The following is a 99,329-nucleotide window of genomic DNA, read 5'->3' as shown; positions in this document are numbered from 1 at the left end:
TGTCAGACCCCCAGCCGCCGATCAGCACATCGTCGCCCGCCCCGCCACGCAGCAGGTTGCCATTGCCACCCGTCGCATTCAACGTGTCAGAGCCGGTGCCACCCTCCAGCGTGTCGGTCACGGCTGTGCCCATCAAGACATCTGCATTGTCGGAGCCGATCACAGCTTCGAACCCGCTGACCGTGTCATTGCCCGCCGCCCCGCTGACCGAACCATTCGCAAGGTCGACAGTCACCCCGCCAACCGCGTCAGAATAATCCAGCACGTCGCCATCGCCTGACCCGCCATCAAGACTGTCATTGCCAAGACCACCGTGGATGGTGTCGTCGCCTTCCCCGCCGTAAATCGTGTCGTCGCCAAGCTCGCCAAAGAGCATGTCCGCGCCGTCGCCCCCGTCAAGGCGATCGTTTCCAGCCCCGGCATAGAAAGTCTCAGGCCTGTTGAAGGAAGCGCCGGTCAGTGTGTCGTCACCGCTGCCGCTTCGCACGACACGTACACCGGAGACAAAGGCGGTGGCGGCATCCCGCGACCATGTCAGCGTTCCATTTAGTGCCCCGGTCATGTCGAGATTAACGTCCTCAGTCAGGCCGGACATGTCGAGTTCGCCACGCACGCCGCCCAGTCGGAAGGACGCGCCGTCGATCACGCCGTAGTCGCTGATATTTAGCGTATCGTTGCCGTAGATGGCGTTGATCGTCACCGCCAGCGTATTCGCGCCGAGCACGATACTGTCGTTGCCATACCCGGAAGCGATCCATTCGAACCCGCTGAAGGTCGCCACATCGCCATCGACGGTATCCGTGACCGTACCGCCGAAGACGTCGATCAGAGATCCATCAGTCTCGCCCCAGAACGACAGGGTGTCTATGCCATCCCCCCCGTGGAAGGAATCGCCATCGGTCATTTCGCGGACCCCGATGTCGATCGAGTCATTACCTAGACCGCCAAAGATCGTCTCCGCGTTGGCAGCGCTGCCCCTTAGGACGTCATTGCCAGATCCGGAATGAACGATTTCAAAGCCGTGAACGCCATTTAGGCTGACATTGGTCAGGACGACCGAAACCCCTGACGAAAATGCCGTCAGGTCCAGAGTATCGATCCCGCCACCTCCATCGTAACGGCTGTTGAAGGTTGGGATAAACGTGCCAGACAGAACGAAGGTATCATTGCCCTCGCCGCCGCGCAGGGTCTGACCGACGGCGGCAGTGACGCTGAAGGTGTCATCCCCCGCGCCGCCGCGCACCTCTTCGAAACCCGAGGAGGTTGCCGCCACATTTCCCTGCGAAATGGCACCCGTGTCATGGTCGTAGGCGATGCCGGTCGTTTGCTGCGAGAAGTCAAGGATGTCGTCACCGAGATTGCCGCGGAACTCTTCGCCGCCGTCCAGTGTATCGAGACCCAGCCTGACGTAGTCCTCGCCGTCTCCCGCATCGATCGTTTCCGACAGCCCTGCGGTGCCTGTGATCTGGTCGTTGCCCGCCCCGGTCAGGACGACATCAATCCCGGTGATGCCTGACGTGCCGGGGGTGCCGCTGCCCAGATTGATCACTTGCCGCGTCGAGACGTCGCTCATGTCCAGCGTGTCGATACCCAGCCCGGCGTGAATCTGCCCGTTGAGCAGCGCAAATTGGTCACTGGCCGCGCCGAACTTGAAGAGGTCGTCGCCGTCACCCGAAGTGGCGCTACCAAGCCGGCCACCATTGAGGGCGTCGCCGAAGAAGAAGGTGTTCGATCCTTCGCCACCATTCAGGAATGTAGGTGTGTTGCCAGCGATGAACGTGTCGTTTCCGTCGCCGGTGGTGGCGGCGATGAAATCGGCAATGCTGGCCACGGGCGCGAGGGTCGTGTCGCCAGTCAGGGTGCCCCCGACAAGGTCGACCTCGAGATTGTCGGTAATGCTGCTGGCGTCCAGCGTGGCATTGCCGAAACTGGCCGCATAGCTGTGCCCGTCGAAGATTGCGCTGTCGGTGCCGGTCAGGCGGAAGAGGTTGGTGCCGCCGCCTGCGTCGATCGTGGCCGTCCCCCCCGCCACGATCTCGATCGTGTCGTTGCCGTTGCCGAATGTCATCACCTCGAACCCGGTGGCCGAGGCATCGCCCGCCCCCTGGTTCAGGGTATTGCCACCGGTAAAGGCTGTGTTGAAACTCGACCCGCTCATGTCCAGAACGTCGATCTCGGCCGGGTTGGCGACGAACTCGGCCACGAAGCTCATGCCGCCGAGAATCTGGACAGGGCCGGTCACGAAATGGTCGCTGCCGGCCGAACCCTCCATCTGGAGGACGTCGCCGCCAAGGATGAGTGTATCATCACCGGCTCCACCGCGGATCACTTCCATCCCGGAAAAAAGCGCGAAGCTCGACATCGCGCTGGAAAGGCTGACGCGGCCCAGCAGGCCATCCAGCACCAGGTCATCAGTCAGGTTGAACAAGTCGAAGGTATCGTAGCCCGCGCCGCCGATATAGGCGTCGCGCAGGGTCCGCCCATCGACGATTGCGGCGCCTTGCAGCAGGTTGTCGCGGTCGGCGATGACGAGGAAATCATTCCCGGTGCCACCGTCGAGCGTTTGCCGCAGAGAGGCGTCGCCATAGAAAAAATCATTGTTGCTGCCGCCGAGGATGACCTCGAAGCCCGAGACATCGGCAATGCGCACGGTCCAGTTTGGCGGACCTTCCTGCATCGTAATCTGGGAATTGTTGAAGCCGAAGGTCAGCGACGTGGCCGAGGCATCCAGCGTGTCGATCCCGTCGCCGCCGGAGATCAGTTCACCCCCGTCGATCGAGTCGCCCAGCCGCACAAGGTCATTGCCATCACCGCCGGTGATGCTGTCGACGATGCCCGACGCCTCCATCAACGTGTCATTGCCCAATCCGCCATCGAGGCTGACGGCGTTGGACAGCCAGTCGTCGCCGTCATTTCCTACCAGCGTTTCGCTGCCCGTGCCGGTGATGCTGTCTTCCCCGGCACTGCCGCTGATCCAGTCGAAATTGGCAATGGTCGCGGTTTGACCGTTCTGCGCGACGGTGCCCCCGGCAAGGTCGATGGTAAGCGGACCGAACATCTGGAGCGTGTCGATACCCGACGCGCCGCCATCATAATGGGCGCCGTCCACCAATTGGGTTTGCATCAGGAAAAGGTCGTTGCCGTCGCCGCCATTCAGGGTGGCGGGAAAGACAGGGTCGGAATAATTCTCCAACGTATCATTGCCGCTGCCCGACAAGATCACGTCCATGGCATAAAACGTCATGGTGGCGCCGGTCGCTGTTGTGACCGAACTTTCGGAAATCAGTAGCGCGTCGCTTAAGGCAGATAGGTCGAGGGTATCTGTCCCACCCGACGGGTCATCAGTGGGCACGAATTGCCGCCCATGATAGGTATCGCCGTTGAATTGAGTTGTCGTCGCTATGCGAAACAGGTCATCGCCGTCGCCGCCGAAAATCCTTTCAGCTGTCGCCTTGGCTACCTCGAACGTATCGTTTCCGGACCCGCCCACGACATTCTCGATGCCGAATACGGCGGCGTCGCCAGTCGAGGTGGTAAGCGTATCGCCGTTGTAATAGAAATCGGCGCTTTGCAGCGAAAAATCCAGCCAGTCGTCGCCCAGCCCGCCATCCAACACTTCGCCCGCGACCAAGGCGGTCGATCCAAGCGACAGCCGGTCATTCCCTTCACCGCCGAACAGTCCTTCGGACACGGCGCCGCCGATCAATGTGTCGTCGCCGCCGCCGGCTCGGATAATCTCTACCGAGGTGATCGTACCGCTGCCAATGCCGCCAATGGCGCTTGAGACAACGCCGGTTTCGAGGTTGTACGAATGGGCGACGGTCGAGTTGGCGTAGACCAGTTCATCCAGCCCGCTGCCACCGTCGATGACGTCTGCGAAATACCAATTGTCCTTGGGGCCAAACCCGTCATTGTCGGGCACGCCGAAGAAATCTCGTCCTTCCCCGCCATAGATCGTTTCGCGAGTGAACCCCTCGAGCGCGAAGACGTCGTCGCCCGACCCAGCGATCACCACCTCGAATCCTGAAAAATACGAGTTAGAGCCACCAGCGGTCACATTGATCGCGCCACGATACGGACTAAACGTGATGAAATGCGCGGTTGTCTGGAAACTGAAATCAAAGGTGTCGATCCCCGAGCCGCCATCATAGCTCTCTCCGCCAACAAGCCCGGAATAGGACATCACTACGATGTCGTCTCCGCCCCCCCCGGAAAGGTAGTTCTGGGCAATGTTGCCGATTATCGTATCGTTGCCGGCGCCGCCGATAACATCTTCGATGCTGACTATCGTTGCGCCGGAGCCGCCCGTTGTGAACACACCGCTGTAGAGGTCGACGTAGAAACCGACATTCACGGGCGCCCCGATCAGGTTGATGACATCGTCGCCTGTTCCACCATCGAAATAGTCGCCCGAGACGGGTGCGAAATCCGCAAAATAGAACGTGTCGACATTGTCGCCGCCGTAAATCGTTTGCGCGCCAGCGCCGTTGTCGAAGTAGTCCCGCCCGCTGCCCCCGTAGATTACTTCAAACCCGCTGATTGTGCCGTCGACGGTACCGTACCAATCGTTTAGCTCCCCATCGGCAAGATCGATAATCAAGTCGATGGTTTCGCCACTGAAATCCAACGTGTCGATGCCGCCAAGGCCCTCGAAAACGTCACCAAGGCCAAGCGCCACTGTCGGCGCGATCAGGTCGTCGCCCGCCGTCCCTGTGTATGTTGTCATGGTTTCGTGTCCCCCTGTTCGCGCGCCAGAGGATAGTGAACTCAAACTATTGAGAAAAACGAATTCCTTCGTTGCTGCAAAAGTGGTGCGTGCACGCAACATGGTCTATCCCGGCAACTTATGACCCTACGTTCGCGATTAGCCTGATCTGCTTCGATGAAATGTCCTCGGTTTGAGGTTGGCCTGTTCTCACAACGAGGCGGCAGCCGATGAAGAAAAGCCGTTTCCGCGAAGCGCAGATCATTGGCACTCTGAAAGAACATCAGGCGGGCATGAGCGCGCCAGACCTGTGTCGCAAGCACGGGATCAGCGATGCAACCTTCTGAAACTGGCGCCGCAAGGCTGGCGGTATGGATGTTGGGGATGCGAAGCGATTGAAGGCGCTGGAGGCCGAGAGCGGTCAAAAAAGTCACTGCCTCGGTAGTCAGAGAGGCACGCGATTGTCGCGGCCTGCCTTCATCCGAGATCCGAGAACGGTCCATACCCCTTTCTCATCATTGCTTGATTGGATTTTGCTCCATGTCATGCCCCACACCTCGCCAGAGCGTGCAGCGGTCAAGGTCAGCAATTGCAGCGCCTTCGCAGCCACTCCCTCCCGTTCGACAAGCGCCGCCCACCAGCCAGCTACGTCTCCCAGCGCAAGGCCAGAATGGTGCTGACGCTTTGCTACCTTACTGGGGCGGGCAACCGTTCCTTGAGGTTGCCGCACCACGCCGCCATGGTGTCACATTCCCGATGCCCAGTAACCTGCGATCTGACTTCCCTCCAGGTCACGGGCTGCCACATTTCCATGGAAAATTTGTAGTTGCATAGTTCTGCAAGAGCAGATGTGATTTATGGAACATCCCGTGCGCATCCTGAATACGGCAGGGCGCACTTAATCCACCCTGCGACCCTACCGGCCCATGTGCTGCACAGTTGCTCTCACCCGTGCGGTGTTTTGCACCCTTGAAATCAGAGAGGCCGCTGGCGTCCCGGATTTCAGCACCGAACACCGTATCTGCAAAACCCGTCTCCTTCTGCTCTACTTTGTAAACTCATCGCAGCAACTTTGGCGGAGAACATATTACTCGCGCTCTGACGCGCGCGCCTCGGCTCGGGGCAATGACACTCCGCATCTTTAAGACGAAGGCGTATCGCTATGCGATGATCGTAATGGCACCCCCAGACCGCACCGACCAACCGGGTTTCACTGCAGCTCCTGAATGAACTCGTCCAGTATCGCCAGCTTTTCCTCGTCCGGCATCTCGGCATCGAGTGTCAGAACGGGGCGACCGTAGGCTTCAAGCTCTTTGGCCTGCCGTTGCCGGAACGCGAGGCTATCCTCGATCTGCTTGATCAGCTTTTTGTCATTCGAGCCATCCGTAGTGTCCCCCATTGCCCACCGGGTTTCACCGCGCTGCTTGGATTGGTCGAGGATGCGTTGCGGATCGCCGGTCAGGTTGACGAAGGCACGAGGCGCCATGAAGCTTTTGAAGTCCGCCGGGTAATGTTTTGCAATCTTCTGAAATTCCACGCCAAAATGTTGGAAAACACCCTCTTCGAGGACGGCAGGGGTCGGCAAGGCATTCATCGCGGCCACGTCGATGGTGAGAACCCGGCCGAAATATCGCACGCGGGTCACACGTTTCAGCATGTCGTTGGACTCTCGTAGCACCCGTTGCAGCTTGCCCTGCAAGAAGTACTCGTGGATCAGCGTGGACTGATATGGCTTCGAAAGGTCTATGGCATTGCGGTGGGTCCAGGTTTCCGGGCGGTGTGCCAGGAAGGTGTCGATGAAGGTCGTCTTGCCGACACCGCTCGGACCGATGAATTCGAGTAGTAAGTTTGCAGTCAATACGTCCCCTCGCCTTGGACTTGTAACCTGAGGCCCCATGCCTTGCCTGGTGTGTTGGCGCTACAATACATCGCCTTCTGGAAACTTCTACAGGATCGGCTCTGATCCGCCCGGCTGCGTGGTCAGCGTTGGCTGTCCGTGCATGGTCGGTTTTGGAGTCCATCTGGACGAGGGTGTCCCGGGCCCGAGAACGTGCCCCAGTGCGAGCCCTATGAAGCAAAACGCCTTGCACAGGCTTCGCGCGTTTCTGTTCAGGTTTACCCGGGCGCGGCCAATAGGGGACCATATCGGGTTACTCCGATTTTGCCCGATGGTCGATCCGTGCGAGCGCCTCATGCAAGGCGAGGGCACCGAAGGTCGCGGCGATGCCGGCCAGCTTGTGCGCCGTCTCGGCCAGTTCCGACAGATTCAGGAGCGTCTTGTCGGCCTCAGTCAGGGCGTGGACGGCCTCATCTCCCTCTGCAAGGAACCGCGACAGGAGGCGCTCCGCCACGGGCTGGCCAAGGTCGGCGGCAAGCGCATCTACCCGGCTTTCGTCGAGCAAAGGGCCCGAGGGCGTGTCTGCTTCGGCCTCGACCGGCGCGCGCCGTCAGGACTGGCCCATGAGGTCGAGAATGGCCGCGAGGTAGATTTGCGTGGCCTTCTCCATCTGCTCCACCGCGACCCACTCGTCGCAGCTATGCGCTTGTTCCAGATGGCCGGGGCCGCAGATGACGGCCGGGCAGCCGAGGTTCGGCGCATCGGTCGCACCGGGAAAGGCCTCCACCCGGGCAGGGCTTCCCGTCACCGTCGCCGTCGCACGGACAAGGGCCTGCACCAAGGGGGAGTCCTCGGGCGTATCGAGCGCGTCGGCCAACAAGGTGGGCGCGGAGACGGTCGCCCGCAGGTCGGGCACACGGGCCGACAGCGCGTAAAGGCGGGCCTCGTACTCGGCCAGGATCGCCTCGGGGCGTTCGCCGGGCAGGAACCGCCGATCGACCTCCAACGCGCAGGTCGCGGGAATGGCCGAGGCGATGGTTCCGCCGCGGATCACGTTCATGGAAAACCGCCCATGGCCGCAAAGCGGATGGGCCGGGTCATCGGTCCGAAGCGCGGCATTGAGGCCCGCGAAGGCCACGATCACCTGCGCCATATGTTCGACCGCGTTCACCCCCAGTTCAGGGCGCGAGGAATGGGTGGCCACGCCCTCGGTCCGGATGACGGTGCACAACTGCCCCTTGTGGGCGGGACAGATGGCAAGGCCAGTGGGTTCACCGACGATGGCGAAATCGGCAGCAGGACCATGCCTGCCCCAATCGCGGGAGCCGATCATCTGGTCTTCTTCGTCGCACAGCCCCGCGATCAGAAGGTCCCCCGGCAGGTGCCTTTCGCCCTCCTGCAACAGGCGGACGAGTTCGAGGTAGCACGCGATGGCCGCTTTCATGTCGCAGGCCCCACGCCCGGTGACGCGACCGTCGGCGATCCGCGGCGCGTGGGCGTCGGGGTATCCCTCCGTCCCGACCGTGTCGAGATGCGCGGCCAGCAGGATCGTGGGCCCTTGCCCCGTGCCGCGCAGACGACCCCAGACATTCGGGCGGCCGGGGGCCACGTCGCGGCGTCCTGTCTCCAGCCAAAGCGCATCGAGTTGCGCCAAGAGGTCTTGTGCCATCTCCTCTTCACGGTGCCCCGGCCCGGGGGACGCCGCGAACGGATTGACCGACGGGATCGCCACCATCCGGGCGAGATCGGTGGTCAGGCGCTCGGCGCGCGGGGCTCCATGGGTCATCGCATCGGCCTTTTGGTCGGGTCGCACCCCGGCACCCTGCGCCCGATCGCGTGCCCTGCCAAGACCTGCGTTCTAGGGCAGTGACGCGGCGACCAGGCTAGTCAGCGGTTCGGGATACAGGCCAAGCGTGATGAGCAGCGCGATCGATGCCGCCATGGCCACCGCATCGGCCCGGTTCAGGGTTGCGCGCGGCGCAGGCTGCCTTGGCGCGGTGAAAATGCGCACAGCGAACCGCAGGTAGTAGGCAAAGCCAAGAGCCGAGCCGATGGCCGCGATGACAAGCGGCCCCCAGGCGGCTTCACCCGCGAGGGTCGAGAATAGGTAGATCTTGGCGACAAACCCCACCGCCGGCGGCAAGCCTGCCATGGACAAAAGCGCCACGCCCAAGGCCACCCCGGCCAGCGGCCGCGACCAGGCGAGGCCGCGCAGATCCTCCAGCCGCGTTCCGGTGCCCATCAACCCGGCAACGGCGAAGGCCGCGACGATGGCGGGCGCGTAGCTGGCGACATAGACCAGCACGGTCTCGCCCATCAACTCGCCCCCCACCGACAGGACCAGCGCGATGTACCCGGAATGCGCGATGGAGGAATATCCCAACATCCGCAGCAGGTTGTCCTGCCGCAGCGCCGCCAGATTGCCAAGGATCACGGCGGCACCGCCCGCCAGCAGAAGGCCAAGCGTCCAGATTTCCGGCGCGGGCAGGCTCAGGCCGATCCGCAAGGCTGCAATGGCGACGGCGACCTTGGAGATCGACCCCGCGATGGCCCCCACCGGGGCCGGAGCGCCCGCGAAAAGGTCGGGCGACCACATGTGAAAGGGCACGAGCGCGAATTTCACCGACAGCCCCACCAGCACGAAGGCAAGTCCGATTGCCGCGACCGGGCCGTCAACCGACCACGCATCGAGCCGCAGGCTGCCCGACGCGCCAAAGCCGAAGACGAGCCCCATCAGCAGCGCCCCGGCCCCCACCCCCGCGATCAGGAAGAGCTTGTATCCGGCCTCGACCGCCGCTTCGGTCCGCGGCATCAGGGCCAGTGCCACCATGGGCAAGGTCGTCAGTTCCAACCCCAGAAACAGCGTCGCGCCGTGATTGGCCGAGGCCAGCGCAACCCCGCCCGCAGCCGCGATCGCGACCAGTGCAGGCCCCTCGCGCCCGGTGCAGATGGTCCGGGTAAAGCTGAGGATGCCGAGGCCGGCGGCGGCCGCCAGGGCGGACCCGAGCCGCGCCATGCCGTCATCGGCCAGCAACATGCTGACCGGGGCCTCGGGTGCGCCGAGGCGGGCAAGCAGGATGATGACGGCCAGCGCCATCGGCAGGGCCGCGGCGATGCGTACCCGTGGCGTCGGCTGGATCGGGGCCAACACCATGGCGAGGATCGCGGCAAGCCCCAGCAGGACGAGCGGTGCGACCGACCAGATGGAGCCGTCCGTCATGGCGCACCCACCCCCAGCGGCAGAAGCGCCGCGTCAATGGCCGGGCGCAGCCAGCCGATCAGGACCTGCGGGAAAAGGCCGAAGACGATAGTGCCGGCCCCCAGCGCGATGATCGGCCAAAGCTCGTAGGGCTTGAGGTCTTCGAAGACGGCGGTCTCGGATTTCGGCTTGCCGAAGACGATGGCCCCGATCAGGCGCGTGGCATAGACGACCGACACGACCAGCGAGACCAGCGCGATCGCGGCGAAGGCCCAGTTGACCTGGAACATGCCGGTGATCACAAGCGCCTCGCCAAGGAAGTTCGCGGTGCCGGGCATGGCCAGCGCGGCGGCGAAGAACACCGCGAAGGAGGTCGCGAAGGCCGGTGCGGTTTTCTGCAAGCCGCCCAATTCCCGCAGGTCGCGGGTGCCGGTGCGGTGCTGCAAGGCCCCGATCAGCAGGAATAGCGCCGAAGACGAGAACGCGTGCGCGATCATCTCGACCCCTGCGCCGGCCAGCGCGAAATGCACCCCGCCACACACACCCATCAAGACGATGCTCATATGCGCGATGGAGGTGTAGGCGATCAGTCGTTTTGCATCGACCTGCCCACAGGCAAGGATCGCGCCGTAAACCACGCCGAAAGCGCCCAGTGCCATGCCGTAGGGTGCAACGGCCATCAGCCCCTCGGGGAACAGGAGCGGCGGGAAGCGGAACAGGCCGTAGGCGCCGGTCTTGAGCAGAAGACCCGCCAGCAGGATCGAACCCGCCGTGGGGGCCTGCGTATGGGCATCGGGCAACCAGGCATGGAAGGGCGGCACCGGCAGCTTGACCATGAAGGCCAGCGCGAAGCCCAGAAGCAGGATCACCTGCACCGGCGTGGAATACCCGGCCTCGGACAGCACAAAGGCATCGAAAGTGATCTCGGGCGCGGTGGCCCCCATCCAGAAGACGGCCGCCAACAGGCCAAGGCCAGCCACTGCGTTGAAGACCAGGAATTTCATCGCCGCATGTTCACGGTTGCCATGCCCCCACAGGCCGATGAGCAGGAAGGCCGGGATGATCATCAACTCCCAGAAGAAGGCGAAGACCAGCAGGTCGAAGGCAAGGAACACCCCGTTCGCCGCAGCCACCGTCCAGCAGATAACGGCGTGATACATGGCCGATCGGTGCGTCACCTCCCACGAGATGAAGACGCAGACGATGCCGAGGATGGACGAGATCGCCAGCATTGCCGCCGATAGCCCGTCCATCGCCAGAAGAACCTGAATGCCGAAGGACGGCGCCCAGTCGGCCTGCACAAGCTGCAACCAGCGCCCGCTGTCACCATTCAGCGCGCTGAAGATCAGCACCAGAAGCGTCAGCGCCATCACCGCGATCGTGCCGTAGCGTTCGTAATCGCGTCCGAAACGAGGCGCGAAGAGCACGGCCAGCCCCCCGAAGAAGGGCAGAAGAATTTGTAAGCTCAACCCCATGTCATTCCCCATCCCAGAATTACGAGAACACCCAGCCCCAACGCGAAGCCCAGCGCATAATCACGCAGCCGACCGCTCTGCAGCCGCCGCGTCCAAAGTCCGGCACGCTGCGCTTCGCGCGCGCCGCGCATGATGACCGTGTCGAAACGATCAGGCATGAAAGGTGCGGTCACGACCCGCGCCAGCCACAGGCCGAAGACCACGGTGGCGGTCCCCACCGGGTCGCCCATGCCGCCCTCCTGCGCCTCGGGGCCTTCGCCGATATGCTTGCCGAGGCGCCCGTCGCGGCCCGACAGCAAGCGCACGATCCGGCGATAGGGCCGCACGAGGAAAGCGTAGTAGATCGCATCCATTTGCATCCCTGCCCGCAGGCGGCGCGCGCGCTTGATGCGGGCGTTCCAGGACGGGATGAAGGTGACGGCGACCGACCCGATCAGGCCAGTGATGGCGGCCAGCGCGCCCATGACCTCGATGCCCAGGCCGGCATGGGGGGCATGGCCGCCCATCTCATGGATGATCGGCTCGACCAGATAGCCGCCCAGCACCGACATGATGGCAAGGAAGATCAGCGGCGCGACAGCCAGCCAGCTTTCATGCCCCTTGGGCGCGTCATGAAGCGGTTTGCGCAAGGCGCAGAGCACGGGGCGGTAGGCATAGACCCCGGTCAACGCGGCCCCGCCCAGCGCGACCAGCCACAGGAACTGCCCGAACGGGCCGGCCTCGACCGCGGCGCCAAGGATGGCCTCCTTGGACCACCAGCCGGCGGACAGGATCGGGAAACCCGCCAGGGCCGCTGCGCCCACCGTGTAGGTCGCGAAGGAAATCGGGGCGACATAGGCCGTGCCGCGCAGTTTCTCGATGGCGGTCGATCCGCCCCCGGCATGGGACAGGACGCCCGCCGCCATGAAGAGCAGCGACTTGAAGAAGGCATGGATGACGAAATGCGCCATGGCGACGCCCGGTGCGCCCATCCCCACGGCCAGCAGCATGTAGCCGATCTGGCTGATCGAGGAATAGGCCAGCAGGCGCTTCACATCGGTCTGCGCGATCGCACAAAGCGCCCCGAACAGCGCGGTGGCGACACCGGCGATGGCGGTTGCGGCCGCCACACCCGGCGTTGCCTCGATCAGCGGTGCGAAGCGGGCAAGCAGGACAGCGCCCGCCGCAACCATCGTGGCCGAGTGTAGCAGGGCCGAAACCGGCGTCGGCCCGGCCATCGCCGTGGGCAGCCATGTCTGGAACGGCAACTGCGCCGATTTGCCCAGCGCCCCCACCAGCAGCAGCACCGCGATGATGGCCGCGCGGCTTTCCTCGGCTGCAAGGCCCGCCGGGATCAACTCGTCCATGCGCACCGAGGTCGCTTCGAGGAACAGCAGCAGCAGACCCGCCAAGAGCGCCGCGTCGGCGATGCGGGTCATGACGAAGGCCTTCTGCCCGGCGGCGAAGGCGCGCGGCGAGGTCATGTTGTAGGAAATCAGGAAGAAGGAGCAGAGGCCCATCAACTCCCACCCGAGGAAGAAGACGATACTGTCGGCGGCCAGCACCATCGACAACATGCCCGCCTGGAACAGGTTCATCAGGGCGAAGAAGCGGCGCAGATCGGCCACGCGCGCGCCCGACATGTAGTCGGCGGCGTAGATCATCACGCAACTGGCCACGACCGTGACGGTGCTGGCGCCTATGGCGCTCAGCGGGTCAAGCTGCATGGCAAGCGCCACCTCGTACTGGCCGAAGTTCAGCGTGAAGGCCGGGGCGATCATGTCGCCGACAGCGCCCGTGAAATAGGCAATGGCCAGCGGCAGGAACAGGACCAGCGGCGCGATCCCGGCGGCCAGCGACAGAGCCAGCACCGGGCGACGATCCAGCCGGTAGGGATCGAGCGCCAGAAGAAGGAACCCGCCCAGCGGCGGCAGCGGCACGAGGAGGAGGAGATAGGCCAGCATCGCTTATCCCCTCAGCCGTGTCGCGGCATCGCTGTCGCCACCGGTGGCGCGCCGCATGTGAAGATAGATGGCAAGGCCCAGCGCCACCTCGGCGGCCGCCAGACCAAGGACGAGGATGAACATCGCGCTCCCCTCGATCGAGCCGTGATGCGCCCCCGCCGCGATGAAGCCCAAGGCGGGACCGGCCAGCATAACCTCGAGCGAGATCAGCTGCATCAGGAGCGTGCGGCGCGCGGCCACCCCGAACAGGCCCGCCAGGAACAGGCCCGCAGAGAGAACCAGAAGGATATTGAGCGCGGTCATTCCGGGTTCCTTTCCCGCAGGCGCGGGCCCAGCTTGCGGCCCAGGTGGCGCACGCCCAGCATCCCTGCGATCAGAAGAAGGGTGATCAGCTCGGTCGCGGCGCTCCAATCGCCGAACATCAGAAGGCCAAGGTCGCTTGCCAGCGCGGGCGCGGGATCCCCCTCGCCCATGGCGCCGCCGCCGATGCCGAAGATGACCGGAACGACCGAGAGGCCGACGATCAGCGCGGGCCAGCGCCAGGCATGGCGCAGCAATTCGCGTTCCGCCGCCATCGCCTCGTCGCCCGCGTCGATGGTCATGACCACGAAAACGAACACGGCCACCACGGCGCCGGCGTAGATCAGGAGTTGGATCGCGCCGGCGAAATTGGCCGCCATGGCGAAAAAGCCGACGCCCAAAGAGATGAGGGCCGCCAGCAGCAACAGCAGCGCATGCACCGCCGAGGGGCGGGTGACCGCGAGGATGGCGGCGCCGAAGGCCACGGTCGCGGCCCAGATGGCAAGTCCCCAGCTCATGGTGTGAGATCCTTCAGGTTGACGGGCGCGGCCTCGTTCTCGGCCTCGCCCTTGTCCTTGCCGTCGATGGCCTTGCCCGCGACCGACCAATAGCGATACCCCTCCTGCTTGCCCTGACCCGCGATCAGCAGGTCCGCCTTGTCATGGATCAGGCCCGCGCGGGTGTAGTCGGCGGTCTCGAAATCCGGGGTCAGCTGAATGGCCTGTGTCGGGCAGGCCTCTTCGCAATAGCCGCAGAAGATGCAGCGCGCGAAATTGATGCGGAAGGTTTCGGGATACCAGCGGCCATCCTCGGTTTCGCCCTTCTGCACGTCGATGCAATCGACCGGGCAGGCCACGGCGCAAAGGTTGCAGGCCACGCAACGTTCCTGCCCGTCGGGATCGCGGGTCAGGACGATCCGCGCGCGGTAGCGGGCGGGCAGATCGGGTTTTTCTTCGGGGTATTGCTGCGTGTATTTCTTGGTGAAAAGCTTCAGGCCCACGCGCCCGATGGAGTCGAGAATCCCCTTCATGCGGCACCTCCCCCGGCCCCGGCAAGGACCACGATGGCGCCGGTCAGAAGCAGGTTCAGCAGGGCCAGCGGCAGCGCCCATTTCCACGCAAAGGCCACCAGCTGGTCGTAGCGCGGACGCGGCAGGATCGCGCGGATCCAGATGAAGGCAAGCGCCAACGCACCCACCTTGAGGCCGAACCAGACCGGCCCCGGCAGGATCGGTCCGAGCCATCCGCCGAAGAACAGCGTCACGGCCAAGGCCGAGACAAGGATGATGGCCAGGTATTCACCCAGGAAGAACAGTGCGAAACTCATCCCCGAATACTCGGTCATGAAGCCCGCGACGAGATCCTGCTCGGATTCCTGCAAGTCGAAGGGCAGACGGTGCGCCGCGGCAATGCCCGCAAGCATGAAAAGTGCGAAGCCGAGCGGTTGCGTGACGATGAACCACAGGCCGCTTTGCGCCTCGACGATCTGGCCGAGGTTCAACGAGCCGGAGATCATCACGACCCCCATCAGCGACAGGCCGAAGAAGGCCTCGTAGGACAGCATCTGCGCCGCCGCCCGCAGCCCGCCCAAAAGCGCGTAGCGGTTGTGCGACGCCCAGGCGCCCAGCACCATCGCGTAGACCGTCAGCGCCAGCATCGCGAGGGCGAAGATCACCCCCATATCGAGCGCGGAAAGTGTCAGGCCGGGGCCAAAACCCACCACGGCAAACCCCGCCAGCACCGGGATCGCGGCAAGCGCGGGGGCCAGGCGGAAGGTCACGGCATCGCCGCCGGGCGGCACCTCGTCTTCCTTCGTCAAAAGTTTCACCGTGTCGGCGATCCATTGCAGGAAGCCGAAGGGACCGACCCGGTTCGGGCCAAGGCGTTCCTGCAAGAAGCCAAGGCCGCGCCGTTCGACCCAGGTGAACACGCCTGCGGCGACTAGCAGCGCCATGATCAGCGCAAGCGACATCAGGATGGTCAGACCAGCGTTCATCCCTGCCTCCCGATCTTGACGATACGCGACAGGCTGCGCGGGGCGACACGACCGGCCGACAGGCCGACATGGTGTTCGGGCATCGCATCGGAGATCACGATTTCGGCCTCGGCATGCAGGCCATCGACCGTGGCCAGATCACCTGCCTTCAGGTGCAGACGCTTCGCGTCGGCCGGGTGCAGCATGACCTGTGCAGGCGGGCAGCGCTTGGCCAGGTAGTCGGCACGGCGGCCAATCTCGTCACCCGCGAAAGGATCATGCAGCGGCACGGGCCGCATCCCACGCTCCATCGCAGGCAGCGCCGGTGCGGCATCAGGGCCCTGGAACCCGGCAAGGACGGAAATCCCCGGGTCGCCCTCCTGCAAGTGGCCGCCATTGGCGTCGGTCAGGTAGGGCGCGGCAGAGGCGGAATGCAGGCCCGGCACATCATATCCGGTCCGGAGCGCCGGGGGCGCCCCCGCCCCATGCGTGCCCTCCATCGAGAAGGCGAGCGCACTGTCGGGATCGGCGCGCTCGGCGTCGCGTACGATCCCGCCGGCCTGGTCGTGGGCCGTGCGCCCCGAGAACCGCCAATTCGCGCGCGCGATCTTGCCCAGCGGCGTGCGGAAGGTGACGCTAGGTGCTGCATCGCGGGCCGGGGCAAGATGCGGCAGGGCCTGTCCAAGTTCCGCCAGAACATCATCGACGGTCGCCCAACCCGACAGCGTGTCGGACAGGCTGGCAAGGGTCCGCCACGCGGCGGCGGGCGCGCCTGGATAGGCGGCAAAGCGGCGTTGTGCGCGGCCCTCGTGATTGACCACGGTGCCGGCTGCCTCGGCCCAGTCGGCGCAAGGGATGGTGATGCTGGCGCGGGCGGTCGTGCGCGTGGCGTAACTGTCCAGAACGACGACCTCTTTCGCGGCCTCGAACAGACGGTCGACCAGCAGGCTATCGGCACGTTCGAAGAGATCGGCTTCGGCGATCAGCGCGGTTTCGGCCTTACCTGCCTCAAGCGCTTCGAAAGCGCGCTCCAGTCCCTGCGCCTGCATGAGGGCAAGCCCCATGGAATTGACCTCGGGCGGGAAGAGGTACAGGCGGGTCTTTTCGCCCAGCGCCTCGGCGATCGCGGCAACGGCATCGACGACCTCGGGCCGGGCGAGGCCAAATCCCGAAAGAACCGCGGGTCGTTCGGCGGCTTGCAAGGCCGAGGCGATGGCCGTGGCCTCGGCATCCGCGCGCTCCCCCCGGATCGCAGCAGCAACGGCTTGACCGAACGCCGCGATATCTTCGGGCGCGCGGCGCATGGACCATGCCGCGACATCATCCAATGCATCGGGCAACATGGTGACAAGGGCGATGGGACTTTTCCGCCCCTCACCAGCGACTTGGGCTGCGTTGTTCAACCATTTCGGCACGCCCTTCTCGGCGGCCAGGGCGTCGGACGCGTTGCGCGCGGTCTGGCGCAGCGACAGGGCCGCGCGCGGCGCGGTTCCGGTCAGGTCCTCGCCCAGAACAAGCGCGGCATCGCAGCGTTCCAGCTCGGCCAGCGACGGGGCGCCATGCCGCGCCAGAAGGCCTGCCATACGGGCGACGGTCTGTGCCTCCAGATCGGGGAGACCGGCAAAGAACCGGTCCGGCCCGACCAGTTGCCGCAGGGCGAAATTCGTCTCCAGCGTTGCGCGGGGCGAGCCGATGGCCACCGCGCCACGCTCCAACGCGGTACGGGCCGCGGTGATCGCCTCTTGCGCCGACACATCGAGGCCCCGGACACGCGGCCCGCTCAGCCGCGCCCCGTCGGGCAGGTGCAGCGCGCCGAACCGGCCCTTGTCGCAGAGGAAATGGCCGTTGACCTCGCCGTTGTAGCGGTTCTGCAAGCGGCGCAGACGCCCGCCGCGTTCCGCAGCGAAGATGTTGCAGCCGACCGAACATTGCGAACAGATCGACGGCGTCGCGGTCATGTCCCATTTGCGGGCGTAATCCTTGGACCACCCCTTGTCGTTGAACACCCCGGTCGGGCAGACCTCGGCGAGGTTGCCGGCGAAGGGGCTTTCCAGCGGGCCGTCCTCGTAGCGGCCGAAATAGACGCGGTCATGCGCCCCCATCACGTCGAGGTCCCGCCCGCCCGCGTAATGGCGGTAGAATCGCACGCAGCGATAGCAGGCGATGCAGCGGTTCATCTCATGCGTCAGAAGCGGCCCGAGATCCTGGTTGCGATGGGTGCGCTTTGGTCCGTCATAGCGGCGCGTCCTGTGGCCCGTGGCGACGGTCATGTCCTGCAGGTGACAGGCCCCGCCCTCTTCACAGACGGCACAATCATGCGGGTGGCTGCGCATCAGCCACTCGATGACATGGGCGCGCATTTCCTCGGCTTCCGCGTCCGCCACCTCGATGCGCTGACCGTCAGCCACCGGCGTCATGCAGGCCATCTCGATCTTGCCCTCGGCATCCTCGGGGCCGCTATGGACGCGCACGGCGCAGAGGCGGCACGCGCCGACAGACCCCAGCGCGTCATGCCAGCAGAAATGCGGGATCTCGACGCCCTGATGGGTGCAGGCCGACAGGATGTCCTGGCCTTCTTCGACCTCGCGGGTTTCGCCATTCACGATGATGCGGATGCGGCTCATGCGGCGGCCCTCCCGTAGTCGCGGGCGATCGGGCAGCAGCCCTCGCGCACATGGGCTTCGAACAGGTCGCCGAAGCGCGCCAACCCGGTGCCCAGCGGGCTCATCGCGCCGCCCATCAGATCGCAGAAGGTGCGTCCGCGCGGCCCCGCAATTTCCACCGTGTCGCGCAACACTTCCAGGTCTTCCATCCGACCTTCGCCCCGTTCCAGCCGCGCCATGATTTCCGCCACCCAAGGCAGCCCGTCGCGACACGGCGTGCACCAGCCACAGCTTTCGCGCGCATAGAAGGCCATGTGACGCGCGATCACGCCCACCGGACAGGCGCTTTCGTCCAGCACGATCATCGTGCCCGTGCCAAACATGGAGCCGGCCTTGGCGACATGGGCGAAATCGAGCGGGATATCGGCCTCGGCCGGTTCCAGAAATCCGCTCGCCCCGCCACCGGGCTGGAAACAGCGCAGCACGCCGGTGCCGGACACACCGCCGGCGCGCTCGATCAACTCGGCGGCGGTGGTGCCCATCGGCGCTTCGATGATCTGGGGTTTGTTCACACGGCCCGAGACGCCGAACACCTTGGTGCCGCCCTCTTCGGTTTTCGACAGCGCGCGGAACCACTGCGCGCCGTTGCCTACGATATGCGAGACGCAAGAGACGGTTTCGACGTTGTTCACCGTCGTCGGACGCCCCCACAGCCCCGATTGGGCGGGGAAAGGCGGGCGCTTGCGCGGCACGGCGCGCTTGCCCTCCAGCGCCTCGATCAGAGCGGTTTCCTCGCCCACGATGTAGCGCCCCGCCGAGGGGTGGACCCACATCTTCACGTCAAAGCCCGAGCCGAGCACGTTCTTGCCAAGGTATCCGGCCTTTTCGGCCTCGGCGATGGCGCGGGTCATGTTGGCGATGGCGTCGCGATAGGCATCGCGGATCAGCACGATGATCTCGGACGCATGAGTGGCATAAGCCGCCAGGATCGCACCCTCGATCAACTGGTGCGGCACGGCCTCCAAAAGGATGCGGTCCTTGAAGGCGCCCGGTTCCATCTCGTCGCCGTTGACGATGAAATAGGACGGGCCGTCGCCCGGCGCCTCGCCCGGTTTGGGCATGAAGCGCCACTTGGTCGCCGCCGGAAAGCCCGCGCCGCCGCGCCCGTTCAGGTTGGCCGCCGCGACGGTGTCCAGCACCTCTTCGGGGGTCATCGTCTTGAGGCCGCGCTCGACGGCATCGTAGCCGCCCAGCTTGCGCCATTCCTTCAGCGTATGGGGGCGGCGGTCGGGCCGTGCACGTCCCGTAAGGGGTTGCTCTGCGCTCATTTCGCGTCCTCCCCCAGGATCTCGTCGATGGTCTCGGGCGTCAGCGGGCCGACCAGTTTGCGGTTGCGCCCGATCACGCCTGCCGGCGCGTGATCGCAGCCCCCGACGCAGCAGATATTGATCAGCGTGTATTTCCCGTCCGGCGTGGTCTGGCCGAACCCGATGCCAAGGCGCTTCATCACCGCGTCGCGCACATCCTCGGCCCCGTTGAGGTAACAGGAGGCCCCGTCACACAGCAGGATCACCTTTTCGCCCACCGGCTGGCGGAAGATCAGGCTGTAGAAGGTCGCCACATCCTCGATCTCGGCGGTGGTGACGCCAAGCAAGGTGGCCGCTTCTTCGAGGTGCTCGTCGCTGACCCAGCCATGTTCCTGCTGGATCATTCGCAAGGATTCCAGCATCGCGGCGCGCGGGCCGCCATGGTGGTCCATCTCCTCGGTGATGGCGGAGCGGAGATGTTTCGAGAGGCTCATTTATCCACATCCGACATGACGTGATCGATCGAGGCGAGGTAGATGACGAAATCGGCCACGGTCATGCCGGGCGCGACCTCGGGGATGGCTTGCAGGTTGGCGAAGCTTGGCGTGCGGATCCGCGTGCGGTAGCTGCCCCCCTCCCCGTCCGAGACGATGGAATACTGGGTGAAGCCGCGGGCGGATTCGATCTGCCCGGTTGCCTCGCCGACAGGCACGCGGGTGCCGTAGGCGGTGCCCGTGAAATGGTGGATCAGCGTCTCGATGTCGTGCAGCGTCTGGGCGCGCGGCGGCGGGAAAGCCAGCGGGTGATCGGCCTTGACCGGCCCCTCGGGCATCCAGTCGAGGCATTGGCGGATGATCTTGAGGCTTTCGCGCATCTCCTGCGCGCGGACCCAGGTGCGCGCGTAGCAATCGCCCTCGGTGCGGGTCGGCACGTCGAACTCGTAATTCTCGTAGCCCGAATAGGGGCGCAGCTTGCGCATGTCCCAGGGCAGGCCAGCTGCGCGAATGTGCGGCCCGGTGACGGACCATTTCAGGCAGGTCTCGACATCATAGGCGGCGACGCCCTGCGTGCGGATCCGGAACAGCTCGGAATTCATCGCCTGCCGCTCGTAATCGTCCAGCCGCGCGGGCATCCAGTCGAGGAATTCGCGCACCAGATCGTCCCAGCCGGTGGGCAGATCCATCGCCACGCCGCCGATGCGGAAAAACGCGGGGTGCATGCGCGCGCCGGTGATTGTCTGGATGACCTTGTAGGCCTTCTCGCGGTCCACGAACATGTAGAAGACCGGCGACATCGCACCCGTATCCTGCGCCAGCGTCCCGTAGAACAGCAGGTGCGAGGTGATCCGGAAGAACTCGGACAGCATCACGCGGATGCATTGTGCCCGCGCCGGAACCTCGATCCCGCAGAGCTTCTCGACCGCCAGCAGGTAGGGCATCTCCGAGATGACGCCGCCGAGGTAGTCGATCCGGTCGGTATAAGGGATGAAGCCGTGCCATGTCTGGCGCTCGGCCATCTTTTCCGCGCCGCGGTGGTGATAGCCGATATCGGGGTAAGCCCAGACGATCTCTTCACCATCGAGGCCGAGCACGATGCGGAACACCCCGTGGGTCGAGGGGTGGTGCGGCCCGAAGTTCAGCACCATCAACTCGACGCCGTCGCGTTCGGTCGGAAGGCCAAGCTCGGCCGGGTCAATCGCGTTCGCGACCTCGGTCGCGGCAAAGCTTTCCGGCGTCATGCGATAAGGCGCAACCTCGGTCGCGCGGGCATGGTGCGTCTTGCGCAGCGGATGCCCCTTCCAATCGGGCGGCATCAGGATGCGACGATGGCTGGCCCGCCCGTCGAAGCGGACGCCGAACATGTCGAACGCCTCGCGCTCGTACCAATCGGCACCGGGGTAGACCTCCGTCAGCGTGGGCGCGCGCGGCGCCTCTGCATCGCAGGCGCATTTCAGGCGGATATCGGCGTTGCGCTCGGGCGAGATCAGGTGGCTGACCAGCGTGACCCCCGACGCGGGCTGCCCGGCGCGATGTCGCCGCGTGGTTTCGTCGATGCCGTAAAGTTCGGCCATCAGGGTGAAGGGCTGCGGCACCGCGCGACGCAGGTGCTCATGCACCGCAACCCATTGCGCCGGGTCGATCCACAGGACCGGGAAGGTATCGACGGTCTGCTGCTCGGCCTGGATCGCGTCGCCGAACCGCGCGCGCAGGTCGGCCACGGGATCGTCCACCCCCTCGGCGGGTTTCGTCATGATTTCCGTCGTCATGGCGCCTCCGGATCGTCGAGGCGGGTGATCGACACGCGGTCATGGTGGCGCAGATCCTTGCGCGGCGCCGGGTTGAAGGCCGCAGGCGCCTCGCCCAGCGTGATGCCCAAAGGACGGCGCGATTGGCCGGCCTTCTGCTGTAGCAGGATCATCGCATCCAGCAACTGCTCGGGGCGCGGCGGGCAACCGGGGATGTAGACATCGACGGGCAGGAAGGAATCCACCCCCTGCACGACCGAGTAAATGTCGTACATGCCGCCCGAATTGGCGCAGGCCCCCATCGAGATGACCCAGCGCGGTTCGCGCATCTGTTCGTAGAGCCGCTTCAGCGGCACCGCCATCTTGGTAAAAACGGTGCCCGACACGATCAGCAGATCGGCCTGACGCGGGGTCGCGCGGATCACCTCGGCCCCGAAACGGGACTGGTCATAGACCGGCGTCAGCGCCGTGGCCATTTCCACGTAGCAGCAGGACAAGCCAAAATTGAACGGCCAGAAGCTGTTCTTGCGGGACCACGCGACCAGATCATCGAGCCGCGCGAAAAGCTGGCCCTGCGCCATCGCGACGCCCGGCGGCAGGGAGCGGGGTTGCTCGGTCATCGCGCGCCCCCCCTCTTGGCGGAGCCCGCAGGGCGTGCCCCTACGTCAAGCGCCCCATCGAGCCAGAGATAGGCCAGCGCGACCAGCAGCACGACGATGAAAACGGCAGCGGCCAACAGCCCGCCCACCCCGGCTTCGGCAGCGGTCAAGGCCCAGGTGTAGAGGACGGCCGCCTCGAAATCGAAGATCACGAAGAACGCGGCGATCTGGAAATAGGCGGTCGGCACCGGCGCCTTGGCGGCAGCATCGGCCGGGGCGCCGGATTCGTAGATGCCCCAATTGTCCTTGGGCACACCCGGCGTTCGAAGGACCTTGGCCAGACCCAGAACCGCGGCCACCGTCGCGATTGCGGCCACAGCGTGGATGGCAAGCGATGCCCTCGGATCGAGACCGAAGAAAGCCTCTGTCACCTTGTGCTCCTTTACCATGAACAAACGGGGCCGCGACTGTCGTTCCGCCCCTAGCGCGTGTCAACTCTAATTGACAGCCATGCAACACCCGGACCTTGAGCCAGATCAAATTTCACGGCCCAGTTTTCCGCTTTTTCCCAGCACACTAACGTATACGGCGAATATACCTTGTGGGTACTCGCGTCTGACGCGATCAAAGCTTCCTGCACCCTGCCGGCCCTGTCATACGAATCTGACAGATGCAGCTACAGCGCCCCTGCGACAGGCCTTCGGTCAGGTCACTTCGTCGAGTGTCAGGATGCGGGTGAGCGCCGGGTTGTCGCCGGTCAGATCGGCGAGTGTCAGGCCATCCAGCGTCGCGTAGAAAGCTTCGAGGGCGACGGAAAGCGCACCGTTCAAACGACAGCAGGACGAAATCGGGCAGGTATTGGCGCTGCGGTCGAAACATTCGGCGAAGGGCACGCCGCTTTCGAGCAGGCGAAAGACACGCCCCACCGAGATTTCTTCCGGCGCGAGGCGCAACTCCACACCGCCGGACCGGCCGCGCGTGGTGCGGATGAAACCCAGCTTTCCAAGCTGGTTGATGACCACGGCCACATGCGCCTCGGACGCGTTGGCCACCTGGGCGATGTCGTGCTTGCGCAGGATACGCCCCGGGTTGACGGCACAGGCCATCAAAACACGCATGGCAAGGTTGGTTTTTGTCGTCAGGCGCATCAGGGCCTCTCTCCGGTCATTCGGTAGCCTATCGCATACAAAAACAAGATGCGACATTGATCCAGATCACGTTTCACCCGCCCTTGGGATTATAAGCCAAACCGGAAATGCGCTTTTTGAAACGACCCACACCCGACCTCGCCACGCAAAGGTTGACCGGCGCCCTCGCCCCCGAGGCTGCGCGGATTCGCCGTGCGGCCCGGCTCACCACCATTGCGGCCCTGCTCTGGCCGGCGATGGCCGCCTTGGTTGCCCTCAGCTTCGGGGCGCTGGTGACCGGAACCGCCACCACCGCCCAGATCCTTGGGGCCTCCGCCGCGTTTCTTGCGATCGGCGCGCTGCGAATGGGCCTGTCCGTGCGGGCATCGGCCCTTCTGGACCGATCCGCCGATGTTGTTCTCGCAGCCGAGCGCGCCGCTCTTCTGTCCACGCAAGAACGCCTCTCCCCGCGCGCGGAGGGGCGGGCGAACTCGGCCGCCGTCGCCGCGCTCCTGGTCGACAAGCTGCCTCACCTGCGCCCCTATATCATGCGCGCCCGCCCCGCCGCGATGCGCGCCGCCATCGTGCCGCTGGTCCTGCTGGCGCTGTCGGCGACCATGTCATGGACGGTCGCACTGATCCTTATGGTGGCCGGTCCGCTGATCCCCGTCTTCATGGCGCTTGTCGGCCTTGCCGCACGCGAGGCCAGCGAAAAACAGATGGACGAGATCGGGACCCTGTCGACGCTTCTGTCGGAAAGGTTGGGGGCCCTGTTGGACATCAGGCTGCTCGATGCGCGGCCGCGCATGTTGCGGGATTTCGAAGATCGCGCCGAAAGCCTGCGAGAGCGCACGATGGCCGTACTGCGCGTGGCCTTCCTCTCCTCGACGGTGCTGGAACTGTTCTCGGCCATCGGCGTGGCGATGGTGGCGGTCTATGTGGGCTTCGCCCTGTTGGGCGAGTTGGGTTTCGGCGCCTATGCCACGCCGTTGACCCTGACCGAGGGCGTCTTTCTTCTGATGCTGGCGCCCGAGTTCTTTCAGCCCCTGCGCGACCTGGCCGCGTCCTGGCATGACAAGGCCGCGGCGCTGGCTGTGGCCCGCGACCTGACCGAGATCGAGGCCGGCGACGACAGCACGATCCTTGGCGACGGCGCAACGGCCACCCCGCTGCCGGGGGCCGCGCCGATCCGGCTGCGCGGCCTGTCCCTCGGCGCGATGCGGTTTCCCGATCTCGACATCGCGCCCGGGGCCTCGGTCGCCTTCACCGGGCCGTCGGGCAGCGGCAAATCCACCTTGATCGCCTTGATCGGCGGGCTGGTCGCCCCGGACGCGGGGCAGGTCCTGATCGGGGACAAGCCGGTTGGCCCCGAGACGGCGGACGCCTGGCGCGCGCGGATCGCATGGGTGCCGCAATCGCCCCATTTCCTGCGCGGCCCGCTGCGCGACACGCTGACCCTCGGCCTGCCCGAAGCCGACGCCGACAGCATTGCGCGCGGGCTTGCCCTCGCCTCGGCCGAAGATGTCGTGGCGCGCCTGCCCCAAGGCCTTGAAACGCCCCTCGGGGAAAGTGGCGCGGGCGTGTCCGGCGGCGAGGCGCGCAGGCTCATGCTGGCGCGCGCCGCCCTTTCGGGGCGTCCGGTCATCCTCGCCGATGAACCGACGGCAGACCTCGACGCCGAGACGGCCGCCGACATCACCGAGGCCCTTTGCGCCCTGTCGGACAAGGGGGCCACGGTCATCGTCGCGACGCATGATGCCGCGCTCGCGGCGGCGATGGGAACACGGATCGACCTGGGCCACGCCCGGCAGGAAAGTGCCGCATGAGTCCCCTTCTCCGGATATTCCTTCTGCTCTGGCGCGAGGAACGCGCCTCGCTCTCGCGTGGCTTCTTGCTGTCGGTCGCTGTGCTCGTGGCGGGCGGCGCGCTGCTTGGCCTATCGGGTTGGTTCATCGTTGCCGCCGGGGCCGCTGGCCTGGCGGGGATCGGCATCGCCTTCGACGTCTTCCGCCCCTCGGCGGGTGTTCGGTTCCTCGCACTGGGGCGCACGGCAGCGCGTTACGGCGAGCGGCTGCTGACCCATGACGCCACGCTCAGGGCGTTGGCGCGGTTGCGGGTGCGTCTGCTGGAGCGCCTGTCCGCCCGCGATGCGCTGACTCTCTCGGGGCTGCGCAGCTCCGAGACGCTCAACAGGCTGACGGCGGATGTCGACGCGCTGGACGGTATCGCCATCCGCCTCGCCTTCCCGATCGCAGCCGGGGCCGTAACGCTGGCGCTGGCCTTCGCCGTGATCGCATGGCTGGTGACGCCGCTGGTCGCGGCCATGGTAACCCTTCCGCTTGCCCTTGGCGGGGCCGCGGTGCTGATGGTGACCGGGCGCGCAGGGATCGCCTCCGCCGCACGGGCCGAAGCCGCACGGCAAACCTTCCGCAGCCGGGCCATCGACCATTTGCGCGGCCGCACCGGGCTGGCCTTTGCCGGCGCCCTCCCCGCTTCGCACGGCATGGCGCTCAACGCCGAGGCCGAGGGCCGGGCCGCCGAGCGCCACCTTGCGCGGCTCGACCGATGGGCCGACACACTGGTCGCCTCCGCCGGGTTGATCGCGGCGGCCGGGGCCCTGGTCATCGGCGGCCTGCTGGCCTTGGCTGATGTCATCCCGCCCGCCGCCGCCGCCATCGGCGTCTTTGCCGCGCTGGCGCTGACCGAGGTGCTGGCCCCCCTGCAGCGCGGCGTTGCCGAGATCGGACGGATGCGGGACGCAGCGGCGCGCGTGGTGCCATTGCTAGAGGAACCGGTTCAGGACCCTGCGCCCGGCAATCCGGTTAGCCGGGACGACACGGACCTCATCGAGCTGCGCGACCTTGCCGTGGCGCCGCCGGGGTCGCAAATCCCTTTGCTGCCGCCCCTGACCCTGACCGTCGCCGCAGGCGAAACGGTGGCGCTGACCGGTCGCTCCGGACGCGGGAAATCCACCCTGCTCGCCGCGATCTCGGGGTTGTCCTCGCCCCTGTCGGGCGAGATCCGCATCGCCGGGCATGACCTTGCAACGCTTGATGAGAGCCGACTGAGGGGCCTGCTCGGCTACCTGCCCCAGCGCAGCGCGCTGATTTCCGGCACGGTGCGCGACAACCTTGCCCTCGCCGCCCCCGACGCAACCGACACAGAGATGGAGGCCCTGCTGGACGCCGTGGGTCTTTGGCCGGTCCTTGCCGGGAACGGCGGGTTGGACATGGCGCTCGGCGAAGCAGGCAGCGGCCTGTCGGGGGGCGAATCCCGGCGCCTGGCGCTTGTGCGGACCTTGCTTAGAAAGCCTCCAGCTCTCCTTCTGGATGAGCCGACCGAAGGCCTCGATCCGGCCAGTTCGGCCAAGGTCATGGCCGCGATCAGATCCCACCTTCCACACTCCGCTATTCTAATCGCGACGCACCGCCAGGCCGAAATAAAGGCCTGCAACAGATCATTGGCAATTTAAAATATATCGCAGCTATACTTTTTTGATCTGCATCAAAGTCGACAATCGCATACCGCGCGAAAACGCCTCTCGATGGCCGGCGGGATTCTCCCTCTGGCTGAGTCTTGAGGAGACGGAGACATGGAGCTCGATGTTGTCGAGTTGTCGCGCCTGCAGTTTGCGATGACCGCGATGTATCACTTCCTCTTCGTGCCGCTCACGCTTGGTCTGTCGATCATCGTGGCGATCATGGAGACGGTCTATGTGATGACCAACCGCCCCATCTGGCGGCAAATGACGAAATTCTGGGGGACGCTGTTCGGCATCAACTTCGTCCTCGGTGTGGCCACCGGCATCACGATGGAATTCCAGTTCGGGATGAACTGGTCCTACTACTCGCATTACGTGGGTGACATCTTTGGTGCGCCGCTGGCCATCGAGGGCCTGATGGCCTTCTTCCTCGAGGCGACCTTTGTCGGCCTGTTCTTCTTTGGCTGGGACAAACTCAGCAAGCGGGCGCACCTGATGGTGGCCTGGCTGGTCGCCATCGGCTCGAACTTCTCGGCGCTGTGGATCCTGATCGCCAACGGCTGGATGCAGAACCCCGTCGGTGCCGAATTCAACCCGGTGACCATGCGGATGGAGATGACCTCCTTCTTCGAGGTACTGTTCAACGAGGTGGCACAGGCGAAATTCGTGCACACCGTGTCAGCCGGTTACGTGACCGCCGCCGTCTTCGTGATGGGCGTGTCGGCATGGTACCTGCTGAAGGGTCGCCATATCGACCTCGCCCGCCGCTCCATCGCCGTGGCCTCGTCTTTCGGCCTCGCCTCGGCCTTGTCCGTCGTCATCCTCGGTGACGAATCCGGCTACTCGGCCACGCACTCCCAGCAGATGAAACTGGCCGCGATCGAGGCCATGTGGCACACCGAAGAGGCACCCGCCTCCTTCACCCTTGTCGGCATCCCCGACCAGGAAGCGCGGGAAACTCATTTCGCCGTGCATATCCCTTGGGCCATGGGCCTGATCGGCACCCGCTCGCTCGATGACGAAATCCCAGGCATCAACGAGTTGGAAGCCCGCGCCAACGAGCGGATCCGCTCTGGCATCATCGCCTATGACGCACTGGAAACGATCCGCGTCGACCGCGAGGCCACCGATCCGGCGGTTATGGCCACCTTCGAGGAACATTCCGCCGATCTGGGCTTTGCCTTCCTGCTGCTGCGCTATCTCGACGACCCGCGTGAGGCGACGGATGAGCAGATCGCCATGGCGGCCGAGGACACCATTCCGGGTGTGATGCCCCTGTTCTGGGCCTTCCGGATCATGGTCGTGCTTGGTTTCGCCTTCATCGGGATGATGGCCTATTTCTTCTACCGCGCCTCGTTCTGCGGCATGCAGTTTCCCCGCTGGGCATTGATCGGCGCGGTTGCCGTCATCCCGACCCCGTGGATCGCGGCGGAAATGGGCTGGTTCGTCGCCGAATTCGGTCGCCAACCCTGGACGGTCGACGGCGTTCTGCCCACGGCCCTGTCGGTCAGCCACCTCGGTGCGACCGAGTTGTTGATCACCATCGCCGGTTTCATGCTGTTCTACTCGGTCCTGTTCGTGATCGAGATGGGCCTGATGGTGAAATACATCCGCAAGGGCCCCTACATGGATGTCGAAGAAACCGACGCCTGGATGGCCCGCCACGAGCATCGCCTGCGCACCCATGACGGCAACGTCCCCGATGTGACCGGCCCTGCTGCAACCCCTGCGGAGTAACAGACATGATCCTTCACGAACTCATCAGCTACGATGTGCTGCGGGTCATCTGGTGGGCGCTGCTTGGCGTCCTCCTGATCGGCTTCGCACTGACCGACGGTTTCGACATGGGGGTTGGCGCGCTCCTCCCCTTTGTCGGGAAGAACGACACCGAGCGCCGCATGGCGATCAACACCGTGGGTCCCGTCTGGGAAGGCAACCAGGTCTGGTTCATCCTTGGCGGTGGCGCCATCTTCGCCGCCTGGCCGCCGCTCTACGCGGTCAGCTTCTCGGGCTTCTACCTTGCGATGTTCGTCGTCCTTGCGGCCTTCATCGTGCGGCCCGTTGCGTTCAAGTACCGCTCCAAGCGCGAGTCGCAGACCTGGCGCAACGCCTGGGACTGGGCGTTGTTCGCAGGCGGCGCCGTGCCGGCGCTGATCTTCGGGGTGGCCGTCGGCAACGTGCTGCAGGGCGCGCCCTTCCACCTGACCGAGACGCTCTACCCGATGTATGACGGCGCGTTCTATTCCAAGTTCCTTGGCCTTCTGAACCCGTTCGCCCTGCTGGTTGGGGTCGTGTCGCTGGCGATGCTGCTGACCCATGGTGCGGCCTGGCTGGTCCTGAAATCCGAAGGCAACGTCGCCCGGCGCGCCCGCAACATCGGGTTCGTGACCGGCCTGATCACGATGGTCGGCTTTGCCCTGTCGGGTGTCTGGCTGGCCATGGGCATCGAGGGCTACGCGCTGGCCTCGGAGGTGGTGTCAAACGGCCCGTCCAACCCGCTGCACAGCGAGGTGGTGCGCACCGACAGCTGGCTGTCCGCCTATTCGGAGCGTCCGTGGATCATCATCGCGCCGATCTTTGGCTTCCTTGGCACTGCGTTGGCCGTGCGCGGCCTGCGCGCAGGCTCCGAGGTGGGCACGCTCTTGTGGTCGAAACTGGGCATCTTCGGCATGATCTCGACCGTGGGTCTGACCATGTTCCCGTTCATCCTGCCCTCGACGGTCGATCCGAACTCGTCGCTGACGGTCTGGGACAGCTCGTCCAGCCACCTGACGCTGTTCATCATGCTGATCGTGACGCTGATCTTCATGCCGCTGATCCTGGCTTACACATCCTGGGTCTACAAAGTGCTGTGGGGCAAGGTCACCGAGGCCGATGTCACCGCCAACAGCGATACGGTTTACTAAGGAGACGCAGATATGTGGTATTTTGCATGGCTTCTCGGCCTTCCCCTCGCCGCCCTGATCGCTGTCGTGAACGCGATGTGGCTTGAAATGAAGGAAGATCAGGTTCTCGCCGAGGAACACGATCACTGAACCGAAACAGCTTCGAGTCCCTTCGAAGTCAGACTGGGCCGCATCCTAAGTGATGCGGCCCTTTTTTCACATGTAGCGCGCCATCAGGGTTGGGAGGTCCACCCGCGCCCCGATCCGGGTGCCAAGCAGGTAGAGCCCGCCCATCTTGCGCTGCAGGAACAGCGTCTCGGCCGGTGGGATATGCCACAGCTCGCGCTCCGTTCCGATCTCCATGCCCCGGCGGCGCATCTTGTCGGCAAGGTCGTTGCCCTCGAACTCGAACGGGCCGGACATCGAGTCAAACCCGATCTCGGCCATGTCGAGGATCGTGTCACGGTGATGATCCGCAAGGTCGGGCTTGATGAAATTCAGCCGCTCCAGCGCGGCCATGGTCGCCTCGCGGTCCCGCTGCACCCCTGCGATCATCAGGGCGCGATGCCCCTCGGACACTTCCTGCGAAATCGCGCGGCTGGCGCCGAAATCCAGCAGCACGACCTGCCCCGTCTCGGGCCGCCAGCGGTAGTTGGCGAAATTCGGGTCGGTCTGCATCAGGCGGAACTCGAACAACTCGCGCAGGGTCAGCTCGATCAGCGCCGAGATCACCCGGTCACGCATCGGCTTGGGCGCATCGGCCAGCGTCTCGATCGGCTCGGCCGCCTCGAAGGACATGGCCAGCGCATCGGGGCCGGACAGGTCCTCGCGGTATTGGGGGACGGCAAAGCGGTCGTCGTCGGCCAAAAGCGCACCGAACCGGGCGAGGTAGCGCCCCTCCCGGTCGTAGTCGGCCTCCTCGTGCAACTGCCGCCGCGCCTCCTCCATCAAGGGCGCCATGTCGAGGCCCTCGGGCATCAGGCCGGACCACCGGATCAGGGCCGCGACGTTGTCGAGATCGCTGTCGATGGCCGCGCGCACGCCGGGATATTGCAACTTGATGGCCAGCGCCTGACCGTCGGCGGCGGTGGCGCGATGCACCTGCCCGATCGAGGCCGCGGCCAGCGGGCGCGTGTCGAAGCCGCGGAATTTCGTCCGGAAATCGGCCCCGTAGGCGGTTTCCAGCACCGTCTTGAGTTGTTTGGGCGGCATGAAATGCGCGTCCTGCCGCAACCGCCCGAGAATATCGGCCAGTTCCGGGGGCAGCATGTCGCCCGTCTCCATCGACAGGAGTTGGCCCAGCTTCATCGCCGCCCCGCGCATCTCGGAAAGCTTGTCGGCAACGCGGGTCAGGTTGCCGGGCGTCAGCAGCAACTTGTCCATCCGCGGGCGTTCGCCACGCGCCAGCGCACGCGCGCCGCCCCAGGCGACGCCCCCCGCCAAACCGGTGGCAAGCCCGCCCATGCGCCCCATGCGCGCCAGCCTTGAAGAAGGGACCGCCCGGGACCGGGAGTGGTTGGATTTGTCGGACATCTCGTCACTCGTATAATAGTTGCGCCATGCAACCGATCTAGGCGCGATCGTCCGCGTTGCGAGGCGCGACGCATGCGGCATCTCGGCCCGTGCGCGTTCAGCGTGCATTGTAAACCTCTGCATCGCGGGCACCCAACGTCCCATCGCCCCGCTTGGGCAGGTGAATGGCGAACCGCCCGCGGCCCGCGTTTTTCGCCCGGTACAGCGCCATGTCGGTATCGGCGAGCATCTCGTCAGGGGTCGGGCGGGTCCCGTAGCCCGCCGTCGTCGAGATCCCGATGGAGGCGGAGAGCTTGCACAGCTTTCCTTCGAACGAAACGGGGGCCTCGATCCCGGCGATCAGGCGTTTGGCCACCTCCCGCAAGCCGTCTTCCGACAGGCAGTTGCGCAGGATGATCAGGAACTCGTCCCCGCCCACACGCGCGGCGAGATCGCCGCGGCGCAGATCGGCGCGCAGGATATGCCCGACCTGCTGGAGCACGTGGTCACCTGCGGCGTGACCGTGCGTATCGTTGACCTGTTTGAAATAGTCGAGGTCGAGGTGAAGCAGCGCGAAATGCGCCGTTTCATCCGCCAGAACGCGCGCCAGTTCCAGGTCCATGGCACGCCGGTTCGCAAGGCCGGTCAACTCGTCGGTCAGAGCCTGCGCCTCTGCCGCCAGGCGTGCCGCGCGCAGGCGTTCCGTCAGGTGGCGCGACAGATGGGCAATCGAGGTATTGGCCTCGTAGAGATAGAGCAGCTCAAGGGTCTGGTCACAGGGCGAAAAATCGCCCTGGTTCAGGTCAAACTCGGCCACGGCCCGCACGAAACTCAGGCCCAGCGATATGTCGAGAAGCGCCCCACCCTGCCCCGGCAGGCTGCTGACAACGCCGCGCAAGGGCAGATGCGATGCAGAGCGCAAGGCAAGGCTGAGGCGGCGCCCCTCCTGCGCGATCAGGGCGGTGAAATCGGCGATATTGGCCGGGCTGCGGATCTCGACGAGATCGAGCAACCGGGTGCCCAGCGCCGGCGCGCCGCCCATCATCTTCGCGATGGTCGGGCCGGCCTGCATCACGCGGCCCTGCGGGTCGAGCCAGAGATGCATCGGCATCAACCGGTCCAACACCTGCGGGGACAGGCCGACCACGCGCTTTGTATCGGGGCCGAGGGGCGACGGCGTAGCGGCGAACCCCAAAGTCATGCGCCGACCCCGCCCAGCACGAATTGCCGCCCTTCCGCGAAGGTCATGTCCAGCAACTGGACATGCAGGCATTCTTCCCCCGGCTGCATCCCGTCAAGGCGCAACAGCGCCAGCGCACCGTAATCGTCCGCCATGGCGCGTAAACCGCCCAGAAGGATCGGCGCGATGCCGGGCAAGCTCCATTGCGCCCGGATGCGGTAGCTGGAGGGATCGAGTTCCTCGACGCGGATGCGGGGCAGGTCGAGATCCGGGATGGCGAGGCGCCCACGGTCGCGCAGATCCTCAAGAGATAAAAGAAAGTCCAGAAACGTGGGCCCACCGAACCGGAGCAACCGTCGAAGCGGCTCCAACGCGGGGTTCGTCACGAGATAGGTGCCGATATCTTCCAGCAGGGCGTTGGGGTGTTTGTGCAGCACCGTGACGGCGGCCTCGAAACAGGCCAGCGTCTGCGCCTCGTCGTATTGCAGCATCGCCTCGAACCCTTCGGGCGGGATGCCGGCGATGCTGCGTATCTCGTCCCATGACCGTTCGCCGTAATGGGCCACAAGAAAGCCCTGGAGCGCGCGGTTGATCATACCGTGCATGGATCGACCTGCCTCTTACCTTCAAGGGTTTCGCACCAATAGGCGACCCCTTGAAGGCGGTTTTACCATGCAATCGTTAACAACCCCTTTCGATCTCAGAAATCGGTTGGTGCGCCGCCCTCGGCCTTTCGGCGGGCGACGAAATCGGCCAGTTCGTCGCGGATCGCGATGTCCATCTCGGGCGGTTCGAACTCGGCCAGGATACGCTTGTAGATGCGATGGGCGCGTTCGGCGGTCCAGACGCCGCCCTCGTTGGCCCAGGCCTCGAAATTGCGCCAATCCGACAGGAAGGGCTGGTAAAAGGCCGTCTGGTAGCGAGCCTGCGTATGGTCGCAGCCGAAGAAATGCCCGCCCGGCCCGACCTCGGCGATGGCATCGAGGCCCAGATCATCCTCGGTGGTGGCCGTCAGCGCGGGGTCGAAATAGCGCTGCACCTGCTGGAGCAATTCGCAATCCATCACGAATTTCTCGGGCGAGGCGATCAGCCCGCCCTCCAGCCAGCCGGCGGCATGGTAGACCATGTTCGTGCCCGACTGCACCGCCGACCAGATCGAATTACTCGTCTCCCACATGGCCTGCCCGTCGGGGACGTTGGCCGCGCAGACGCCCGAGGCGCGCATGGGCAACCCGTAGAACCGCGCCATCTGCCCGGTCATCTGGGTCGCGCGCATGTATTCGGGCGTGCCGAAGGCGGGGGCGCCCGACTTCATGTCGACATTCGAGGTGAAGGTGCCGATCGCAACGGGGCAGCCCGGCGCGATCCATTGCAGAAGCGCAATGGCCGCCAACCCCTCGGCCAGGCTGAGGGCGACGGCGCCGGACATGGTGACGGGCGCCATGGCCCCGGCCAGCGTGAAGGGGGTGACGACCACGGGCTGCCCCCGGCGCGCCAGCCGCATGGCGCCATCCAGCATCGGCCAGTCATGCTTCAGCGGGCTGACCGAGTTGATATTGGTGTACATCCGCGGGCTGGCGTCGAATTCCTCGTGCGTCAGGCCACCGGCGATCCGCACCATTTCCATCACGTCTTCGACCCGCTCGGGCCCCAGCGAATAAGCGTGGGCCACCTTGTCGGTCAGGGTCAGTTTCTCGAACAGGCAATCGAGGTGGCGGACGCTGGCATGGATGTCGATCGGCTCCACCGGGTAGCCGCCGGCGATGTGGATGCAGTTGAAATACTGCGTCAGTTTCATGAACTCGCGGAAGGTCTCGAAATCGCCGGGGCGCTTGCCGCGTTCGAGGTCCCAGGCGTTCGGCGGGGAGGAGACATTGACGAAGACCATGTGCCTGCCGCCGATGGGCAGGGCGCGGTCCGGGTTGCGGGGGGTGATGGTGAATTCGGCGGGGGCCTTGCCCACCATCTCCATCACGAAATCCGGATCGAAGCGAACGGTCTGCCCTTCGACCCGGCAGCCGGCCTCGCGCAAATGGTCCAGCGCCGTGTCGTTCAGGAACTCGATCCCGATCTCGGACAGGATGCGCATCGCGCCGGAATGGATCGCGGCCCCGCCCTCTTCGTCCAGCGGCTCGGTCGGGCGGTCGGTGTTGACCGGGATGCACCACGGCATTTGCGTAATGGCAGGCCCTGCGGCCCGATCCGTGCCGGTGCGGCGCCCGCCATGGCGGCGGCGGCGGGATGGCGTGGCGTCGTTCATGGCGTCCCCGTGCGGTTGCAGTCCTGTCCGGTCTGCTCAGGGTCGCCCGACGCGGTCGCGGAATTATTTTCAGATAGCGACCGAACGCGTCGCTTTTTGCCCCGACGTGCCGGTTTCAGCCGGAAGATGCCCACCCTCGGCCAGCCAGAGGGGCAGATGGCCGATATCGGGCAGGATGGCGTCAGCATGGGGGGCCAGGTCCTCGGCAGCGGCGAGGCCGGTCAGAACGCCCAGCACCTGCATCCCCGCGGCACGCCCGGCGATCAGGTCATGGGTGCTGTCGCCCACCATCAGCACCTCGGACGCGTCGAGTGCCAGGGTGTCGGCGAAAGCAAAGCACATGCCCGGTTCGGGTTTGGCGCCGTAGCCGGTGTCGAACCCGGCAAGGAAATCGAAGGCACCGTCCACCCCCGCGGCGGCCAGGTGCGCGCGCGCTTCGACCTCGGCGGCGTTGGTGGCAACGCCAAGCTTCAGCCCGAACGCCCGCAAATCCGCCAAGAGGGGCGCGAGTGGGGCAACCGGCACCATGGGCGCCTCGGCAGCGGCGGCGTTCATGCGATGGACAAGCGCGTCGAGCCGGGCGGCCGGCAGGACCGGTTGCAGGCAGGTCGCGACCTCTTCCAGGGTGCCCGCGATCACCGGACTACCAGGCAGAAAGCGGCGTCGGGCAAGGTCATAGCCCGCCCTGTCGGCCAGCGCCTCGGTCAGGGCCGGGTCGCCCTCGGCCAGGTCGTAAAACAGGCCGGCTGCCCATTCGCTCCAGCTGGCTTCGAAATCGAAAAGCGTCCCGTCCTTGTCGAACAGAATTCCCCGGATCGGCATGTCAGGCACGTTGCCTCCCTAGTTGATGGGCCGGACCTGCCCTTTCGTCAGCGACAAAGTGTATCATTTCCGCGTGACTTCCCCCCACACGAGGGGTATAGGCCGTGGCTACCATGGATGGAAGCACGACCAGATACGGCCTGCACGACAGCATCGGCCATCACATCTCTCGCTCGGCGCGAATCGTCGAGCGCAGGGTAGAGGAATCGCTACGCAAGCACGGCCTGACCCGCGTGGGTTGGTGCATCCTGCTCGCCGTGGAAGAAGACGGTCAGAAGAACCCCTCGGAAATCGCGGGATTCGTCGGAATTGACCGCACGGCCACGTCGCGGGCGCTGCGACAGCTGGAATCCGACGGGCTGATTACCCGCGCGATGGGCGTCGAGGATCGCCGCACGACCGAGGTCTCGCTGACCGAGGAAGGGCGTGCGCGCATGCTGAAGGCCATGCCGCTCTGCACCGAGAACATGTCCCATTTCTCGTCCAAGCTGACGCGCGAGGAAGAAGAGCAGCTCAAGGCCTTGCTGAGCCGCCTGACGGCGGGCGAGGACGACTGAAACAGCGCCTAAGTCGCTGGTTCAAAATCTATTCCTTTCGAGCCGCCTCAGGTCCAGTTCGGCAGATGACCGCCGGGAAGCGCCGTGCGGATCGTCACGACGTCCTGCGGCGGCCATCCCAGCGCACCGGCCGCCGAGATCACCCATTGATCGTCCATCAGGACGAAATCGAGCACCGAGGCCAGGAACTCGGGCTCGGCGGCGCGTACGCGCAGATCCGCTTCGCTGACGCCGGTCGCCCCCATGAACACCGGCAAGAGGTCTTCGTCTCCGGCCAGCCATCCCAGCACCTGCAGGGCGCGCGTTTCGGCAACTTCTTGCTTCATTGCGAAGGCATCCCTCCGAGTTAAAGGGTTTGTTAACTATTCCGCGCGACACCTTTGGTATTCTGGATGGACCAGCGTACGAGGAACGCATGACGGGGCGAATTCTGATCGTTGACGATGTAGCGACGAATCGCATCGTCATGAAGGTCAAACTGGCCCAAGCCTGCTACACCGTGGACCAAGCCGGAAGCGGCGCCGAGGCGCTGCGCGCGGCGCGGCAGGGACGGCCGGACCTGATCCTTCTTGACATGGCGATGCCGGACATGACGGGGGTGGAGGTGTGCCGACAGCTCAAGGCGGACCCGCAGACCGCCGATATCCCCGTCATCCTGATCACCGCCAAATCGGACCGCGACGCGAAAATGGCGGGATTGGTGGCCGGGGCCGATGATTTCCTGACCAAGCCGATGGACGAGGTGACGCTGCTGGCACGGGTACGCTCACTCCTGCGGGCGCGCGACGCGGTGCGTGAACTGCATGAACGCCACGCGGCGGGCGTACCGCTGGGCCTAGCCGAGGCGCCGGCCGGGTTCACCGCGATCGAGCTTCCTGCGCGGATCGGCGTCGTCGCCCCCGGCGCACGCAACGCCGGGCTGTGGAAGTCGGCCCTCGACCTGCGCCTGCGCGACGAGGTGGTGATCCTGCCGCGCGAGGCGGCGCTTGCAGAAAGCGACACAGAGGGCGGGCCGGCCCCGGACGTTTTCGTGATCGCGGCAGACCTGGAGCGGCGCGACGACGGGTTGCGCCTGTTGTCGGACCTGCGCTCGCGGCCCCATACGCGGCACGCGGCAAAAGTGGTGATCCTGCCCGAGGGCGACAGCGAACGCGCGGCCATCGCGCTGGATCTCGGGGCGTCGGACATCCTCTATGACCCGTTCGACCCCGAGGAACTGGCCATTCGCATTCGCGCCCAACTGAGCCGCAAACGCCAGGCGGACCATCTGCGCGCGTCGGTCCGCGCCGGGCTGGAACTGGCCGTCACGGACAGCCTGACGGGGCTGCACAACCGCCGCTACGCGCTTTACCATCTGGACCTGATGATGGCGCGCCCGGGGCGCGGCATGGCCGTGATGATGCTGGATCTCGACCATTTCAAATCGATCAATGACTGCCACGGCCATTCAGTCGGCGACCGGGTCCTGACCCTCGTCGGACGCCGCCTGCGCGCGCAGTTGCGCGGCTCGGACCTGCTGGCGCGCATCGGGGGGGAAGAGTTTCTCGTCGCCCTGCCCGATGGGGATCGGGCCGCCGCGCTCGACTGCGCCGAACGGCTTCGCCACGCGATCAGTGACACGCCGTTCGACGTGGGCGACAGCACCGCGCCGCTTTCGGTTACGCTCAGCGTCGGCCTCGCTCTGGTCCCGCCGGGGGAGACGGGCGAGACACCGCAAAGCATCATCGACCGGGCGGATCGGGCGCTATACGGCGCGAAAAACCTCGGGCGTGACCAGGTTACGCTGTCGAACCGGCCAGCGGCCTGAGCCGACACACGAAACCGCCGCCCAAGTCGGGGCGGCGGTTGCTTGCGAGGTGCATGGCGGGCGGCAACTGACCTTAGTCGCGGTCCCCGTCATGGTCGCGATCCCGGTCGCCGTCGCGATCGCGCCCTTCGACACGCCGCATGGCCCGGTTGAGATCCTGCGCAAGCTCTTCCCGCTCCTCCAGCGACAGCGACGCAAGGTGATCGAGCAGCGCCTCGTGCCCGAAGCTTTGCAAGGCCTCGGCGGCGGCCCGCGACTCGGCCATGGCCGCTGCTGCCGCGTCCCGGTCGAACGGGTCCTGCAGCAAGGCTTGCTGCAACGACCGCAGGCTGTTGCCGATCACCCGCCGCTCGGCAATGAACTCTGCCCGCCGGTCGCGCAGCGACTCGCGCACCGTATCGCGCCCGTCATTGCCCAAGGCGATCGCGAACGGCCCAAGGCCGAGGCTGCGCAAATCCGGCGGTTCGTCGCCGCCCGCTGGGCCAATCCGGCCCGACACGGCGCCGACGACCACACCCACCACCAGAAGGTTCAACGCGAGAGAGACCGCAAGCACGATCTTGACCGCGAGGCTCGTCTTCCGGCGCGGCGTCTCGGCGGGGCCGGGTTCGTTCAAGGGGTCAGACATCGCCGCCATCCTCCCATGCAAGTGTCGTCAGGTCAGGCGTCAAGCCCGCCCCGCCGGACAGGTTCCAGATCTGCCCGCCGCTCAGCGTGTCGATCGTGTCGGGGATCGCGAACCCGATGGCGAGACCGACGACCCCGGCCATGGTCACGCCCGAGACACCGCCCCAACCGCCAAGCGCGGCAACCCAGGCCGGACGGAACGACCGAGAGCGCCGGCGCCCGGCTGTCCCGGCTTGGGCCGCACCAGCGCCCTGCGTGCCCCCGGACATCGCCTGCGTCGGCGCGATCTCGGACTGAATGGCGGCCGCATCGGCCAGCACCCGTGCCATGAGGTCGGACGAGGGCTCTGCGCCCTTGGCCTCGGCCAGCATCCGGTCGAGCCGGTCGCCCTGATCTGCGTTATTCGCCATAGCCCAACGCCTCCTTCTGTCCTTCGAGCACTGCCTTGAGCGCCCTTTTCCCTCGCGCGGTCAGGCTTTCGACCGCCTCCACCCCGATGCCGAGAATCTCGGCAATCTCGGGGTTCGCCAAGCCCTCGATATGGCGCAAGACCACCGCCTGTCTCTGGCGCTCGGGCAATGTCGCCAGCGCCGCGTCCAGGGCGGACCGCCGCCCGTCCTCGATCATGCGCGCCTCGGCGGTCGGCGCATCGTCCGGCGGGTCGATCTCGGGGTCGAGGCCGGTGGACCGGCCCGCGCGCCTCAACCGGTCGATGGCGAGGTTCGCCACCACCCGATGCAACCAGGTCGAGGGCTGCGCCGCACCATCCTGCCGCCATTCCGGTGCCGCGCGCCAGAGCCGCAGCATCGCTTCCTGCGCGATATCCTCGGCCTCGGCGGGATCGCCCAGCACGCGCGAGGCATGGCGCCACGCCCGTGGCAGCAAGCGTTCCGTCAACAGCCGAGCCGCGGCGGAATCGCCGTTGGCGAACAGCACCATCAACGCGCCATCGCCCAAACCATCCAATTCCGCATCCGGCACTGCCATGGCTCCCCATACCCCTTGCGAGGCCTTTGTGCCATGGGCGGGCGGCCTTGCAGGCACACCAGCCCATGGCTTGGTCATCCTACGCTCCGGCTCAGCCGCGACGGCCCCAGCCACGGCGACCACCGTCACGACGCTGCATGAACTGCTCCATAGCGGTCTGGAACTCCTCTTCGCTGACGACGCCATCGCCATCGGCATCGACCATCCCGAAAAGCCGGGCCGGATCGGGCATGCTGTCGCGGCCGCCGAAGCGCCCGAACTGACGGTCCCCGCGATCCCCACGGTCACCGCGGTCCATGCCGGGCCACCGGCCGAAACCGCCGTCGGGGCGGGCTGCGGCGAATTCCTCGGCGCTGAGCGCCCCGTCTTCATCGGCATCGGCCGCCGCGATCATGCGATCCACGCCGAGGGCGACACGGGCCTGGGCCATCTCGGTGCCGCGCGCGATCAACTCGTCGCGATCGAGGGTGCCATTGCCGTCCGCGTCGGCCGCTTCGAAGCGGAGTTGCGGGGCGTTCTCGATTTCCGCGCGGGTGATCGTGCCATCCCCGTCGATATCGAACCGGTCGAACATCAGGTCCGCGTTCGGGCCCGTCGCTTGCGGCAGGGGGGCCTGATCCTGCGCCACGGCAGGCAGGGCCGCCATCGGGATCAGGGCGCTCAGCAGGGCTGCTTTCCAAATCGACATGCTTCATCTCCTTTGTTTGCCTGTCTGCCCAGACTCACGGGGCATCCGCAGCTTTCCGTCGCAAAAACTTCGCGGCGGGATTTGTCGTCTGGACAGCGCCTGGCGCGCACCCCATCTTGACGCCATGCATTACGACGACCCGGCCCTGCGGCCCGAATTCGAACCACCCAAGCCCGAACGCCCCGCCTGGCCCGCCATCGCGAAGGCCATGCGCGGGCGCTGTCCCTCGTGCGGGCATGGGGCGATCTACGAGCGCTACCTGAAGCTGACGCCGACCTGCAGCACCTGCGGCGAGGACCTGAGCCATGCGCGCGCCGATGACGGCCCGGCCTATCTGTCGATCCTGGTGACGGCGAAGGTTATGGGCACGGCGATGCTGGTCACCTACGAGGCGTTCCAGCCGCCGGGCTGGGTGCTGGCGGTGACCTTTTCGATCGGTGTGGTGGCGATGGCACTTTACCTTTTGCCGAAGTTCAAGGGCCTGATCCTGGGGGTGCAATGGGCCAAGCGGATGCACGGGTTCTAGTGGACAAGACAGCGATCAGGGACGCGGCGACAATCATCGTGCTGCGCGACGCGGCCACTCGCCCGCGCGTGCTGATGGGCCAGCGCGGCAAGAGCGCGGCTTTCATGCCGTCCAAATTCGTCTTTCCGGGCGGCGCGGTGGATGCCGTGGATGCCACGATCCCCTGGGCGCGGCCACCGGCCGAAGACTGCGTGGGCCGGCTGGCGGCCGAGACCGAGACCCCGGCCGAGGCGGTGCTGGCCGCCGCCACGCGTGAGCTTTGGGAGGAAACCGGGCTTTTGCTGGGCGCCCCGGATGCGCGCGCGGGCGAGATCGAAGCGCCGAAAGGCTGGCGCGGCTACCTTTCGACCGGGCATCTGCCCGATGGCGGGGCACTGGAATTCGTGTTTCGTGCGATCACCCCGCCGGGCCGCCCGCGCCGCTTCGATGCGCGGTTCCTTCTGGCCGATGCGGGGGCCCTGGCCAGCGACCCAGATGATTTCAGCCGGGCCGAGGACGAGTTGAGCCACCTGCAATGGGTGCCGCTGGACGAGGTCCGCAGCTATGACATGCCCTTCATCACCGAGGTGGTGCTGGCGGAACTGACCGCCAAGCTGACCGGCACGGCCCATCCCGGCGTGCCCTTCTTCGACAATTCCACGGATGTCAGCCGGTTTCGCCGGCTCTGAGCAGGGGTTTCGCGGCCCCTTGGGCCGCGACCGGGGAAGCGGCGTCTCGGGGCACAAGGCCCCTCGGCGCCGCTGATGCCTCCGGCGGGAGTTTTTCTGCCAAGATGAAGGGGACGGGTCAGTTGCCGAAGAGCCGTGCGGCGAGCGACAGCCAGAGCGGCATGACCGCGAAGGCGAGCGCCGTCTGGACGGTGATCATCGCGGCCATGAGCGGCGCATCCCCGTTCAGTTGGCGCGCCAGCGTATAGGCCGCGACCCCCGTGGGCAGCGCGCCGTAGATCAAGGCCACCTGGGCAGCCAGCGGGTCGAGGCGCAGGAGCGCGGCTGCGGCGAGGATCGCTAGGGGGAACACGAGCAGTTTGCCGATGGCGCTGAGGGCCATGGGCTGCCAATCGGCGCTGAGGCCGCGGATCTTGAGGTTCGCGCCCACACACAGCAGCATGATCGGCAGCGCCGCCTGCCCCAGCACCGCGAGCGTCTCGGAGATGACCGGGATCGGCGCCCAGCCCAGCGCGTTGAAGGCGATCGCGGCGAGGATCGACAGGATCAGCGGGTTGGTGGCGAGGCTGAGCGCCGCGCCACGCACCACCCGCCCGCCGGGACGGGGCAGCATCACGGCGAAGGCCGAGACCACGGTGAGGTTGACCAAGGGCACAAGAACTGCCGCGCCGAGGACGGCCAGTTGCAGCCCCGGAAGCCCGTGCAGCGCCTCGGCCACAGCCAGCGCGATGAAGGTGTTGAAGCGCCCTGCCCCCTGCATCACGGATGTGCCGACCGCGCCCCCGCGCCTCAGCCACCAGGCGGCGGCGATGCCGAACGCGACGGCAAGGAAGAACCCGGCATAGAGGGTCAGCGCGAAGGGGATCAGGACCGGGTCCGACAGGTCGGCCTCGGAGATACGGACGAAGAACAGCGCCGGCATCAGCACGAAATAGACCAGCCGGTCGTTGAGGTTCCAGAACTCCATGCTGGGGATGCCGCCGCGCCGCAGGACGTAACCCGTGACGATGAGCAGGAAAATCGGCGCGATGGCCAGGGCGATGGACAGCATGCTCAGACGCTCCTCCAGAAGATGAGACCGATGGACGCGAGGATCAGGACGACGCCGCCGATTTCCTTGGCCGATGAGCGCTCTTTCAGCCAGAAGACCGAGACGAGAAAGGTGAAGACCAGTTCCACCTGCCCCAGCGCCTTGACCACGGCGGCGGTCTGGAGCGTGAAGGCGGTGAACCAGCCCAGGCTGCCGAGCATCGAGGCCAGGCCCATCGCGGCCGAGACCCGCCAACTGGCGGCGACGCGGGCGATCTCGCCGCGCTGGCGCAGCGCGAGCCACAGGCCCAGCGTCAGGGTCTGCACCGCCGTCGCGGCCGCGAGCGTCAGGCTGGCCCGCAGGAACACATCGCCGCTGTCCAGCGCCAGCGAGGCGCCGCGATAGCCCACGGCGGACACTCCGAACAGCAGGCCCGATGCAAGGCCATAGCCCGAGGCCCGGTTGAACAGCCTCTGGCGCAGGGGCAGTGACGTGTCCCCCTTCGGCGGGTCGGACAAGAGCACCACGCCGACAAAGCCGATGGCGATGGCCGCCACCAGCCCGGGCGAGACGGTATCTCCCAACAGGATCAGGCCAATGATGGCCGAGAGGATCACCTCGGTCTTGGCCAGCGTCACGCCCACGGGGAAATTGCGGAAGGCAAACAGCGCGACCACGCACATGGTGGCGAGGATCTGGCCCATGGCGCCGGGGATCAGAAAGGCCCAGAAGCGAAGGTCGGCGGTGGGCGTCGCCTGACCGCTGAGCCAGAGATACCCAAAGGCCAGCGCCGCCACGAGCGGGGCGGAATAGGCGAAGCGCGCCCATGTCGCCCCGGCAGTCGACAGGCCCGTGACCTTCAGGTGCCGTTGCAGCAGGAACCGCAGGTTCTGCATGAAAGCGGCGAAGATGGTGACCGGAATCCAGAGGGGCATGGCGCTGTGTCGCCCCGATCCTTGCGCGCCTCAAGCGAAATCAGTGCGGGTCAGTCGCTTGCGGATGGATAAAGCGAATGCAGCACCGGGTCCTTGGCTTGGAACAGGTGGCGGCGGGCAGATGCACCAGCCATGCGATCAGGACGCGGCGATCCCCGCCACGGATCAGCCGCCAATCCTCGGCCATTTGCGCAGCTTGCGCGACGTGGTGCGCTAGGCGCTTTGCCCCACCGCGCGGCCCACGCCCTCGGGCCAGGGCAGATCGGCATGGGCCGCCTTGGCCCGTGCCAGCCAATTGGCGATCTGGTCCGGCGGCACGGCGGACCGGCGCGTCGCCAGATCGACATGCAACAGCATCTGTTCGCCGGTCGCGCAAAGCCGGTCGCCAACCCACAACTCCTGCCAGATGTGGAATTTCTTGCCGCCCCCCTCGATCACGCGGGCCTTGACCCGGATGCGATCGCCGATCTGCACCTCGTCCAGATGCCGGATATGGGTTTCGACGGTAAAGACGCTGTGGCCCTCTGCGATCGCCTCGGGCGTCATACCGGCCCAATGCAGTAACTGGTCGCAGGCATTTGAAAACGCTTGCAGAAATCGCGCCTCGTTCATGTGCCCGTTGTAATCGACCCAGGTGACGGGCACCTGCCGATCCAAGGTCACGGGCATCGCGGGCGTGTCCGGGTCCGGCGCGGGCAAGGCAAGCCCCGCTTCGTGGCCGCGCAAGACCGCGCCAGCGCCTGCATTGCGGTCCTTCAGGACGCGCAGGATCGAGACGAGGTTGTCGTCGCGCATGGCCTCAAGCTCGGCGATGGAATGCGCGCCGGACTGCGCATCCGATTGCGCGGCAATCTTTTGGACAAGCGCCTCGCCCAGCTCCGGCACGTCCATCAGCTTGGTCCAGGGCCATTGCAGGGCAGGTCCGAACTGCCGCAGGAAATGGGCCATGCCGCCGTCCCCACCGGCGATGCGATAGGTCTCGAAGAGGCCCATCTGCGCCCAACGCAGGCCAAACCCGAGGCGGATCGCATCGTCGATCTGGCCCGTGGTCGCCACCCCGTCCTTCACGAGCCACAGCGCCTCGCGCCAGACGGCCTCCAGAAGCCGATCCGCGATATGGGCGGGCACCTCGGCCTCGATGGTCAGCGGCGCCATGCCGAGGCTGTCCAGAACCTGTTCGGACTTGGTCATCAGGTCCCTCGGCGTCTCACCTGACCCCACCAGTTCGACCAGAGGCAACAGGTAGACCGGGTTGAAGGGGTGGGCGACGATGATCTGTCCGGGCCGCTGTGCCCCCGCCTGCAACTCGGTCGGCGTGAAGCCCGAGGTCGAGGAGGCGATGATCACCTCAGGTGAACACTGCGCCTGAACTTCTTGAAATAAAGCATGTTTCAGGTCGAGTCGCTCCGGCACACTCTCCTGTATCCACGCGGCATCCCGCACCGCGCTTGCAAGATCGGCGGCATGGGTCACTCGCCCCTCGGGCGGCAGCGGCGAGTCGTAAAGGGCCGGAAGGCTGGCGCGCGCGCGGTCCAACGCGGCCTCGACCGTCGCCTTGGCCGTCGGGGACGGATCGAACACCGCGACGTCCCATCCCATGAGCGCAAAGCGCGCGGCCCAACCCGCGCCGATGACGCCCGCACCAAGGATCGCCGCTTGCCGGGTCATTCGCCCCCCTCCATCTGCGCCCGCACGGCATCCGCGGCAACCGCTCCGAAGGTGCGGTGCAGCTCTCCCTCCCAGTGCACGCCGTCGACGGGCGAGACATCGACATGCAAACCGACATCGAGAAACCCGCAACCTTGCCGATCCGCCACGTCCCGCAGATGGCCGGGCAACCCGATCTGGCGCGTCTCGGCCCCTGCGAAGACTTCGGCCAGGGTTCCGACCTCGCGCACCGGCGCGGGCGAGAACAGCAGGATCGGCAGGGACGGCAGAAGCTGGCGCGACAGGATCACCAGCCGTTCGACCGAGCGCGCGATCTCGAAAGCCGTCACCGAAAAGCGCGGTTTCAGGTCGTTCGTGCCAAGCATCAGGATCAGCAGGTCGATCGGTTCGTGGCTGTGCAGGATCGCCGGCAGAACGTCGAGGCCCGAGCGTTTGCCCCCCTCCACAAGGTCCTCATGCACGGTCGTGCGTCCCGGCAACCCTTCGGCGATCACCTGGTAGCGGGGGCCGAGCGCGGCGGCCATGGTATCGGGCCAGCGGCTGCCTTGCAGGTGCCGCCGCCGCACACCGAACTCCTCGAACGGCATGGTGCCGTGGGTGTTGCTGTCGCCGTAACACAGGATCGTGGTCATTGGGCTGCCTCCGGATGATGCGCCTTGAGCCCGAGCTTTTCGCGCACTTCGGCGGGCGAGAGGATGCGCGCGCCCATGGCTTCGGCAATGCCGCGCGCGCGCTCGACAAGTTGAGCATTGGTCGCCAAGACGCCTTTTTCCAAGAACAAATTGTCTTCCAGCCCGACGCGGATATGCCCCCCGGCAAGGATCGCCGCGGCGGCATAGGCCATTTGATCGCGCCCCAACGAGAAGGCGGAAAATGTCCAATGCTCCGGGATGGCGGCGACCATCGCGTTGAACGTGGCCAGGTCGTTCGGCGCGCCCCAGGGCACCCCCATGCAAAGCTGCACCAACGCCGGGTCGGACAGCACGCCTTCGGCCACCAGCTGTTTCGCGAACCACAGGTGGCCGGTGTCGAAACACTCGACCTCCGGCTTGACGCCCAACGCCTCCATGCGGCGCCCCATCGCGCGCAGCATGCCGGGCGTGTTGGACATCACGTAATCAGCCTCGGCGAAATTCATCGTCCCGCAATCCAGCGTGCAGATCTCGGGGCGGCACTCGGCGATATGGGTCAAACGTTCCTCGGCCGAGATGAAGTCGGTGCCGTCGGCCAATGGCAGGGGCCGGTCCGGGGGGCCGAACACCAGATCTCCCCCCATCCCCGCCGTCAGGTTCAGGATGACATCGGTGTCGCTGGCGCGGATCAGGTCGACGGCGCGCCGATAGAGCGCCGGGTCGCGCGACGGCTGGCCGGTCTCGGGGTCGCGAACATGGAGATGCGCGATGGCCGCCCCGGCCTTGGCCGCGTCGATGGCGGCCTCGGCGATGTCTTCGGGGCTGCGGGGCACATGCGGGCTTCGGTCCTGCGTCTGGCCCGACCCCGTCACCGCGCAGGTGATGAACACCTCGCGCGTCATGGTCAGTGACATCCCTTCGCCCTCCTGCTGTGCCGTTCCGGGCATGACACAATGGGGCTTCTGGCGGTGCAAGGGCTGATCGGGCCAGAAACATTCCGAAAAGCGGTCGGCCGGATCGTTTCGGCGCAATGCCCGCTTTTCATTTCTCGACATTATTCTTGGGTTGATACGATTATTTCACCTCAATGATTCAGGATTACGCACTTATCCACAAGCCATCCACAGGCTCACCCCACGCCATCAATACGGCATCGGATGCGCCTTGTGGACCGCAGCCAGCTCTTCCAGAACCTCGTCGGACAGGTGCACGTCCAACCCATCGAGGATGCGCTGAAGCTGGTCTGACGTGGTCGCGCCAAAGATCGTGGAGACCGGGAAGGGCCGCTGCACCGTGAAGGCAAGCGCCATGTGAACCACGTCGAGCCCGTGCTTCTCGGCGACCGCCATGTAGGCCGCCACGGCCTCGAAGGCGCGACCGGTCGCGCGCCCGCCGAGATCGCCATTGCCTTCCATCCGGCTGCCCGTCGGGACCGCGCCGTTCTGGTACTTCCCGGTCAACAGCCCCGCCGCGAGGGGCGAGTAGGCCAGAAGCGTCACCTGCTCGTTCACCGCCAGTTCGGCAAGGTCGGTGTCATAGAGGCGGCAGAGGAGCGAGTATTCGTTCTGGATCGTCTGCACGCGCGGCAGGTCGTGCTGCTCGGACAGGCGCAGCCATTGCGCCGTGCCCCAGGCGCTTTCGTTCGACAGGGCGAAATGGCCGATCTTGCCCGCCTTCTGGGCGGCTTTCGCGGCCTCCAGCACCTCGAGCATGTTGGCCAGCGTCGCGGCCTTGTCCTGCTGCGAGGGGTCGTAGGTCCAGCTTTGGCGGAAATGGTAGCTGCCACGGTTGGGCCAGTGCAGCTGGTAGATGTCGATATGATCGGTCCGCAAACGGGTCAGCGAGGCATCCAGCGCCTCGGCGAAGGTTTCTGCGGTGATGTCCTGCTCGGGCCGGACGAAGGCCTTGTTCTTGCCCGTGATCTTGGTGGCGAGCACGTAGTCGTCACGACGCCCCGGATTGGCCGCGTTCCAGTTGCCGAGGATCGTTTCGGTCAGGCCGACGGTTTCGGCGGTGACGGGGTTCACCGGGTACATCTCGGCCGTGTCGACGATGTCAATCCCGGCCTCCAGCGCCATGTCCATCTGACGGTGGGCATCATCCTCGGGGGTCTGGTTGCCCCAGGTCATCGTGCCGAGGCAGTAATCGGTAATGGTCTGATCGGTGCTGCCCAGTTGAATGCGGCGCATGGCTGTCCCTCGTCCTGTTCGTGATCACGATTGCGGCGCACCCTAAGGCGCCGAAGCCCGAGGGCAAGATGGGGCTTGAGAACATTTAGGGAACATCTATCATTTACCATATGGACCCCGCCCGCATCACCCGTCACAGCCACCGACAGCCGCGCCCGATGGTGCCGTTCTGCGGCCCCTTCGCGCTGACGGCCGGACGCGCGCACGAGTTTTGCGGCGCGGCGCGGCGGCGCCTGGCGCTGTGGCTGGCGCGCGGCACGACCGGTCCGGTGCTCTGGATTCGCCCCGCCTGGCACCCGGACCGCCCCCATATGGCCGGCATGGTCGAGGAGATCGCGCCGGGCCGCCTGGTTTTCGTGGAGCCGACCCGCGCCAGCGACCTGCTCTGGTCGATGGAAGAGGCTCTGCGCAGCGGCGCGGTTCCGCTGGTGGTGGGCGACCTGCCGGAGCCCCCCGCGCTGACACCCGTGCGCCGCCTGCATCTCGCCGCCGAGGCCGGGGCCGAGGCCACCGGCCGCGCGCCGCTGGCGCTCTTGCTGACGCCGGGGGACGGCGGCGCGCCGGGGGTCGAGACGCGCTGGCGGCTGGACCCGACCCACAAAAGCCCCGCGCCGGGGGCGTGGCACCTGCACCGCATCCGCGCGCGCGAGGCGCCACCGGGCGATTGGCCGATCCGGCGCGGGCCACGCGGCGCGCCCGAGATCGCCGCCACCCCGGCCGCGCGCGAACCCGCCTGACCCGAAATCGACGCCCCCCTGACGCAAACAGGCCAGAGGCGCGCCGGGCGACGCGATAGGTCAGGCATATTGCCCAACTGACCCAAGCCCCCATGCGCCTGCTGATTTCCTTTGCCGCCCTCTTCCTCTCCGTCATCCTGTTGCAACTGTCCTCGGGGGGCGTGGGGCCGCTGGACGTGCTGTCCGGCACCGAACTGGGCTTTACCAACGGGCAGATCGGCCTTCTGGGCTCGGCGCATTTCTTCGGGTTCTTCATCGGCTGCTGGTTCGCCCCACGCCTGATGGGCTCGGTCGGCCATTCCCGCGCCTTTGCCGCTTTCACTGCCATGGGCGCCATCGGCCTGATCGCGCATATGCTGGTCACCCATCCCTACGCCTGGGCAGTGATGCGGGTGGCCTCGGGGCTGTGCATCGCGGGGGCCTACACGGTGATCGAGGCCTGGCTTCAGGCCAAGGTCACGAACGCCACGCGCGGGCGCACCATGGGCACCTACCGGATGGTGGACACGGGCGGATCGCTGGCCGCGCAATTGCTGATCGGGGTGCTCGCGCCCGCTTCCTACGTCTCCTACAACATCCTTGCGCTCCTGTGCATCGCGGCGCTTCTGCCGCTGACGCTGACCCGGCTGAGCCAGCCCGAGACCGGCACCGCCCCCCGCCTGCGCCCGGGCCTTGCGTGGCGATTGTCGCCGCTCGCCGTGGCCGGTGTGATCGTCTCGGGCGTCTCGGGCGCCTCGTTTCGCATGGTCGGCCCGCTTTACGGCGCGGAAGTCGGGCTGCGCCCCGACCAGATCGGTTTCTTCCTCGCCGCGTTCGTCCTTGGGGGCGCACTGGCGCAGGTGCCCGCCGGCTGGCTGGCAGACCGCCACGACCGGCGGCAGGTGCTGATCTGGTTCTCGGTCGCCTCCGTCGCCGCCTGCGGCCTGACCGTGGCAAGTGCGGGCCTCGGCCTCGCCGCGATCTTCCTTGCGGCGCTAATCTTCGGGCTGACCACCTTTCCGATCTATTCGATCTCGGCGGCGCATGCCCATGACTGGGCCGAGGACAGCCAGAGGGTCGAGTTGTCCGCCGCGCTGATGTTCTTCTACGCGCTCGGGGCCATCATCGCCCCGCTTCTGACCTCCAGCCTGATCGCCGCTTACGGACCGGCGGCACTGTTCGCCTTCGTCGCGCTGGCCCATGGCGGGCTGCTCGTCTTTGGCCTGTGGCGCATGCGTCGTCGTGCCCCCACGGACCAGCGCGCCCCCTATGTCTGGATCCCGCGCACCTCGTTCCTTGTCGGGCGGATCTTTCGCCGGGGCGACGACTAAACGCCGTGCGCCTTGTTCCGGATCAAGGTCGGCGCCCCAAGCGACGCATAATCTGGCAACCATCCCAAACCGCTCACAAGACCGGCAAAGGAGGTCTTCATGGACATTCGATTCGACGACAAAACGGCCATTGTCACCGGCGCAGCATCCGGCATCGGCTTTGCCATCGCCAAGGAACTGGCCCATAGCGGCGCCACGGTCCTTCTGGCGGACCTGAGCGCCGAGGACGCGGCCGAAAAGGCCGAAGAAATCGGGCATGGTGCAATCTCCTGCGCGACGGACGTGGCCAAACCCGACCAGGTCGAGGCAATGGTGAAACTCGCCGTGGCCAAGACCGGACGGCTGGACCTGCTCGTCAACAACGCGGGCATCGGCGGGCCGGCAGAGCCCACGGGCAACTACCCGCTCGACGGCTGGCACCAGGTGATCGACGTGAACCTGCACGGCGTTTTCTACGGCATGCGCTACGCCATTCCCGTCATGAAGGCGGGCGGTGGCGGGTCCATCGTCAATATCGCCTCGATCCTCGGCAGCGTCGGCTTCGCCACGGCCTCGCCCTATGTCGCCGCGAAACACGCGCTGCTGGGGCTGACCAAAACGGCGGCGCTGGAACATGCCGCGGACAATATCCGGATCAACGCCGTGGGGCCGGGCTTCATCCATACCCCCCTGATCGACAAGCATCTCGACGCGGACACCCAAAGCTATCTCGCCGGGCTCCATGCACTCAAACGCATGGGCACCCCGGAAGAGGTCGCGACGCTGACCTGTTACCTCCTGTCCGAGGCCGCCAGCTTCATCACCGGCTCTTACCACCTCGTCGATGGGGGCTATACGGCGCAATAGGCACGGCCTGACCGGGACGGCGCCACTCGCACCTCTGGCTTCTGGCCGCAGGGGGCGCTAAACGGTGCGCGACAGCACGGCAGGAGTCCCCTATGGCGCGCACCCTCATCACCTCGGCGATCCCCTACATCAACGGGATCAAGCATCTCGGCAACCTCGTGGGCAGCCAGTTGCCCGCCGACCTCTACGCCCGCTACCGACGCGCGCGCGGCGACGAGGTTCTGTTCCTCTGCGCCACCGACGAACACGGCACCCCGGCCGAGCTGGCCGCGGCCAAGGCTGGCAAGCCGGTGGACGAATACTGCTCCGAGATGTGGGGCGTTCAGGCCGGGCTGGCCGAGGGCTTTCGCCTGTCCTTCGACCATTTCGGGCGGTCTTCCAGCCCTCAGAACCACAAGCTGACCCAGCATTTCGCGGGCAAGCTGGCCGAGGCCGGGCTGATCCGCGAAGTGACCGAAAAACAGGTCTATTCCAACGCCGACGGCCGCTTCCTGCCCGACCGCTACATCGAGGGCACCTGCCCCAACTGCGGCTACGACAAGGCCCGCGGCGACCAGTGCGAGAACTGCACCAAGCAGCTGGACCCGACCGACCTGATCGAGCCGCGCAGCGCGATCTCGGGCTCGACCGACCTGGAAGTGCGCGAGACCAAGCACCTCTACCTGCGCCAATCCGCGATGCGCGCGCAACTGGAAGAGTGGATCGACTCGAAAACCGACTGGCCGGTGCTGACCACCTCGATCGCCAAGAAATGGCTGAACGACGGCGACGGGCTGCAGGACCGGGGCATCACCCGCGACCTCGACTGGGGCATCCCGGTCAAGAAAGGCGAAGACGACTGGCCCGGGATGGAAGGCAAGGTCTTCTACGTCTGGTTCGACGCGCCGATCGAATACATCGCCTGTGCCGCCGAATGGGTCGATGCAGGCAAGGGCACCGATTGGGAACGCTGGTGGCGCACCGACAAGGGTGCCGATGACGTGCGCTACGTCCAGTTCATGGGCAAGGACAACGTGCCCTTCCACACGCTCAGCTTCCCGGCCACGATCCTCGGCTCGGGCGAGCCGTGGAAGCTGGTCGATTACATCAAGTCCTTCAACTACCTGAACTACGATGGCGGCCAGTTCTCGACCAGCCAGGGGCGCGGCGTGTTCATGGACCAGGCGCTGGAAATCCTGCCCGCCGATTACTGGCGCTGGTGGCTTCTGTCCCACGCGCCCGAGACCTCGGACAGCGAGTTCACGTGGGAGAATTTCCAGGCCGGCGTAAACAAGGACCTCGCCGACGTGCTGGGCAATTTCGTCAGCAGGATCACGAAGTTTTGCCGCTCGAAATTTGGCGAGGTCGTGCCTGAAGGCGGCGAGATGGGAGATAAGGAACAGGCCCTGATCGCGGAACTGGAAACGCGGCTGGCCGCCTACCAGCACCACATGGACGCGATCGAGATCCGCAAGGCATCGGCCGAGCTGCGCGCCATCTGGGCTGCGGGCAACGAGTACCTGCAATCCGCCGCTCCCTGGACCGCCTTCAAGGAAGACCCGGACCGCGCCGCCGCGATCACCCGATTCGCGCTGAACCTCATCCCGCTCTACGCCGGCCTGTCCGCGCCCTTCATCCCCGACGCGGCCGCGGCGATGGCCAAGGCCATGGGCACCGAGCTGTCCTGGCCCGAGAACGTGGCGCAGGCGGTCGGCACCCTTCCGGCCGGGCATGTCTTCACGGTGCCCGATGTCCTCTTCGCCAAGATCAGCGACGAGGCGCGCGAGGACTGGCAGGCGCGTTTCTCGGGCATCCGCACCTGACGGCACCCGAGGCATGGGGGCTCTGCCCCCGCCCTTCGGGCTCCCCCGAAGGTTTTTTGGCCAAGATGAAGACAGGAGCGGTGCGCCCCGGTCCACCCCGCACCCGGCTTTAGCGGATTGGCTACCGGTGTTGTCCGGGCACGGGGCTTCACCTTGGACGCCGCTTCGCTCTCCAGCTCACGGCGCAGCCCCACCATGGCGCGTTAACGTTAACGAAGCGTTACCTGTCCCTTCATCTTGGCGAAAAAACTCCCGCCGGAGGCACAAGGCGCGCCCGAGCGGCCTCCGGCAGGAGGCCCGAGGGCGCGCCTCGCCCGGTCGCGGCCGACAGGCCGCGAAACGCATGTCAGGATTTCAGCACCGCGCCCGGGTTCATGATGCCCCTGGGATCGAGCGCCGCCTTGATCGCCCGCATCGCCGCCAGCTTGCCCGGATCGCCGTAGCGTTCGAGATCGTCCACCTTGAACCGCCCGATCCCGTGCTCGGCCGAGACCGAGCCCCCCATCGCGTGCACAAGGTCATGCACCGCCCGCTTGATCGCGCCGCGCTCGGTCTCGTGATCCGCACGCGTTCTGCCGGGCATCGGGAAGACGTTGTAATGCAGGTTGCCGTCGCCAAGATGGCCAAAGCAGTTGATCCGGTACTCCCCGACCTCGGCCAGTTTGCCGGGCGCCTCGGCGATGAAATCGGGGATGCGCGCCACGGGCACCGAGATGTCATGCGAGGACACCGCGCCGATCCGCCGGTTGGCCAGCGGGATGTTCTCGCGCAGCGCCCAGAATTCCTGCCTTTGGGCCTCGGATTGGGCGATCACGCCATCCGTGACCAGGCCCGCCTCGAAGGCCTCGGCGAACAACTCTTCCAACGCCTCCTCTGGCCGCGCGCCGCCGGACAGGCCCAGATCGACCAGGCACATCCAGTCGGGCGGCGTGTCGAAGGGCTGTTTCACCTCCGGACCGACCTCGTTCAGGAAATCGAGGCCCATGCGGCTGATGATCTCGAAAGCCGACACGCCTTCGCCGATCCGGGCCTGTGCCATGCGCAACAGCCCCAGTGCCGCCTCGGCACCCGGCACCACCATCAGCGCCGCGCCTGTCGCCTCCGGCATCGGGAACAGCCGCAACGTGGCGGCGGTGATCACGCCAAGCGTCCCCTCCGCCCCGATCAACAGGTGGCGCAGGTCGTAGCCGGTGTTGTTCTTGCGCAGCGGCGAGAGCGTGTTCATCACCGTCCCGTCCGGCAGCACCGCCTCGATCCCGAGGCAGAGATCGCGTGCATTGCCGTAGCGGATCACGTTCACCCCGCCCGCATTCGTCGCCAGCAGCCCCCCGATCCGCGCCGAGCCCTGGCTGGCCAGCGTCAGCGGAAAGATCCAGCCATCGGCCTCGGCCGCGGCGTGGATATCGGCGAGGATCGCGCCGGCCTCCACCGTCATGGTCCCCGCCTGCGCATCCATCTCGCGCACGGCGCGCATGCGTTCCAGCGACAGGATCACCGGCGCGGGCCCGGACTCGGACAATTGCCCGCCGACAAGGCCCGTGCCGCCGCCATAGGGGATCACCGGCGTGCCCGTCTCGGCACAGGCCTTGATGGTGTCCGCCACCTCCGCCGTCGTGGCGGGCAGGACAAGCGCGGCCCCCTGCCCCATCCAGCGGCCGCGCGGCTCTTCGAGGTAGCGCGGTTCGACCTCGCGCAGGGCGGACGGGGGCAGACGCTCTGCCAGGAGGCTCAGGATATCGGTCATGCTGTCTTACCTAGCGCGTTGGCACGGGGCGTGGAAGGCGATGGGCCGGGCCTTTTCACCCGACATCCGTCCGCCCCCGGCGATCCGCGCGCAGATTGGCGTAGAGCACGTGGTTCCGCCAGCGGCCGTTGATCTGCAGATAGCTTTGCGCGACGCCCTCGTATTTGAACCCGGTTTTCTCAAGCACACCGCGCGAGGCGGCGTTTTCCGGCAGGCAGGCGGCCTCCAACCGGCTGAGATCCAGCGAGCGGAAGGCGTAATGCACCACGGCTTCGATCGCCTCGCGCATGTAGCCCTGCCGCGCATGGACCTCGCCAATCCAGTAACCAAGCGTGCCCGCCTGCGCGGGCCCGCGCCGGATGTTGTCTAGCGTGATGGCCCCGAGCAGCACCTCGTCGGCGCGGCGATGGATGAACAGCGGCACCGCGTTGCCCTGCGACAGCGCCCGCTGCGCCCAGTAGACCCGGTTGGTGAAGGCCTTGCGGGTGAGGTGATCGACGGCCCAGGCGGGCTCCCACGGTTTCAGGAAGGCCTCGGACTGGCTGCGCAGGGCGACCCAGGCGCGGTAATCGGCATGGCGCGGCAACCGCAGCGACAGGCGATCCGTTTCGATCCGAATGTGCCGCTTCCGGCTCAGCATCAGGCCGCCAGACGCTCCGTCACATGGGCGAGGTCGGGCGCGCCCGACACCGGGCCATACAGCGCCATGGCCGCGCGGCCCGATTGCACCAGCCCGGCGGCATGGGCGCGCAGACCTTCCAGCGTCACCGCGTCGATCTTTTCGACGCTTTCTTCCAGCGGCGGGACGCGGCCCCAGATCGCGACGAGGCGCGCCATGCGCTCGGCCCGGGCCGAGGGGCTTTCCAGCCCCATCAACAGCCCCGCCTTGATTTGCGCGCGGGCGCGATCCAGTTCGACCGCCGTCATGTCCTCGGCCGAGCGGCGGATCTCATCGAGCGTCAGCCCCACGAGGTCGCCCAACTGGTCGCCCGAGGTGCCAGCGTAAATCGTCAGCATGCCGGTATCGTCGAAGGCACCGACCGAACTGTAGATCGTGTAGCACAGGCCCCGACGTTCCCGGATTTCCTGGAACAGGCGCGAGGACATGCCGCCGCCCAGGGCCGTGGCGTAGATCTGCGCGGTATGGATGTCGTCCGAGCGATAACCGGGGGCCTCCAGCGCCAGGGTGAAATGCGCCTGTTCAAGCTCCTTGATGACCCGCTTCTCGCCACCGGCGAAGCGCCCCGGTTCGGGGGTCGCCACGGAGCCGGGGGTCATGTGGCCAAAGGCCGCCTCGGCCAGCCGCACGATCTGGTCATGATCGACCGCGCCCGCCGCCGACAGGATCAGCTGCCCCGGCCCGTAATGCTCGGCCACAAAGCCGTCGAAATCGCCCCGCGAAAAGCCGCGCACGCGCTCGGCGGGGCCAAGGATCGTGCGCCCAAGCGGCTGGCCCGGATAGGCCTCTTCCTGCAACCAGTCGAAGATGATGTCGTCCGGCGTATCGGCGGCCTGCCCGATCTCTTGCAGGATCACGCCGCGCTCCACCTCGATCTCGCGCGGGTCGAAGGCAGGGTTGAGCGTGATATCGGCGATCAGGTCGATCGCCAGCGGCACGTCATCGGCCAGAACGCGGGCGTAATAGGCCGTCACCTCGCGCGAGGTATAGGCGTTCAGGTAGCCGCCCACATCCTCGATCTCCTCGGCGATCTGCTGGGGCGAGCGGCGCGCCGTGCCCTTGAACGCCATGTGTTCGAGGAAATGGGCGATGCCGTTCTGCTCGGCCCGCTCGTGACGTCCCCCGGCGCTGACCCACAGCCCGACCGAGGCCGACTGCATCGAGGGCATATGCTCGGTCACGATGCGCAACCCGTTCGACAGGGTATGAAGTTCCACCGTCACGCGAACACGCCCTCCTCGATCAGCGCCTCGATGGCCGAGAGGTCATTCTCGACCCGCGTCACGCGTTCCTCGCGGTCGAACAGGTCGGCCATGCGCGGCGGCAGTGCGGGGCGGATGCCCGTCGCGGCCTCGACCGCATCGGGAAATTTCGCCGGATGCGCGGTGGCGAGCGTGACCAGCGGCGTGCTGCCCTGGAAGTCTTGCGCGACATGCACGCCGACCGCCGAATGGGGGCACAGCAACTCGCCCATCTCGGCCCGCGCGCGCTTGATCATGGCGCTGGTTTCCTCTTCCGAGGCGCGGCCGGAGGCGAAGGTTTCGCGCAACCCTTGCAGCGCGCCCTGGCTGATGTGGAACCCGCCGCCCGATTTCAACTCGTCCATCAGCTGCGCCACAGCAGCCCCGTCGCGGCCATAGGCGTCGAACAAGGCGCGCTCGAAATTCGAGCTGACCTGGATATCCATCGACGGGCTGATCGAGGGCGTCACGCCATGGGTGACGTAATCGCCCGAGGACAGCGCCCGGTGCAGGATGTCGTTCTGGTTGGTCGCCACGATCAACTGCTCGATCGGCAGGCCCATCTTCTTGGCGATATGACCCGCGAAGATGTCGCCGAAATTGCCCGTGGGCACGCAGAAGCTGACCTTGCGATGCGGCGCGCCCAGGCTGACGGCGGCGGTGAAGTAATAGACGACCTGCGCCAGCACACGCGCCCAGTTGATCGAGTTCACGCCCGCCAGCCGCACCCGGTCGCGGAAGTCGAAATCGTTGAACATGTCCTTCACGCGCGCCTGGCAATCGTCGAAATCGCCGGTCAGCGCGAGGGCATGGGCATTGGCCTCGGACACGGTGGTCATCTGGCGGCGCTGCACGTCCGACACGCGGCCATGCGGAAACAGGATGAAGACCGACACGTTGTCGAGGCCGCGAAACGCCTCCATCGCGGCCGAGCCGGTATCGCCCGAGGTCGCGCCGACGATGGTCACCCGGTCGCCCCGGCGCTTCAGCGCGGCCTGGAACAGCTGACCGATCAGCTGCATCGCGAAATCCTTGAAGGCCAGCGTCGGACCGTGGAACAGCTCCAGCAGGAAATGGTTCGGCTGCAACTGCTTGAGCGGTGCGCGGGCGGCATGGCCAAACCCGGCATAGGCCGCTTCGATCAGCGCGGCGAATTCGTCATCGGTGAAGGTGTCGCCGATGAAGGGGCGCATCACGCGAAAGGCGACCTCTTCATAGGGCAGCCCGGCCAGCGCGGCGATATCGCCCTGGGACATCACCGGCACCTCGGCGGGAACGTAAAGCCCCCCGTCGCGGGCCAGACCCGTCAGCATCGCTTCTTCGAAACTCAACTCGGGGGCGGTCCCCCGCGTGGATACATACCGCATCGCTTGTCCTTCAGACCGTTCGTCGCCTGATACGCCACAGAAGATAGAGTGTCATCCCCAACCAGAGCACCGCCAGCGAAAACCACGTGATGGCATAGTTCAAGTGGTCGTTCGGGATGCCCTCGGTCGTTACCGGAAGGGGCGTGATCGGGGCATCATCCACCGACAGGTCCCGCGCGATGACGAAGACGGGCTCGGCGTCGAGATGCTCGGCCAGCGCATCCACGTCGCGCGCGTACCAGATGTTTCGGGCGAGGTCCGGCTCGGGCGTGAAGCCGTCCACTTCCTCGGGCCAATGGACATTGCCGGTGACGGTGACCGCGCCCTCATGCGCGGGCACCGCGCCCTCGGTCGGCATGATGCCGCGATCGACAAGGATCACCCGCGCGCCGGTGTCGAAGGGCGAGATCACGCGATAGCCCGCGCCCACACCGCGCTGGCTGACAAGGACACGGGCATAGGCATCGCCGAACTGCCCGGTCACCTCGACCGGCAGGAACCGGTCCGCTTCCATATCCGGTGCCTCGGGCAGCGCCACCGGGGCGTCGGCGATGCGCGCCTCGATATCGGCCAGCATCGCCTCTTTCCACGCCAGCCGCTGCACCTGCCAGACCCCGAGGCTGACCAGGATCGCCACGCCGCCGATCCCGAAGACCAAGGGCCAGATCATACGCCGCATCTTGTCGCCTCCAATGGAAAGGCCCGCCAAGTGGCAGGCCTTTGCGCGAAATTCAAGTCGCGCCCGACAGGCGGGCGCGCTGCCCGTCAATGGGCGATCTGGCCCTGGCCCCAGATGTAGACCGCCAGGAACAGGAACAGCCAGACCACGTCGACGAAGTGCCAGTACCACGCCGCCGCTTCGAACCCGACATGCTTCTCGGGCGTGAACTGCCCCGCCTTCACCCGCAGGTAGCAGATGAACAGGAAGATGGTGCCGATGATCACGTGCAGGCCGTGGAAGCCGGTCGCCAGGAAGAAGGTCGAGAAGAACTTGTCACCGCCGAAGGTCCAGTCCTCATGCGCGATCAGCTCCCAGTATTCGAAGGCCTGCAGCCCGGTGAAGGCAAACCCCAGAACGACGCCGATCAGAAGACCCCATTCGACATCCTTGCGGTCTTCGTTATGGACAAGCGCATGGTGCGCCCAGGTCACGGCGCAGCCCGACAAGAGCAGGACCAGCGTGTTGATCAGCGGCAGGTGGAACGGGTCCACCGTATGGATCTCGGGCATCGAGTAGGCCGAGCCCTCGTAGGCGCTCATCGGGTAGAGCGCGTGCTTGAAGAACGCCCAGAACCACGCGACGAAGAACATCGCCTCGGACATGATGAACATGATGAAGCCGTAGCGCAGACCAAGGCGCACGACCGGCGTGTGGTCGCCGTCATTGCTTTCGTGCACGACATCGGCCCACCAGCCGTACATGACGTAAAGCACGGCAGCGAGGCCCATCAGGAACAGCCAGGGCGACCCGGAATGCATCCAGTTCACGGCGCCGAACAGCATCGCGAAGGCACCGCCAGCGGCCATGAGCGGCCAAATGGACGGTGGCAGAATATGGTAGTCGTGTTTTGCGTGGGCCATGGGTGTCTCCGTCCTCCCGGTCGTCGTCTCAGTTGCCGCCCGATGTCGCTGCATCGAGCGCGGCATAATCTTCTGGCATGTCCGTCACATGGAACGTGTAGGACAGGGTGATCGCGGGCGTGCCGCGGATTTCGGGGTCGTCCACGATTTCGGGATCGACATAGAAGGTCACGGGCATCTGCACGCGCTCGCCCGGCTCCAGCACCTGCATCTCGAAACAGAAGCAGGCGATCTTCACGAAGTAGCTGCCCGCATCGAAGGGCGCGACATTGTAGCTGGCCGTGCCCGCGACGGGGCGGTCGGTCGGGTTAAAGGCCTCGTAGAAGGCCAGGCCCGTCTCGCCGATGCGGATATCCATATGCGGCTCGACCGGGCGGAATTCCCACGGCATGTCGCGCGCAAGGCTCGCGTCGAAGCGCACCCGGATCGTCTGGTCGAGGATCTGGTCGCTTTCGGTCTCGGCGACGTTGGTCGTGCCGCCATAGCCCGTCACGCGGCAGAACCAGTCGTAGAGCGGCACGGCGGCCCAGGCGAGGGATGCCATCACCACGATCACGCCCAGCAGGCCGAAGACCGTCTTGCGGTGAGAGGCTTGTCCGCTCATTGATCGCCCCCCTCCGTCACCGGGGTGACCGAGACGCGCGGCTGGTGGTCGAACGCCTCCATCGATGCGCCTTCCTGGATCTTGGCGATGGTCAGGCCAAAGACGATGGCGGCAAAGCCGACAAGGCTCAGCGCCACGCCGACATTCCGGCCCAGCCGGCGCTTGTGCAATTCGTGGGTCTCAGTGATCGGCATCTCTTACCACCCCCAGACGCCGGCCGCCCGCATCGCCGCATCGGCCATCAGCGCGCCGAAATGCAGGAACAGGTAGCTCAGCGAGAATTTGAACAGCCGCTTCTCGGCGGCATAGCTGTCGGCCTCGGCCGTCGCTTCGTCGCGCCGCCAGACGGCGTAGGCGCGAAGCACGAAGATCAGGTTCAGCACGATGGCCGCCGACAGGTAGATCGGCCCGCCGATCGAGGTCAGGCCAAGGCCCAGCGCCACCGGCGCCAGCAGCAGCGAATAGATCCAGACCTGGCGGCGGGTTTCCTTGCGGCCGTGGGTAACGGTCAGCATCGGCACCTTCGCCTCGTGGTAGTCGGATTTCATGAACAGCGCGAGCGCCCAGAAATGCGGCGGCGTCCACATGAAGATCAGGCCGAACATCAGCACCGACTCGATCGAAACGCCGCCCGTCACGGCCGCCCAGCCGATCATCGGCGGAAAGGCCCCCGCAGCGCCACCGATCACGATGTTCTGCGGCGTCGCCCGCTTCAGCCACATCGTGTAGATCACCGCGTAGAAGAAGATGGTGAAGGCCAGAAGCCCGGCCGCGACCCAGTTCGTCGCCAGCCCCAGCATCGCCACCGAGATCACGCTCAGCCACAGCCCGATGGACAGGGCCTCGCCGCCCGTGACCTTGCCCGCCGGAACGGGGCGGCCCTTGGTGCGCTTCATGATCCGGTCGATATCGGCGTCATACCACATATTCAGCGCGCCCGAGGCGCCGCCGCCCAGCGCGATGAACAGGATCGCGGTGAAGCCGACCATGGGGGATAGGCTACCCGGCGCGACAAGCAACCCGGCCAACGCCGTGAAGACAACCAGCGACATCACGCGCGGCTTCAGAAGCAGCACGTAGTCTCCGAATCGCGCTTCGGGCGCGCCGGTTTGTACTTCGGTGTTGACGGTTGCGTCGCTCATCGCGCCGGACCCTCCCGGTCGAAAGTGAGGGTGGGCCGCATCAGCGCCGCCCACCCGATCTCGTGAATTACTCGGCCGCGGCCAGCTCGATCACCTGCGGGGCCGTCATGCCGTCGATCGAGTTGAAGGCCGTCGCCTCGCCCGCGACCCAGGCCTCGTATTCCTCGGGCGTCACGGCAAAGACAGTGATCGGCATGTAGGCGTGGTTCACGCCGCACAGTTCCGAGCACTGGCCGAAATAGACGCCTTCCTGGCCCGGCTCGACCTCGAACCACAATTCGGCGAGGCGACCCGGCACGCCGTCCTGCTTCACACCGAAGGCGGGCATCGCCCAGCTGTGGATCACGTCGGCGGCGGTCACCTGCACGACCACGGTCTGACCGGTCGGCACAACCAGCGCGGTGTCGGTGGCCAGCAGGTATTCGTCCTGGCTGTAGCCATACTCGGCCAGTTCATCCTCGTTCAGCATGACGGACAGGTAGTCGATGCCATGCTCGGGATATTCATAGCCCCAGTACCACTGGTAGCCGGTCGCCTTCACCACGACATCGGCCTCGGGGATGGTCTGCTGGCGGAACAGCACCGGCAGCGAGAAGGCCCCGATCACGATCAGGATGATCAGCGGCACGACCGTCCAGGTCACCTCGATCTTGGTGTTGTGCGTGAAGCTTGACGGCACCGGGTTCGCCTTGGCGTTGTGGCGCAGCATCGTCCAGATCAGCAGGGCGGTGACGAAGATCACGATCGCCGTGACGATCACAAGAAGCAGCGTATCGAGCGCGCGGATGTCCTGCGCGACACTGGTCACCCCCGGCTGCATGTTGACGCCGCCCGGCTCGGGCGCACCGATGATCTCCAGCCCCTCGCGCAGGCCAGCGGTCTGCGCGCTTGCCGCCGCGGCTGTCAGGGTTGCTCCGAATGCAGCCGTCAGGCCGCCAAGCTTCTTGCGAAGTGCCATGCGTTTAAGTCCCGTTCTGTCCCGGCTGCCGCTCCTCTTGCCCCGTGACACGGGGCTCCTCCGTTTCGGCATACCGTTGCGTTCCAAGCTGCTAGGACCATATCCTTGAGCGAGTATCAACACATTGGTCAAAAATGTCTCACCTGGCAAGAACTTGACATAGATCATTTTTGACCCCTGCGCGGAGCCCCGAATGTCGCAAGTTTCCCCTTCTTTTCGACCGTTTGAGACCCAGATTGACGAAAATGCCGCACTTTCGATTCTGCGTGCCGCGACCGACGGGGCGGACGATGGCGAGCTGTTTCTCGAACGTCGTCGGTCCGAGGTTCTGGTTTTCGACGATGGACGCGTGCGCAATGCGAGCTATGACGCGGGCGAGGGATTCGGCCTGCGCGCCGTGAAGGGCGAGGTCGCGGCCTACGCCCATTCCACCGAGATTTCCGAAGCGGCCCTGCGCCGGGCCTCTGAAACCACGCGCCTTGCCGTGGGCGACGGCGGCGGCACCATGGCCGAGCCGCCCCAGGGCACCAATGCGCTCCTTTATACCGACGCCGACCCGATGTCGGGGGCCGAGTTCGGCGTGAAACTCGACACGCTGCGCGAGATCGACGCCTTCGCGCGTGACCTCGACCCGCGCGTCGTGCAGGTCTCGGCCAGCCTCGCCGCCTCCCTGCAAGAGGTCGAGATCCTGCGCCCCGAGGGTCACCGCGTGGCCGATGTGCGCCCGATGGTGCGCCTGAACGTGTCGATCATCGTCGAGGAAAACGGCCGCCGCGAGTCGGGCAGCGCGGGCGGCGGCGGGCGGATCGGCCTGACCGGCCTGCTCGAACGCGCCCATTGGGAAGGCGTGGCGCGCGAGGCGCTGCGCATCGCGCTGGTCAATCTCGGCTCGGTACCCGCCCCCGCCGGCGTGATGGACGTGGTCCTGGGACCCGGCTGGCCCGGCATCCTGCTGCACGAGGCCGTGGGCCACGGGCTGGAGGGCGATTTCAACCGCAAGAAGCAATCGGCCTTTGCCGGGCTGATGGGCCAGCGTGTCGCCGCCCCCGGCGTCACCGTGCTGGATGACGGCACCATCCCCGACCGGCGCGGCTCCGTCACCGTGGATGACGAGGGCACGCCCGCCCACAAGACCACGCTGATCGAGGATGGCATCCTCGTGGGCTACATGCAGGACCGGCAATCGGCCCGCCTGATGGGGGTGCAGCCCACCGGCAATGGGCGGCGCGAAAGCTACGCCCACGCCCCGATGACCCGCATGACGAACACCTACATGCTGGGCGGCGACGCAGAGCCGGGCGATATCCTCGCCGATCTCAAGGACGGCATCTATGCCGTGGGCTTCGGCGGCGGGCAGGTCGACATCACCAACGGCAAATTCGTCTTCTCCTGCACCGAGGCCTACCGGGTGCAGAACGGCAAGGTCGGCGCGCCGGTCAAGGGTGCCACGCTGATCGGAGACGGCGCCACCGCGCTGCAAAACATCCGCGCCATCGGCAATGACATGGCGCTCGATCCCGGGATGGGCAATTGCGGCAAGGCGGGCCAGTGGGTGCCCGTGGGCGTGGGCCAGCCGACACTGATGATCGGCGGGCTGACAGTGGGCGGCTCGGCGGCCTGAGGGCCGACGAGGCGGGACTGGCGGGGCGCGTGCCGTAACCTTGCCCGCCAACCGCCGCGCTTTGGCCCTGAAGCGGTAAGGATCGGTTAACCATTTCGCGCCAGCGTTATGGCATGTGGACCGTCGCCGATTCTCCCCCTGCGGCCCAATGGGCCGACGCCGCCTTCTACGAGGTGCCCGTCAGCTATACCCCGCCGCCCGCCGATGGCGCGGCAGAACGGCTGGCGCGGCTGCGCCTGATCCGCTCGCGCCGGGTGGGGCCTGCCACCTACCTTCGCCTGATGGCCGAACACGGCGCGGCCCACGCCGCGCTGGACGCCCTGCCCGAGGTCGCCCGCGCCGCCGGGGTCGAGGCCTATACACCCTGCCCCGAACCGGTCGCGGCGGCCGAGATGCGCGCCGCCGAGCGTTTGGGCGCGCGCATGCTCTGCCTCGGCGATCCCGACTACCCCGCCGCGCTGGCCGAGATCTCTGATGCCCCGCCGATCCTCTGGGCACTTGGCGATCTGTCGCTGCTTGCGCGGCCCGCGCTCGCCATGGTCGGCACGCGCAACGCCTCGGCGCTCGGGGCGCGCATGGCCCGCCGCCTTGCCGCCGATCTGGGTGCCGCAGGCTTCACCGTTGTCTCCGGGCTGGCCCGCGGCATCGACGCGCTGGCCCATTCCGCGGCGCTCGGCACCGGCACCATCGCCGTGCAGGCGGGCGGGCTCGATGTGATCTACCCGACCGAGAACACCGAGCTTGCCCATGACATCGCCCGCCAGGGCCTTCGGCTGTCGGAAATGCCCTTCGGCCTGCATCCGCAGGCGCGCCATTTCCCGCGCCGCAACCGGATCGTCTCGGGCCTCGCGCGGGCCGTGATCGTGGTCGAGGCTGCGGCCCGGTCCGGCTCGCTCATCACTGCACGCTGCGCGGCCGACCAGGGGCGCGAGGTCATGGCCGTTCCCGGCCACCCGATGGACAGCCGCGCCTCGGGCGCCAATCTCCTGATCCGCGACGGCGCGCTGCTGATCCGCTCGGCCGAGGACGTAATCGAAGCCTTGGGCCAACCGGCCCCTGCCCCCCTGCCCCAATCCGACACGGCGACCCGGATGGCCGCGCGGCAGCACGCCCGCCAGGATCCTCCCCGCCCGCAACAGCCCACCCCGCCCGGCGGGATCGAGGCGCTGATCCTCGACACGCTCGGCCCCTCGCCCGTGGCCGAGGACCAGCTGATCCGGGACCTCGCCCGCCCCCCGCGCGAGGTTGCGCAAGCCCTCGCCATCCTCGAAATGGCCGGGCGCATCACCCGCGCCGCCGGCGGCATGGTCAGCCGCACCTCGTAAGATCGCGCGAAATTTTCCAAGGCGTAGCCTTGTCCACAGCGCACCCCGGATGCCGCATTGACAACCGCCCCCTCGGCCCCACATGGTCCGCCGCCAACACGGGAGGCCGATTTGCGGGCCGCCCAACTTCATTACGATCCCGTATCCAAGGTGTCCGTTCCATGCCCGTCGTCGTTGTCGAATCCCCGGCCAAGGCCAAGACAATCAACAAGTATCTGGGCGATGATTATACCGTTCTGGCCTCCTACGGGCATGTCCGCGACCTGCCCTCCAAGGACGGCTCGGTCGACCCCGAACAGGGCTTCGCGATGGAGTGGGAGGTCGCCAGCGACAGCAAGAAGCACCTCAAGGCCATCGCCGACGCGCTGAAAGACGACCCTGACCTGATCCTCGCCACCGACCCCGACCGCGAGGGGGAGGCGATCAGCTGGCACCTGCAGGAGGCCCTGCAAAAGCGCCGCGCGCTGAAGAAGGACAGCAAGGTGCGCCGCGTCACCTTCAACGCCATCACCAAGGATGCCGTCACCCGCGCCATGGCCGAGCCGCGCGATGTCGACATGGAGCTGGTCGAAGCCTATCTCGCCCGCCGTGCGCTGGATTACCTCGTGGGCTTTACCCTGTCGCCGGTGCTCTGGCGCAAGCTGCCCGGCGCGAAATCGGCGGGCCGTGTGCAATCGGTCTGCCTGCGCCTCGTCGTCGAACGCGAGATGGAGATCGAGGCCTTCCGCCCCCGCGAATACTGGTCGGTCAAGGCGATCCTCGAAACCCCGCGCGGCCAAAGCTTCGAGGCCCGTCTCGTCAGCCTTGGCGGCAAGAAACTCGACCGCTACGACCTGCCCAACCAGGCCGAGGCGGGGCTGGCCGTGCAGGCCGTCGCCTCCCGTGCGCTCTCGGTCACGCAGGTCGAGGCCAAGCCGACCTCGCGCAACCCCGCCCCGCCCTTCATGACCTCGACCCTCCAGCAGGAGGCGTCGCGCAAGTTCGGCTTCGGCGCGAAACAGACCATGGCCGCCGCCCAGCGCCTCTACGAGGCGGGGCACATCACCTACATGCGGACCGACGGCATCGACATGGCGCCCGAGGCCGTGCAGGCCGCGCGCGCCGCGATCACCGACCGCTTCGGCGCGAACTACACGCCGTCCAGCCCGCGCATCTACAAGAACAAGGCCAAGAACGCGCAGGAAGCCCACGAATGTATCCGCCCGACCGACATGACGAAATCGGCCGACGAGATCCGGCTGTCCGAAGAGGATCAGCGCAAGCTCTATGACCTGATCTGGAAGCGCACCATCGCCAGCCAGATGGAAGCCGCCCGGATGGAGCGCACCACGGTCACCATCGCCAGCGACGACCGGCAGGTCGAGTTGCGGGCCACGGGCCAGGTCGTGCTGTTCGACGGGTTCCTCAAGGTCTACGAGGAAGGCCGCGACGATGCCGCCGAGGACGAGGATGGCAAGCGCCTGCCGCAGATCTCCGAGGGCGATGCCTTGAGCCCCGCCAAGGGCGCACTGGCCGCCGATTTCGCCAAGGCCGCCGGAGAGGGCGACGCGGTGATCGAGGATGACAGCGCAAGCGGCGAGATGAAACGCGCCGACGCGGCGCTTCTGTCCAGGGACGGCGCCGTTCTGGGCCAGCAGCACTTCACCCAGCCGCCCCCGCGCTATACCGAGGCCAGCCTCGTCAAGCGCATGGAAGAACTGGGCATCGGGCGTCCCTCGACCTATGCCTCGATCCTCGACACGATCCAGGCGCGGGGCTACGTGACCAAGGACAAGGGCCGCCTAATCCCCGAGGACAAGGGCCGTCTCGTTATTGCCTTTCTGGTGAACTACTTCCGCCGCTACCTCGAATACGACTACACCGCCAAGCTCGAAACCGAGCTCGACGAGGTCAGCGCCGGCGAACAGCATTACCAGGACGTGCTGGAACGCTTCTGGCGCGATTTCTCGGCCGCCGTGGCCGAAACCTCGGAACTGCGCATCACCGACGTTCTGGAAAAGATCAACGAGGTGCTGGAGCCGCACCTGTTCCCGCCGAAACCCGACGGGTCCGACCCGCGCCTGTGTCCCAAATGCGGGGCGGGGCGGTTGTCGATGCGCACCGCGCGGTCTGGAGGGGCCTTCATCGGCTGCTCGAACTATCCAGAATGCCGCTACACCCGTCCCTTCGGCCCGCCCAGCGACGAGGCCGAGGACGGCACCGCCGATCTCGACGACAAGATGCTGGGCGTCGATCCCGACAGCTCGGAACCGGTCTACCTGCGCAACGGGCGGTTCGGCTGGTATGTCCAGCTGGGCGAGGTGACGGAAGAGAACAAGAAACCGCCGCGCGCCTCGCTGCCCAAGATGTGGACGCCCGAGACGATGGACCTCGACAAGGCGCTGCGCCTGCTGCACCTGCCCCGCCTCGTGGGCCAGCACCCCGATGATGGCGAGCCGATCGAGGCGAATTTCGGCCGCTACGGGCCTTACGTGAAGCACGGGCGCATCTACGCCAACCTCCCCGACGAGGAAGAGGTGTTCACCGTCGGCATGAACCGCGCCGTGGAACTGATCGCCGAGAAAGCCGCCAAGCGCGGCGGGCGCGGGGCCACCGCAGCGCCGCTGAAGGAGTTGGGCGAACACCCGACCGAGGGCGGGCCGGTCAACGTGATGAACGGGCGCTACGGTCCTTACGTGAAATGGGAAAAGGTCAACGCGACCCTGCCCAAGGATCTCGACCCGCAGGACATCACGATGGAGCGCGCCGTCGAACTGATCGCCGAGAAGCAGGCCAAGGGCGGCAAGAAGAAAAAGACCACGACCCGCGCCAAGAAAAAGGCCTGAGCGCCGGTCGCGCCTAGAGCCGGTTCAACATCGCGGGCCACTGGCGCAGCAAGGGTTCCAGCCACGGAACCGGCTGCCCCGGCGCCTGCGGTTCGCTTTGAGCGATCAACCCTTCGGCCAACCGCTCCAACCGCGCGGCGAAGCCCGGGTCCAACGTGACCAGCAGGTTCTCGGTGTCGTGGTAATAGGTGCGGCGGTTGAAATTGACGCTGCCGGTGACGGACAGCCGGTGGTCGATCACCAGCATCTTCACATGCATCAGCTGCGCGTAACCCTGGTAGGCGTAGAACTCGAACCGATCCGCGTGGCGCGCCACGGACGCGCCCGTCAGCGAGGTCACGAAGCGCTCGCTGATCTCCGGAGAGCTCATCATCAAGACGATGCGCACCCGCACCCCGCGCGCCTCGGCCCGCAGGAGCGCGGCCTCGATGGCGGGCGGCGGGTAGAAGAACTCCGAGAAGATCAGGATATCGTCGCGCGCCGCGTCGATCAGGTCGACATAATAGCGCTCCAGCGCCCCGTCATCGGCCCAGGGGCGGGATAAAAGATGGCGCATCAGCGGCGCGCCCGCGGCTGGTGCGGCGGCAGGCGCGACCGTGGCCGGGGCCATTTCCTCCAGCGTGCGCGCGTCGCGATGCCAGAAGGCCAGCGCCTGCGCCGCGATGCTGCGCACCATCGTGGGGTCGCGCAATTCGACATCGAGGTCGTCGAAGATCACGAAGAAATGCTCCGCGAACCAGTTCAGGTTCGTGTAGTCCTGCAAATGCGGCCAGGCCGACAGATCGAACGGTTCCTCGTAGAAATACCCGTCATGCAGGTTGCGCCCGCCGATGATGGCCCGCGAACTGCCCGGCGCCGCCCCCAGCGTCAGGAACAGTTTCGCATGATGCACCCGGTGCAGGGTCTCCGCGGACCCGGCCAGCCCGGGCGCGGGCCAGCTGAAATACTGGACCTGCACGCTGGGATAGCGCGCCGCGAACAGGTCGATGAAATCGCGGTCGATCCCGCGCATCAGCGCCTCGTTCAGCGCGATGCGGATCTCGGTCCCGGCGCGCGCATGATGTTCCAGCGCGCGTTGGATCAGGCTGCCCTGCATGTCGGCCCGCAGGAACAGCGACGAGATCGCGATCAGGTCCAGCTCGGGCGCACGCGCGAAATCCAGCGCCATGTCCGGGTTGCCCTGCATCAGCGCCGCGCGCGGCACCGTGTAGCCCAGCAGCGAGTCCAGCCGGGACTGCAACGCCTCGATCCCGTCATGCAACAGCCGCGCCCCTTGCGCGGGCAGGACGCAACTGCCCACCATCCCGTACTCGGCCTGCACCAGTTGCGCGAGGCGATCCCCCCGCGCAACGGGAACGCGCGGGCAGTCATCGGCCCTGAGCGCCAGTCTCGACAGGAAGGGCGCGACCTCGGTTTCCGGAGCCAGCCGAAGCGGGGTCGCCTGCCCGACCTGAAGGGTGCACTCCCCCGTGTCGGGCCGCCACAGCAAGGCCGCCTCTTCTGCGCCATCGACCAGCGCCGTGCGCGGCCGGTCCGGCGACAGGGGGAGCTGCGTCTCCCCGGCCAGCAGCATCGCCCGCCCCTCGCATTGCGCCCGCACGGGGCGCAGCCCGCGCCATTGCGGCTCTAACGCGACCCGCAGCGCGCGGGCGCCGATATCGGACAGGGCAAAAGGCTGATCAGGCTGCGCCGGCCCCTCGGCCGACAGGGGCACATAGGCGGCGGCCAGCCGCCCCGAGGGCGTGGTCGGCCCGGACATGCCACAGCCCGCGACGGCGATGACGACGCACACCAAGAATACGGCTCGGATCCCCAACACGGCCATGTCCGATGCTTCCCCCAACACATGCGAGCCTAATGGCCCCGGCCACCCCCGGGCAAGCCGCCAATCGGCCAGCATCTTGATATGTGGGGGAGATAGGCCGACATGTCGCATGTGGCCACGCGAACAGGACCCATGATGAGTGTCGAGACACCCCCGCTTTCCCCGAACCCCGAGGCGATGGACTTCCTGCTGACACGCCGGTCGCGCCCGCCGCGCATGCAGGGCGGCGCCGTGCCCGACCGCGAGACGCTGAAAACCATGCTCACCGCCGCCGCCCGCGTCCCCGACCATGGCAAGCTGGAGCCGTGGCGCTTTCTCGTGCTCGACCGCGCGGCCTGCGCCCGCCTCGCCGACATCACGCGGCAGATCGGTACCGACACGGGCCTCGCCCCTGAGCGGATCGAGAAGGACGCGACCGGCTTCGCCGAAGCGGGTTTGATCGTCGCCGTCGTGTTCAGCCCGAAACCCTCGGACAAGATCCCCGAACGCGAACAGCTCATGTCGGCCGCCGCCGCCTGCCTCAGCCTGGTGAACGCCGCGCTGGCCAGCGGCTGGGGCGCCTGCTGGCTGACCGGCTGGCGCGCGACCGACGCAGATTTCCTGACGCGGGGGCTGGACCTTTTCCCCGGTGAATCCGTCGCCGGCTTCATCCATATCGGGGAGGAGGCGCGCGTTCCCCCCGATCGCCCGCGCCCTGATATCGATGCCTTGACCAGTTGGATCACCACATGATTTTCGACAGCTTCCTCAAAGCCCTGCGCCAGATGACCGACCCGAAATTCCTCGGCGTGCTTGCCGCCGGGATCGGCCTTACCCTGCTGCTGCTGGTGGGGTTCTACGCGGGCTTCGTCGTGCTGGTGGGCTGGCTCTTGCCCGAAACGATCACCCTGCCCTGGATCGGTGACATCACCTGGGTCGACAACGCCCTGACATGGGCGGGCGTGCCGCTGATGCTGGTCTTGTCGATCTTCCTGATGGTGCCCGTGGCCTCGGCCTTCATGGGCATCTTCCTTGAGACCATCGCCGACGCGGTCGAGCGCAAGCACTACCCGTCCCTGCCGCCCGCCCGCTCGGTCGGCATCCTCGAGGGGCTGCTGGACGCCCTGAAATTCCTTGGCGTGCTGATCGCGGTGAACCTTGTCGCGCTGATCGCCTACCTGCTGGTGGCCCCGCTTGCGCCCATCATCTTCTGGGTGGTGAACGGCATCCTTCTGGGGCGCGAATACGCGCAACTCGTGGCGCTACGCCGCTCGGATGCGGCGGGCGCGGCCGCCTTCCGCCGCCGCAACCGTCCCACGATCTTTGCCGCCGGGGTGCTGATGACCGTTCCGCTGACCATCCCGGTGGTGAACATCCTCGTCCCCATCCTGGGGGCCGCGACCTTCACCCACCTCTATCACCGCCTCAATTCGTCGAGCCCAGCCCGAAGCGCGTGAACAGGTCGAAATCCTCGATCGTCACGAGGTCGAACACGATGATCGACGCCACCACGCCCCAGACGGCCAACGCCGCCACCGTGGTGATCAGGAACCGCTTCTTCAGCTGCGGGTTCTCGGGCGCCGAGCCATGCGTGCCGCGCACCCGTTCGCCCGCCTCGTCCTGGCTGGTGACACCGGTTTGCAGCACGATCAGAAGCGTCATGAACCAGATGATCGCATAAAGCACGATCCCGGTGACGATGTTCATCAGACCTGCTCCAACTCGACCAGCGTGCCGTTGAAATCCTTGGGATGCAGGAACAAGACCGGCTTGCCATGCGCGCCGATCTTGGGCTCGCCATCGCCCAGAACGCGGGCGCCCGCGTCCTTCAGCTTGTCACGCGCGGCCAGGATGTCGTCCACCTCGTAACAGACATGGTGAATCCCGCCCGAGGGGTTCTTTTCAAGGAACCCCGCGATGGGAGAGTTCTCGCCCAGCGGGTAGAGCAGCTCGATCTTCGTGTTCGGCAATTCGATGAACACCACCGTGACACCGTGGTCCGGCTCGTCCTGCGGCGCGCCGACGCGCGCACCCAGCGTATCGCGGTATTGCGCGCTCGCGGCCTCGAGGTCGGGCACGGCGATGGCGACATGGTTCAGGCGTCCGATCATGGGTCTCTCCCTTAGGTCCCTTGCGTTGGGGCACGATATGGCCCGCCTGCCCCGCCCTTGCCAAGGGGCGAAGGGACGCGGGGGCAAGCGCACGGGCCGGAAAAACCGGGCAGCGCGCGGTCGATCTTAATCCTTTCTCAACCCTGCCAGTGTGAACTGGTCCGGATCAAAGGGATGCGTTTCGAATTTTCAGGGGATGGCTCGCATGGATGATGCACTCACCGACCTTCTCTACCGGCCGCGCCCGTCGGCGGACCGGCCGCTTCTGGGCCTGACGATCCTCGCGGTCGAGGATAGCGTGTTCACCTCCGAGGCGCTGCGCCTGATGTGCCTGCGCTCGGGCGCGCGGCTGCGCCGGGCCGATTGCCTCGCCGCGGCGGAACGTCACCTCAACGTCTACCACCCGGCGGTCGCCATCGTCGACCTGGGCCTGCCCGATGGCTCGGGCCTCGACCTGATCGCGGCGATGCACGCGCTGACGCCGCGCGTGCCGATCATCCTCGGCACCTCCGGCGCGGAGCGGGAGGCCGCGGCAAAACAGGCGCTCAGCGCGGGCGCGGATGGGTTCCTGCCCAAGCCGCTCGACTCGCTGGCCGCCTTCCAGGCCGAGATCCTGCGCCACCTGCCCGCCGAGTTGCGCCCCGCCGGCCCGCGCGAGGCCGAGGTCACGCCCGTCATCCCCGACCCCTTCGCCCTGCGCGAGGATCTGTCCCACGCGATGGACCTTCTCGCGCTCGATGCGCCGCCCGTGGGCTACCTGCGCCGCTTCCTTCTCGGTCTGGCCCGGTCCGCCGAGGATGACGCGCTGGAAGGCCGGGCGCTTGCCATGGATGGCGGCTTCGCCGGTCAGGACAAGGCCGATCTGCGCGCGATGATCTCGCAGCGGCTGCAATCCATCCCGATGGCGATGTGACCCCGATGACCTGTCTTGCGGAACCAATGAAGCGCACGCGGGTTGTCCCGGCAGCACAGCCAGGGAGTATCGCCATGCCGTCCATCTACGCCGCCATAAAGTCCGACCACGATCGCCACCGCGACCTGATGGACACGATCGCCGACACCTCCGGCGACAGCGACCGTCGCAATAAAGCGTGGTCCGAGTTCTACCACGACGTGAAGGCCCACGCCGCCGCCGAGGAAGAGACGTTTTACTCCAAGCTGATCTCGAAAACCTGGGGCCAGGATTCCGCCCGCCATTCGGTCCACGAACACCAGCAGCTCGACGACCTGATGGAAGAGCTGAACGAGATGGACATGTCCTCGCCCGGCTGGCTGCAAAAGTTCAAGACGCTCCAGCACGACTACCTCCACCATATCGAGGAGGAAGAGGACGAGGTCTTCACCCGCGCCAGGGAGGTGATCGACGAGGCCGAGATCGACGGCTTCGGCGACCGTTTCCTCAAGCGCAAGGCGCAGGAAGGCGAGCTGATCGAAGAGAAGAAAGAGGACAGTCTCGAAGACTGACCGACCCCGGGGCATTTTCCGCCCCATCCGACAAAAATCGAGCGGCGCCCGCATCCGGCAGGCACCGCTCTTTTCATTTCAGGCCCACGGCGGCTGGCAGGATTTCAACCTGCACGCACATAGATCGGGGCAATTTCAAAGGAGAAACCGCATGATTTCTGCGGCCCATCCACAGCCTGTGGAAAACTTACTCCTGCGGGATCACGCGCAGGCCCAGCTCCATCAACTGCTCCGCCGTCGGCTCGGACGGGGCGTTCATCATCAGGTCCTCGGCGCGCTGGTTCATTGGGAAGAGGATGACCTCGCGGATATTCGCGGTGTCGGCCAGGATCATCACGATCCGGTCGATCCCGGCCGCGCAGCCCCCGTGCGGCGGGGCGCCGTACTGGAACGCGTTGACCATGCCGCCGAAGCGCTTGCGCACCTCGTCCTCGCCATAGCCCGCCAGTTCGAAGGCCTTGAACATGATCTCGGGCTTGTGGTTCCGGATCGCGCCCGACACGATCTCGTAGCCGTTGCAGGCCAGGTCGTACTGGTAGCCCATCACGTCCAGCGGGTCGCCCTCCAGCGCCTCCAGCCCGCCTTGCGGCATGGAGAAGGGGTTGTGGCTGAAATCGACCTTACCGGTTTCCTCGTCCGCCTCGTACATCGGGAAATCGACAACCCAGGCGAAGGCGTAGCGATCCTTGTCGATCAGGTCGAGCTGCTCGCCCACCTCGGTCCGCGCGCGGCCCGCGACGGCCTCGAATTCCGACGGTTTGCCGGCCAGGAAGAACGCCGCGTCGCCCGCGCCAAGGCCCAGTTGCTGCCGGATCGCCTCGGTCCGCTCGGGGCCGATATTCTTGGCCAGCGGGCCTGCGCCTTCCAGGGCGCCCTCGGCCTCGCGCCAGAAGATGTAGCCCATCCCCGGCAGGCCCTGCCCCTGCGCCCAGGAATTCATCCGGTCGCAGAACTTACGCGACCCGCCCGTGGGCGCGGGGATCGCGCGCACCTCGGTGCCGTCCTGTTCCAGGATTTTGGCGAAGATGGCAAAGCCCGAGCCCGCGAAATGCTCGCTCACGACCTGCATCTCGATCGGGTTGCGCAGGTCGGGCTTGTCGGTGCCGTATTTCAGCGCCGCCTCGGCATAGGGGATGCGCGGCCAGTCCTGGTCCACCCGTCTGCCGCCGCCGAATTCCTCGAACAGGCCCTTCAGCACCGGCTCGACCGTGCCGAACACGTCCTCCTGCTCGACGAAGGACATCTCCATGTCGAGTTGGTAGAAGTCGGTGGGCGAACGGTCGGCGCGCGGGTCCTCATCGCGGAAACAGGGCGCGATCTGGAAATACTTGTCGAAGCCCGACACCATCAGCAACTGCTTGAACTGCTGCGGGGCCTGCGGCAGCGCGTAGAACTTGCCCGGATGCAGGCGCGAGGGCACGAGGAAGTCGCGCGCGCCCTCGGGGGACGAGGCCGTGATGATCGGCGTCTGGTATTCGCGAAAGCCGATATCCCACATGCGGCGACGGATCGAGGCCACCACGTCCGAGCGCAGCGTCATGTTCGACTGCATCGCCTCGCGCCGCAGGTCGAGGTAGCGATAGCGCAGGCGCGTTTCCTCGGGGTATTCCTGATCGCCAAAGACCTGGAGCGGCAGATCGCCCTTCACCTGCCCCAGGACTTCCATGTCGCGGATGAACACCTCGATCTCGCCGGTCGGGATCTTGGGGTTCACCAGCGCGTCGTCACGGGCCTTCACGCTGCCATCGATGCGGATGCAGTATTCGGCGCGCAGCTTTTCGACCTCGTTGAACACCGGGCTGTCCGGGTCGCAGAGCAGTTGCGTCATCCCGTAATGGTCGCGCAGGTCGATGAAGAGCACCCCGCCATGGTCGCGGATGCGGTGCACCCACCCCGACAGGCGAACGGTGTCGCCCACGTTTTCCTTGCTGAGCTCGGCACAGGTGTGGCTGCGATAGGCGTGCATCTACGGTCCCTTTGGGCTTTGGTTTTGCGGCGCCGTCCGGCGCGTCTCATGGGTCGCGCCGATACACCGCGCGGGGCGGGCGAAGTCAACCCCGACAAGGCGTCAGGGCGTGCAGGAAAGGGCGTTCGCGACGGCCTCGGGGCTGAAAGGCGCCAGTGCGCGCGCGGTCAGGGCACCTTCCGTCAGGCGCGTGGCCATGACCTGCGACCAGCCCGCATCGGCGGTGATGATCTCGGGGCCGGCGCCGCAGTCGCGGATGCCCCCGGTGATGAAGGCCTCGCCGATACGGTGGTTCGACAGGCCGGGCAGGTTGGCGATCTCCTGCAGGCGGCCGCCGGTCGCGCCATCGGGCGTAAAGCGCCAGACGCGCAGGGTGCGGGCAAGATGCGGGCGGTCGACATAGGCGATGTCCTGCGTCCCGTCCCCGTCGAGATCGGCCACACCCACCGGTGCGAGCCAGCGGTTTGCGCGCCCGATATGGGGCGTGGCGGCATAAAGAGTCAGATCCGTGCCGTTCGGGCCCACGCCATAGACGGAGAGGCGCGCGCCCTGGGTGGCATGGCTTTGCACCACGATGATCTCGGGGCGGCCATCCCCGGTCAGGTCGGCCAGGCGCGGGGCGAGGTCTTCGAACACCTCGGCCTCGGGCAGGACGATCCGGGCCGTGGTGCAATCGGGGACATCATCGAGTTGCACGGCCAGCGTGCCCGCCTCGATCGCGTCGCCAAGGACGGCGTGCGCGTAGCGCGTCGTGGGGTCTTCGAACCAGGCGGCGACGGGTCCGTGCGGGCCGCTGGCCTGCGTGACGGAGCCCTCCATCGCGACGCCGACCCAGGGCGGCTGATCGCAGGCAAGCGCGCCTCCTGCCCCTGCCAGCCACAGGCCCAAGGCCAGCCCCGCGCCGCGGGCGCCCGCGCGACAGGCCCGCAACGGCAGGCGCGGCGCCACCGGCGCGGTCCTCAGATCTGCTTTTCGGGCATCTGCACGACCAGGCCGTCCAACGCGTCCGTCACCTTCAACTGGCAGGTCAGGCGCGAGCGTTCGGGATCGGGCTGGTAGGCGAATTCCAGCATGTCCTCTTCCATCGGGTCGATCTCGGGCAGTTTCGAAACCCAGTCGGGATGGACGTAGACATGGCAGGTCGAACAGGCGCAGGCGCCGCCGCAATCGGCCTCGATGCCGGGAATGTTGTTGTCACGCGCGCCTTCCATCACGGTCAGGCCGTTGGGCACGTCCACGACATGCTCGGTGCCGTTGTGTTCGATATAGGTGATCTTGGCCATGTCCTGCCTTGCCCTTTCCCTCGGTGCTGCAAATCCGGGTGACAGGTAATATGCCGGGCCATGGCTTTCCAGACAAAAACTCGGGATTGCATGCCGCAGGGTATGTTCTATTTTTGTTCTCATGGAGCCCGATATTCGCCCCCCCGACTGGCCAAGGCCGCCCGATTGCCTGCCGCATCACCTCTTGCACCTGCCGCCCGAGGGGGCGCGGATCATGGTGGCGGGGCTGGTCCTGGTGCGCCAGCGGCCCGGTACCGCCAAGGGGGTGATCTTCCTGACGCTGGAGGACGAGTTCGGCGTCGCCAACATCATCGTCTGGCAGAAGATCTACCAGCGCTTCCGCCGTGCGGTGATCGCGGGGCGACTGTTGCGCGTGACCGGACGGGTGCAGCGGCAATCGGGCGTGGCGCATGTGATCGCCGAGCATGTCGAGGATATCTCGGACATGCTGGACGCGCTCGTGCATCTGCATGAGCAGACCCGCGCCGCCGATGGCCCCTGAGCGCACGGCGCTTCCGCGAGGGGGCAAAACGCGCTATGATGCGGGCAACGATAAACGGCAGGTCAGAGCAGACCCATGCGATACCCGATCCTTCTTGCGGCCCTTTGGGGCGGCCTGTCGGCCTGCACGCCGACAACGGAGGAGGTGTTCTCGGCCGTGATCGACCCGGTGGAAACCGACATCCAGGTGACCCGCGGGATGGGTCCGCCCGATGCCGACCCGAATGCCTGCTACGGGCGCGAGGTAACGCCTGCCGTGATCGAGACCGTGACCGAACAGGTGATGCTGCAACCGCCGCAGATCTCGACCGATGGCGCGGTGCGCGAACCCGCGATCTTCATGACCGAAACGCAGCAGCGCATCGTTCAGGAACGGCGCGAGCTGTGGTTCGAGACCCCCTGCCAGGCCGAGCGCGACCCGGAATTCATCGCCTCGCTGCAACGCGCCCTGGAGGCGCGCGGCCATTACCACGGGCCGATCAACGGCGAGATGGACACCCGCACACGCCGCGCGATCCGCGCCTACCAGCGGCCACAAGGGCTCGACAGCCCAATCCTGTCGCTGGCCGCCGCGCGGCAGCTTGGCATCGCCATCTGGGACCCGGAGCTGGCGGCCCAGGGCGGCGACGGCGGCTGATCCCGCCCCCTACTACTGCAAGAAAAAACCCCCGGCGCGCGGCGCCGGGGGTTTCGTCTGTGAAAGGCGGGGCGCCTTATTCGTCTTCTTCAAGGCTCAGCGCCACGAAGCGCGGGTTGCCGGCGCGGCGGATCAGCAGAAGGATCGACTTCTGCCCTGCCTCGGTGGCGGTTTCGATCCGCGCGCGGAAATCATCGGCGGTGCGCACCGGCTGCTGCGCGACCTCGGTGATGATGTCGCCCACCTGAAGGCCCTTCGCAGCGGCGTCCGAGGCCGGGTCGACCTGTTCGATCACCAAGCCGCCCGACACGCCCTGCGCATCCAGTTGCTGGCGCATCTCGTCGGTCAGCGGCGTGACGACCAGGCCCAGCACCTCGCCCGAGGATTGCTCGGGGCCCGGTGCGTTGCCATTGCCCGACGGCCCCATGCCTTCGGCGGTTTCACGACGGCCGAGCGTCACGCGCAGGGTCTGGGTTTCCCCGTCGCGAAGGACGACGACGCGCACGGTTTCGTCAACGCCCGAGTCGCCGACGACGCGGACCAGTTCGCGCGTATCGTCGATCTCTTCCCCGGCAAAGGAGATGATGACATCGCCCACCTCGATGCCGCCGTCACGGGCCGGCCCCTCGGGGACGTCGGTGACAAGGGCGCCGCGTGCATCTTCGAGGCCGAGGCCTTCGGCGATATCGGCGGTCACGTCCTGGATGCGGACGCCAAGCCAGCCGCGGCGGGTTTCGCCAAACTCACGCAGTTGCGCGACGACGTTCGTGACCACGTCCGACGACATGGCGAAGCCGATGCCGATGGACCCGCCCGTGGGCGACAGGATCGCTGTGTTCACGCCGATCACGTCGCCATCCATGTTGAACAGCGGACCGCCCGAGTTGCCGCGGTTGATGGCGGCGTCGGTCTGGATGTAGTCGTCATAGGTACCCGACAGTTCGCGGCCACGGGCCGACACGACGCCGACCGACACCGAGAAGCCTTGGCCCAGCGGGTTGCCCATGGCCATGACCCAATCGCCCACGCGCATCGCCTCGCTGTCACCCAGCGTGACGAAAGGCAGCGGGTCGTCCGCTTCGACCTTCAGAAGGGCGATATCAGTGTTGGGGTCGGTGCCGATCAGGGTCGCCTCAAGCTCCATCCCCGAGCGGAACTCAATCAGGATTTCGTCGGCGCCTTCGATGACGTGGTTGTTGGTGACGATGAACCCGTCCTCGGAAATCACGAAGCCCGAGCCGAGCGCCTGGCTCCGGCGGCGTTGCTGCTCGGGGCCTTGCTGACGGTCAAGGAAGTCGTTGAAGAAATCGTCGAGCGGGCTGCCCTCCGGCAGCATCGGGCCGGGGCCGCCCTGACGGCCGGCAACGATGGCCGAGGTCGTGATGTTGACCACGGCATCGCCCACCTCGTCCACGAGGTCGGCAAAGGATGGCGGTGCGGATTGAGCACGCGCGTCCGTCGTTGCAATCACGAGGGCCAGCATGCTCAGCGCTGCGATCAGCGCGGTCATCATCGCCCGGTAAGTCATCGCGCCGTGGTGGGTCATGCGGGCCACGGCGGCGCGGGCCGGGGTCTCGGAATGGCGGTCTGGGGACGGCTGAAAATCAACCGGGGCCTGTTGGATCGTCACGAACTTCCCTCCTGTCAAGCCGGATGGGCAGCGGCAATATCGCTGCAAGTGCTGGTGTTCATATTTGCGCAGACCGCGCCCGGATCAACCTTTTCGAGCCTCGCGCGGTTGCCAGGGTCCGTCACATGCGCGTGACGCGACCGTAATATCGGGATGCGGATCAAAGCCCGCCACTCACCGCCCAGGAGACCAGAACCGCCCCCAGGGCCACGGCAACAAGGCCGATCAGGCGGCGCGTCTCGACGGGTATTTCAGCGAACATGCGCAGGATCTGGTCCAATCGCGAGGGCGCGAAGGCAAAGATCAGACCTTCGATGACAAGCGCGGTGCCGAAACCGAGAAGCAGGATGTGGAACACGCTCATGGTGTCGAAGCCGGTCTGCAAAAGCCGAACGGGCGGCACTTGGCCGCCCGCTCTGGTGAAAGTTACCTGTTTGCCGGTGGCGTGCCGCCGGCGGACCCACCGAGATATTCGAAGAACTCGCTGTCAGGCGTGATCACCATGGTGGTGTTGTTCCGCAAGGCGCGTTCATAAGCGGTCATCGAGCGGTAGAACTCGAAGAACTCGGCGTCCTGGCCGAAGGCTTCGGCGAAGATGCGGTTGCGTTCGGCGTCCGCCTCACCGCGGGTGATCTCGGCCTCGCGCTGCGCTTCGGAGGTCAGCTCGACCACGGTCCGGTCAGCCTGGGCGCGGACCCGCTGCGCGGCTTCGTTACCACGGGCGATCTCGTCGGTGGCTTCGCGTTCACGCTCGGCCCGCATCCGGGCGAAGGTCGCTTCGAGGTTCTGCGCCGGCAGGTTCGTCTGCTTCAAACGAACGTCCAGCACCTCGAGGCCCAGAACGGCGGCGCGGGCGCGGGCCTGTGCCGTGATCTGTTCCATCAGCGCGGCCCGTTCATCCGACAGGATGGTGTTCGAGGTCACGCCGTCCGAACCCAGCACGGCCCGGATCTGCGGGTTGATGATCCCCTCGAGACGGTCCTCGCCGGCCCGCAGGCCACCGACACCGACGGCCTGGCGGAACTGCACCACGTCGTTGATGCGGTAGCGCGCGAAGGCGTCCACGACGAGACGACGGTCATCCGACGGCGTCACCTCGATCGGGGCGGTGTCGAGCGACAGGATGCGGTCGTCGTAATAGACCACTTCCTGAATGAACGGGACCTTGAAGTTCAGGCCCGGCTCTTCGATCACCTGGCGGATCTGGCCGAATTGCAGCACAAGGGCGCGCTGGCGTTCATCGACCACGAAGATCGAGCTGGACAGCACCGCGAGGCCCAGAACGAGAACGGGCACAAGATAGGCAAGACGTTTCATCAGTTGCTGCTCCCCGTTGCGGTGGAGGTGTCAGGCTGCGAACGGCGCAGCTCGTTCAGAGGCAGGTAGGGCACCACGCCGGAGCCACCGCCCGAGCCGTTGTCGTCGAGGATAACGAGGTCGGTATCGCCCAGAACGCGCTCCATCGTCTCGAGGTAGAGACGACGGCGCGTCACCTCGGGGGCATTGGAGTATTCCGCCAGAACCGAGAGGAAGCGTGCGGCCTCACCCTGGGCTTCGTTGATAACCTGCGCGCGGTAGCCCTCGGCCTCTTCGAGAAGCTGGGCGGCTTCACCACGGGCCCCGGCGAGAACGCGGTTGGCGTAGGCGTCGGCCTGACGCTCCAGTCGGTCACGTTCCTGTTCGGCGGCCTGAACTTCGCGGAAGGCGTCGATCACCTCGGCGGGCGGGTCGGCGCGGTCGAGGTTCAGACGCACGATGTTCACGCCCGAGTCATAGCTGTCCAGCGTCGTCTGGATCAACTGCTGAACGCGGTCGGCAATTAGGCCACGATCACGGTTCAGGATCGGGGCCAGCTGCGACTGCGAGATCACTTCGCGCATGGCGGCCTCGGACACGGCGCGGATCGTCGCCTCGGGGTCGCGCAGGTTGAAGAGGTACAGCGCCGGATCGTTGATGTTCCACACCACTTCGAAGTCGATATCGACGATGTTTTCGTCGGTGGTCAGCATCAGACCATCATCGGACGCGCCGGGACGGTTGGCGCCGATGGTGACGGTGTTTTCCCGCGTCACCGCCAGAACCTCGGCGGTCACGAGCGGCCAGGGCGCGAAGTTGAGGCCCGGGCCGCCGGTGGACGAATACTCGCCCAGGAAAAGCTCGACCGACTGTTCTTCGGGCCGGACCGTGTAGAAGGACTGGAATAGCCAGAGGCCGACGACGAGAAGGCCACCGATGGCCCAAAGCGTGCGCGGCGCAGGGCCAGTGCCGCCACCGCCCGGGCCACGCCCGCCGCCGCCGCGACCGCCCATCAGGACGCGCAGCTGTTCCTGCCCCCTGCGGACAATCTCGTCGATCTCGGGGATCTGCTGGTCACCGCCGCTCGGGCGGCGTGGGCCTTCGTCACGCCCACCCCCGTTGTTGTTTCCGCGATTTCCACCGCCTGAGCCGCCTCCGCCGCCCCAGGGGCCGCCACTATTGCCAGCCATAGATTGTCGTTCCCTCACACATTGAGTGTCGTTTGATGTTCAATATGGGCCTTGCGACCGCGATTGCATCGGAAGCTGTGCGTTTTCGCCGCAAAATCAAGCTTGGTCAGACCGTGCGCACGGGCGTTTTCATCGTCACCAGTTCCTCGGCCATTGTCGGGTGCACCGCGACCGTGCGGTCGAAATCCTCTTTTGTGGCGCCCATCTTCACCGCGATGCCGGCCATCTGGATCATTTCGCCCGCGTTCGGCGCGACGATATGACAGCCCAGGACCTTGCGGTCGCCGCGATCCACGATCAGCTTCATCAGAACGCGCCCCGGCTTGCCCGCAAAGGCCGTCTGCATCGGGCGGAACGAGGTGCAATAGACCTCGATCTCGTGATTTTCGCGCGCCTGTTCCTCGGTCAGACCCACGGTGCCGAACTCGGGCTGGGTGAAGACCGCGGAGGGGATCAGGTCATGATCGACCGGCGTCGGGTTGCCCTTGAACACCGTCTCGACGAAGGCCATGCCCTCGCGGATCGCCACGGGCGTCAGGTTGACGCGGTCGGTCGCATCGCCGATCGCGTAGATCGAGGGCACCGCCGTTTGCGAGAACTCGTCGACGATGACCTCGCCATTGCGGCCGAGTTTCACGCCTGCCTCTTCAAGGCCCATGTTGTCCGTGTTGGGGCGGCGACCGGTGGCGAAGAGCACATGGTCGAACACGCCCTCGTGCCCGTTGGTGGATTTCACCCAGAGCGGCCCGCCTTGGGCCGAAGCCTTGCCGCCGCTCGCATCGGTTTGCAGCGCGGTCATCTGGTGCACATCGGCGCCCATGCCCGCCTGGTTTTCCTCGTCCGGGTCGGGGCGTTCCGAGGCCGGGGCCATGTCGACGATGTTGGTGCCGACATGCAGGTCGATCCCGTGCTCGCGCATCATCTCGGCGATCAGGCCGCGCGCTTCCTCGTCGAAGCCGCGCAGGATCTGCGCGCCGCGGTAGAACTGCGTGACCTCGACGCCCATGCCCGAAAGGATGCAGGCGAATTCGCAGGCGATGTAGCCGCCGCCCACGATCAGGATGGATTTGGGCAATTCCGGCAGGTCGAAAATATCGTCCGACACGATTCCCAGGTCGGCACAGGGGAAATCAGGCCGCACGGGCCGACCGCCGGTGGCAATCAGGATATGCTTGGCGGTCTTGGTGACGCCATCGGCGAGGCGCACGGTGTGCGGATCGTCCAGGGCGGCGCGGCTGTCGAACACCTCGACGCCGGAATTGTCGAGCAGGTGGCGATAGACACCTTCCAGCCGGTCCAGTTCCTTGTGCAGCTGGGGCTGGAACTTGTCCCACTGGAACACGCCATCCTCGACATCCCAGCCGTAGGCGCGGGCATCGGCAAAGCTTTCGCGGTAGCCGGAGGCGAAAACCATGAGCTTTTTCGGCACGCAGCCACGGATGACACAGGTGCCGCCCATGCGGCTTTCCTCGGCCAGCGCCACCTTGGCGCCCTCGGCCGCCGCAACGCGCGCCGCGCGCACCCCACCCGAGCCGCCACCGATCACGAACAGGTCATAGTCGAATTGGCTCACAGCTTCATCCTCGCTCACTTGTCGACGCGGATCGGTGTATCACACAGAGGCATCTGGATTACCAGAATCGAGATCCGCCCGACGGGGCGATCCAGCGCAGGTCGTGCCTGGCAGCGACTCAGGGCGCATGGGCTGTCTGGACGGTTGCATTGACGCATGTCAGCGCGCGCCGGGGCTGTTTGTGTAGACTCCGGTCTTCGCCAAAATGATGGGGAGGATCACATGGCTTTTCGATTCAAAGAGACACTGGCCGTCTTGGCATTGGCAACGGCAAGCGTCATGCCGGTCCCGGCCAACGCCGACACCGCTGCTGACGAGGCTGCCATCCTTGAGATCTGGTCGACGTACAGCGCCGCTCGCGTGGCCGGCGATGCCGAAACATGGCTCAGCCTGTGGGATACCGATGGTATCCGACTGCCACCGGGCAGCCCCGCCTTGGATTACGCCACTTTCTCGCAGGGGATCCCCGAGGCGTTCGCGGCGTCCCAACCTCCCTCGATGGAGATTGTAGCGGACGAGGTCGTGGTGATCGGCGATTGGGCGTTCTCCAGTGGCAACTTCACCGTGGCGGACACCGTCGACGGAAAGTTCCTGACCATCTTTCGACGTCAGGACGATGGCACATGGCGCATCTTTCGCGATGCGTTCAACATGAACACGCCTTGACATCCGCCGCTTGGATCGAGTCCGACCCGGCGTGATCACTCGTCGCTGTCGGCAAACAGGTTCTCGCTGTCGACAAGGTCGACGCGCTCATGCTCGACGGTGCCGTTGTTGATGTCGCGCACCTCGACGGTGCCGTCGGCATTGCCGATCACCAGGATGTCGCAGATGTCGAGGAACAGCCCGTTCTCGACCACGCCCGGGATCTGGTTCAGCACGAGGCTGAGCTGCGCGGGATTGGAGATGCGGCGCAGGTGCAGGTCGAGGATATAGTTGCCCTCGTCCGTGCGGAACGGCTCGGACCCGTTGAGGCGCAGGCTGGCCGAGCGGCCCAGAACCTCGACATTGGACAGCATCTCTTCGACCAGCGCCTTGGTCGTCTGCCAGCCGAACGGGATGACCTCGACCGGAAGCGGGAAGGTGCCGAGGCGATCCACTTCTTTCGACAGGTCCGCGATCACCACCATCTGGTCGCTGGCCGTCGCCACGATCTTTTCATGCAAGAGCGCGCCCCCCCCGCCCTTGATAAGGTTGAGGTTGGGGTCGAACTCATCCGCGCCGTCGATGGTCAGGTCGAGCCAGCGCACCTCGTCCAGCGTCTTGACGGTGATGCCCACCTCGCGCGCGAGGTCCGCCGTGCGCTTCGAGGTCGCGACCCCGGTGACCATCATCCCCTCTTCGCGGACCATCTCGCCCAGGCAGCGCACCATCCAGGCGGCGGTCGACCCGGTCCCGAGGCCGACCCGCATCCCGTCCTCGACGAATTCCACGGCGCGGCGGGCGGATACGTATTTTGCCTTGTCGATGGGCGACAGCTCGGCCGGCATAGGCGATCTCCGTGGTCTGGCAGGTCTGACAGCGTTTCGATGTCTTTAGCCAATGAGCGCGCGCTGTGCGAGTGTTAAACGCGCGCAGTCAACGCCGCGATCACCGCATCGAGATGCGCGCGGGGCAATATTCCCAGCATCCCCGGCGACTCGAAACGCAATGTCACGGTGGGTTCAACAGTCTGGTTCGAGGTGCCGATACGGCGGGCGGGGTGGAACGGGATGTCGTCGATGGGCCAGCGCAGGCCTGTCGCGCTGCCCCGCAACTCGGCCAGCGGAAACAGCGAGAATCGCGTGCCGGCCGGCAGAGCAAGCGTCAGCTGCAGCGGCATGTGAAAGACGACATCCACCGCGCCCAGCATGATGCAGGCCTTGTCGGGGCGCGTGACCAGCGTGTGATAGGCCGCAAGCTCGTGATCGATCCGCGCTCCGGCGAAGCCCACGGCAATGACCAGCGGCGCCGCGACCGAGCGTAGCGCCTTGTCGAAATCGGTGCTTTCCTGTTCCTCGATCGGAAACAGGCGACCGTCCAGCCGGGCGCGGTCGGCGGGGGCCAGCGAATCCATGTCGCCGATCACAGCCTCGGGCAGGTAGCCTGCCGACAACGCCACCCCTGCCCCGCCATCGGCGGCAATGAGCGTGGGCGCGCGCGTCAACGCAAGGTCAAGATCGCCCGGCCCGACCACCCCGCCGCCAAGCAGCGTCACAGGATCCGGGCTGGTCAACAATGGCGGTTCTGAGGGCAAATTCTGTCCTTCATACCGATCAATCTCCTTCGAAGCGCCCAATTCCCGGCCAGATTATTTGGAATCAATTTGTCCCAACGAACATCAAAGTGATAACTTCCGGCATCTGCCGGACGAGCAGAGTGATAGTGATATGGGCGACGCGAACAAGATTCTTACAGTCTCCTACGGCACCTTTTCGTGCACACTGGAAGGATTCGACGAACCGTTTTCGGCCATGAAGGCCATTGCGGAGTATTTCCGCGACCTTGCCGCCGAGGACCGGTATTTCGGAGCCGAACCGCCGACGCCCGACGCCGAAGCCCTGCATCGCATCACCGAGGCCGCCATCCAGCGCCGGGTCGAGGCGCGCTTTTCCGAAAACAGCCTCGTCCTACGCCCCGACGACAGCGTGTCGCCCGCCGAAACACCGGCGGCGCAGACGACGATGCTGCGGGGCGCCGAGACGGTGATGCCCAGCAGCCTGGTGCCGGGCACCTACATGCCGCCCGTCGAAGCCCCCGACATGGGTGATTTCGAGGCAGAGGCAGAGGACGACACGGCAGAAGACACACAGCCCGAGGCCGAACCCGGCACGGTTGGGACAGAGGAAGAAGTCGCGACCGAGGCAGAGGGGCCTGCGCCCGCCGAAGCCCAGGTCGAGGAGTCAGACCGTCCCGCCGCGTCCGACGAAGAAGGCATCGCCGCCTTTGCCGACACGGTGATGGACGAGTCTGCTGCAGAAGAAGAAATCGGGGCCGAAGCCGAGGCAGAGGTCGAGCCGGAGGATGAAACAAGCGCTGGCGACGACAGCATCCTTGCCGCGCTGGCGGAGGATCTGGCCGACACGCCTGCCGCCGATGACGTGGATGGAGACGCTGGCGAAGCCGAGGACGAAGAACATGCGCAGGCCGATCCTGCGGATGCGTCAATCCCCGAGGGCGCGGATACTCTGATCGCTATGGCGGCTGCCATGGCCGCCGCAAATGCCGCGCAGGAGCTGGGCGACGCTGACGCCGCACAGGACGACGCCGAGGAGATCACAGACGTCGCGGCGACCGCGGACGAACCGGAGGCCAGCCCCGCCGAGGACATCGTCGATGACGCGTTTTTCAGCGGCGCCGAGGACACGATTGCCTCCTGGAGCCGCGAAGAAACCGAGGCGCTGTTCGAAGATGCCCGTGGCGTCGCGGGCGACTCGGTCGCGGCACGCCTTGCACGGATCCGCGCGGCTGCGATGGCCGAAGAAAACGCCGATGCCGAGGATGCGGACAACACCCCGATCGAGATCGCCCCTGAGGCGGCCTCCACCGAACCCGAGACCGCGCCCGAGGATCAGGACACGGATGCGGACACGCTCTCGGCAATCGCGACGCTGCTCGGCGAAGAAAACACGCTGACCGCCACGGCGGAGCCGTCGACTGCGGGCTCGGAGGATGAAGCCGAGAGCGAGACGGCGGACCTCCCGCCCGAGGATGAAGCTGCGTTGCAAGCCGAGCTTGCCGCGATCGCCGCCGCCGGAAGCCTGCCGAGGGCCAACGACGACGGAGATGACGCCGCCGAGGCCACCGACGAGGCGATGGCGGACCCGGAACAGGACGCCGAGCCGGCTGCCCCCGCCGCAGCGCCGGGCGCGGGCGACAGCGATCAGGACGTGGACCGGTTGTTTAACGCGACCGATAGCCGGATGTCCAACGCCGAAACCACCCGCCGCCGGGCGAATATCGAGCATCTCAAGGCCGCCGTCGCGGCCAGGGTCGCCGAAAAGCGCCTCGCCGAGATCGACGGCGTGTCCGAAGAGCCCCAGGATGAAACCGCAGAATACCGCGAGGACCTTGCCCGCGTGATGCGCCCCAGCCGCGTCCGGGTCGATGTCAGCCGCCGCCGCGCCGCGCGACCGGCGCCGCTGGTGTTGGTGTCGGAACAGCGCGTGGACGAAGCTGTTGCCGCGGCCCCCAGCGAACCCGTCCGCCCCCGCCGCGTCAGTGCCAACGACGTCCGCGCCTTCCGCCTTGGCGCCGAGGCCTCGTCGCGGCCGAGTGGTGCCGCAGGGCGTGACCGGACGGACGCCGCTCTGGCCGATCCTGCCTCCGCGACCGTGGCAGAGGCCCCTCGCCCGACCCCGGCCGAACCGAGCGCCGCCGATACGTTGCCGCCGGTCGAGGATGTGGCCGAACAGCTTGAACCGCGCCCGTCCGCGCCGTCGGAGGCCGCGATTGCCGATCCGATGGCGGATGATGACACTCCCCCGCCGCCGCGCAAGATGGCCAATTCGCTCGCCTTCCTTGCGGAACGGGCCGGGATGGCCATGTCGGGCGTGACCCGTCGTGCGCTGTCGCGTGGCGGCAGCCCCGCTGCACAAGCGAATTCCCCCGAAGCGCCCGAGGCCGCCGAAGCTCTCGAGGAGGCCCCCGCCGCCACGCCGGTATCAGACGACACGCTCGGCACCTATGGGGACGACCGGCCAGAATTGAGCACCGCGGAGGAGAGCCCTGAGCCGACAGCGCCCGCTTCGGCATCAGAGGAAGATACGCAGCCGGATCTCCCCGATTTCGTGACGCCCTTCGTGAAACAACTCGAAGCGAGCGATGCCGTCGAGATCGAGGAAGTGGTCGAGATGGGGGCGGAATACATCACGCACGATCTGGGCGAGGAAAACTTCAAGCGGATCCAGTTGATCCGGCTTGTGCGCCTCGCGACCGACGACAGCATCACCCGGCAGGATGCCATCGACGCCATCCGAAGCCTGACTCGCGCCGGCGTTCTGGTCGAAGCCGACCCTGGCGTCTATCGCATGGCGACTGCGCCCTCGCGCTCCCGCACCAACGGCTGATCGCGTCAGCCGACCCTGTCGAAATGACCCGCCTGCGGCGACCTTACCGGTCTTCGCCGGGCGTGGGCGTTTCGCGCCGTGCCTCCGGGTCCGCCTGACCAACGCCGCGGAACACCGCGCGGAACGGAAAGGCCCAGACGAAGCCCAGGGCGACGTAGACCACCAGCTCGACCCAGATCGGCGGGCGGTCGAACAGGCTGATCACAAACCAGGCGGCGGCAATGTAGGCTGGCAACCCCACCAGAAGGATCACGAGGGACCAGCGTTTGCGGGCCTTGTAGCTGAGCGCCATGTCACACCCTTTGTTCTTGGCTCGATCAATCCGCGAAGGGATCGGTCACGAGGATCGTGTCGTCCCGCTCGGGCGAGGTGGAGAGTAGGGCGACCGGGCATTCGATCAACTCTTCGATCCGGCGGACGTATTTGACCGCTTCGCCCGGCAGATCGGCCCAACTGCGCGCGCCTTCGGTCGACTCGGACCAGCCCGGCATTTCTTCGTAGATGGGGGTGCAGCGCGCCTGCTGGTCGGCCGCGGTCGGCAGGTAATCCAGCCGCTCCCCGTCCAACTCGTAGCCGACGCAGATTTTCAGGGTTTCGAACCCGTCCAGCACATCGAGCTTGGTCAGCGAGATGCCCGACACGCCAGAGGTCGCGCAGGTCTGGCGCACCAGGGCGGCATCGAACCAGCCGCAGCGCCGCTTGCGCCCCGTGGTGGTGCCGAATTCATGCCCGCGCTCGCCAAGGCGCTGACCGTCGGCATCGTCAAGCTCGGTCGGGAATGGCCCCTCGCCCACGCGGGTGGTGTAGGCCTTCACGATCCCCAGCACGTAATCGATGGCGCCCGGGCCGATGCCCACGCCCGTGGCCGCCTGCCCGGCGATCACGTTGGACGAGGTCACGAAGGGATAGGTGCCGAAATCGATATCCAGCAGCGCGCCCTGCGCCCCTTCGAAGAGGATGCGTTTGCCGGCCTTGCGCTTCTCGGTCATCACCTTCCACACGGGTCCGGCATATTCGAGGATCTTCGGCGCGATCTCTTTCAGTTGCGCAATCAGCGCCTCGCGGTCGATCGGGTCGATGCCGAGGCCTTTGCGCAGGGCGTTGTGATGGGTCAGGGCGCGGTCCACGCGCGCCTCAAGCGTCGCCTCATCGGCCAGGTCGGCCACGCGCACCGAGCGGCGTCCGACCTTGTCCTCGTAGGCCGGGCCGATTCCGCGCCCGGTCGTGCCGATCTTGGCGCCCTGGCTGGCGGCTTCTTCGCGCGCGCGGTCCAGCTCACCGTGGATCGGCAGGATCAGCGGCGTATTCTCGGCGATCATCAGGGTTTCGGGCGTGATCTCGACCCCTTGCGCGCGGATCGTCTCGATCTCGTTCAGAAGGTGCCACGGGTCCAGCACCACGCCATTGCCGATCACGCTCAGCTTTCCGCCGCGCACGACACCAGACGGCAGCGCATGCAGCTTGTAGACCGCGCCATCGATGACCAGGGTGTGACCGGCATTGTGACCGCCCTGGAACCGCGCGATCACATCGGCGCGCTCGCTCAGCCAATCCACGATCTTGCCTTTGCCCTCGTCGCCCCACTGGGCGCCGACCACGACAACGTTTGCCATTCCGCTGGTCCCTTTATCCGTTCGATCCGCCCAAGGCGAAAACCGCGGCAGCTATAGCCGCGCGCGCCCGCGGGGAAAACCGATTTCTCGGGGGCACCTTGCAAGGCGCCCGGGCGAATCGCCGTTTCGCTGCGTGCCTGCCTGACCCCACACCGGCCGCCTGGCAGCATCAACGAAGTGGGAATCCGGCGGCACATGGATGGGCGATCGAAAATCGCTTGCAATAACAGCCATTCTTCGCCTTAAAGTTGTGCCGCCTAGGTCTTGCGGCGGCCTGTCGCATCTCATAAGTAGGCGCAAATCCAAAGCCCGGCCGTCAAGGACCCGCCAATGGAAAATGTCATACTCGTCGTTCACCTCATCCTCGCCATCTGCCTGATTGGCGTGGTTCTGCTCCAGCGTTCCGAAGGGGGCGGCCTTGGAATGGGCGGTGGTGGCGGTGTCATGACGGGCCGTCAGGCCGCGACCGCCCTGGGCAAGCTGACCTGGGCCTTCGCCATTGCGTTTCTGGCCACCTCGATCACGCTGACGATCATCGCGGCGCAGAATTCGGCCAGCGACTCGGTTCTGGACCGGATCGGTGCAGGCCCGGCCGCCGTCGAAGACGGTGCCGGCGACGATGCCGACATCCTGCCGCCGGTCGATGACCTGTTGCCGCCGATCTCCGGCGATGCCCCGGCCCTGCCGCCGCGAGCCGACTGACACACGCCGCGGCGGATAATTCCGCCGCATATCTTGGGGATATAGCCCCATTCCTCACATGATCTTGCGGGGGCGCTTGAAGAGCGCATCCGAATTCTGTTATCCTCAAATCCCGTGGCCAAGGGATTGAGGCATCGGATTCGGATTGGATTCGACGCCCCTTACACGGGAGAGACTGCACATATGGCGCGCTTCATTTTCATCACCGGCGGTGTTGTATCCTCGCTTGGCAAGGGTTTGGCATCGGCGGCACTGGGCGCCCTGTTGCAGGCCCGCGGCTTTACCGTGCGGCTGCGCAAGCTCGACCCCTATCTCAATGTCGATCCGGGCACGATGTCGCCCTTCGAGCATGGCGAGGTCTTCGTGACCGACGACGGCGCGGAGACGGACCTCGACCTCGGTCACTACGAACGCTTCACCGGGGTTGCCGCGCGCAAGACCGACAGCGTGTCCTCGGGCCGGATCTATTCGAACGTGCTCGAGAAGGAACGTCGCGGCGATTACCTCGGCAAGACGATCCAGGTGATTCCGCACGTCACCAACGAGATCAAGGATTTCATCTCGATCGGCGAAGACGAGGTGGATTTCATGCTCTGCGAGATCGGCGGTACGGTCGGCGATATCGAGGGCCTGCCGTTCTTCGAAGCGATCCGTCAGTTCAGCCAGGAAAAGCCGCGCGGGCAATGCGTGTTCATGCACCTGACGCTGCTGCCTTACATCAAGGCCTCGGGCGAGTTGAAAACCAAGCCCACGCAGCACTCGGTCAAGGAATTGCGGTCCATCGGGCTTGCCCCGGATATCCTCGTCTGCCGCTCCGAGGGGCCGATCCCGCAGAAGGAGCGCGAGAAACTGGCGCTGTTCTGCAACGTGCGCCCGGACGCCGTGATCGCGGCGCAGGACCTGAAGTCGATCTACGAGGCGCCGCTGGCCTATCACCGCGAAGGGCTGGACCAGGCCGTTCTGGACGCGTTCCAGATCAGCCCGGCCCCGAAGCCGGAACTATCCCGCTGGGAAGACGTGGCCGACCGCATCCACAACCCCGAGGGCGAGGTGCGCGTGGCCATCGTCGGTAAATACACGCAACTGGAAGACGCCTATAAATCCATCGCCGAGGCCCTGACCCATGGCGGCATGGCCAATCGCGTGCGGGTCACGGCCGATTGGATCGACGCAGAGATTTTCGAGCGCGAGGATCCCGCCCCCTACCTCGAGGAATTCGACGCGATCCTTGTGCCAGGCGGCTTTGGTGAGCGCGGCACCGAGGGCAAGATCAAGGCGGCCGAGTTCGCCCGCACCCGCAAGGTCCCCTACCTGGGGATCTGCCTCGGCATGCAGATGGCGGTAATCGAAGCCGCCCGCAACCTGGCCGAGCTGGGCGATGCCGGGTCCGAGGAATTCGACCACGAAGCCGGGAAAAAACGTTTCACCCCCGTTGTTTACCACCTGAAGGAATGGGTGCAGGGCAACTACAAGGTCACGCGCAAGGCCGATGACGACAAAGGTGGCACGATGCGCCTTGGCGCGTATGACGCCGTGCTGAAGGAAGGCTCGAAGGTGGCGCAGGTCTATGGCTCCTGCCAGATCGAGGAACGCCACCGTCACCGCTACGAGGTCGACATCAAGTACCGCGATGCGCTGGAAGACAAGGGGCTGGTGTTTTCGGGCATGTCGCCCGATGGCCGGTTGCCCGAGATCGTGGAAGTGGCCGATCACCCCTGGTTCATCGGTGTGCAATTCCACCCCGAACTGAAATCGAAACCCTTCGAGCCGCATCCGCTTTTTGCCGATTTCATCCGCGCGGCGAAGGAAAACTCGCGCCTCGTCTGACCGAAGGGGAGGTTTTCTCGAGAAAACCGTAAGAAAATCTGAAGATTTTCTGGACGGAAATCTCGAGATTTCCGGTCCTCGCGTGGACCGCGGCGGGCCTAGACCGCCGCCTGATGGTGCGCTTGCCCAACCTCATCGCGAATGATCTCGGCGATTTGGGCCGCGTCCCCGGTCGAGAATGTCAGCGGCAGGCGCATGTCCAGCAACCCGGCCAGGATCGCATCGGTGCGCGGCAGGGACCTGGGCCTCGCGTATCTCCAGCTGTCGTAGCGCGAGGTGAAGGCGACGGGCTCTTTCGCGCCAAACCACTTCAACTCGACACCGCGCGCGGCACAGCCGCGAAGGACCGGCGTGATCGTCTCGGGCGCTGCGCCCGGCAACAGGAACTGGATGGACGAGCCGACGATGGCTTCCTTCGGGTCGCGTTCGATCACCTGCAACCCGGCGGTGTTGCGGAGCCCATCCTCCACGACCTCGTAGAGCGCGTTCCAACGCGCCACCTGGCGCGGCAGGTCGGCCAGTTGAACACGCAGGATCGCGGCGCGCAAATGGTCCATGCGCCCCGACACGTTCGGCGTGATCCACTTTACCTTTTCGAACGTTTCCACAGGCGGCCTGGCGGTGTGACGGGGATAAAGCATGTAGCTTCCCGACAACAATACAGCGCGGGCCATGACCTCGTCATCATCCGAGATCAGCAATCCGCCCTCGCCGGAATTGATGTGTTTGTAAGTCTGGGTCGAGTAACAGCCGATCACCCCATGGCGGCCGGAGGGCACTCCGTCCCAGGCCGCGCCCATGGTATGAGCGCAATCCTCGATCACCGCGACACCGGCCGCGTCGCAGATCTGCATCAGGCGATCCATGTCGCAGATATGCCCGCGCATGTGGCTGAGCAGCAGCACTCTCGCGCCGCTCTGCCGGATCTGTCCGGCGAGGTCATCGAGGTCGATGGTCAGCGCCTCGGTCGTTTCGACGAAAACGGGCTCAGCCCCGACACTGGCGATGGCACCGGGCACCGGGGCGAGGGTGAATCCGTTGGACAGCACCTTGTCGCCCGGCCCAACACCGAGCGCGCGCAAGGCGCAGGACATGGCATATCCGCCCGAGGCCACGGCAAGGCAATATTTCGCCCCGGTGAAGGCCGCGAACTCCTGTTCCAGCAAGGCCACCTCGCCCACCTCTCCCTCGGCGAGGTTGTAACGATGCAGACGCCCCGAGCGCATGACGCCAATGGCGGCCTCGATGGCGGCCTCGGGGATCGGCTCTTGCTGGGTGAAGCTGCCGGTGAAAACGGGTTTGTCCATGCGAGGCACCTTTTGCCCGAAGAGCCTGCGCGTCAAGCTCAGGGAAGAAGCTGCGCGACGACCGTATCGAAGGCGTCGAAGTGATCGACCAGCGCCTCGGGTTCAAGCTCTGCCACGGCGCGACCGGTCGGCCCGAAGGTGACCAGCGCGCATGGCACACCCGCCGCCCGCGCGGTTTTCCGGTCGGTCTCGGTATCGCCCACGAGGAAAGACCGCTCCAGCGCCCCGCCCGCCGCATCGACCGCAGCAAGGTACGGGGCCGGGTCGGGTTTGCGCGTGGGCAGGGTGTCGGCCCCGATCAGCGAGGCGAACTGATCCGAGATCCCGAGGCGATCGAGCAACTGGATGGCCAGCCCCTCCGGCTTGTTGGTGCAGATGCCCACCGCGACACCCGCCGCGCGCAAGCGGCCCACCGCCGCCATCGCGCCGGGATAGAGGCTGGTATGGCGGTCGATGTCGCGACCATAGGCGTCGAGCAGCAGGGGGTAGCCCCGTTCGATCATCGCCTCGGCCTCGGCCAGCGCCATGCGCTCGGCGGCCAGCCGCAGCATGGCGCGCCCGCCGCGAAAGGCGGTGGCATCATCCTGCCCCCGGTTCAATTGCGGGGCAAATCCCATCTCGGACAGGGCCATGTTGGCCGCCGCGATCAGGTCGCCGCTGGTATCGGCCAGCGTTCCATCGAGGTCGAAGATCACGGTGCGCGTCATGGCTGCCCTCTCGGTTTCGGCGTCTTTTTGCCCATCGCTGAAACAGCCTGTCGGGCAAAGTGACCGGGCCCCTGCTTGGCACCCTTCGTGTCCTTGGATAGAACGCAAAGAAAACAAGGGAAACCCGAAGAAATGGCGCACGACCCCCATCGCCCTGTCGCTTTGATCGTCCTGGCCGCAGGCGCCGGCACGCGGATGAACTCGGACCTTCCGAAACCGCTGCATCCGATCGGGGGTGCGCCGATGATCGCCCATGCCCTGGCGACGGGCCGCGCGCTGGAGCCATCGCGCATCGTCGTGGTCACGGGCCACGGCGCCGAGGAGGTCGAGGCCGCGCTGGAGGAGATCGCGCCAGAGGCGGTCTGCGTGCGGCAAGAGGAGCAACTCGGCACCGGGCACGCGGTATTGCAGGCAGCCCCGGCGCTTGAAGGGTTCCAGGGCGATGCCGTCGTGCTTTATGCCGACACCCCCTTCGTCAGCGAGGACACGCTGCGCCGGATGCAGGCGGCCCGCGCCGTCCATGACATGGTCGTTCTGGGCTTTCGCGCCGCCGATCCCGGGCGCTACGGGCGGCTGATGATGGAAGGCGAGCGGCTGGTGCGCATCGTCGAGGCCAAGGATGCGACGCCCGAACAGCTTGGGATCGACCTGTGCAACTCGGGTCTGCTGGCCACCGATGCGCGCCTGCTGATGGACCTGCTGGGTCAGGTGGATACCGACAACGCCGCCGGCGAATACTACCTGACCGACCTCGCCGAGATTGCCGCGAGCCGCGACCTGTCGGCGACGGCGGTCCTGTGTTCCGAGGCCGAGACGCTCGGGGTCAATTCGCGTGCCGAGCTGGCCGCGGCCGAGGCCCAGTTCCAGGCCATGAAACGGGCCGAGGTACTGGAAAACGGCGTGACCATGACCGCGCCCGAGACGGTCATCCTGTCGGCGGATACCTGGGTCGGGCGCGATGCGGTGATAGAGCCTTACGTGGTCTTCGGGCCCGGCGTGACGGTCGAGTCCGGCGCGACGATCCGGGCCTTCTCTCATCTGGAAGACGCCCATGTCAGCGCGGGCGCCATCGTCGGCCCCTATGCCCGGCTGCGCCCCGGAGCCGAGATCGGCAATAACGCCCATATCGGCAATTTCGTCGAGGTGAAGGCCTCGCTGATCGGCGAAGGCACCAAGGTCAACCACCTGACCTATATCGGCAATGCCGAGATCGGCGACGGCACGAATGTCGGCGCGGGCACGATCACCTGCAATTACGACGGCGTCTTCAAGCACCGCACGGTTGTGGGCAAGAACGCCTTCATCGGGTCGGACACGATGCTGGTGGCGCCGGTGACGGTGGGCGACAACGCGATGACGGGATCGGGCTCGGTCATCACGAGCGATGTGCCCGAAGGGGCCTTGGCGCTGGGGCGGGCGAAACAGGTGAACAAGGCAGGGTTGGCGGTGCGCCTGATGGACCGTCTGCGCGCGATAAAGGCCGAAAAGGCCAAGGGCTAGAGCAGGAAAGGAAACCCCATGTGCGGGATCGTCGGAGTTCTGGGCAAGCACGAGGTCGCCCCCATCCTCGTCGAGGCGCTGAAACGGCTGGAATATCGCGGCTATGACAGCGCGGGCATCGCCACGGTGCAGGACGGCCGGCTCGACCGCCGCCGCGCGGTGGGCAAGTTGCACAACCTCTCGGACCTGCTGGTGCATGACCCGCTGGCGGGCAAGTCGGGCATCGGCCACACCCGGTGGGCCACCCATGGCGGGCCGACCGTCAAGAACGCCCACCCGCACCAGACGGGCCGCGTCGCGGTCGTGCATAACGGGATCATCGAGAATTTCCGCGAGTTGCGCAGCCGCCTGTCCGACCGCAACTTCGAATCCGAGACCGATACCGAGACCGTGGCGCAACTCTGCGCGTCTTTCCTCGATGAGGGGAAAAGCCCACGCGAGGCGGCGACCGAGACGCTCAAGCATCTCGAAGGGGCCTTCGCGCTGGCCTTCCTGTTCGAGGGCGAAGAGGACCTGATCGTCGCCGCGCGCAAGGGCAGCCCGCTTTGCATCGGCCATGGCGACGGCGAGATGTATGTGGGCTCGGACGCCATCGCTTTGTCGCCGCTAACCAACCTCATCACCTATCTCGAAGAAGGCGACTATGCTTTCGTCACCCGCGACGGCGTCGAGATCCGGGACGCCAAGGGCAGGCTGGCGAACCGCGACGCACGGACGATCTCGGCGCAGGCCGCGCAGATCGACAAGGCCGGGCACAAGCATTTCATGGCGAAGGAGATCTTCGAACAACCGACCGTACTGGCCGAGTGTTTGACCCATTACTCTTCGGGTGAGCGAGTCGCCTTGCCCGAAGGCGCGCTTGATTTCGCCGAGACCGACCGCCTGATCCTCGTGGCCTGCGGCACGGCGCATTACGCCTGCTCGGTCGCGAAATACTGGTTCGAGCAACTGGCCGGCCTGCCCTGCGACGTCGATATCGCCAGCGAGTTCCGCTATCGCGAGCCGCCCGTGTCGGACCGGGCCACCGCGCTTTTCGTCAGCCAGTCCGGGGAGACCGCCGACACGCTGGCCGCCCTGCGCTACGCCCAGGGCAAGGCCGCGCGGATCGTCTCGGTGGTGAACGTGCCCGAAAGCTCCATCGCGCGCGAAAGCGACCTTGCCCTGCCGATCCTCGCCGGGATCGAGGTGGGCGTCGCCTCGACCAAGGCCTTCATGAACCAGTTGGGCGTTCTGGCGAACCTCGCCATCCTCGCCGCCCGCCAGCGGGGCCGCATCGACGCGGCGCGCGAGGCGGAGTTGCTGGAAACGCTGCGTGGCCTGCCGGGCCTGATCAACCAGGCCCTCGCGCTGGAGGATCGCATCCACAAACGCACCGGCAAGCTGGCCGAGGCGCGCTCGGTCCTGTTCCTCGGGCGCGGGGCGATGTTCCCGCTCGCGCTGGAGGGCGCGCTGAAACTCAAGGAAATCAGCTATATCCATGCCGAGGGCTATGCCAGCGGCGAACTGAAGCACGGCCCCATCGCGCTGGTCGACAAGACGGTGCCGGTGATCGTCATGGCCCCGCGCGATGCCCTGTTCGACAAGACCGTGTCGAACATGCAGGAAGTGCTGGCCCGCGAGGGACGCGTCTGGCTGATCACCGATGCCGAAGGCGCCGAGATCGCCGGGGATGGGGTCTGGCAGTCGCTGGTCATGCCGAGGATCGACCCGATCTTTGCCCCGATGCTTTACGCGGTTCCGGCGCAACTCATCGCCTACCACACGGCGCTGCACAAGGGCACGGACGTGGACCAGCCGCGCAACCTCGCCAAGTCGGTGACGGTCGAATGAGCTTGCCGGGTTCCGCCAACCTCACGTTGAGCGGTCGTTTCGTGCAGCTTGTGCCGCTGTCCCACGACCACGCCGAGGCGCTGTCTGCCGCCTCGGCCGAGGGGGCGCTGGACCGTCTGTGGTACACAACCGTTCCATCGCCGCAGGGCATGGCGACCGAGATCGACCGACGCCTCGCCTTGAAGGCCGCCGGCAGCATGGTGCCGTTCGCAACCCTCGACGCCGGGGGGCGCGCCGTTGGCATGACCACCTACATGAATATCGACGCGGGCCTGCCGCGGGTCGAGATCGGCTCGACCTGGATCGCGCCCTCGGCGCAGCGCGGGCCTGTGAACACCGAGGCCAAGCGGCTGATGCTGGGCCATGCCTTCGAGGTCTGGGGCTGCACGGCGGTCGAGTTTCGCACGCATCGGCTGAACACCCAGTCGCGCCGCGCCATCGAACGGCTGGGGGCGCAGCTGGACGGGATCTTGCGGGCGCATATGCGGATGCCGAACGGCACGTTGCGCGACACGGCGGTCTATTCGATCACCGCACCCGAATGGCCCGCGGTGCGCAGCCATCTCGACTGGCAGTTGGAGCGGCCCCGGTGACGCCCGATGCCGCGCTTACCGCCCTGCAGGCCGAGCGCGACCCGGATCGCGCGGCGCAGATGCACGCCTATCACAAGGTCGACAGAGAATATTTGGGCCTGTCGAACGGACGCGTTGCCGAACTGGCGACCGAGTGGCGCAAGTCAACGGACCTCGCCTCGCGCGTCGCGCTGGCCAAGGGGCTTTGGGCCAGCAACATCTACGAGGCGCGGATCGCGGCGGCCAAACTGTTCCTTCAGGCGCGCATCCGACCCGATGACGGCGCGGCATGGGACTGCCTGACAGGGTTCGTGCCAGAGTTCGACAGCTGGGCCATCGCCGATGCCGTGGCGCAAGCCGGGGCCAAGCGCGTGGTGGCCGCCCCGGACCGGCTGGACGAGATCGAGCCGTGGACCCGGTCCGACCACATGTGGACCCGCCGCGCCGCGCTGGTCTTCACCCTGCCCTTCACCAAGTCGCGCCACCCGAGCGCAGTCGAGCAAGCGGCGCGTGATCGCATCCTCGGCTGGTGCGCGGGATATGCAGATGATCCAGACTGGTTCATCCAGAAAGCCGTCGCGTGGTGGGTCCGCGACCTGTCGAAGAAAGACCCCGAGCGCGCCCGCGCTTTCCTCGACGCGCATGGCGACCGGTTGAAGACGTGGGCCCGGACAGAGGCCGCGCGCCACCTGCCCTGACGACCCGGACCGTTCGACCGGCCCCGTCAGGCCCGGAACGTCGCGCCTGCCCCTTCATCTTGGCAAGAAAACTCCCGCCGGAGGCGAAATCCCTCAGACCTGCGGCACCCCGCCCTGCATCACGGTCAGGAACCAGTCAGTGTCGATATTGCCGCCACACAGGATCACGCCGACCTTCTTGCCTTTCATCGCCTCGCGTTCCTGCATCAGCCCGGCCAGCGGCGCGGCCCCTGCCCCTTCGGCAAGATTGTGAATGTCTCGATAGTAGACGCGGATCGCCTCGGCCACCTCCTCGTCCGAGACGGTGATGATCCGGGCGGCCTGTTCGCCGTAGATGTCCAGCGCCTCCTGCACCGGGACGCGCACGGCCATGCCATCGGCGAAGGTGCGGGCGGTTTGCGTTTCGACCGGGTGGCCCGCCTCGGCCGACAGCTTGGCGGTCTGGGCATTCTCACTGACGACGCCCACGATCTCGGCCTTGGCCCCGAGGGCATCGCGCGCAAGGATCGTGCCGCAGATG

At 66.3% G+C, this 99,329-nt stretch carries 91 protein-coding genes and 2 pseudogenes (1 of these 93 cut by a window edge); 31 read left to right on the top strand and 62 right to left on the bottom strand.

Going from position 1 to position 99,329, the window contains the following annotated elements; genetic code table 11:
* Positions 1-4,726, bottom strand: a 4,726-nt coding sequence (locus KUV65_RS14435) for a beta strand repeat-containing protein (protein ID WP_374107079.1), incomplete at its 3' end; no start/stop codon positions are given.
* Between the two features lie 209 nt (positions 4,727-4,935).
* Here KUV65_RS14435 and KUV65_RS14430 point away from each other — a divergent pair.
* Positions 4,936-5,145 (top strand): annotated as a pseudogene (locus tag KUV65_RS14430) (transposase); the annotation flags it as partial.
* Positions 5,146-5,915: 770 nt separating this feature from the next.
* Here the strand turns inward: KUV65_RS14430 and KUV65_RS14425 are convergent.
* The 17 genes from KUV65_RS14425 to KUV65_RS14345 form a co-directional block, all read right to left on the bottom strand.
* Positions 5,916-6,563, bottom strand: coding sequence for a hypothetical protein (locus KUV65_RS14425; protein ID WP_222191431.1), 648 nt, complete (start codon positions 6,561-6,563; stop codon positions 5,916-5,918).
* Between the two features lie 292 nt (positions 6,564-6,855).
* Positions 6,856-7,107 (bottom strand): Hpt domain-containing protein, encoded by a 252-nt coding sequence (locus KUV65_RS14420; RefSeq protein WP_222191430.1) that lies wholly within the window; start codon positions 7,105-7,107, stop codon positions 6,856-6,858.
* Between the two features lie 45 nt (positions 7,108-7,152).
* Positions 7,153-8,328 (bottom strand): M20 family metallopeptidase, encoded by a 1,176-nt coding sequence (locus KUV65_RS14415; protein ID WP_222191429.1) that lies wholly within the window; start codon positions 8,326-8,328, stop codon positions 7,153-7,155.
* A 72-nt stretch (positions 8,329-8,400) separates the two neighbouring features.
* Complete coding sequence (locus tag KUV65_RS14410) at positions 8,401-9,762, bottom strand: NADH-quinone oxidoreductase subunit N (protein ID WP_222191428.1); 1,362 nt, start codon at positions 9,760-9,762, stop codon at positions 8,401-8,403.
* Positions 9,759-11,216 carry a complex I subunit 4 family protein gene (locus KUV65_RS14405; protein WP_222191427.1) on the bottom strand — a complete coding sequence of 486 codons (1,458 nt, stop codon included), beginning with the start codon at positions 11,214-11,216 and terminating at the stop codon, positions 9,759-9,761. Before KUV65_RS14405 ends, KUV65_RS14410 begins: the two co-directional genes overlap by 4 nt.
* The gene (locus tag KUV65_RS14400; RefSeq protein ID WP_222191426.1) at positions 11,207-13,159 is read right to left on the bottom strand and encodes an NADH-quinone oxidoreductase subunit 5 family protein; all 1,953 of its coding nucleotides are present in this window, start codon (positions 13,157-13,159) and stop codon (positions 11,207-11,209) included. Before KUV65_RS14400 ends, KUV65_RS14405 begins: the two co-directional genes overlap by 10 nt.
* Before the next feature lie 3 nt (positions 13,160-13,162).
* Positions 13,163-13,462: an NADH-quinone oxidoreductase subunit NuoK gene (nuoK, locus tag KUV65_RS14395; protein WP_222191425.1), complete on the bottom strand. Its 300-nt coding sequence runs from the start codon at positions 13,460-13,462 to the stop codon at positions 13,163-13,165.
* A complete protein-coding gene (locus tag KUV65_RS14390) occupies positions 13,459-13,977 on the bottom strand; it encodes an NADH-quinone oxidoreductase subunit J family protein (RefSeq protein WP_222191424.1) in 519 nt (172 codons plus the stop codon). The genes nuoK and KUV65_RS14390 overlap by 4 nt, the downstream gene beginning before the upstream one ends.
* A complete protein-coding gene (gene nuoI / locus KUV65_RS14385; RefSeq protein ID WP_222191423.1) occupies positions 13,974-14,489 on the bottom strand; it encodes an NADH-quinone oxidoreductase subunit NuoI in 516 nt (171 codons plus the stop codon). The genes KUV65_RS14390 and nuoI overlap by 4 nt, the downstream gene beginning before the upstream one ends.
* Positions 14,486-15,454, bottom strand: a complete 969-nt coding sequence (gene nuoH / locus KUV65_RS14380; RefSeq protein ID WP_222191422.1) for an NADH-quinone oxidoreductase subunit NuoH — start codon at positions 15,452-15,454, stop codon at positions 14,486-14,488. The genes nuoI and nuoH overlap by 4 nt, the downstream gene beginning before the upstream one ends.
* Positions 15,451-18,057: an NADH-quinone oxidoreductase subunit NuoG gene (nuoG, locus tag KUV65_RS14375; protein ID WP_222191421.1), complete on the bottom strand. Its 2,607-nt coding sequence runs from the start codon at positions 18,055-18,057 to the stop codon at positions 15,451-15,453. The genes nuoH and nuoG overlap by 4 nt, the downstream gene beginning before the upstream one ends.
* A complete protein-coding gene (locus KUV65_RS14370) occupies positions 18,054-19,364 on the bottom strand; it encodes a complex I 51 kDa subunit family protein (protein WP_222191420.1) in 1,311 nt (436 codons plus the stop codon). The genes nuoG and KUV65_RS14370 overlap by 4 nt, the downstream gene beginning before the upstream one ends.
* Positions 19,361-19,837 carry an NADH-quinone oxidoreductase subunit NuoE gene (gene nuoE / locus KUV65_RS14365; protein ID WP_222191419.1) on the bottom strand — a complete coding sequence of 159 codons (477 nt, stop codon included), beginning with the start codon at positions 19,835-19,837 and terminating at the stop codon, positions 19,361-19,363. The genes KUV65_RS14370 and nuoE overlap by 4 nt, the downstream gene beginning before the upstream one ends.
* A complete protein-coding gene (gene nuoC, locus KUV65_RS14360) occupies positions 19,834-21,609 on the bottom strand; it encodes an NADH-quinone oxidoreductase subunit C/D (RefSeq protein ID WP_261331812.1) in 1,776 nt (591 codons plus the stop codon). The genes nuoE and nuoC overlap by 4 nt, the downstream gene beginning before the upstream one ends.
* Positions 21,606-22,208 carry an NADH-quinone oxidoreductase subunit B gene (locus KUV65_RS14355; protein WP_222191418.1) on the bottom strand — a complete coding sequence of 201 codons (603 nt, stop codon included), beginning with the start codon at positions 22,206-22,208 and terminating at the stop codon, positions 21,606-21,608. Before KUV65_RS14355 ends, nuoC begins: the two co-directional genes overlap by 4 nt.
* Positions 22,205-22,618 carry an NADH-quinone oxidoreductase subunit A gene (locus tag KUV65_RS14350; RefSeq protein ID WP_308124689.1) on the bottom strand — a complete coding sequence of 138 codons (414 nt, stop codon included), beginning with the start codon at positions 22,616-22,618 and terminating at the stop codon, positions 22,205-22,207. The genes KUV65_RS14355 and KUV65_RS14350 overlap by 4 nt, the downstream gene beginning before the upstream one ends.
* A 273-nt stretch (positions 22,619-22,891) precedes the next feature.
* On the bottom strand, positions 22,892-23,335 hold the full coding sequence (locus KUV65_RS14345; protein ID WP_222191416.1) for an RrF2 family transcriptional regulator: 444 nt from the start codon (positions 23,333-23,335) through the stop codon (positions 22,892-22,894).
* A 152-nt stretch (positions 23,336-23,487) separates the two neighbouring features.
* Between KUV65_RS14345 and cydD the strand changes: the two genes are divergently transcribed.
* From cydD to cydX, 5 genes are all read left to right on the top strand, one after another.
* Complete coding sequence (cydD, locus tag KUV65_RS14340; RefSeq protein WP_261331811.1) at positions 23,488-25,140, top strand: thiol reductant ABC exporter subunit CydD; 1,653 nt, start codon at positions 23,488-23,490, stop codon at positions 25,138-25,140.
* Positions 25,137-26,786 (top strand): thiol reductant ABC exporter subunit CydC, encoded by a 1,650-nt coding sequence (gene cydC / locus KUV65_RS14335; RefSeq protein ID WP_222191414.1) that lies wholly within the window; start codon positions 25,137-25,139, stop codon positions 26,784-26,786. The genes cydD and cydC overlap by 4 nt, the downstream gene beginning before the upstream one ends.
* 120 nt (positions 26,787-26,906) lie before the next feature.
* Positions 26,907-28,532 (top strand): cytochrome ubiquinol oxidase subunit I, encoded by a 1,626-nt coding sequence (locus KUV65_RS14330; RefSeq protein WP_222191413.1) that lies wholly within the window; start codon positions 26,907-26,909, stop codon positions 28,530-28,532.
* Positions 28,533-28,537: 5 nt separating this feature from the next.
* Entirely contained in the window at positions 28,538-29,701 is a 1,164-nt protein-coding gene (gene cydB, locus KUV65_RS14325) for a cytochrome d ubiquinol oxidase subunit II (protein WP_222191412.1), read from the top strand.
* Between the two features lie 12 nt (positions 29,702-29,713).
* Entirely contained in the window at positions 29,714-29,830 is a 117-nt protein-coding gene (gene cydX, locus KUV65_RS14320) for a cytochrome bd-I oxidase subunit CydX (protein ID WP_222191411.1), read from the top strand.
* 66 nt (positions 29,831-29,896) lie between these two features.
* Here cydX and KUV65_RS14315 read toward each other — a convergent pair whose 3' ends face one another.
* The 5 genes from KUV65_RS14315 to KUV65_RS14295 all read right to left on the bottom strand — a co-directional run bounded on the left by KUV65_RS14315 (position 29,897) and on the right by KUV65_RS14295 (position 35,454).
* Positions 29,897-31,153, bottom strand: coding sequence for an ABC1 kinase family protein (locus KUV65_RS14315; protein ID WP_261331810.1), 1,257 nt, complete (start codon positions 31,151-31,153; stop codon positions 29,897-29,899).
* Positions 31,154-31,310: 157 nt separating this feature from the next.
* Positions 31,311-32,393, bottom strand: coding sequence for a diguanylate cyclase domain-containing protein (locus KUV65_RS14310; protein WP_222191409.1), 1,083 nt, complete (start codon positions 32,391-32,393; stop codon positions 31,311-31,313).
* Complete coding sequence (locus KUV65_RS14305; RefSeq protein ID WP_222191408.1) at positions 32,390-32,977, bottom strand: heme NO-binding domain-containing protein; 588 nt, start codon at positions 32,975-32,977, stop codon at positions 32,390-32,392. The genes KUV65_RS14310 and KUV65_RS14305 overlap by 4 nt, the downstream gene beginning before the upstream one ends.
* Before the next feature lie 95 nt (positions 32,978-33,072).
* The gene (locus KUV65_RS14300) at positions 33,073-34,632 is read right to left on the bottom strand and encodes a trimethylamine methyltransferase family protein (protein ID WP_222191407.1); all 1,560 of its coding nucleotides are present in this window, start codon (positions 34,630-34,632) and stop codon (positions 33,073-33,075) included.
* A gap of 69 nt (positions 34,633-34,701) precedes the next feature.
* Positions 34,702-35,454, bottom strand: a complete 753-nt coding sequence (locus KUV65_RS14295) for an HAD family hydrolase (RefSeq protein WP_261331819.1) — start codon at positions 35,452-35,454, stop codon at positions 34,702-34,704.
* A 113-nt stretch (positions 35,455-35,567) separates the two neighbouring features.
* Here KUV65_RS14295 and KUV65_RS14290 point away from each other — a divergent pair, with 113 nt between their 5' ends.
* Positions 35,568-36,011, top strand: a complete 444-nt coding sequence (locus KUV65_RS14290) for a MarR family winged helix-turn-helix transcriptional regulator (protein WP_222191405.1) — start codon at positions 35,568-35,570, stop codon at positions 36,009-36,011.
* A 47-nt stretch (positions 36,012-36,058) separates the two neighbouring features.
* On the opposite strand, the gene KUV65_RS14285 is transcribed toward KUV65_RS14290, so the two are convergent.
* Entirely contained in the window at positions 36,059-36,337 is a 279-nt protein-coding gene (locus KUV65_RS14285; RefSeq protein ID WP_222191404.1) for a DUF3572 domain-containing protein, read from the bottom strand.
* A gap of 89 nt (positions 36,338-36,426) precedes the next feature.
* Here KUV65_RS14285 and KUV65_RS14280 point away from each other — a divergent pair, with 89 nt between their 5' ends.
* A complete protein-coding gene (locus KUV65_RS14280) occupies positions 36,427-37,818 on the top strand; it encodes a diguanylate cyclase (RefSeq protein WP_222191403.1) in 1,392 nt (463 codons plus the stop codon).
* A gap of 73 nt (positions 37,819-37,891) precedes the next feature.
* On the opposite strand, the gene KUV65_RS14275 is transcribed toward KUV65_RS14280, so the two are convergent.
* The 4 genes from KUV65_RS14275 to KUV65_RS14260 form a co-directional block, all read right to left on the bottom strand.
* Entirely contained in the window at positions 37,892-38,446 is a 555-nt protein-coding gene (locus KUV65_RS14275) for a periplasmic heavy metal sensor (protein ID WP_222191402.1), read from the bottom strand.
* Positions 38,439-38,855, bottom strand: a complete 417-nt coding sequence (locus KUV65_RS14270) for a hypothetical protein (protein WP_222191401.1) — start codon at positions 38,853-38,855, stop codon at positions 38,439-38,441. Before KUV65_RS14270 ends, KUV65_RS14275 begins: the two co-directional genes overlap by 8 nt.
* Positions 38,845-39,432: an RNA polymerase sigma factor gene (locus tag KUV65_RS14265; protein WP_222191400.1), complete on the bottom strand. Its 588-nt coding sequence runs from the start codon at positions 39,430-39,432 to the stop codon at positions 38,845-38,847. Before KUV65_RS14265 ends, KUV65_RS14270 begins: the two co-directional genes overlap by 11 nt.
* A gap of 91 nt (positions 39,433-39,523) precedes the next feature.
* A complete protein-coding gene (locus KUV65_RS14260) occupies positions 39,524-40,120 on the bottom strand; it encodes an EF-hand domain-containing protein (RefSeq protein ID WP_222191399.1) in 597 nt (198 codons plus the stop codon).
* Positions 40,121-40,244: 124 nt separating this feature from the next.
* On the opposite strand from KUV65_RS14260, the gene KUV65_RS14255 reads away from it, so the two are divergent.
* Both KUV65_RS14255 and KUV65_RS14250 read left to right on the top strand, forming a co-directional pair.
* Positions 40,245-40,646 (top strand): DUF983 domain-containing protein, encoded by a 402-nt coding sequence (locus tag KUV65_RS14255; protein WP_222191398.1) that lies wholly within the window; start codon positions 40,245-40,247, stop codon positions 40,644-40,646.
* Entirely contained in the window at positions 40,619-41,314 is a 696-nt protein-coding gene (locus KUV65_RS14250; RefSeq protein WP_222191397.1) for an NUDIX hydrolase, read from the top strand. The genes KUV65_RS14255 and KUV65_RS14250 overlap by 28 nt, the downstream gene beginning before the upstream one ends.
* A 118-nt stretch (positions 41,315-41,432) precedes the next feature.
* On the opposite strand, the gene KUV65_RS14245 is transcribed toward KUV65_RS14250, so the two are convergent.
* From KUV65_RS14245 to KUV65_RS14220, 6 genes are all read right to left on the bottom strand, one after another.
* Entirely contained in the window at positions 41,433-42,365 is a 933-nt protein-coding gene (locus KUV65_RS14245) for an AEC family transporter (RefSeq protein WP_222191396.1), read from the bottom strand.
* Between the two features lie 2 nt (positions 42,366-42,367).
* Entirely contained in the window at positions 42,368-43,279 is a 912-nt protein-coding gene (locus tag KUV65_RS14240; RefSeq protein WP_222191395.1) for a DMT family transporter, read from the bottom strand.
* A 213-nt stretch (positions 43,280-43,492) separates the two neighbouring features.
* On the bottom strand, positions 43,493-44,947 hold the full coding sequence (locus KUV65_RS14235) for a carnitine 3-dehydrogenase (protein ID WP_222191394.1): 1,455 nt from the start codon (positions 44,945-44,947) through the stop codon (positions 43,493-43,495).
* On the bottom strand, positions 44,944-45,579 hold the full coding sequence (locus tag KUV65_RS14230; protein WP_222191393.1) for an SGNH/GDSL hydrolase family protein: 636 nt from the start codon (positions 45,577-45,579) through the stop codon (positions 44,944-44,946). Before KUV65_RS14230 ends, KUV65_RS14235 begins: the two co-directional genes overlap by 4 nt.
* Positions 45,576-46,493 (bottom strand): 3-keto-5-aminohexanoate cleavage protein, encoded by a 918-nt coding sequence (locus KUV65_RS14225; RefSeq protein ID WP_222191435.1) that lies wholly within the window; start codon positions 46,491-46,493, stop codon positions 45,576-45,578. Before KUV65_RS14225 ends, KUV65_RS14230 begins: the two co-directional genes overlap by 4 nt.
* A gap of 228 nt (positions 46,494-46,721) precedes the next feature.
* Positions 46,722-47,768 (bottom strand): aldo/keto reductase, encoded by a 1,047-nt coding sequence (locus KUV65_RS14220; RefSeq protein ID WP_222191392.1) that lies wholly within the window; start codon positions 47,766-47,768, stop codon positions 46,722-46,724.
* 110 nt (positions 47,769-47,878) lie between these two features.
* On the opposite strand from KUV65_RS14220, the gene KUV65_RS14215 reads away from it, so the two are divergent.
* The 4 genes from KUV65_RS14215 (at position 47,879) to metG (ending at position 52,463) form a co-directional block, all read left to right on the top strand.
* Complete coding sequence (locus KUV65_RS14215) at positions 47,879-48,505, top strand: ImuA family protein (protein ID WP_222191391.1); 627 nt, start codon at positions 47,879-47,881, stop codon at positions 48,503-48,505.
* Positions 48,506-48,597: 92 nt separating this feature from the next.
* Positions 48,598-49,815, top strand: coding sequence for an MFS transporter (locus KUV65_RS14210; protein WP_222191390.1), 1,218 nt, complete (start codon positions 48,598-48,600; stop codon positions 49,813-49,815).
* Between the two features lie 99 nt (positions 49,816-49,914).
* The gene (locus tag KUV65_RS14205; RefSeq protein ID WP_222191389.1) at positions 49,915-50,661 is read left to right on the top strand and encodes an SDR family NAD(P)-dependent oxidoreductase; all 747 of its coding nucleotides are present in this window, start codon (positions 49,915-49,917) and stop codon (positions 50,659-50,661) included.
* 92 nt (positions 50,662-50,753) lie between these two features.
* Positions 50,754-52,463 (top strand): methionine--tRNA ligase, encoded by a 1,710-nt coding sequence (gene metG / locus KUV65_RS14200; protein WP_222191388.1) that lies wholly within the window; start codon positions 50,754-50,756, stop codon positions 52,461-52,463.
* A gap of 346 nt (positions 52,464-52,809) precedes the next feature.
* On the opposite strand, the gene KUV65_RS14195 is transcribed toward metG, so the two are convergent.
* The 10 genes from KUV65_RS14195 to coxB all read right to left on the bottom strand — a co-directional run bounded on the left by KUV65_RS14195 (position 52,810) and on the right by coxB (position 61,779).
* Positions 52,810-54,207 carry an FAD-binding oxidoreductase gene (locus KUV65_RS14195; RefSeq protein ID WP_222191387.1) on the bottom strand — a complete coding sequence of 466 codons (1,398 nt, stop codon included), beginning with the start codon at positions 54,205-54,207 and terminating at the stop codon, positions 52,810-52,812.
* 55 nt (positions 54,208-54,262) lie between these two features.
* Positions 54,263-54,847, bottom strand: coding sequence for a GNAT family N-acetyltransferase (locus KUV65_RS14190; RefSeq protein ID WP_222191386.1), 585 nt, complete (start codon positions 54,845-54,847; stop codon positions 54,263-54,265).
* Complete coding sequence (locus tag KUV65_RS14185; RefSeq protein WP_222191385.1) at positions 54,847-56,109, bottom strand: M16 family metallopeptidase; 1,263 nt, start codon at positions 56,107-56,109, stop codon at positions 54,847-54,849. The genes KUV65_RS14190 and KUV65_RS14185 overlap by 1 nt, the downstream gene beginning before the upstream one ends.
* Positions 56,106-57,494 carry a threonine synthase gene (gene thrC, locus KUV65_RS14180; RefSeq protein ID WP_222191384.1) on the bottom strand — a complete coding sequence of 463 codons (1,389 nt, stop codon included), beginning with the start codon at positions 57,492-57,494 and terminating at the stop codon, positions 56,106-56,108. Before thrC ends, KUV65_RS14185 begins: the two co-directional genes overlap by 4 nt.
* 10 nt (positions 57,495-57,504) lie before the next feature.
* Entirely contained in the window at positions 57,505-58,173 is a 669-nt protein-coding gene (locus KUV65_RS14175; RefSeq protein ID WP_222191383.1) for an SURF1 family protein, read from the bottom strand.
* Positions 58,174-58,259: 86 nt separating this feature from the next.
* Entirely contained in the window at positions 58,260-59,075 is an 816-nt protein-coding gene (locus tag KUV65_RS14170; protein ID WP_222191382.1) for a cytochrome c oxidase subunit 3, read from the bottom strand.
* 28 nt (positions 59,076-59,103) lie between these two features.
* Positions 59,104-59,679 carry a cytochrome c oxidase assembly protein gene (locus KUV65_RS14165; protein WP_222191381.1) on the bottom strand — a complete coding sequence of 192 codons (576 nt, stop codon included), beginning with the start codon at positions 59,677-59,679 and terminating at the stop codon, positions 59,104-59,106.
* Positions 59,676-59,873 carry a cytochrome C oxidase assembly protein gene (locus tag KUV65_RS14160; RefSeq protein ID WP_222191380.1) on the bottom strand — a complete coding sequence of 66 codons (198 nt, stop codon included), beginning with the start codon at positions 59,871-59,873 and terminating at the stop codon, positions 59,676-59,678. The genes KUV65_RS14165 and KUV65_RS14160 overlap by 4 nt, the downstream gene beginning before the upstream one ends.
* Before the next feature lie 3 nt (positions 59,874-59,876).
* Positions 59,877-60,821: a heme o synthase gene (gene cyoE, locus KUV65_RS14155; protein ID WP_222191379.1), complete on the bottom strand. Its 945-nt coding sequence runs from the start codon at positions 60,819-60,821 to the stop codon at positions 59,877-59,879.
* A 67-nt stretch (positions 60,822-60,888) separates the two neighbouring features.
* A complete protein-coding gene (coxB, locus tag KUV65_RS14150; protein ID WP_222191378.1) occupies positions 60,889-61,779 on the bottom strand; it encodes a cytochrome c oxidase subunit II in 891 nt (296 codons plus the stop codon).
* A gap of 193 nt (positions 61,780-61,972) precedes the next feature.
* On the opposite strand from coxB, the gene tldD reads away from it, so the two are divergent.
* From tldD to topA, 3 genes are all read left to right on the top strand, one after another.
* Positions 61,973-63,400: a metalloprotease TldD gene (gene tldD, locus KUV65_RS14145; protein WP_222191377.1), complete on the top strand. Its 1,428-nt coding sequence runs from the start codon at positions 61,973-61,975 to the stop codon at positions 63,398-63,400.
* Between the two features lie 113 nt (positions 63,401-63,513).
* Positions 63,514-64,725 (top strand): DNA-processing protein DprA, encoded by a 1,212-nt coding sequence (gene dprA, locus KUV65_RS14140; protein ID WP_222191376.1) that lies wholly within the window; start codon positions 63,514-63,516, stop codon positions 64,723-64,725.
* A gap of 161 nt (positions 64,726-64,886) precedes the next feature.
* Positions 64,887-67,550, top strand: coding sequence for a type I DNA topoisomerase (gene topA / locus KUV65_RS14135; RefSeq protein ID WP_222191375.1), 2,664 nt, complete (start codon positions 64,887-64,889; stop codon positions 67,548-67,550).
* 13 nt (positions 67,551-67,563) lie between these two features.
* On the opposite strand, the gene KUV65_RS14130 is transcribed toward topA, so the two are convergent.
* The gene (locus KUV65_RS14130; protein ID WP_222191374.1) at positions 67,564-69,309 is read right to left on the bottom strand and encodes a phospholipase D-like domain-containing protein; all 1,746 of its coding nucleotides are present in this window, start codon (positions 69,307-69,309) and stop codon (positions 67,564-67,566) included.
* Positions 69,310-69,507: 198 nt separating this feature from the next.
* Here KUV65_RS14130 and KUV65_RS14125 point away from each other — a divergent pair, with 198 nt between their 5' ends.
* Entirely contained in the window at positions 69,508-70,107 is a 600-nt protein-coding gene (locus KUV65_RS14125; protein ID WP_261331809.1) for a nitroreductase family protein, read from the top strand.
* Complete coding sequence (locus KUV65_RS14120; protein WP_222191373.1) at positions 70,104-70,811, top strand: EI24 domain-containing protein; 708 nt, start codon at positions 70,104-70,106, stop codon at positions 70,809-70,811. Before KUV65_RS14125 ends, KUV65_RS14120 begins: the two co-directional genes overlap by 4 nt.
* Here KUV65_RS14120 and KUV65_RS14115 read toward each other — a convergent pair.
* Together KUV65_RS14115 and mce are read right to left on the bottom strand one after the other, a co-directional pair.
* A complete protein-coding gene (locus tag KUV65_RS14115; RefSeq protein WP_222191372.1) occupies positions 70,780-71,061 on the bottom strand; it encodes a DUF1467 family protein in 282 nt (93 codons plus the stop codon). The two genes, KUV65_RS14120 and KUV65_RS14115, sit on opposite strands and share 32 nt — an antisense overlap.
* Positions 71,061-71,465 carry a methylmalonyl-CoA epimerase gene (mce, locus tag KUV65_RS14110; RefSeq protein WP_222191371.1) on the bottom strand — a complete coding sequence of 135 codons (405 nt, stop codon included), beginning with the start codon at positions 71,463-71,465 and terminating at the stop codon, positions 71,061-71,063. The genes KUV65_RS14115 and mce overlap by 1 nt, the downstream gene beginning before the upstream one ends.
* 205 nt (positions 71,466-71,670) lie before the next feature.
* On the opposite strand from mce, the gene KUV65_RS14105 reads away from it, so the two are divergent.
* Entirely contained in the window at positions 71,671-72,378 is a 708-nt protein-coding gene (locus KUV65_RS14105; protein WP_222191370.1) for a response regulator, read from the top strand.
* Positions 72,379-72,452: 74 nt separating this feature from the next.
* Positions 72,453-72,929, top strand: a complete 477-nt coding sequence (locus tag KUV65_RS14100) for a hemerythrin domain-containing protein (RefSeq protein ID WP_222191369.1) — start codon at positions 72,453-72,455, stop codon at positions 72,927-72,929.
* A 187-nt stretch (positions 72,930-73,116) separates the two neighbouring features.
* Here KUV65_RS14100 and aspS read toward each other — a convergent pair whose 3' ends face one another.
* The 3 genes from aspS to KUV65_RS14085 form a co-directional block, all read right to left on the bottom strand.
* A complete protein-coding gene (gene aspS / locus KUV65_RS14095; RefSeq protein WP_222191368.1) occupies positions 73,117-74,895 on the bottom strand; it encodes an aspartate--tRNA ligase in 1,779 nt (592 codons plus the stop codon).
* Positions 74,896-74,997: 102 nt separating this feature from the next.
* Complete coding sequence (locus tag KUV65_RS14090) at positions 74,998-75,843, bottom strand: FG-GAP-like repeat-containing protein (RefSeq protein ID WP_222191367.1); 846 nt, start codon at positions 75,841-75,843, stop codon at positions 74,998-75,000.
* 11 nt (positions 75,844-75,854) lie between these two features.
* A complete protein-coding gene (locus KUV65_RS14085) occupies positions 75,855-76,178 on the bottom strand; it encodes a 2Fe-2S iron-sulfur cluster-binding protein (protein WP_222191366.1) in 324 nt (107 codons plus the stop codon).
* 202 nt (positions 76,179-76,380) lie between these two features.
* Here KUV65_RS14085 and KUV65_RS14080 point away from each other — a divergent pair.
* Positions 76,381-76,680, top strand: a pseudogene (locus tag KUV65_RS14080) (OB-fold nucleic acid binding domain-containing protein); the annotation flags it as partial.
* A gap of 75 nt (positions 76,681-76,755) precedes the next feature.
* Positions 76,756-77,316 carry a peptidoglycan-binding domain-containing protein gene (locus KUV65_RS14075; RefSeq protein WP_222191364.1) on the top strand — a complete coding sequence of 187 codons (561 nt, stop codon included), beginning with the start codon at positions 76,756-76,758 and terminating at the stop codon, positions 77,314-77,316.
* Between the two features lie 76 nt (positions 77,317-77,392).
* Here the strand turns inward: KUV65_RS14075 and KUV65_RS14070 are convergent, their stop codons facing one another.
* From KUV65_RS14070 to KUV65_RS14050, 5 genes are all read right to left on the bottom strand, one after another.
* Positions 77,393-78,946, bottom strand: a complete 1,554-nt coding sequence (locus KUV65_RS14070) for a DegQ family serine endoprotease (RefSeq protein WP_308124687.1) — start codon at positions 78,944-78,946, stop codon at positions 77,393-77,395.
* 160 nt (positions 78,947-79,106) lie between these two features.
* On the bottom strand, positions 79,107-79,310 hold the full coding sequence (locus tag KUV65_RS14065; protein ID WP_222191363.1) for a DUF2065 domain-containing protein: 204 nt from the start codon (positions 79,308-79,310) through the stop codon (positions 79,107-79,109).
* Between the two features lie 62 nt (positions 79,311-79,372).
* Positions 79,373-80,263 (bottom strand): protease modulator HflC, encoded by an 891-nt coding sequence (hflC, locus tag KUV65_RS14060; RefSeq protein ID WP_222191362.1) that lies wholly within the window; start codon positions 80,261-80,263, stop codon positions 79,373-79,375.
* A complete protein-coding gene (gene hflK / locus KUV65_RS14055; RefSeq protein WP_222191361.1) occupies positions 80,263-81,432 on the bottom strand; it encodes an FtsH protease activity modulator HflK in 1,170 nt (389 codons plus the stop codon). Before hflK ends, hflC begins: the two co-directional genes overlap by 1 nt.
* Before the next feature lie 106 nt (positions 81,433-81,538).
* A complete protein-coding gene (locus KUV65_RS14050; RefSeq protein ID WP_222191360.1) occupies positions 81,539-83,005 on the bottom strand; it encodes an FAD-dependent oxidoreductase in 1,467 nt (488 codons plus the stop codon).
* Positions 83,006-83,227: 222 nt separating this feature from the next.
* On the opposite strand from KUV65_RS14050, the gene KUV65_RS14045 reads away from it, so the two are divergent.
* Positions 83,228-83,671 carry a YybH family protein gene (locus KUV65_RS14045; RefSeq protein ID WP_222191359.1) on the top strand — a complete coding sequence of 148 codons (444 nt, stop codon included), beginning with the start codon at positions 83,228-83,230 and terminating at the stop codon, positions 83,669-83,671.
* A 35-nt stretch (positions 83,672-83,706) separates the two neighbouring features.
* Here KUV65_RS14045 and rpiA read toward each other — a convergent pair whose 3' ends face one another.
* The gene (gene rpiA / locus KUV65_RS14040) at positions 83,707-84,495 is read right to left on the bottom strand and encodes a ribose-5-phosphate isomerase RpiA (RefSeq protein WP_222191358.1); all 789 of its coding nucleotides are present in this window, start codon (positions 84,493-84,495) and stop codon (positions 83,707-83,709) included.
* A gap of 74 nt (positions 84,496-84,569) precedes the next feature.
* On the bottom strand, positions 84,570-85,220 hold the full coding sequence (locus tag KUV65_RS14035; protein ID WP_222191357.1) for a thiamine pyrophosphokinase: 651 nt from the start codon (positions 85,218-85,220) through the stop codon (positions 84,570-84,572).
* Positions 85,221-85,374: 154 nt separating this feature from the next.
* On the opposite strand from KUV65_RS14035, the gene KUV65_RS14030 reads away from it, so the two are divergent.
* The gene (locus KUV65_RS14030; protein ID WP_222191356.1) at positions 85,375-88,053 is read left to right on the top strand and encodes a hypothetical protein; all 2,679 of its coding nucleotides are present in this window, start codon (positions 85,375-85,377) and stop codon (positions 88,051-88,053) included.
* 43 nt (positions 88,054-88,096) lie between these two features.
* Here the strand turns inward: KUV65_RS14030 and KUV65_RS14025 are convergent, their stop codons facing one another.
* Both KUV65_RS14025 and KUV65_RS14020 read right to left on the bottom strand, forming a co-directional pair.
* Positions 88,097-88,345, bottom strand: a complete 249-nt coding sequence (locus KUV65_RS14025) for a DUF2842 domain-containing protein (protein ID WP_222191355.1) — start codon at positions 88,343-88,345, stop codon at positions 88,097-88,099.
* Between the two features lie 25 nt (positions 88,346-88,370).
* Complete coding sequence (locus KUV65_RS14020) at positions 88,371-89,666, bottom strand: adenylosuccinate synthase (protein ID WP_222191354.1); 1,296 nt, start codon at positions 89,664-89,666, stop codon at positions 88,371-88,373.
* A 330-nt stretch (positions 89,667-89,996) separates the two neighbouring features.
* Between KUV65_RS14020 and secG the strand changes: the two genes are divergently transcribed.
* Together secG and KUV65_RS14010 are read left to right on the top strand one after the other, a co-directional pair.
* On the top strand, positions 89,997-90,368 hold the full coding sequence (gene secG / locus KUV65_RS14015; protein WP_222191353.1) for a preprotein translocase subunit SecG: 372 nt from the start codon (positions 89,997-89,999) through the stop codon (positions 90,366-90,368).
* A gap of 183 nt (positions 90,369-90,551) precedes the next feature.
* A complete protein-coding gene (locus KUV65_RS14010; RefSeq protein WP_222191352.1) occupies positions 90,552-92,195 on the top strand; it encodes a CTP synthase in 1,644 nt (547 codons plus the stop codon).
* A gap of 98 nt (positions 92,196-92,293) precedes the next feature.
* Here the strand turns inward: KUV65_RS14010 and KUV65_RS14005 are convergent, their stop codons facing one another.
* Positions 92,294-93,502 carry a DegT/DnrJ/EryC1/StrS family aminotransferase gene (locus tag KUV65_RS14005; protein ID WP_222191351.1) on the bottom strand — a complete coding sequence of 403 codons (1,209 nt, stop codon included), beginning with the start codon at positions 93,500-93,502 and terminating at the stop codon, positions 92,294-92,296.
* 38 nt (positions 93,503-93,540) lie between these two features.
* Complete coding sequence (locus tag KUV65_RS14000) at positions 93,541-94,209, bottom strand: HAD-IA family hydrolase (RefSeq protein ID WP_222191350.1); 669 nt, start codon at positions 94,207-94,209, stop codon at positions 93,541-93,543.
* A 132-nt stretch (positions 94,210-94,341) separates the two neighbouring features.
* Between KUV65_RS14000 and glmU the strand changes: the two genes are divergently transcribed.
* From glmU to KUV65_RS13980, 4 genes are read left to right on the top strand one after another with little or no spacing between them, the layout of a single operon-like run.
* Entirely contained in the window at positions 94,342-95,709 is a 1,368-nt protein-coding gene (gene glmU, locus KUV65_RS13995) for a bifunctional UDP-N-acetylglucosamine diphosphorylase/glucosamine-1-phosphate N-acetyltransferase GlmU (RefSeq protein ID WP_222191349.1), read from the top strand.
* 18 nt (positions 95,710-95,727) lie between these two features.
* Positions 95,728-97,539 (top strand): glutamine--fructose-6-phosphate transaminase (isomerizing), encoded by a 1,812-nt coding sequence (gene glmS / locus KUV65_RS13990; protein ID WP_222191348.1) that lies wholly within the window; start codon positions 95,728-95,730, stop codon positions 97,537-97,539.
* A 2-nt stretch (positions 97,540-97,541) separates the two neighbouring features.
* Positions 97,542-98,132 (top strand): GNAT family N-acetyltransferase, encoded by a 591-nt coding sequence (locus KUV65_RS13985; protein ID WP_374107080.1) that lies wholly within the window; start codon positions 97,542-97,544, stop codon positions 98,130-98,132.
* Positions 98,129-98,809 carry a DNA alkylation repair protein gene (locus KUV65_RS13980; RefSeq protein WP_222191346.1) on the top strand — a complete coding sequence of 227 codons (681 nt, stop codon included), beginning with the start codon at positions 98,129-98,131 and terminating at the stop codon, positions 98,807-98,809. The genes KUV65_RS13985 and KUV65_RS13980 overlap by 4 nt, the downstream gene beginning before the upstream one ends.
* Positions 98,810-98,902: 93 nt before the next feature.
* Here the strand turns inward: KUV65_RS13980 and KUV65_RS13975 are convergent, their stop codons facing one another.
* Positions 98,903-99,329: the 3' end of a threonine dehydratase gene (locus KUV65_RS13975; protein ID WP_222191345.1), read on the bottom strand. Its footprint extends 545 nt past the window's final position; the window shows 427 of its 972 coding nt (coding positions 546-972); its start codon lies off the right edge, out of view — the gene reads right to left on this strand; its stop codon occupies positions 98,903-98,905.

Source organism: Maritalea mobilis, assembly GCF_019800885.1.
Classification (GTDB): domain Bacteria; phylum Pseudomonadota; class Alphaproteobacteria; order Rhodobacterales; family Rhodobacteraceae; genus Roseibacterium; species Roseibacterium beibuensis.
The sequence above is the reverse complement of the archived record's forward strand: the minus strand, read 5'-3'. Positions and strand labels throughout refer to the sequence as shown.

Excerpts from the sequence above, each read along its gene's own strand:
- KUV65_RS14270 (WP_222191401.1), bottom strand. The coding sequence starts at position 38,855 with ATGGCGAATAACGCAGATCAGGGCGACCGGCTCGACCGGATGCTGGCC.
- KUV65_RS14170 (WP_222191382.1), bottom strand. The coding sequence starts at position 59,075 with ATGGCCCACGCAAAACACGACTACCATATTCTGCCACCGTCCATTTGG.
- glmU (WP_222191349.1), top strand. The coding sequence starts at position 94,342 with ATGGCGCACGACCCCCATCGCCCTGTCGCTTTGATCGTCCTGGCCGCA.
- KUV65_RS14075 (WP_222191364.1), top strand. The coding sequence starts at position 76,756 with ATGCGATACCCGATCCTTCTTGCGGCCCTTTGGGGCGGCCTGTCGGCC.
- KUV65_RS14225 (WP_222191435.1), bottom strand. The coding sequence starts at position 46,493 with ATGTCACTGACCATGACGCGCGAGGTGTTCATCACCTGCGCGGTGACG.
- KUV65_RS14285 (WP_222191404.1), bottom strand. The coding sequence starts at position 36,337 with ATGAAGCAAGAAGTTGCCGAAACGCGCGCCCTGCAGGTGCTGGGATGG.
- KUV65_RS14210 (WP_222191390.1), top strand. The coding sequence starts at position 48,598 with ATGCGCCTGCTGATTTCCTTTGCCGCCCTCTTCCTCTCCGTCATCCTG.
- nuoH (WP_222191422.1), bottom strand. The coding sequence starts at position 15,454 with ATGAACGCTGGTCTGACCATCCTGATGTCGCTTGCGCTGATCATGGCG.
- metG (WP_222191388.1), top strand. The coding sequence starts at position 50,754 with ATGGCGCGCACCCTCATCACCTCGGCGATCCCCTACATCAACGGGATC.
- KUV65_RS14415 (WP_222191429.1), bottom strand. The coding sequence starts at position 8,328 with ATGACCCATGGAGCCCCGCGCGCCGAGCGCCTGACCACCGATCTCGCC.
- KUV65_RS14005 (WP_222191351.1), bottom strand. The coding sequence starts at position 93,502 with ATGGACAAACCCGTTTTCACCGGCAGCTTCACCCAGCAAGAGCCGATC.
- nuoK (WP_222191425.1), bottom strand. The coding sequence starts at position 13,462 with ATGACCGCGCTCAATATCCTTCTGGTTCTCTCTGCGGGCCTGTTCCTG.
- glmS (WP_222191348.1), top strand. The coding sequence starts at position 95,728 with ATGTGCGGGATCGTCGGAGTTCTGGGCAAGCACGAGGTCGCCCCCATC.
- nuoG (WP_222191421.1), bottom strand. The coding sequence starts at position 18,057 with ATGAGCCGCATCCGCATCATCGTGAATGGCGAAACCCGCGAGGTCGAA.
- KUV65_RS14330 (WP_222191413.1), top strand. The coding sequence starts at position 26,907 with ATGGAGCTCGATGTTGTCGAGTTGTCGCGCCTGCAGTTTGCGATGACC.
- rpiA (WP_222191358.1), bottom strand. The coding sequence starts at position 84,495 with ATGCCGGCCGAGCTGTCGCCCATCGACAAGGCAAAATACGTATCCGCC.
- KUV65_RS14100 (WP_222191369.1), top strand. The coding sequence starts at position 72,453 with ATGCCGTCCATCTACGCCGCCATAAAGTCCGACCACGATCGCCACCGC.
- KUV65_RS14160 (WP_222191380.1), bottom strand. The coding sequence starts at position 59,873 with ATGCCGATCACTGAGACCCACGAATTGCACAAGCGCCGGCTGGGCCGG.
- dprA (WP_222191376.1), top strand. The coding sequence starts at position 63,514 with ATGTGGACCGTCGCCGATTCTCCCCCTGCGGCCCAATGGGCCGACGCC.
- KUV65_RS14020 (WP_222191354.1), bottom strand. The coding sequence starts at position 89,666 with ATGGCAAACGTTGTCGTGGTCGGCGCCCAGTGGGGCGACGAGGGCAAA.
- KUV65_RS14235 (WP_222191394.1), bottom strand. The coding sequence starts at position 44,947 with ATGACCCGGCAAGCGGCGATCCTTGGTGCGGGCGTCATCGGCGCGGGT.
- hflC (WP_222191362.1), bottom strand. The coding sequence starts at position 80,263 with ATGAAACGTCTTGCCTATCTTGTGCCCGTTCTCGTTCTGGGCCTCGCG.
- KUV65_RS14280 (WP_222191403.1), top strand. The coding sequence starts at position 36,427 with ATGACGGGGCGAATTCTGATCGTTGACGATGTAGCGACGAATCGCATC.
- tldD (WP_222191377.1), top strand. The coding sequence starts at position 61,973 with ATGTCGCAAGTTTCCCCTTCTTTTCGACCGTTTGAGACCCAGATTGAC.
- KUV65_RS14175 (WP_222191383.1), bottom strand. The coding sequence starts at position 58,173 with ATGCGGCGTATGATCTGGCCCTTGGTCTTCGGGATCGGCGGCGTGGCG.
- KUV65_RS14085 (WP_222191366.1), bottom strand. The coding sequence starts at position 76,178 with ATGGCCAAGATCACCTATATCGAACACAACGGCACCGAGCATGTCGTG.
- KUV65_RS14290 (WP_222191405.1), top strand. The coding sequence starts at position 35,568 with ATGGATGGAAGCACGACCAGATACGGCCTGCACGACAGCATCGGCCAT.
- KUV65_RS14105 (WP_222191370.1), top strand. The coding sequence starts at position 71,671 with ATGGATGATGCACTCACCGACCTTCTCTACCGGCCGCGCCCGTCGGCG.
- KUV65_RS14355 (WP_222191418.1), bottom strand. The coding sequence starts at position 22,208 with ATGACCGAGCAACCCCGCTCCCTGCCGCCGGGCGTCGCGATGGCGCAG.
- KUV65_RS14195 (WP_222191387.1), bottom strand. The coding sequence starts at position 54,207 with ATGACCGATATCCTGAGCCTCCTGGCAGAGCGTCTGCCCCCGTCCGCC.
- aspS (WP_222191368.1), bottom strand. The coding sequence starts at position 74,895 with ATGCACGCCTATCGCAGCCACACCTGTGCCGAGCTCAGCAAGGAAAAC.
- KUV65_RS14250 (WP_222191397.1), top strand. The coding sequence starts at position 40,619 with ATGGGCCAAGCGGATGCACGGGTTCTAGTGGACAAGACAGCGATCAGG.
- KUV65_RS14305 (WP_222191408.1), bottom strand. The coding sequence starts at position 32,977 with ATGCACGGTATGATCAACCGCGCGCTCCAGGGCTTTCTTGTGGCCCAT.
- KUV65_RS14000 (WP_222191350.1), bottom strand. The coding sequence starts at position 94,209 with ATGACGCGCACCGTGATCTTCGACCTCGATGGAACGCTGGCCGATACC.
- KUV65_RS14125 (WP_261331809.1), top strand. The coding sequence starts at position 69,508 with ATGATGAGTGTCGAGACACCCCCGCTTTCCCCGAACCCCGAGGCGATG.
- KUV65_RS14130 (WP_222191374.1), bottom strand. The coding sequence starts at position 69,309 with ATGTCCGGGCCGACCACGCCCTCGGGGCGGCTGGCCGCCGCCTATGTG.
- KUV65_RS14405 (WP_222191427.1), bottom strand. The coding sequence starts at position 11,216 with ATGGGGTTGAGCTTACAAATTCTTCTGCCCTTCTTCGGGGGGCTGGCC.
- KUV65_RS14300 (WP_222191407.1), bottom strand. The coding sequence starts at position 34,632 with ATGAACGACGCCACGCCATCCCGCCGCCGCCGCCATGGCGGGCGCCGC.
- KUV65_RS14240 (WP_222191395.1), bottom strand. The coding sequence starts at position 43,279 with ATGCCCCTCTGGATTCCGGTCACCATCTTCGCCGCTTTCATGCAGAAC.
- nuoI (WP_222191423.1), bottom strand. The coding sequence starts at position 14,489 with ATGAAGGGGATTCTCGACTCCATCGGGCGCGTGGGCCTGAAGCTTTTC.
- KUV65_RS14295 (WP_261331819.1), bottom strand. The coding sequence starts at position 35,454 with ATGCCGATCCGGGGAATTCTGTTCGACAAGGACGGGACGCTTTTCGAT.
- KUV65_RS14010 (WP_222191352.1), top strand. The coding sequence starts at position 90,552 with ATGGCGCGCTTCATTTTCATCACCGGCGGTGTTGTATCCTCGCTTGGC.
- KUV65_RS14065 (WP_222191363.1), bottom strand. The coding sequence starts at position 79,310 with ATGAGCGTGTTCCACATCCTGCTTCTCGGTTTCGGCACCGCGCTTGTC.
- KUV65_RS14230 (WP_222191393.1), bottom strand. The coding sequence starts at position 45,579 with ATGACCACGATCCTGTGTTACGGCGACAGCAACACCCACGGCACCATG.
- cyoE (WP_222191379.1), bottom strand. The coding sequence starts at position 60,821 with ATGAGCGACGCAACCGTCAACACCGAAGTACAAACCGGCGCGCCCGAA.
- KUV65_RS14045 (WP_222191359.1), top strand. The coding sequence starts at position 83,228 with ATGGCTTTTCGATTCAAAGAGACACTGGCCGTCTTGGCATTGGCAACG.
- KUV65_RS14345 (WP_222191416.1), bottom strand. The coding sequence starts at position 23,335 with ATGCGCCTGACGACAAAAACCAACCTTGCCATGCGTGTTTTGATGGCC.
- KUV65_RS14255 (WP_222191398.1), top strand. The coding sequence starts at position 40,245 with ATGCATTACGACGACCCGGCCCTGCGGCCCGAATTCGAACCACCCAAG.
- KUV65_RS14215 (WP_222191391.1), top strand. The coding sequence starts at position 47,879 with ATGGACCCCGCCCGCATCACCCGTCACAGCCACCGACAGCCGCGCCCG.
- KUV65_RS14310 (WP_222191409.1), bottom strand. The coding sequence starts at position 32,393 with ATGACTTTGGGGTTCGCCGCTACGCCGTCGCCCCTCGGCCCCGATACA.
- KUV65_RS14030 (WP_222191356.1), top strand. The coding sequence starts at position 85,375 with ATGGGCGACGCGAACAAGATTCTTACAGTCTCCTACGGCACCTTTTCG.
- cydC (WP_222191414.1), top strand. The coding sequence starts at position 25,137 with ATGAGTCCCCTTCTCCGGATATTCCTTCTGCTCTGGCGCGAGGAACGC.
- mce (WP_222191371.1), bottom strand. The coding sequence starts at position 71,465 with ATGATCGGACGCCTGAACCATGTCGCCATCGCCGTGCCCGACCTCGAG.
- KUV65_RS14245 (WP_222191396.1), bottom strand. The coding sequence starts at position 42,365 with ATGCTGTCCATCGCCCTGGCCATCGCGCCGATTTTCCTGCTCATCGTC.
- coxB (WP_222191378.1), bottom strand. The coding sequence starts at position 61,779 with ATGGCACTTCGCAAGAAGCTTGGCGGCCTGACGGCTGCATTCGGAGCA.
- KUV65_RS14315 (WP_261331810.1), bottom strand. The coding sequence starts at position 31,153 with ATGGGGCGCATGGGCGGGCTTGCCACCGGTTTGGCGGGGGGCGTCGCC.
- cydB (WP_222191412.1), top strand. The coding sequence starts at position 28,538 with ATGATCCTTCACGAACTCATCAGCTACGATGTGCTGCGGGTCATCTGG.
- KUV65_RS14025 (WP_222191355.1), bottom strand. The coding sequence starts at position 88,345 with ATGGCGCTCAGCTACAAGGCCCGCAAACGCTGGTCCCTCGTGATCCTT.
- KUV65_RS14275 (WP_222191402.1), bottom strand. The coding sequence starts at position 38,446 with ATGTCTGACCCCTTGAACGAACCCGGCCCCGCCGAGACGCCGCGCCGG.
- KUV65_RS14260 (WP_222191399.1), bottom strand. The coding sequence starts at position 40,120 with ATGTCGATTTGGAAAGCAGCCCTGCTGAGCGCCCTGATCCCGATGGCG.
- nuoC (WP_261331812.1), bottom strand. The coding sequence starts at position 21,609 with ATGACGACGGAAATCATGACGAAACCCGCCGAGGGGGTGGACGATCCC.
- KUV65_RS14205 (WP_222191389.1), top strand. The coding sequence starts at position 49,915 with ATGGACATTCGATTCGACGACAAAACGGCCATTGTCACCGGCGCAGCA.
- KUV65_RS14190 (WP_222191386.1), bottom strand. The coding sequence starts at position 54,847 with ATGCTGAGCCGGAAGCGGCACATTCGGATCGAAACGGATCGCCTGTCG.
- KUV65_RS14120 (WP_222191373.1), top strand. The coding sequence starts at position 70,104 with ATGATTTTCGACAGCTTCCTCAAAGCCCTGCGCCAGATGACCGACCCG.
- KUV65_RS14400 (WP_222191426.1), bottom strand. The coding sequence starts at position 13,159 with ATGCTGGCCTATCTCCTCCTCCTCGTGCCGCTGCCGCCGCTGGGCGGG.
- KUV65_RS14165 (WP_222191381.1), bottom strand. The coding sequence starts at position 59,679 with ATGAGCGGACAAGCCTCTCACCGCAAGACGGTCTTCGGCCTGCTGGGC.
- KUV65_RS14370 (WP_222191420.1), bottom strand. The coding sequence starts at position 19,364 with ATGAGCGCAGAGCAACCCCTTACGGGACGTGCACGGCCCGACCGCCGC.
- nuoE (WP_222191419.1), bottom strand. The coding sequence starts at position 19,837 with ATGAGCCTCTCGAAACATCTCCGCTCCGCCATCACCGAGGAGATGGAC.
- thrC (WP_222191384.1), bottom strand. The coding sequence starts at position 57,494 with ATGCGGTATGTATCCACGCGGGGGACCGCCCCCGAGTTGAGTTTCGAA.
- hflK (WP_222191361.1), bottom strand. The coding sequence starts at position 81,432 with ATGGCTGGCAATAGTGGCGGCCCCTGGGGCGGCGGAGGCGGCTCAGGC.
- cydX (WP_222191411.1), top strand. The coding sequence starts at position 29,714 with ATGTGGTATTTTGCATGGCTTCTCGGCCTTCCCCTCGCCGCCCTGATC.
- KUV65_RS14390 (WP_222191424.1), bottom strand. The coding sequence starts at position 13,977 with ATGAGCTGGGGACTTGCCATCTGGGCCGCGACCGTGGCCTTCGGCGCC.
- KUV65_RS14265 (WP_222191400.1), bottom strand. The coding sequence starts at position 39,432 with ATGGCAGTGCCGGATGCGGAATTGGATGGTTTGGGCGATGGCGCGTTG.
- secG (WP_222191353.1), top strand. The coding sequence starts at position 89,997 with ATGGAAAATGTCATACTCGTCGTTCACCTCATCCTCGCCATCTGCCTG.
- KUV65_RS14115 (WP_222191372.1), bottom strand. The coding sequence starts at position 71,061 with ATGAACATCGTCACCGGGATCGTGCTTTATGCGATCATCTGGTTCATG.
- topA (WP_222191375.1), top strand. The coding sequence starts at position 64,887 with ATGCCCGTCGTCGTTGTCGAATCCCCGGCCAAGGCCAAGACAATCAAC.
- KUV65_RS14220 (WP_222191392.1), bottom strand. The coding sequence starts at position 47,768 with ATGCGCCGCATTCAACTGGGCAGCACCGATCAGACCATTACCGATTAC.
- KUV65_RS14410 (WP_222191428.1), bottom strand. The coding sequence starts at position 9,762 with ATGACGGACGGCTCCATCTGGTCGGTCGCACCGCTCGTCCTGCTGGGG.